Origin of the sequence: Cupriavidus sp. UYPR2.512 (assembly GCF_000379565.1) — a bacterium.
GTDB lineage: Bacteria > Pseudomonadota > Gammaproteobacteria > Burkholderiales > Burkholderiaceae > Cupriavidus.
Map to the genome: position 1 here is coordinate 1 of NZ_KB902852.1, position 113,369 is coordinate 113,369.

Here is a 113,369-nt window from a genome sequence, read left to right on the forward strand (position 1 = left end):
CATTTCAAACAGTTTCGCAATATATTCGAAACCGCCATGGCCCAGCTTGTCCGCCTCCACAGCCGCATACCGCCGTCGGTCCTTCTCCGACAAGCGCGCGTACAGCCGCTTCATCCGCGTTTCAACCTCAGCCCGGTAACCAGCCTGCATCGTTTGTCCTCCAGAGGCATCACATCTTACCCGCGTCGCTTTGCGCACGCCAGGTCCACTTCGGGAAGTTATTTCTCACTCGTTCCATAGTCGGTCGCGGCGACGCGCCAGGTGTGGGTCGAGGCAGCGGGATCGAACGGACTATCGGACGAAACCGCATGCTCCAGCGCGCCCAATGCTTCGCGCAACGGTTCGCGCAGCGATTCTGCCCTGGCGGTGGGGCGCATGCCGCGCGGGCCCGGCAACAGCAGCGGATCGCCGAAGAAATCGCGCAGCCTGGACAGATGCACGCTGACCGAAGGCTGCGACAAGTGCAGCCGCTGGGCCGCGCGGGTCACGTTGTGCTCGGACAGCAGCACATCCAGCGTCACCAGCAGGTTCAGGTCCAGCCGCCTGAGATTAGTCATGACAATACCTGGGATATTGGATATTCATTTCCAATATAGCGGAAGACGGCCTACGCTGGCTTCACTCATTCATTGGAAGCCGCTGTCATGAACGTATTGCTTGTCTATGCCCACCCCGAACCGAGGTCGCTCAACGGTGCCATCCGCGACTTTGCCGTGCAGCGCTTGCGCGATGCCGGGCACCAGGTCCAGGTCTCGGACCTGTATGCGATGCAGTGGAAGGCGCAGCTCGACAGCGCCGACACCAAGGCGCCATCGGCCAACGCGCCGTTCCATCCGTCACTGGATTCGAAACATGCCTTCGAAAACGGGCTGCAGAGCGATGACATTGCGCGTGAGCAGGACAAGCTGCGCTGGGCCGATGCCGTCATCCTGCAGTTCCCGCTGTGGTGGTTCTCGATGCCGGCCATCCTGAAGGGCTGGGTCGAGCGCGTCTATGCCTATGGTTTTGCCTACGGCGTCGGCGAGCACTCCGACGAGCGCTGGGGCGACCGCTATGGCGAAGGCAGCCTCGCCGGCAAGCGCGCCATGCTGGTCGTCACCACCGGCGGCTGGGAATCCCACTACAGCGCGCGCGGCATCAACGGCCCGATCGACGACATCCTGTTCCCGATCCACCACGGCATCCTGTACTACCCCGGGTTTGACGTGCTGCCGCCGTATCTGGTGTATCGGACCAGCAAGGTGGATGCGGCGCGCTTTGGGGAGATTCGCGAGGAATTGGGCCAGCGGCTGGATACCCTCTGGACAACCGCTCCGATCCCGTTCCGGCCGCAGAACGCGGGGGACTACCGGATTCCGCAATTGACGCTGCGTGAGGAGGTTGCGCCGGCGGCGGTGGGGTTCGCGGCGCACGTGGCATAGGGGCGGCAACCGACGGCCGCCCCGGCGGACTTACTCCGCCCGAATATCCGCCCGCGCCGCCACCGCCCGCATCTCCGGCAACTCCTTCTCCACCCGCGCCTTCACCGCCGCGCCATTGCCATAAGCCGGCGTCAGCGCCAGTTCAACCATGCGCGCCTTGGTAGCCGGCGCGTTGGCCACGTCCGCCAGGGCCTTCTCCAGCTTCTGCTGCACCGGCGCGGGCAGGCCCGCGGGTGCCAGCAGCGCGAACCAGGTGCCCATCTGGAAGCCGGGGTAGCCGCTCTCCGCGACGGTAGGCACTTGCGGCAACGCTGGCAGTCGCTGCGGCGACAACACCGCCACTGGCCGGATCTTGCCGCCCTTGATCAGCGGCAGGGTGGCCACCACGGTATCGACCGCGACCGGCACCTGGCCGCCGGCCAGCGCGGTCAGGCTGGGGGCGCTACCGTTGAAGGGCACGTGGACCATGCGGATGCCGGTGGCGGACTTGAGCATCTCCGCGCCGAAATGCACTGAGGAGCCGGCGCCGAACGAGCCGTAGGAGAACTTGTCAGGGTGGGCCTTCGCCTGCGTTACCAGATCCTTGAGCGAGGTGATCTGCGTGTCCGGATTGGCCACCAGCACCAGGCTCATGTCGGCGACCAGGCCCAGCGGGGTGAAGCTCTTGATGGGGTCGTAGCCCAGGTGTTGGCGGATCGCCGGGTTCAGCGTCAGCGTGGTGCTGGCCGCCAGAAGCAGCGTGTAGCCGTCGGGCGGAGCCTTGGATACCTGGGTGGCGCCAATCACGGTGCTGGCGCCCGGCTTGTTCTCGACCACCACCGGCTGGCCGAGCTTTTCGCCAAGGCCGACAGCCAGCAAGCGGCCCAGCACGTCAGTGGCGCCGCCCGCGGCAAAGGGCACCACCAGCCGGATCGGGCGCTCCGGCCAGGACTGTGCCTGCGCGGTGGCAGGCGTAGTGAACAGCACCGCGGTCAGGGCGGCGGCGCAGGCGAGAAACAGCTTCGGGGGCATTGCGGTCATCGTTGGCACTCCTGCCGGCAGTTGTAGGAATAGAAGGCAATCGGAAGCAATACGAAGCGGGGCCAGGACAAGCCGAGGGCTCAATCGAGCCAGGGGCTGCGCACGCGCGAGAAGCCGCCGGCCTGGTCATAGGCATGGCCGAGCTGCAGCACGGCGGCGTCGGCCTGCGCCGGGCCGATGATCTGGATGCCGGCCGGCAGGCCCTGCGGGCCGAAGCCGGCTGGTGCGGCCAGGGCGGGCAGTCCGGCCATGGTGGCCGGCACCACTGTCTGCATCCAGCGGTGGTAGGTGTCCATGTCGCGGCCGTCGATGGCGTGCGGCCAGTCCCAGTCGGCATCGAACGGGAATACCTGCGCGGCTGGCAGCACCAGGTAGTCGAAGCGCTCGAACAGCGTGCGCAGTGCCTGGTACCACGCGCTGCGCTCGCACAGGGCCTCGTACACGCGCGTGCCCGGCAGGGCCAGGCCGCGCTCGATCTCCCATACCGCTTCAGGCTTGAGCAGTGCGCGCCTGGCCGGGTCGTGGTACAGCGCCGCGTTGGCGCCAGCCACCGAGAAGCTGCGCAGGTCGATCCACGCGTGCCACAGGCGTTCCAGGTCGAATTCGGGCAGCGCCGCGTCGACAGTGCAACCAAGCGTGCGCAGGTGCGTGAGCGCCTGCGCGCAGGTATCGAGCACGCCGGCTTCGGTCGGCAGGTGGCCGCCCAGGTTGCCCAGCCAGCCGATGCGCACGCCGGCCCAGTCCCGTTCGGGCGGCAGCGTGAAGGTGCCGGGCGCTTCGGCGCGGTGCGTCAGCGGCAGGCGCGCGTCGAAGCCGGCCTGCACCGACAGCAGCAGGGCCAGGTCCGGCACGTTGCGCGCCATCGGGCCGGCCACGCTGAACTGCTGGAAGAAGACCTCGTCGCCCGGGCCGTGCGGCACGCAACCGACCGAGGTGCGCAGGCCATACACGTGGTTGAACGCCGCGGGCGTGCGCAGTGACCCCATCATGTCCGAGCCATCCGCCACCGGCAGCATGCGCAGCGCCACGGCCACCGCGGCGCCGCCGCTGCTGCCGCCGGCGGAGCGCGCCGGGTCGAAGGCGTTGCGGGTGGTGCCGTAGATCGGGTTGTAGGTATGGCCGCCCAGGCCGAACTCCGGCGAGTTGGTGCGCCCGACAAAGACCGCGCCGCCGGCGCGCATGCGCTCGAAGATCACGGCGTCGGCCTCGCTGACCTGCCCGGCGAAGATCGGCGAGCCCTTGGTGGTGACCATGCCCGCCGCCGGGCTGATGTCCTTGGGCGCCTGCGGGAAGCCATGCAGCGGGCCACGGCTGGCGCCGCGCGCCAGTTCGGCGTCGAGCCCGGCGGCCTGCGCGCGCAGGGTGTCGCGCTCCACCGGTGCCACGATGGCATTGACGCGCGGGTTGTGGCGGCCGATCTGGCCAAGGAAGGCATCAAGCACTTCCACGCACGAGACCTCGCGCGCATGGATGGCGCGCGACAGGGCGACGGCATCGAGTTCGGTGATGGGATCGGTGGATGGGCTGGGCGCCATGGCTCGGGTGTCTCCTGTGGTGTCGGGAAAAAGCATACGGGCGGCGCACGGTTTCCTGCAATCGATGATTTTTTCAAATATCCTTGCGTAAAACGCAAACCAGACCCGCGGACCCGCCCATGCTGTCGCATCGCCTGCAGGACACTTCATTACGCTATTTCCTGGAGGTCATACGCAGCGGCTCGCTGACCGAGGCGGCCCAGCGGCTCAATGTCACCGTGTCGGCGGTGAGCCGCCAGGTCGGCGCGCTCGAAGCGTTGCTCGGCGTGCCGCTGTTCGACCGCCGGCCGCGTGGCATGGTGGCCAGTGCCGCCGGGGAGTTGCTGGCAGCCTATGCCTTGCGCGGGGCGCTGGAAGCCGATCGGGTAGTGTCTGAGATCGCCGCGCTGCAGGGCCTGCGCCGGGGCCGGGTGCGGGTGGCCAGCTCGGCGGGGTTTGCGATCGAGTTCCTGCCGCGCATCATTGCCGAGTTCCGCCAGCGCTATCCGGGACTGCAGTTCCATGTGCGCGTGGCGCCGCCGGCCGAAGTCACCGGCATCGTGCTGCATGGCGATGCGGACATCGGCATCACCTACAGCCGCGCCGCGGAGCAGGGCATCCGCGTGGAGCACCGCCAGCCCGCTCCGGTGATTGCCATCATGCGTCCGGACCATCCGCTGGCGCGCTTTCGCAGCGTCACGCTGGCGCAGATGCAGCCTTATCCCCTGGCGCTGCCGGAGGGCGACAACACCGTGCGCCAGCTGTTCGACATCGCCTGCGGCGAACGCGGCATGGTGTTCGAACCCGTGCTGGTAACCAACCACTTCGAGACCCTGACCAACTTCGTGCGGCACGGTGGCGGGCTGTCGATCTCCGGCGCCGTCACCGTGGGCGACAGGTTGCGCCGCGGCGAACTGCACGCCGCCTCGATCCGAGAGCGCGGCATGCGCAGCCGCGCGATCGAACTGCAAACGCTGGCCGGCCGCACGCTGCCTGAGGGCGTGCGTGCGTTCCTGGGATTTATCCGCGAACGGCTGGCGGCGGAGGTTGGCGTGGCGGGCGCCTAGTGTCCTGCAGCGCCCGCCATCGTTGGCGTTATCCGCGCCAGGTGCTGCCGGTCACCTCGCCGGTGCCGCGCGCTTCGGGGGATTCGCGGCGCACACGGATGTCGTTGTTGACCTCCTTGACGCCGTAGGTGCCGTCGGCCAGGTCTTCGATATAGAACTTCTGGCCGCGGTCGCGCACGGTGCCGGTCAGTGACACCACGCCTTCGCTGACGTCGACACTGACGTCGCTCACGTCAACGCCGCGCGCGTAGCTGAGCTGCTCGCAGATCTGGTCGCGGATGCGCTCGTCACTGCGCTGGTAGCCGCGCGGGCCGGTGCGGCGCTCGGAGGAGCCGAACAAGTCGCCCACGGCTTCGCCGATGCGGCGGCCCAGGTTGTAGAGCACGCCGTGCGAGCCTTCGCGCTCCTCATCGAGATTGTCGGTTTCCCAGCCCCGGCGCTGCGCATACTCCCGATAGCCCGGGCTATGGCGCCGGGCTTCGTAGCGCTGCTTCTCTTCCCAGTCCTCGCGCGGGTCGACCCAGTAGCGGGTGTCGCTGCGCAGGTCCCTGAAGTAAGTGTCATCGCCGCGCGCGCGCTGCGATTCACGCGGTTCCCGTGCGCGTTCGGCGCTGCGGCGCCACTGGCGCTCGGCGTCCTCGTCGTCGCGTTGCCATGCCTGCGGATCGCGCCATTCGCGGGCACGTTCCCACCCATAGCCGCCGTTCAGGCCGTAGCGCAGGTTGCTGCCGTAGCGCGCGCCGGAAGGATGTTCCGGGTACCTGCCGGTGCCGTACGCTTCATTGAAATCCCGGGCCGGGCGGGCGGGGTCGCCATAGCTGGTCTGGCCGGGGGCCATTTGTTGGCGCCGACGCCGCGCTTGCCAGCGCTCCTGTTCGGATTCAGGTTGCCAGTCCTCGTCTTCCCATGCCTGGCGGTGTTGGCGCGCGGCGCGCGCATTGCGCTCATCGTAGTAGTAGCCCATGCTGTTTTCCTGACAGTGTGCGTGTGGCGCCATGTGCGGGCGCACATGCCGTGCGCGAGCCGCTGGCGGGTAATCAGGAAGGGGCAAGATTCGTACCGTGCGGCGGGATGCCCCGCGGACGGGGGTTGGCCGGCACTTTGGCGCGCGCCATCCGTGCAACGGTTTCAGAGCTTGTAAGGGATGCAAGGCCGGCTGGGCGGGCCGTGCCGCAATATCCACATGGCGCGAGGCAGGGCGCGCCACGCGTAGCCGGGGCGGGCGTCCGGGCGGTCATGCTGCCGCCCGTCGCCACCGTTTGGCTGGTTTACTTCGTGCTGCTGGTCTTGGTCGATCTGGTCGATCTGGTCGATCTGGTCGACTTGGTGGTCGTGGCTGCCTTGGCGGGAGCGGCTGCGCTGCCGGCGCCGGGGCATTGTAGCGTACAGGTCGAAAAAACCGACAGAACTGGTAAAAATGTTCTAACTCCGACAAAGGGAGCAGTTTCTGTGGCGGTGCCATGCCGGGCGCGAAGGCTCAGCATGCCCACGCCGGGGGCTGGCGCTCAGTGCGCGCCACCCCGCGGCGCCAGCCGCACGGCCAGCGCAGCCAGCGCGGCGGCGGTCGCCAGCGCGGCCACGCCGGTCCAGCCGAAACGCGCCAGTGCCAGGCTGCCGAGCGCGGCGCCGACGGCCATGCCGGTGAACATGCAGACGAACAGCACGGCATTCAGGCGGCTGCGCGCGCCCGGATCGATGCCATAGACGATGGTCTGGTGCGCGACCAGGGCGATCTGGACACCGAGGTCGAACCCGATGGCGCTGGCGCCGATCAGCCACAGCTGCGCATGCGGCGATACCAGCGGGGTCAGCAGCATGCCGGCAAACGACAGCGCCGCCAGTGCCGCGCCCAGCCGGGTCACCCGCTCCGGCCCGCTGCGGTCGGCAAGGCGCCCGGCAAGCGGCGCGCCCAGCGCGCCGGCGGCACCGGCCAGCCCGAACGCCCCCGCGGCCTCGCTGCCGAGATGGAACGGTGCGCCATGCAGCATCACCGCCAGCGTGGACCAGAACGCGCTGAAACCCACCGACAGCAGCCCCTGCGCCAGGGCGGCGCGGCGCAAGGCGCCATGCTCGCGCCACAGGCCCGCCAGCGAGGCCAGCAGCGCACCATACGGCTGCGCCGTGGTGGGCGTAAAGCGCGGCAACTGGCGCCGGGCAACCAGCGCGACCGCCGCGATGCTGGCCGCCGCAATCATGAACATGGCGCGCCAGCCGAAGTGCGCGGCGACGAAGCCGCTGACCACCCGCGACAGCAGGATGCCCAGCAGCAGTCCGGTCATGACCGTCCCGACCACCTTGCCGCGCTGCGCCGCGGGCGCCAGCACCGCTGCAGCGGGCACGATGTCCTGGGCCATGGTGGCGGCCAGGCCCACCACCAGGCTGGATACCAGCAACGCGCCAATGCCGGGCGCCAGGCCCGCCAGCAGCAAGGCGCCGACCAGTGCCACCGCCTTGGCCACGATGATGCGGCGGCGGTCATAGCGGTCGCCCAGCGGCGCCAGCAGCAGGATGCCCAGCGCATAGCCGAGCTGCGTCAGGGTCGGGATGGCGCCGGTTGCCGAATCGGAGGCATGCAGGTCGGGGGCCATCACCCCGAGCATGGGCTGGCTGTAGTACAGCGAGGCGACTGACAGGCCCGCGCCGACGGCAAGCAGCAGCACCAGGCGTCCCGGCAAGGACGGGCTGGCAACGGTGGCGGCGGATGGGGTGGCGGGAACAGGGGACATGTTGGGGTGCGTGGTCCGCAGGCAGGTTTGGATGGCTCGTAGTGTTGTCCACGCGGGCGGATTCTGGTAGACGTGCGGGATGAACAATGGTTATACGAGGCACGTATGAAAGGCCAGCCAGCATCGCCGCGAATCCCCGCCACGCAGGGCAGGGCAGCTGCCCGCGGCGCCACCAGCGCCGACCGCATCGAACTGATGCAGACCTTTGTGCGCATCGTCGAGGCCGGCAGCCTGTCGATGGCGGCGGCGCAGCTGCAGACTACCCAGCCCACCGTCAGCCGGCGCCTGCAGACGCTGGAGCGGCTGCTCGGCGTACGCCTGCTGCAGCGCTCCACGCATGCGATGAAGCTGACCGAGGACGGCGAGCGCTGCTATGAGCGTGCCAAGGAACTGGTGGCCGACTGGACCATGTTCGAGGCCGACGTGCGCGGGGTCGGGCATGCGCCGGCAGGCACCTTGCGCGTGGTGGTGCCGCATGCTTTCGGCCAGGAACTGCTGGTCGGCCCGCTGGCCGGCTTCTTGCAGCAGTACCCCGAAGTCTCGGTGGAATGGCTGCTGCATGACCGTACCCCGGATTTCATCGCCGAGGCCATCGATTGCGCGATCCATGTGGGCGAGGTGCATGAACCCGGCGTAGTGGCAGTGCGGCTCGCCGACGTGCCGCGCGCGGTCATTGCCGCACCGTCGCTGTTTAAGGGTAAGCCGCTGCCACGCCGGCCGGAAAACCTGGAGGGCCTGCCATGGCTGGCACTGCGCACCTTCTATCGGAATGAGGTCGTGCTGCAGAACACGCAGACGCAGGCGCGCCACGACATCGCATTCCAGCCGCGCATGAGCACGGACAGCCTCTACGCGCTGCATTCGGCGGCCCGGCTGGGGCTGGGCGTCGCCGTCGGCTCGGCCTGGATCTTTGCCGACGACATTGCCAGCGGCAGGCTGCTGCATCTGCTGCCGCAGTGGCAGGCCGATCCGTTGCCGATCTACCTTGTCTACCCCTATGCGCGCTTCTATCCGGCCAAGCTCAGGTTGTTTGTCGATACCATGCGGCAAGCCATTCCCACGCCGGGTATGGTCGGGAGCCCGGGCCCGCGCCGGCGCGGGCGCGGCGAGCGGACCCGTCGCGCATGAGCGTGCTCAGGGAGGCGCCGAAGACGACGCCGTCACCCCTTGTCCCGATGCCCCACACGTCTTCGGTGCAGGTGGACAGGCAGCGGTGCCGACGCTGCCCGCAACCTGTGCTTTCTGCCCCACTTCAGCGCGTTTTCTGCACTGGACTTGCGCATTATCAAGACTTTCGAAATCCGCGCTTCAGGCCTGCAAATCAAGGCCGATAGGAGGAAAACCACGTCAAGTTCCCCGACCGCCATGACTCCCATTTTTCTTCCCGCCGAGCGCCTGATGGCGCGCCTGAATATCAACCGCAAGCTCACGCTGATCGCCGTGCTGTTCCTGGTGCCGCTATGCGGCGCGATGTACGTGGTGCTGAGCGATGCGGCACGATCGATCCGCACCACCGGCGATCAGGTGCGGGGGCTTGCCGTGGTCGGGCATGCGCTCGACTTCATGCGCGAGACCCAGGTCCGGCGCGGCGCCGCCAATGCGGTGTTGTCGGGCAATGCGGCCTTTCGCGCCGCTTTCGGCGGGGCCGACAGCAAGGCCGCGGCCAGCCTGGCGGGGCTGACGCGCAGCATCGCGGAGAATCCCGCCTTCGAACTGGCGGCCGGGGCGCGCAAGCTGGAGCAGGACTGGCAGCATCTGCGCGGGCTTGGCCTGGACACCACGGCGGGGCCGCTGTTCGAGCGCCACAGCGCGCTGGTGCGGCAGACGCAGGCGTTTATCGGCGACGTGGCTGAGCGCTCGCAGCTGACACTGGACAGTGAAGCCGGCTCGTACTACCTGAGCAACCTGCTGGTGGGCCCGATGCCGCGCCTGGCTGAGCTGAGTGCGCTGGCGCGCGGCCGCGGGGCCGGCATCATCGCGCAGGGCGGCTATGCCGATGCCGCGCAGCAGGCGGGCCTGGGCGCGCTCGCCGAGCAGATCCACGAGGGGCTGGAAACGGTGCGGCGCGACATTGCGCGCGTCGGGAACGCGGCACCGGCGTACCGGCCGCGCATCGACGCCGCGCTGGCGCGACTCGCCGCGATGGACAACTTCCATCGCACGCTCAAGGTCCGGATGCTGGGCGCGACCGGCATCGATATCGATGCCAGGACCTACTTCGACGAGGCCACCGCGGCCATCGAAGGCGTGGCGGCCGCCAACAAGGCGTTTGCCGGGATCGTGGACGCCATGCTGGCACAGCGTGTCGCGGCGCAGGAAACGCAGTTCGTGTTGCTGGCGGGCATTGCGCTGGTGACCGTGGCCGCCGTGTTCTACCTGTTCATCGGCTTCAGCCGCGGCATGCGCGGCGACGTGCGGCAGGTGGCGGAGATGGTCGAGCGCATCAACGCGGGCGACCTGACCCTGAGCGTCGCCGTGCGCGGGCGCGACGAACTGAGCGAGATCAAGCGGCACCTGCTGTCGCTGGTGCACAGCTGGCGCGCGCTGATCGGCGACACCAAGGCCGGCGCGCACAACGTGCTGGCGGCGGCGGGCGATATCGCGCAGGGCAATATCGACCTGTCTCAGCGCACCGAGGAGCAGGCCTCGTCGCTGGAGCAGACCGCGGCCAGCATGGAGCAGCTGACGGCGACCGTGCAGCAGAACGCCAGCAATGCCGGCCAGGCCAGCGAACTGGCGCGCGAGGCGTCTGGCGTGGCGCGCGCCGGCGGCGACGCGGTCGCGCGCATGCGGCAGACCATGCAGGAGATCGAGGCCGATTCGCGGCGCATCGTCGACATCATCGCGGTGATCGACAGCATTGCCTTCCAGACCAATATCCTGGCGCTGAATGCGGCGGTGGAGGCCGCGCGCGCGGGCGAGGCCGGCCGCGGCTTTGCGGTGGTGGCGACCGAGGTGCGCGGGCTGGCGCAGCGCGCCGGCAGCTCGGCCAAGGAGATCCGCACGCTGATCTCGCAATCGGCGCAGCGCGTGGCGTCGGGCAACACGCTGGCGCTGGACGTTGCCGCGACCATGGAGAACACTGTTGCCGCCATCGGCCGCGTGACGGCGATGATGGATGAGATCAGCCATGCCTCGCGCGAGCAGAGCAGCGGCATCGCCCAGGTCAACCAGGCGGTGACGCAGATGGACCAGGTCACCCAGCAGAACGCCGCGCTGGTGGAGGAGGCCGCCGCGGCGGCGCAGTCGCTGCAGGAGCAGGCGCTGCATATGCAGCGGGCGGTGGCGGTGTTCCGGACCGAGGCGCAAGCCTAGTGCACCTCGCCGTGCTCAGCGCCGGACGATCCAGATCACGACCGACACCAGCACCGACACCAGGATGCAGGTCGTGATCGGAAAGTAGAAGCTGAACCCGTCCCGGACGATATGGATATCGCCGGGCAGCCGCCCAAGCGGCAGCTTCGACAGCCAGGGCCAAGCAACGGCGCCTGCGATCAGCAGGCAGCCAAGGATGAGAAGCAGGCGTTGCATGATCGGATGGATTCGGTTCGGCCGGCGGCTTTTGGCGCCGCGTGTCCTGAGACATTGGACAGGCACGTCGCCGCAGGATTGCATCGGCTCGGCGCACCGGGGCCAGGGACTATAGTTCGCGGGTTTCGGAATGTAAATTGAGAGTTGGCGCTCTTTGCATGAAATTTGGTTATACCGCCGGAATGACACAAGGTTAGTCTGACAGTAAATTTCACGATTAGCCTGTTTTCTGATAGAAAGCACTGTTCCCTGACCCAGATGTTCTGTCTGGTTCCACAAAAATGGCGTGTTCCGGCGAAATCCACATATAGGAGGGCCAATTTCCCGCCGGGTTAACGATAATTCTGAGTCGCCATGCCCGTTGCCTAAGATTCCGTTCAATTGGAGAACGGCAGTTCGCTATTAGAACAAAATCGCATGTTCGGCCCGCAGGACGGCTCGTGCGATTTCCAGGCAAACGGAGACAGCAGTGCAACATCCCACCCAAACAAAGGGCGGCGTCACGAACGTCCAGGCCCTGATCGACGGACAGCGATTCACTGGTTACCAGTGGCTCATTCTTGTGCTGTGCTTCCTGATCGTTGCCATTGACGGTTTCGATACCGCCGCAATCGGATATATCGCGCCGGCGCTGGTGCAGGACTGGGGGATCGAGAAAGCCGCCCTCGGGCCCGTCATGAGCGCGGCCCTGTTCGGTCTTGCTTTCGGTGCGATCTTCGCCGGTCCGCTGGCTGACCGTGTCGGCCGCAAGAAGGTGCTGGTGCTGTCCGTCTTCTTCTTTGGCGCCTGCAGCCTCGCCACCGCGTTTGCGCCCACGCTGGGCTGGCTCACGGTCTGGCGCTTCCTGACTGGTCTGGGCCTGGGCGCCGCCATGCCCAATGCTGTGACGCTGACATCGGAGTTTGCGCCGCAACGCCGCCGTGCGGTGCTCGTGAACACCATGTTCTGCGGCTTTCCGCTTGGTTCCGCGGCTGGCGGCTTTGTCGCCGCCGCGATGATTCCGCACTTCGGCTGGCACAGTGTGCTGCTGCTTGGCGGCATCGTGCCCCTTGCGCTCGCGCTGTTGCTGGTGGTGCTGCTGCCGGAGTCCGTGCGCTATATGGTCCTGCGCAACTATCCTGCCACCCAGATCCGCAACGTGCTGCGGCGCGTGACTGGCGCAGACCTTTCCAAGGCCGACAACTTCATCATCGGCGAGCAGGCCCCTGCGAGCCGGTCCGCCATCGGCACCGTGCTGGCGCCCGGCTATCGCCTGGGCTCGGCGATGCTGTGGTCCACTTACTTCATGGGCCTCGTCATTTTCTACCTGCTGACGAGCTGGATGCCGACGCTGATGAAGGACGCCGGCTTCTCGATCCAGCACGCGTCATTCCTGACGGCGCTGTTTCCGCTCGGTGGCGGCATCGGCACCATCGCGGCCGGCTGGTTCATGGACCGCTTCAATCCGAACAAGGTCATCGCCATCACCTACGCTGCAACCGGCGTACTGATCTACGCCGTGGGCCGCGGCACCGGCAGCCAGGTGCTGCTGGGCGTGCTGATCTTCCTCGCCGGTACGGCCATGAACGGCGCCCAGTCTTCGATGCCTTCGCTGGCCGCGGCCTTTTACCCGACGCAGGGCCGCGCCACTGGCGTTGCCTGGATGCTTGGCATCGGCCGCTTCGGCGGCATCACCGGCGCGCTGCTCGGTGCGGAACTGCTGCGCCTGCACCTGGGCTTCGACACGATCTTTACGCTGCTTACCGTGCCGGCATTCCTTGCCGCTGGTGCACTGCTGGTGAAGCATTTCAGCAGCCGCCCCGCGGGTGCCGCTGACTCAGTCAATGGCAGCGCAAGCGTGGCAAGTCACTGAGCGCAAGCAGGCTGGGCCGCGGCGCGAATGCAGTTCGCCAGCGCCTCGGCCATCGGCGTGAGCGTGCGGTCGCCGTGCCGCAGCAGGCCGATCGGTTCCTCGGTGCCCTGCGTATCGATCGGCAGCAGTACCAGATCCCCCTCGGATACCGCGCGCCTGGTTGCGGAGAGCGGCGCTGCCCACACGCTGTCGCTCTGCCGGGCCAGCAGCCGTCCGAGATAGGCGTCCGAGGTTTCCACGCAGCCGTGCGGCAGGGGCAGGCCGTGCCGGGCGAGCAGGCTTTCCGTGTTGTGGCGGGGAATCGAGCCCGCGGCCGGAATCACCAGCGGCCACGCCAGCGCGTCAACCAGCGTTGGCCGCGAGACGGCGGCGAGGGGATGTCCGGGACGTACCGCCAGTGCCAGCGAGTCCGGGCCCAGGGACTCGAACCACAGGCTCTCCATGGCAACCGGGTCATCCATCCGGCCAATGACGAGGTCGAGCACATCCGCCTTGAGCTGGTCGATGAGGTTGCGGTTCATGCCGGTCTGCACGGCCAGGCCGACCTCGGGATGCGCGGCGCGAAAACGCAGCAGCGCGTCGGTCAGCACCGCCGGCACCACGCTCGGCAGCGCACCCAGCCGGATGCGCTCCTGCGGCAGCGCATCCGCGCCGGCCATGCTGTCCGCCGCCGCATCGATATCCGCGAGGATGCGCAGGGCGTGGCGCAGGAAGCGCGTGCCGGCGGTGGTCAGTTCAGTGCCGGCCCGCTGCCGGACCAGCAGGCGGGTGCCGGCCAGTTCCTCGAGCTCGCTCAGTGTCTTGGAGACAGCCGGCTGCGTCAGGCCCAGGCGTTCGGCGGCGCGGCCCAGGTGCTGGGTCTGGGACACCGCCACGAAACAATAGAGGTGCCGCAGCCGCACGCGATTGCGGAAGATTTCGAGCGCGAGTGGGGCTTGGGGTTTCATGTCAAAAAGTTATCGTATTTCGACGAATTCTTAATTTACATGACTTTATGTGTTGTTTAAAGTCAAACCATTCCAATGACAAGGAGACTGCGCGATGACCCGTCTTGCCCAGTACCGCCGTCCCTACTGGGACACCCAGCCCGAATACCGCTTCGACCCCTATGCCTCGACGCAGAAGCGCTCGCCGGGCCAGCCACTGATTGCGCTGCCGCAGTCGCTGTCTGAAGTGACCGGTCCCACCTTTGGCGCCGAGTTCGTCCGCGAAGGGGATAACGATCTCACCGTCGGCAACGGCGGCGAGCCCATCGGCGAGCGCATCCTCGTGACCGGCCGCGTGCTGGACGAGAATGGCAGGCCGGTGCCGAACGCCCTGATCGAGGTCTGGCAGGCCAATGCGGCCGGCCGCTACGTGCACAAGCGCGACCAGCATGATGCGCCGCTCGACCCGCATTTCTCGGGCGAAGGCCGCACCGTCACCGATGCCAGCGGGCGCTACCAGTTCAAGACCATCAAGCCGGGCGCCTATCCCTGGCGCAACCACCACAATGCCTGGCGGCCGCAGCACATCCACTTCTCGCTGTTCGGCAACGCCTACGCCACGCGGCTGGTGACGCAGATGTATTTCCCCGGCGATCCGCTGTTGCCGTTCGATCCGATTTTCAACTGCGTGCCGGACGAGAAGGCGCGCGACCGGCTTGTGGCCAGCCTCGACTGGGAGACGACCCAGCCCGAATACGCGCTCGGCTACCGTTTCGATATCGTGCTGCGTGGCCGCGATGCCACGCCGATGGAGTAAGACCATGCTTTACGCCACCGCATCCCAGACCGTCGGTCCTTATCTTCATATCGGCCTGAGCGGCCTGAACTGCGCCGACCTGACCGCGAGCGCACCGCAACTGGCTGCCCAGCGCATCGTGATCGAAGGCCGCGTGACCGATGGCGACGGCCAGCCCGTGCCCGATGGCATGGTCGAGATCTGGCAAGCCAACCCTGCCGGCCGCTACCGCCATGCCGAAGACATCCGCGAACTGCCGCTGGTGCCCGGCTTCACCGGCTTTGGCCGGGTGCCAACCGAGGCCGACGGCTCGTTCCGCTTTGTCACCGTCAAGCCGGGCGCCGTGCCGGGCCCGGACGGACGGCCGCAGGCGCCGCACATCATGGTGTCGGTGTTCATGCGCGGCCTGGTCAGGCATGTCGCCACGCGTATGTACTTCCCGGACGAAGCGGCGGCCAATGCCGCCGATGCCGTGCTGGCGCTGGTCCCCGCCGAGCGCCGCGGCACGCTGATTGCCAGCGATGGCGGCAACGGCACGCTGCGCTGGGACGTGGCGCTGCAGGGGCAGGGCGAGACGGTGTTTTTCGATATCTGAAGGCCCCGCTCTCGGCAACAGACGCATAATCGGGTGGCCGTCGATGTCACGGCCACTCACGCTACCCATCGCCCCCAATGCCAACCGCTACGCGTCTTACCGATCCCATGTCCGGCAGTCCGGCCGTGCTGGAGATCTTCTCCGATGCCGGCACCGTGCAGCGCATGCTTGCCGTGGAGGCCGCGCTCGCACGCGCCGAAGCCGACAGCGGCGTGATCCCTGCCGCGGCCGCGGCCGTGATCTCCGACGTCTGCCGCGACCCCGGCATCATTGATCGCGACGCGCTTGCGCAAGCCGCGGTCGCTGCCGGCAATCTCGCCATTCCCTTCGTCAGGCAACTGACCGCCGCCGTGGCCGCGCGCGATGCCGAGGCGGCGCGCTTCGTCCACTGGGGCGCCACCAGCCAGGACATTATCGACACCGCACTGGTGCTCCAGGCCGGCGATGCGCTGCGCGCGCTGGATGACGGCCTGGTGCGCCTGGGCGAAGCCTGCGCCGCGCTGGCCACCGCGCATCGCGCCACGCCGATGGTCGCGCGCACCTGGCTCCAGCATGCACTGCCAGCCAGCTTCGGCCTCAAGGCCGCGGGCTGGCTCGATGCGCTGCGCCGCGATCTCGGCCGTCTCGATGCCACCCGCGCCCAGGCCCGCGTGCTGCAGTTCGGCGGCGCCGCCGGCACGCTCGCCAGCCTTGGCCAGGCCGCGCCCGCGGTGACCGCCGCGCTGGCCCGTGAACTGGACCTGGCCGCGCCCGTGCTGCCGTGGCACGCGCATCGCGACCGCATGGTCGAGGTCGCCACCACGCTGGGCATGCTGACCGGCACGCTCGGCAAAATGGCGCGCGATATCTCGCTGATGATGCAGACCGAGGTGGCGGAAGTGGCCGAGCCTGCCGGCCCCGGCCGCGGCGGCTCCAGCACCATGCCGCACAAGCGCAATCCGGTCGGCTGCGCGGCGGTGCTGACGGCCGCGGTGCGCGTGCCGCCGCTGGTGGCGACGATGCTGGCGGGCATGGTGCAGGAACATGAACGCGCCCTGGGCGGCTGGCAGGCAGAGTGGGACACACTGCCGCAGATCGTGACGCTGGCCGCCGGCGCGCTGCGCCAGATGGGCGAGGTCGTGGCGGGGCTGCAGGTCGATACGGCACGCATGCGTGCCAACCTCGGCCTCACCCATGGCCTGATCCTCGGCGAGGCGGCGATGCTTGAGCTTGGCAGCAGGATCGGCCGGCTGCCGGCGCACCATCTGGTAGAGCGTGCCTCGCAGCGCGCAGTAGCCGACGGCACCAGCCTGCGCGACGCGCTGGCCCGCACGCTGCGGGAAGATCCGGCGCATGCCGGCCTGCTCGATGACGCCGCGCTGGATCGCCTTGCCGACCCCGCCAACTACGCGGGCCAGTCAGCGGCCTTTGCGGATGCTGCCGTGCAGGCCTGGCAATCCGCACTGGCGGCACGCCCAGCGTCCTGAGACTGCCCGCAACCCGGAACCACCACGACGCGCCGGCCCCGCCGCCGCGCTCCCCAGGAGACTGCATTGCCCTATCTCGACCACGCCGGCGCCCGGCTCTTCTACACCGTTGACGGCCCCGAGGCCGCGCCGGCCATCCTCTTCTCGAATTCGCTCGGCACCGACCACACCATGTGGGAGCCGCAGGCCGCCGCGCTGGCCGGGCGTTTTCGCGTGGTGCGCTACGACACCCGCGGCCACGGCCGCTCGAGCGCGCCGGGCGATGCCTTTACCGTGGCGCAGCTCGGGCAGGACGTCGTCGCCATCCTGGATGCGCTGGGGATCGGGCAGGCGGTGTTCTGTGGCCTGTCGATGGGCGGGCTCACCGGGATGTGGCTGGGCATCCATGCGCCGCAGCGGTTCTCGCATATCGTGCTGGCCAATACCGCCGCGAAGATCGGCAATGCCGACGGATGGAATACCCGCATCGAGACCGTGCTGCGCGAGGGCATGGCCGTGATGGTCGCGCCTTCGGTCGAGCGCTGGTTCACGCCGGGGTTTGCCGCCACGGCGGAGCGCGCGCTGGACGGCCTGCGCGATGTGCTGGGCGGGCTCGATCCGCGCGGCTATGCGGCCAGTTGTGCGGCCGTGCGCGACGCCGATTTCCGCGAGTCGGTGGCGTCGATAACGGTGCCCGTGCTGGTTATCGCCGGCAGCCAGGACCCGTCAACCAGCGCGCAGGAAGGCCGCGCGCTGGCCGATGCGATTCCCGGCGCCCGCTTTGTCGAACTGCCCGCCGCGCATATTTCCAGCTTCGAGCAGCCCGGCCGCTTCACGGCAGCGCTGCTGGATTTCGTGCGTGGCCGGCTGCCCGTGACCGACGATCATGCGCGTTACGACGCCGGCCTGGCCGTGCGGCGCGAGGTGCTGGGCAGTGCGCACGTGGACCGTTCGCTCGCGCGGCTGACGCCGCTCAACGAGGAGTTCCAGCACCTCATCACGCGCTATGCCTGGGGTGAGATCTGGACGCGCGAAGGCCTGCCGCGGCATACGCGCAGCCTGCTGACGATCGCCATGATGGTGGCGCTGAACCGCCCGGAAGAACTGAAGCTGCATCTGCGCGCCGCCGCCAACAACGGCGTGACGCGCGACCAGATCAAGGAGGTGTTGCTGCAGACGGCCATCTACTGCGGTGTGCCGGCGGCGAACTCGGCGTTCCACATGGCTGAGGAAATCTTCGCCGATTTGGACCAACCAGGCTGATCGATCAGCCGGACTCCCGGGCCGGCTGCACAGCAAACGCCGGCAGCCGCGCCCGCCCCGATTGCCGGAACTCCGTCGGCGCCTGCCCCACCAGCCGCGCGAAGAAGCGCGAGAAGTACGCCGCGTCGGAGAACCCGAGCGACAATGCGATGTGCTTGATTTCCAGGTCGCTGAAGAGCAGGTCGCGCTGCGCTTCGGCAAGCACGCGCGCGTGGATCATCTGCAGGGCCGACTGCCCTGACGTCTGGCGGCACACGCGGTTGAGCTGCGTGGGCGTGATGCCGATGGCGCCGGCGTAATAGCCGATCTCTTTCTGCTCGCGGTACTCCGCCTCCAGCAGCTGCTGGAAATGCTGGAAATGCCGCGCCGGCCGGCTGTTGCTGCGCGCGGCTGCCGGCGCCGAGGCGTTGGCCAGCCGCGCAATGCCGATCAGCACCAGGGTCAACAGCGCCGACAGCGACGCCCCACGCCAGGCGGACACCGCTTCCATTTCCCCACGAAACATTGTCAGCGCATCCGCCAGCGCATGGCCGCGCCGCACGCGGTCGTGGCGGGGGTGATCGAACAGCGGCAGCGCATCCGGCACCCCGGCCAGCAGCGTGCGCAAGTGGCTTTCGGTCATGGTCACGACCATGCCATCCGTGTCCGGGGTAAAAACGAAACCGTGGATGTGCCGCGGCGGCATCGTCACCAGGGAGCCGCCGCGCAACGGCTCGCGGCGTTCTTCGAGCAGGGCCTCTCCGCCACCGGCGTGGATGTGCAGAATTTGCAGGAACGTGTCATGCCGGTGGGGCCTGATCTCCCAGCCGTGCAAGCGGCTGCGGGAGGCGATGGATTCGAAATGTAGCTGATCAGAAAGCGGTTCCGAAGAATTCACGCCATACAGAGAGTACGTCGGGACAGGCTTCACGGTGGTTTCAGTGTTTACCAGCAATGTTCCGATTGTCCTGTCATTGGTTCTATCTGTCCATTCCTTGGCGGGCCTGCGCCGACTATCTTTAGTGGCAGAAGACGGATACCCACAAGGAGACAAGACATGCGCACCCAGGTTGCCATCATCGGCGCCGGCCCGGCCGGCCTGCTGCTCGGCCAGTTGCTCGCCAGAGCGGGCATTGACAACATCATCGTCGAGCAACGCAGCCCGGAGTATGTACTGGGCCGCATTCGCGCCGGCATCCTGGAGAGCGTGACCGTCGACGCGCTCAAACGTGCCGGTGTGGCCGCGCGCCTGCACGAGGAAGGGCTGGTGCACGACGGCATCGAAATCGCCTTCAATGGCCGCCGCCATCGCATCGACCTGCACGCGCTCGTCGGCCGCAGCGTGACCGTCTACGGCCAGACGGAGGTCACACGGGACCTGATGGATGCCAGGCGGGCCGCGGGCACCACCACGATCTATGAGGCGGAGGATGTCAGCCTGCATGACTTCGACAGCGCCCGGCCGCTGGTCCGCTACCGCAAGGACGGCATGGTCCGTGAGATCCAGTGCGACTATATTGCCGGCTGCGACGGCTTCCACGGCGTCAGCCGCCAGAGCGTGCCGCAGGATGCCATGCGCATTTTCGAACGCGTCTACCCGTTCGGGTGGCTCGGCCTCCTGTCGGAAACGCCGCCCGTTGCCGACGAACTGGTCTACGCCAGCCACGAACGCGGTTTCGCGCTGTGCAGCATGCGTTCGCGCCACCGCAGCCGCTACTACTTGCAGGTGGCGTCGAGTGAGCGCGCGGAAGACTGGTCCGATGAGCGCTTCTGGCAGGAGCTGCGCAGCCGGCTCGATCCGCAGACGGCAAGCGCGCTGGTGACCGGCCCCAGCATCGAGAAGAGCATTGCGCCATTGCGCAGCTTTGTGTGCGAGCCGATGCGCTTTGGCCAGCTGTTCCTGGCTGGCGACGCGGCCCATATCGTGCCGCCCACCGGGGCCAAAGGGTTGAACCTTGCAGCCAGCGACGTATTGGCCCTGGCTGAGGGGTTTGAAGGCCACTACCGGCATGCTGACGGCAGCGGGCTGGATGGCTATTCCGCGCGTTGCCTGCGGCGCGTGTGGAAGGCCGAACGCTTCTCTTGGTGGATGACTTCGTTGCTGCACCGGTTCCCGGATGCGGATGCGTTCTCGTCGCGGATGCAGCAGGCGGAGCTGGACTACCTGGTGGGGTCGGAGGCGGCGTCGCGGGCGTTGGCTGAAAACTATGTAGGGTTGCCGTATTGAGCGGTCTGCCAGCAAGTTGTAGGTAACCGGGAGTCATATCAGCTGGCCAGTGCAGCGCAGGGGGTTCGGTGCGACAAGGTGTGAGTCGATGGTCAATTTCAGCCCCTGTGGCACCTCTTCTCCGTCTTCTCCGTGTGGCCGGAACCCTCCCTCCAGAGTGAACCCCTCTTGGCGGCTTGAACGAGTGGCCGGAGCCGCTGTATAAGGCGAGCAGTCTGGTTCGGAGTAGGTTTCGGAGCAGGGACAGCGCACGACCGCTGACGGCCAAGCTTCTGCCATCGGGCAACAGTCTCGCAACGACCGCAATAAGCCGCACCTTCGCCATTCATAAGCTTTTGCCAATCGGCGAACAACGCAAAGTGCCGATTAGGCGACAACGCAAGTAGGCGCACCGTCCATTGTCATAAAGAATTCATTTTCAAAGTTTCCATGATTCGATTATCGTCGAATCATGGAAACTGATCACGCACTTGAAGCGCTTGCCGCGCTCGCTCATTCGATCCGCCTTTCCGTGTTCAGGCTGCTGGTTCAGGCTGGTCCACAAGGACTACCAGCTGGCCGGATTGCTGAACTGATGGACGTGCCCGCATCTTCGCTGTCCTTCCATTTGAAGGAATTGCACCGCGCTGGCCTACTTTCGAGCCGTCAGGACGGGCGCTCCATCATCTATATGGCTCGGTTCGAAACCATGAACGCATTGCTGGGTTACCTGACGGAGAACTGCTGCAGCGGTAATCCGTGCTCTCCTGTGTCCAACTGTGCCGCCGCCTCCGAGTCAACATCGTGAAACGCTTCCACGTCCACGTCAGCGTCGCAGACCTGTCCGCGAGCATCCGTCAAGGCCGCGGGTGAGGTCTGCCCCGTATGGCCTGGCCAGCCCATGACAGCGCACTGGGGCGTTCCCGATCCCGCTGCCCGCGAGGGAACGGACGCCCAGAAGCTGCAGGCTATCAACGACGCAACCATTACGCTCAAGCGCCGTATCGAACTGTTCCTGTCATTGCCTTTTCCCAAGCTGGACGCAGTCTCGCTTCACAAGGCTGTCCAGGATATCGGAAAGAGCTGACCCTGACTTTTTTCTCCGAGCCACATTCATTATTGTTCTGCAGCGCCCCATGACGACAAACGTATTGATTCTCTGTACCCATAATTCAGCCCGCAGCGTGCTGAGCGAAGGGATGTTGAACCATCTGGCCCGACAATTCGGCCGAGACGTACGCGCCTATAGCGCCGGAAGCTCACCCAGCGGACGGATCAACCCGTTTGCCATCGAGGCGCTTGGCAACGCCGGGGTGGAGGTCAGCAGTTTCCGCAGCAAAAGCTGGGATGAATTCGTTGGCGACGGCGCTCCCGAGATACGCATCGTCATTACTGTCTGTGACAGCGCGGCGGCCGAGGAATGCCCGTACTGGCCGGGAAGCCCGGTCAAGGTGCATTGGGGATATGCCGATCCCTCCAATGCGCCAGGCGGTGATGAAGGGAAGCGCCAGGCCTTCGAGCTGACGCGGCAGGCCATCGGCTATCGGATGATGCAATTGCTGATGCTGCCGCTGGATTCGATGAGCAACGCCCAGTTGCAAGAGCACCTCGACCGTATCTCGAAGAGTTGAGCGCCATGATTGACTTGCGCAACAGATTGGCCGCCGAAACGCTTGGGACAGCCCTGCTGCTTGCCATCGTCATCGGCTCGGGGATCATGGCCGAGCGGCTTGCAGGTGGCAATGTCGCCGTGGCGCTTCTGGCCAATACGGCGGCAACCGTCGGCGGCCTGTATATCCTGATCGAAGTGTTCGGCCCGATCAGCGGCGCCCATTTCAATCCGGTGGTTAGTTCGGTCATGGTGGCCCAAGGAGAGTTGCCTGGCGCCGCACTGGTTCCGTATATCACAGCACAACTTGTCGGCGCGGTACTCGGCGCATGGTTGGCTCATGCCATGTTCGACATGACAATCCTGCAGTTCTCCGTCAAGGTACGTAGTGGCGCGGGACAATGGATTGCAGAGGCGGTCGCAACCGCTGGCCTTCTTCTGGTTATCCTACGCGCCCCGAACGGTCGGGCCTCCGCCATGGTGGCGGCGTATATCGGTGCTGCTTACTGGTTCACCGCTTCCACGTCGTTTGCCAATCCGGCGGCGGCATTTGGGCGGATGTTCAGTGACAGCTTCGCTGGTATCGCACCGGGCAGCGTACCGGGATTCGTGCTAGCCCAATGCGGAGGTGCCGCGATCGGACTCATGCTGCACCGGTTGCTCGAGCCACGCCATGCGCGCGATGGCCATCCGAACGTCATTGAGTCTTCCGGCGAGCATCAAGTCGATTGATTCCGAAAACACCATGTCTGTCACCATCTACCACAATCCTGAGTGCGACACATCCCGCAACACGCTGGCGATGATCCGCAATACGGGAATGGCCGCATGAAGCCATCTTCCTACAATGATCGCGTTGTCGACGTCATGGAGGAGCTGTATAAGTTCACGCTGCTGGTGCGCGATCGCAGTGACTACCTGACGGACCGCTACAGTGAGCGCAAGGACGCCGCGCCAGTGGAAGTGGCCGCCTTGACTGCCGCGGCGATGCGCCACGAGAAGGACGCTGAAGTTGGCGATACCGATAGCGTCGAAGTCGAATAACAATTAAAGGATGGCCGTGGAGCCAAGCACCGGCGTGATTGCGAGGCTGGGAATCGCCCAGACCACCATCGCCAAGGGCACTCTTCCTTTGGTCATATTTGGACCAAGCGGATATGGGCACCGACAAGGCGTCTTGATGGTTCCTGCGCGTGTTGCACAGGCTTTGGCGCCATGGCTATTCGGTATTTGCCTGGACGCATTTGGCGCCAATGCTCTTTGGCTGTCGTCGGTCCCCGGGGTAGCCGCCATTGTGATGCTTATGGGGATTCGGAAGGTGGATCAACCATTGGCCACGTCAGCCTAACAAAACGCGAATTTACACAAGCGAGGCGGGCGCGGCATCGACGCGCGATTGCTGACAGACTTTGCATGCTGCCCGTTTGCTCCCCTCTCCCGCTAGCGGGAGAAGGGCAGGGGGTGAGGGCAGGCACTGGCATACCACCAGCCTTGACTTCGTTGACCCGCCGGCCCCACCCCAACCCTCTCCCGCAAGCGGTAGAGGGAGCACGCAGTCGGCTCGATGGGACCCGGTAGAACTTTGCTGGCAGCCGACACTACGCGGCCAGCGAGCCGGCGCCCGGGACCATCGCCTGCCCCGCCTGCAGCGTGTCTGCGACCACCCCACCCACCAGTACCACGGCCGGGCTGGCCAGCCCCGCTGCGAGCGATTCGGCGAGCGTGCCGAGCGAGCCGGTCCAGGTGCGTGCCTGCTCGCTGCCGGCATGCATCACTACCGCCGCCGGCATGTCACTGTGCATCCCCGCCTCCAGCAAGCCGTCGCGGATCGCCGCGATCCGGCTCATGCCCATATAGATCACCAGCGTGGTGCCGCCACGCACCAGCGCCTGCCAGTCGGGCGAGCCGTGCGCGCTGGTATGGCCGGTCACGAAGGTCACGCCGTGGCAGTGCGCGCGGTGCGTCAGCGCAATCCCCAGAGCCTGCGCGGCGGCCATGCCGCTGCTGATGCCATTGATGATCTCGACGGCCACACCGTGGCCGCGCAGGAAGGCGGCTTCTTCGCCGCCGCGCCCGAACAGCAGCGGATCGCCGCCCTTGACGCGCGCCACGGTGCGGCCGGCCAGCGCATGCTGCAGCGTCAGCTGCTGGATGCGTTCCTGGCTGACCGAGCAGCGCCCGCCGCGCTTGCCGACCCACTCCACATGGGTGCCGGGACTGGCATAGCAGGACATCTCCGCCGCGACCAGGTCATCGACCAGCCAGACCTCGGCCGCGGCCAGCGCGCGCATGGCGCGTACCGTGACCAGATCCGGGCTGCCCGGGCCGACGCCGACCAGCCAGACCTTGCCGGGTTTCAGGGGTAAGTTCATCTTGGGCTCCTGCAATGGGGCATCACCACGCCGGCTCAGTGGCTGGTGCCGGCCGAGCGCGTGGTCTTGTTGAAGACGTTGTATTTGCCGATGGGGTTGTCCATCGGCAGGCGCCTGACCTCCCGCAAGGTGGCGGCGTCGTAGACCACGATGGCGCCGTCGCGCTCCATCAGGCTGACCAGCGCGTAGCGCCCGTCGCGCGTGAATTCGACGTGGGCAGCAGTGCGCCCCGGGCTCGGCGTAACGCTGCCGACCACCTGCAGGGTGTCGCGCTTTGGGCTCATCATGGCGTCGGCCCACGCGTAGGGGGTGTTTTCATGGCTGCGCAGGAAGAAGCCCGGACCGTTGGCTGGTATGGTGGCGACCGTGTGCCAGTCCTGCATGTCGATCACGGTGATGCGGCCTTGCCCAAGGTCGGGCGAGGCCATCACTTCACGGCCATCGCGCTGCCAGGTGATGCCGCTGCCAAGATGCGGCATGCCGCCAAGTGCAAGCGCCGCGACCTTGCGGCCCTGCTGCAGGTCGATCACCTGTCCGCCGCCGCGGCGCGAGGCGCCCAGGATGTGGCGGTAGGATTGGTCGAAGAAGAAATCGTCGAGCACATCATCGAGCACCACCACGCGCGGTGCCAGCGCGGGCAGTGGCGCGCCGGCCGCATCGGCATACGGCATCTCCCAGACTTCGGCGATGTCCTTCAGCGCGGCAATAAAGCTGCGGCGCGGCGCGGCGTCGTAGACGGCGGAGACGCGCGAGGCCTCGCCATCCCGCCCCTTAACGTCGATCACCCGCGCCAGCGACAGGTCTTCGGCATGGAGCAGCACCAGCGTGCGCGGCAGCGTATTGCCGGCCAGCACCCAGCGGCCGTCGTCGCTGACGGCGACATTGCGCGTGTTCACGCCGACCCGGATCTCCGCCACATAGGCCAGGTTCCACAGGTCGTACTTGCTGACCCAGCCATCGCGGCTGGCCATGTAGACATAGCGGCCGTCGCGGCTGAACTTGGGGCCGCGCCGTGCAGCGCAAAGCGGGTGGCAAAGCGATGGACCGGTGCCAGCCGGTCTCCGTCCAGCACTGTCATATGATGGCTGCCGGCCTCCACCGCCACGAACAGGTTCTGCGGATCGGCGCCGAACACTGGCCGCGCCGGCAGGCTGCCGGGGGCGTGGTGGACGATATGGCTGGCGCGGATGGCCTCCGCGTGCCACTGCGGCATGGCTGTGGGCGCCGTGCGCAGCCAGCGCGCCAGCGCCTGCAAGTCGGGTTCGGCCAGCGTGCCGGCGAACGCCGGCATCTGGGTGGCGGCGCGGCCATCGTGCAGCACCTGGTCAAGTTCGCTCGCGCGCAGGCGCTCCAGGCTTTCCGGCAGCAGCGCGGGGCCCATGGCGCCGAGGCGGTCGGCGCCATGGCAGGCGGCGCAGTGCTGGCCGTAGACCGCTGCGGGGTCGGCGGCCATTGCGGCTTGCGTGGCGCAGGCAAAGGCCAGGGCGGCCAGCCATCCGAGCACGGTCTTCATGCCGCGACCTCCGTGCCCGGCGCGTGCGCGATCTCGGCATCGCTCAGGTAGCAGCCCGGGTCTTCCGCCCAGGCGTTGCCTGTCAGCGCAAAGGCGCGCACACGGGTATTGCCGTTGCAGATGGCGCGACAGGCGCAGCCGGCGCAACGCCCCTGCAACGGACGTGGCGTGCTGGCCAGGCCCGCCATCAGCGGATCGGCGCGGCTGGCCCAGATCTCGCCGAACGGCCGATCGCGCACATTGCTCACGGTCACGTGCCACCACATCGTGTCGGGATGGACATTGCCCAGGTTGTCGATATTGGCCACGCCGACCCCGGTGGCGTTGCCGCCCCAGTGTTCCAGCCGCTGGCGCATATCGGCCAGGCGATGCGGCAAGCGCCTGGCAATCCAGTACAGCAGGTACACGCCGTCCGCATCGTTGTTGCCGGTGACGAAGTCGCCGGCATGGCCCTGCTGCGCGCGCTGCCAGACGTGGTCGAACAGCCAGTCGAGCGCGGCGCGGGTGCGCGCATGGTGCGCGTCTTCGGTGCGATGGCTACGCGCACGGCCAGCATAGTTGAAGTGCGACAGGTAGAACTTGTCGATGCCTTCGCGCTCGGTCAGCGCCACCAGGTCGGGCAGTTGCGCCGCGTTGGCTTCTGTCAGAGTCATGCGCACACCCACGCGCAGGCCGGCCGCGCGCGCGGCGCGCAGGCCCGCCAGCGCCTGCGCGAAGGCGCCGTCGCTGCGCCGGAACCGGTCGTGCGTGGCCGGCAAGCCGTCCAGGCTGACACCGACGTAGTCGAAGCCCGCTGCCGCGAGCCGGGCCGCATGCCCCGCATCAAGCAGCGTGCCGTTGGACGACAGCGACAGGTGGAAGCCGAGCGCGCGCGCCCGTGCGGCAATCTCGTACAGGTCTGGCCGCAGCAGCGGTTCGCCCCCGGACAGGATCAGCGCGGGCACGCGCGCATCGCGCAACTGCTCGAGCACGTTCAGCGCCTCGGCGGTGTCCAGCTCGCCCTTGAAGTCGGTGTCGGCGGAGGTGGCATAGCAGTGCCGGCAGTTGAGGTTGCAGCGGCGGATCAGGTTCCAGATCACCACCGGGCCGGCGGGCTTGCGCGGCGGCGGCACCGGGCCGGCATCGCGCAGGGCTTCCATGAAGCGGGACAGGCGGAACATGGGCGGGGTTTCCTATTGGTCTGGGCCGGGCGGCGGCAGGCGCAGCCCGGTTTTCTTGAGGATACGGGTGGACCACAGCACGTCGTGCGCGCGGCAGGCGTCGCCAAGCAGTGCCGCAATCACGGCGACCTGCGGCGCGGCGTCTTCACGGGAGCGCGCATGGACCATCGCGAACAGGTTGTAGGGCCAATGCGGCAAGTGGCGCGGACGGCGATAGCAATGGCTGACGAAGGGCAGGGCGCCGATGCGTTCGCCCAGCGTGTCAATGCACGCATCGTCCACGTCCCACACGGTCATGCCGTTGGCGCGCCAGCCCAGCCGGTAGTGGTTGGGCACGGCGCCGATACGGCGCAGCACGCCGTGCGCCTGCATCGCGGCCAGCCGCGTGATCACTTCGTGCTCAGTCAGGCCGAGTGCGCCGGCCACTGCCGCGTAGGGCGCCGGCACCAGCGGCAGGCCGGCTTGCGTGGCGCGGATCAGCGCCAGGTCGACGGCATCGACAGGCCCGGACATCAGGCGGACAGGTAGAGGTTGACGAAGAACTCCCGTTCCTTCGGGAACGGCAGGATCTCGACGCCCGCCGCCGCGGCAATGCGCGCGAGCACCGGCGCGACATCCTCCGGCCTCGCCACCGCCAGCACGAACCACAGGTTCAGGTGATGGGTGCGCGCATAGTGGTGGGCGACCTCGGGGTGCGTGTTGATGGCGGCGATCACGGCTTCCATCCGTTCGGCGGGCGCATGGCAGGCGCACAGCACGAAGCTTCCGCCCGCGCGCTCGATCTGGTACAGCGGGCCGAAGCGCGTCAGCACGCCTGCGGCAAGCAGCGCGTGCAGCCGCTCCAGCAGTTCAGCCTCGGTGATGCCAAGCGCCGACGCGGCTTCGGCATACGGATGCGGCACCAGTGGCAGGCCGCGCTGCAGCGCGTTGATGATGCGGCGGTCGAGCGGGCCGAGTGGGTCGAGTGCCGCGATTGCACTGGTCATGCCGACACCTGCATGGCGTAGCGCGTGCCGCGCTGCTTGTAGCAGCGCGTGCCGACCAGCACGGTCCCGGGCGCATGTTCCAGCCCGGCGGTGGCTTGGACACGTGCCAGCGCGGGCTGAAGGTCCTGCGCATTGCGCGCATGGACCATCGCAAACAGGTTGTAGGGCCAGTCGGGCAGCCGGCGCACGCGGCGGTAGCACAGGGTCACGCGCGCGTGCCGGGCCAGCCGCATGCCGATGACGTCCACGTGCGCGTCAGGCACGTCCCACACGCACATGGCGTTGTGGCGGAAGCCGAAGCGTCCATGCTGCAGCACCACGCCCAGGCGCCGGATCACGCCTTGCGCGGACCAGCGCGCCAGCCGCTCCAGGACCTGCGGCATCGGCATCCGCGCTTGCGCTGCCAGTGCGTGGAACGGGCGCGGCGTCAGCGGCAGGCCGGTTTCCAGTGCTGCCACCAGGCGCCAGTCGTCATCGTCCAGGGTGACAGGCACGGCGGGAGCGGCCGCGCTGGCGCGGCGGGCGCGTGCCCTGCCCGGGCGCGCGAGCGGGAAGCCGAGGTCGATGTGATACTCGCGGGCCATGGGCAGGTCCAGCGGCGCCAGGCCGGTCATGTCCCCGATCGACGCCAGCGTGCCGTCGAGCATGCGGCGCTCGCGCGCGCCCGCGACGAACCACAGGTTGTACGGGTGGCCGCTGCGTGCATAGTTGTGGCTGACCGCCGCGCAGGCGCTGACGCGCGCTGCCACGCGGTCCAGCTGGGCCGGCGGCACGGACAGCGCGGCCAGCGTGCTGACGCCGATCACGTTGGGCGCGAACACCGCGCCGACGCGGCTGATGCGCCCGCTGCCCAGGTCGCGCGCCAGCAGGCTCAGCAGCGTGTGCTCAGACAGGCCGAGATTGCCGGCCAGGGCCTGGTAGGGCCGCGGCTGCAGCGGGAAATCGCGCTGCAGGGTGTCGTAGAGGTTCAGTTCATCGTACATGGTGCCCTTACATGCCGAACCGTTGCGCGCGCACGGTGAAGAAGATGCCGCTGGGGTTGTCGGCGGGCAGCGTGGCAATGCGCGCCAGGCTGGCCGTGTCGTAGACCTCGACGCGGTTGTCGTCGCGGCAGGACAGCCACAGCGCCTCGCCCTTGGGCGTGAATTCCATATGCAGCACGCCGCGGCAGGGATGCAGCGTGCGCACCACCTGGCGCGTGGCGGTATCGATCACCTGCACCGTGTCGTTGTGGGGGAAGGCGAAGTTGACCCAGACCTGGCGCCCGTCGGGACGTGCCATCACAAAGACCGGCTGGCCGGCCAGCGGCACGTGCGCGGCCTGCTGCCAGCCGTTGGCGGGGTCGGCCACCAGCACCTCATGACGGCCGATCGCCGGCAGCCAGGCCATGCCCTGGGCCATGGCCCAGCCGCGCAGGTGCGGCATCTTGTAGACCGGCAGCGGCGCGCTGCCGCGGCCATAGCCGGGGAGCACGCGGCGCGACTGCGGCGGCACCTGCCACAGGTCGACCAGCGCCAGGCCGTCCTCGCCGAACAGGCCGGCCAGGTACCAGCGGCCATCGGGCGTGACCAGTCCGTCGTACGGCTCGCGGCCGGCGGGCAGGCGTGTCAGCTGCGGCTGGCGCGGATCGCTGGCGTCGATGATCCAGATCTCGCCGGATTCGAACAGGCTGGCGGCAAAGCGGCGGCCGGGCAGGTCGGCCAGGCCCACCACCTTGGCGCGGCGGCCGTCATTGCCGATGGCCGGCAGCTGCGCCAGCGGCTCAAGCGTCCGGGCATCGAACAAGCGGATGCCGCCGGGCGCGTAGTTCTGCGCCGCCACCACGCGCCCATCCTGCGAGATCGCGCCGCCGATGCTGTTACCCGCCTGCAGCACGCGGTGGGTGATGCGGGCGCTGAGCAGGTCCACGCGCGTCAGGCCGCCGTCGCGGCCGAAGACATAGGCGTAGCGTGCGTCGCGCGAGAACACCACGCTGGCGTGGGACAAGTCGCCGAGCCCATCCACCGTTGCCAGCCGGGTCATGCCGGTGGTCTCGACAATCTGCAGCCGCCCGGCGGCGCGCTCAACCACCACGCCCAGGTCGCCGGTGCCGCGCACGGCGCTGGCACAACCGGCCACCAGCGCGGCGCCAAGGGTGGCGCACAAGGCCGCGGCCAGGCCGCGGATCAGTTGCCTTGCGCCGGGGCGGCCGGGGGCTTGCCGGCCTGCAGTCGATCGATCAGCCATAGGGCTTCATCCTGCGTCATGAAGGGTTGCCAGGGCGGCATCGCGGTGCCGGGGCGGCCATACAGCACGGTGGCGGCCAGGCCCTCGGGCGGCTTGCCGGACAGTGCCTCGCGCGTCAGCGGCGGGCCCAGCCCGCCGCGCAGCGTCATGCCGTGGCAGGCGCCGCAGTCGTCGCGCAGCCAGTGCGCAAGCTGCGCCTGCCGGGCAGCGGTGGGCTGGGCCGCCGCGCAGGGCGCCGCGCCCAGCCAGGCCGCGGCCAGCCCGGCCAGTGCCGCGCGTCGCCAGGCGATTTGATTACGCATGGTGGCGCGGCTCAGTACACGTCGTGCTGCGTGTTGTAGGCGTTGAACTTGCCGGTTGGGGTGACCAGGCGCTTGTCCTTGATCACGGTCTTGAGCGTGCGGGTCTTGTCATCGACCACCACCAGCGCGGACTCGCCGTCCTTGGTGCCCCAGACCGAGAACCAGACCTCGTCGCCGGCCTTGTTGTACTCCGCCTGCACCACGCGCCTGGCGCCCGCGCCCTTCAGGTCTGCCCATTCAGCGATCGGCAGCACCTTGAAGCCGGCTTCCAGGTTGCGCGTGTCGAACACCGCCACCGACTGGTTGAGCCTGGCGTCAGGGTTCAGCGGCGTGTCGACCCACAGGTTGGACGACTTCGGGTGGGTCTTGATGAAGAGCGAGCCCCCGCCCTGGCCCTTGATGGTCTGCACCACCTTCCACGCCTGCGCCGGGTGTCCGGCCGGATCGGTGCCGATCAGGCTGATGGTCTCGTCGCCAAGGTGGCTGGTGGCCCAGACCGGGCCGAACTTCGGATGCGTGAAGTTGGCACCGCGCCCCGGGTGCGGGGTCTTGCCCACGTTGATCAGCGCGGCCAGCTTGTCGTCCCTGGTGTCGACCACGGCGATCTTGTCGGACGCATTGGCGGCCACCAGGAAGTAGCGGCCGGTGGCGTCGAAGCCGCCGTCATGCAGGAATTTGGCCGAATCGATGGTGGTGGTCTTCAGGTTGGACAGGTCCGAGTAGTTGACCATCAGGATCTTGCCGGTCTCCTTGGCGTTGATCACGAACTCAGGATGGAAGTGGCTGGCGACGATGGCCGCCACGCGCGGCTCGGGGTGGTATTCGTTGTCCACGGTCATGCCGCGCGTGGAGACCACCTTGAGCGGCTTGAGCGTGTCGCCTTCCATGATCACGTACTGCGGCGGCCAGTAGGAGCCGGCCACGGCGTACTTGTCTTCATAGCCCTTGTACTTGGAGGTCTCGACCGAGCGCGCCTCCATGCCGACCTTCACTTCCGCGACGATATCCGGCTTGGGCAGCCACAAGTCGATCAGGTCCAGCCGCGCGTCGCGGCCGATCACGTACAGGTAGCGCCCGGACGCCGACATGCGCGAGATATGCACCGCGTAGCCGGTCTTGACGATATTGATGATCTGCTTGCTGTCGCCGTCGATCAGCGCCACCTCGCCGGCATCGCGCAGCGTGACCGAGAAGAGGTTGTCCAGGTTGTACTGGTTCATCTTCCTGGTCGGGCGCTGGGCCACCGGCAGGATGTCCTTGCGGCTTTTCTCGATATCGGCCAGCGAGTACTCGGGCGGGGTCGGCGGGTCGAGCTGGATATAGCGCGCCATCAAGTCGACTTCCGGGTCGGAGAGATCGCCCGAGGTGCCCCAGTTCGGCATGCCGGCGGGGCTGCCGTACTTGATGAAGGTCTTCAGGTACTCGGTGCCGCGCGCGCGGGTGATGTCCGGCGTCAGCGCCTTGCCGGTCGCGCCCTTGCGCAGCACGCCGTGACAGCCGGCGCAGCGTTCGAAGTAGATCTGCCGGGCGTGGTCGAACTCAGCGGCAGTGAGGGTGGGGATGGCGGCTTTCTGTTCCGCCTTCGGTTCTGCCTTGGTGGCCGTCTTGGTGGCTGCATGCGGCAGCCCGAGCCAGAGTGAGAGCGGCAATGCCGCGATTGCCGGGTACAGCCAGTTTTTTGCTTTCATGGGTGCCGTGGATCAGCGGTGAGGAAAGCGGTTTCGCGGTGCCCATGCCTGCGTGGCGGGTACCTGTCGTCATGTGGGGATCATGCGGACACACTGACGACATGGAATTGACTGGCATCAAACGGCGGCGGTGGTGCGGGAACGAAGTGTGGGGTGGTTGATGCTTGTCGTTAAGCTATGCTTCAGGTCGCGCCCAGGCGGTCGCGCGTGCGCCTGGCCACGTTCGTTGTCCACGGGAACGCGCCCTGGTACTGCCGGATGAACTGCTCGATCTCGCCGCGCTGCCGCAGCGACAGGCCGATCATGTCCAGCCCTTCGATAAACATGCGGCGGTGCCGTGCCGACAGGTCGAAGGCGTAGTCGCCCGAGGGAGTGCGCACGCGCATCGCCTCGACATCGATGCTGATGGTGTTGCCCGGGTCCGCATCCACGTCGTTCATCAATGGCTCGATCACCTCGCGCGGCAGCATCACCAGCAGCAGGCGGTTGTTCATCGCATTCGAATAGAAGATCTCGCCGAAGCTCGGCGCAATCACCGCGCGGATGCCGAATTGCTGCAGGCCCCAGACGGCGTGCTCGCGGCTGGAGCCGCAGCCGAAGTTGGCGCCGCTCACCAGGATGCTGGTGCCGGCGTACTCGGGCCGGTTCAGCACGAAGCCAGGGCGCGGCGCGCCGCTGGCATCGAAGCGGTGGTCGTAGAGAATGCCTTCGGACAGCCCGGCCTTGTCGATCCCGCGCAGGAACTGCTTGGGGATGATCTGGTCGGTATCGAGGTTCTCAAAGCGCAGGGCGGCGCCTTTGCCGGCGATGCAGGTGTTTTCAGACATGGGTGATCTCCAGCTTGCGGACGTCGGTGATGACGCCGGTGACCGCTGCCGCGGCGGCCATGGCCGGGCTCATCAGGTGGGTGATGGCACCGCGTCCCTGCCGGCCCTCGAAATTGCGGTTGGTGGTGGAAGCACAGCGTACGCCGTCGGCGAGCACGTCGTCGTTCATGGCCAGGCACATCGAGCAGCCCGGTTGCCGCCATTCGAAGCCGGCGGCGGTAAGGACTTCGGCCAGGCCCTCGCGCTCGGCCTGGGCCTTGACCGCGCCAGACCCGGGCACGACCATGGCCCGGACCCCTGCAGCGACCTTGCGGCCGCGCACCACGCTGGCCACCGCGCGCAGGTCTTCGATGCGGCCGTTGGTGCAGGAGCCGATGAAGACGTGCTGGATCGGCGTGCCTGCCAGCGTGGCGCCCGGCTGCAGGTGCGTGTACGCCAGCGCGCGCTCGACCGAGCGCTGCTGGGCCTCGTCGGGCTGGTCTTCCGGGAACGGGATCTGGCCGGAAACCGGCAGCACCTGGTCCGGGCTGGTGCCCCAGGTGACGTAGGGCTCGATCTCGCTTGCGTCGAACATGAAATCCAGGTCGAACACGGCGTCCGCATCGCTTTGGAGCGTTGCCCAGTAGCTGAGCGCGGCGTCGCGCTGCGGACCTTCAATATCCACGGCGCGGCGCAGCACATAGTCGGTGGCGACTGCATCGGGCGCGATCAGCGCGCCGCGCGCCGCGGCTTCCACGGTCATGTTGCACAGCGTGAAGCGGGCTTCGACGCTCAGGTCGCGGATCGCAGATCCGCAGTACTCCACGACATAGCCGCGCGCACCTTGTGCGCCGATCGCGCCAATGATCCTGAGGATCAGGTCCTTGGCGGTGGTGCCGGCGGCAAGCTTGCCGTCCACGCGGATGCGCATGGTCCTGGCCATCCGGTAGACCAGCGTCTGGGTGGCCAGCACATGCTCGACCTCGGAGGTGCCGATGCCGAAGCCCAGCGCGCCGAGCGCGCCGTAGGTGGTGGTATGGCTGTCGCCGCAGATCACCACCATGCCCGGCCGGATCATGCCGTGCTCGGGCGCGATCACATGCTCGATGCCCTGCAGCGCATCGTTGGTGTCGAACAGCGGGATCGCGTGCCGCTCGCAGTTGCGGCGCAGGTTGGTGGCCTGCAGCGCCGAGGCCGGATCCGCGATCACGCGGATCGCAGTGGGGTGCGTCGGGATGATATGGCTGACCACCGAGACGTTCTGTCCGGGCACCAGCACGCCGCGGTCCTGTTCATGCAGCCCGGCGAAGGCCTGCGGGCTGGTGTACTCGTTCATCAGGTGCAGGTCGCAGTACAACAGCACGTTGTCGTCGTCGATCCTGGCCACGGTATGGGCGTCGACCAGCTTCTCGTATAGCGTCTTGGGGGTCATGGCAACTGCCTTGTCTGTCGTTATTCCGCGGTGATGCCGCGCTGCCTGATCAGGTTGGCCCACACGGGCATTTCCTTTTCCAGGCGCTGGCGCGCGGCCTCGGGCGTGGTTGGGGTGGGCTCGAAGCCTTCCTTGAGCATGCGGTCGCGGGTTGCCGGCGCGGCCAGCGCGGTGTTCAGCGCCGCGTTGAGCTTGTCGATCAGCGGCCTGGGCGTGCCGGCCGGGGCAAACACCATGAACCAGGTCTCGAAGGCATAGCCGGGCAGTCCCGCCTCGGCCGCGGTCGGCACATTGGGCAACTGCGGCGAGCGCCTGGAGCCGGTGACGGCGAGCGCCTTGAGCTTGCCGCCCTGCACATGCTGCTGCGCGGCCGAGACCACCGGGAAGCTCATGTCGACCTGGCCCGCAATGGTGTCGACCAGGGCCGGGCCGCCGCCGCGGTACGGCACGTGGACGATGGAGACGTTGGCCACCGACTTGAACAGCTCGGCCGACATATGGAAGGTGCTGCCGTTGCCCGGGACCCGTAGGTCAGCTTGCCAGGCGTGGCCCTGGCTGCCGTGATCAGTTCCTGCAGGTTTTTGGCGGGCACGTTGTTGTTGACCACCAGCACATGCTGTGAACTGGCGACCATGCCGATCGGGGCCAGGTCTTTCAGCGTGTCGTAGGGCATGCGCGGGAACAGGCCCGGGTTGATGGCCAGGGACACGGTCTGCAGGCCGATGGTGTAGCCGTCGGCGGCAGCCTTGGCCACGGCATCGACGCCGATATTGCCGCCGGCGCCGGCCCGGTTCTCGACCACGATGGTGCCGCCCAGGCGCTTCGACCAGGCGTCCGAGACCAGGCGGGCGGCGATGTCGGCGCTGCCGCCGGGGGCGTACGGCACGATCAGGCGCACCGGGCGCTGGGGATAGGACTGGGCCGCGGCCGTGCCGATCGACGCGGCACACAGCAGCAGGACGGTCAGGTGGGCAACTTTCATGGGTGTCTCCTGGTTTAGGAATCGTTATGGAAACCATCGTATCATTCACCAGAAGACACATAATTCAAACTCAGTTACTTCTTTGTTTCCTGGTATTCACTAATGGATAACCTCTCGGACGTCGCGTTCTTTGCGTGCATCAACAAGCACGGCAGCCTGGCCGGCGCCGCGCAGGAGCTTGGGGTGACGCCGCCCGCGGTCAGCAAGCGGCTGGCGGGGCTGGAGGCACGGCTGCGCGTCCGGTTGCTGCACCGGACCACGCGCCGCATCAGCCTGACGCCGGAAGGGGAAAGCTATCTGGTGGAAGGGGCGCGGATTCTTGCGGAGATGGAGGCACTGGAGCGATCGATCGCGGGCACCGGCAGCACGCCGCACGGCTTGCTGAAGATCGGCGCCACGCTCGGCTTCGGACGGCGGCATATCGCGCCGGCGCTGTCGGGGTTCTCGCGTCGTTTCCCGAATATCGAGGTCCAGCTCTACCTGACTGACCGGCCCCTGAACCTGGTCGAGCAGGGCCTGGACGCCATGATCCACTTTGGCGAGATGCCGGACGTGCGGCTGACGGCGCGCCTGATGGCCAACAACCGCCGCCTGCTCTGCGCCGCGCCGTCCTACCTGGAAGCGCGGGGCGAGCCGTCAAGCCCGCGCGAGCTGGCGCGGCACAACTGCATCTTCATCCGCGAAGCCGACGAGACCTTCGGCACCTGGCACCTGCGCCATGGCGCGCAGCAGGAGACCGTCAAGGTCCGCGGCACCATGAGTACCAATGACGGGGAATCCGCGCTGGCCTGGGCGCTCGACGGCCAGGGCCTGATCGTGCGCTCCGAATGGGATGTCGCGGAGCATCTGCGCAGCGGTGCGCTGCACCGGGTGCTGCCCCAATGGCGGTTCGCGCCGGCGGATATCCACCTGGTGTTCCCGGCGCGCAATCATCGTCCGGACAAGGTGCGGGCACTGGTGGATTTCCTGCTGGAGCATTTTGCCGGCCACCGTACGGCAAGCGGCGGCAATGGGGGCAGTTGCTGGTAGGCATCTGCGATGGTGCGAAGTTGCAGGGACACTCCGGCCGCTCACGGCGCGAGGGCGACCGCCCGGGAATGGCAGGCGCCTGCGCCAGGCGTGGCGCAGGCGTGGTCCCGCATGGCGAGGATAAAGCCGCCGACCTGGGCGATATCGTCCAGCGCCATGCAGGGCAGCACCGTGTCCATGCGCGCATCCGTGGCCAGCGCGACGATCGAAGGATCGCCCGGATAGTAGGGCGCGCGGCCGTGCGCGGGCCGGTAGACCTCGATGCGCGGAATCGCCTCGCGCCGGAAGCCTTCCACCAGCGTGATATGGGCCGGCCGCAGGCGCGCCACCTGCTCGGCCAGCGTCGGCTCGGCCTCGTCGGCCAGTTCGCGCACGATGGCAAAGCGATAGGGCGATGCCACCATCACCTCGGCCGCGCCGGCGGCGCGAAAGCGCGCGCTGTCCTTGCCCGGCGGCTCCAGTTCCAGCGGATGATGGCTGTGCTTGATCACGTTGACGGTCAGGCCCTGCGCGCGGAACCACGGCAGCAGCGCCGTGATCAGCGTGGTCTTGCCGCTGCCGGAGGTGCCGGTGATGCCAAGGATGAAGGGATGCATGGTGTCAGGGTTCGCAGGATTGGCGGAGTTCAGGTTGGGCGGGCAGCGGGCACACCAGCGGCAGGAAGCTGTCGGCACGCTGCGAATAGGCCAGCAGCGCGCCGGCCTGAAGGTCGAAATACCAGCCGTGCAGTGTCAGCCTGCCGGCCTCCAGCGCGCGCTGCACGAACGGGAAGGTCTGCAGGTTGCGCAGCGACACCAGGATCGCCGCCTGCTCGCAGGCGCGCTGGCGCTCGGCGGCGCTGGCCCCGGCCAGGGTTTCCTCTACCTGCCTGCGCGCCGGTGCCGCGATGCGCACCCAGGCGCCGATGTAGTCGGGGTCTTCGCTTTCGTCGGGCGGATGGTCGCGGGCGTTGGCTGGCTGCGCCAGCAAGGCGCGGATGCCGCCGCAGCCGCCGTGGCCCATCACGATGATGCGGGCCACTTGCAGCTGCTGCACGGCAAACTGGATCGCTGCGGATACGCCGTGCAGGCTGCCTTCATGGCGGCCGGTGCAGGGCGGCACCAGGTTGCCGATATTGCGCACGGTAAAGAGTTCGCCCGGATCGCAGCCCAGCAGCAGGCCGGGATCGACGCGTGAATCGCTGCAGCCGATCAGCAGCGTGGGCGGGCGCTGGCCGGTGCGCAGCGTGTCGAACAGCCCGGGCTCGTCGTCGAAATAGCGTTGCTGGAAGCGTTCGAAACCTTTGAGCAGTTGTTCGATGTGATGCATGGCGGCATCCAGGCGCTACTGCACCAGCGGGCTGTCGGCGCCTTCCAGCTCGATGCCTTCGATGCGCGCGCGTCCGATCAGCAGGCTGGCGTACTGCTTCCAGGCACGGTCGCGCGCGGCGCTGGCCAGGGCGGGGGCAATGTCGCCGCGCACCGCATCGAAGGGCAGGCGCGTGCCGGGGCAGCGTTCCAGGATGCGCACGATATGCAGGCCGAAGCGGGTTTCCACCAGCTGCGGCAGCACGCCGTCGTGCTGCGCGGCGAACAGCGCGCGCTCGAACTCCGGCGCGGTCTCGCCGCGGAACACGCGGCCAAGCCGGCCACCGTTGGCGCCGCTCGGGCAGTTGGACAGCGCGCGGGCGTGCTCGGGGAAGCTGCAAGGATCGCCCCGCACCAGCGCCAGCGTCTGCGCCGCGATCTCGCGCAGCGCGTCCAGCGGCACGCGCGGCGTGACCTGGAACAGGATATGGTCGGCCTCGACCCATTCGCCCTCGCGAAAGCGCTCGGGGCGGCTGTCGTAGTGGCGGCGGCAGCTCGCTTCGTCCGGTTCGGGCGTGCCGGCTTCATGTGCCAGCAGCGCCTGCGCCAGCGCGTCGTCATCCAGGCCTTCGGCCGCCAGGCCGATGCGGCCGGCTTCGGCGCGCACCAACTGGCGCAGGATGGCCGAGATAGTGGCCAGCCGCGCCGGGTTGGCCGCATCGTGATGGTGGTCCAGTTCGCGTTCGATATCGGCGTCGCGCAGTTCCACGCCGTTGACGGTGACAGGCATGCTGTTCTCCTTGTCGGGTTGCGGCGCTCAGCGGCTACGCACCAGTTGCCAGGCACGGCCGAGGTAGCCGACCGAGGCAAAGCCGCTCCACACGTGCACCAGCCGCGTGAACGGAAAGATCGCGAACAGCGTGATGCCCATGAACAGGTGCGCCTTGAACAGCAGCGGCGCATCCGCGACATAGCTGGCGGCGTCGCCGCGCAGCGTGACGATGTGCTGCGCCCAGGTCATCAGCTGCACCATCATGTGGCCGTCCATGTGGCTGGCGGATTCGAAGATGGTGGACAGGCCCAGCAGCAGCGTCACCAGCAGCCACAGCAGCAGCACCTTGTCGCCGGTGCGGGTCACCGCCGACACGCGGGCATTGGTCAGGCGGCGGTGCAGCAGGATCAGCAGCCCGGCCAGGCACATGGTGCCCATCACGCCGCCGGCGGCCATCGCCACGGCCTGCTTGAAGCCGTGCGAGACGCCCAGCGCATCCCACACCGCCACCGGCGTCAGCAGGCCGGCCAGGTGGCCGAAGAACAGGCCCAGGATGCCGACGTGGAACAGGATGTTGCCGGTGCGCAGGTTGCCGCGGTACAGCACCTGCGAGCTGTCGGTCTTCCAGGTGTATTGCTCGCGCTCGAAGCGCGCAAGGCTGCCGAGCAGGAAGATGGCGGCAGCGATGTACGGGTAGATGCCGTAGAGGAATTGGTGGAACGTTGCCATGGTGTGTTAGCCCATTGTCTGGTGTTCGGTTTGCATCGCCGTGCCGTCAGCAGGCAGCCTGCGCTGTCGCCTTGACACGCTGATCGCGCGGATAGAACCGCACCGCCTGCGGCCCGGCCTGCGGCGCGAGCAAGGGTTCCACGCCGTCGGCGCCGGGGCCGAAGGTCTCCAGTGCCTCGTCCATGTCGCGCACCGGCGGCTCCTGCTGCGGTTGCGGCTGCACGTCGGTGAGCGTGCGCAGCACCGCGAACACGCCGGCGTACGGGCTTTGATTGCGCGCCAGGCGCTCGCCGATGGCGGCCAGCACGTGGATCGCCTCACTCAGCAGCTGTTCGGCGCGCGCTTCCTTGCCGTCGGCCACCAGCGCGCCGAGGAACTCCAGGAACAGCGGCACGTAGTCGGGCAGCTCGGACGCCGCGGGTTCAAAGCCTTCGCGCCGGTACTCGTCGATCAGGTCGACCATGGCCTGGCCGCGGTCGCGGCTTTCGCCGTGCACGTGCTCGAACAGGTGCAGCGAGTGCGCCGGGTTGCGGTCAAAGGTGGCGACGTAGTTCTCCTGCAGTGCGATCAGCGCTTCGCCGCGCAGCAGGCCGGTGACGGGCGCGAGCAGCGCGCGCGCCTGCGGCCATTCGGCCAACGCGGCGCCGATCTCGGGCAGGGCGTCCAGCAGATCCTGCTCGGGGTAGCCGAGCAGGGCGCTGAGGATGGGATAGAGGGGCATGGTCTTCTCCGGGCGGTTCTTGGATGCGGGCTCAGCTCATCACTGCGTTCTTGCGCGACTTGGGCATGTCGACAAAGTGGACGCTGCCCTGCGGCTTCTTGCCGAACAGCGCGCCGTCCGAAGTGCCGCCCGAGCAGCCGTTGCCAAAGGTGAAGCCGCAGCTGGCCTTGTCGTTGAAGCTGTCCTCGACCATTTCCTTGTGCGAGGACGGGATCACGAAGCGGTCCTCGTAGTTGGCGATGGCCATGGTCTGGTACATGTCTTCGACCTGCTCGGGCGTCAGGCCCACCTGCTGCAGCACGCCCAGGTCCTGCACGCCGTCCACCACCTGCGAGCGCTTGTACGCGCGCATCGCCAGCATGCGGTCCAGCGCGGACAGCACCGGCATCACGTCGCCCGCCGTCAGCAGGTTGGCCAGGTACTTGACCGGGATGCGCAGGCTCTTCACGTCCGGGATCACGCCGTTCAGGCCCATGTGGCCGGCCTCGGCCGCCGACTGGATCGGCGACAGCGGCGGGATATACCAGACCATCGGCAGGGTGCGGTACTCCGGGTGCAGCGGGAAGGCGACCTTCCACTCGCACGCCATCTTGTAGACCGGCGACTTGCGCGCGGCATCCAGCCAGCTTTGCGGAATGCCCTGGCGCAGCGCCTCGGCCTGCACCGCCGGGTCATGCGGATCGAGGAAGACGTCGAGCTGCGACTGGTACAGGTCGCGCTCATCGGCCACCGATGCCGCCTGCTCGATGCGGTCGGCGTCGTACAGCATCACGCCCAGGTAGCGGATGCGGCCGACGCAGGTCTCGGAGCAGACCGTGGGCTGGCCGGCCTCGATGCGCGGATAGCAGAACAGGCATTTCTCGGCCTTGCCGCTCTGCCAGTTGAAGTAGATTTTCTTGTACGGGCAGCCCGAGATGCACATGCGCCAGCCGCGGCACTTGTCCTGGTCGACCAGCACGATGCCGTCGTCCTCGCGCTTGTAGATCGATCCCGACGGGCACGAGGCCACGCAGGCGGGGTTCAGGCAGTGCTCGCACAGGCGCGGCAGGTACATCATGAAGGTGTTCTCGAAGGTCGAGTACATCTCCTTTTGCACGTCGTCGAAGAGCTTGTCGCGGCCGCGCGAGCTGAACTCGCCGCCGAGATCGTCTTCCCAGTTCGGGCCCCACTCGATCTTTTCCATCTTGCGGCCGGTCAGCACGGAGACCGGGCGCGCGGTCGGCGGCGTCTGCACCAGCGGCGCCTTCTGCAGGTGCTCGTAGTCGTAGGTGAAGGGCTCGTAGTACTCGTCGATCTGCGGCAGGTTGGGGTTGGCGAACAGGTTCGCCAGGATCTTCAGCTTGCCGCCCTGGCGCGGCTCGAGCGTGCCGTCGGCGTTGCGCTTCCAGCCGCCTTGCCACTTGTCCTGGTTCTCCCATTCCTTCGGGTAGCCGATGCCGGGCTTGGTCTCGACGTTGTTGAACCAGGCGTACTCGACGCCGTCGCGGCTGGTCCAGACGTTCTTGCAGGTCACGGAGCAGGTATGGCAGCCGATGCACTTGTCGAGGTTCAGCACCATGGCCACCTGGGCACGGATCTTCATTGCGAGGCTCCTTCCTTGTTCGTTTCCACGAGCGGCCCTTCCAGCCAGTCGACCTTCTTCATCTTGCGCAGGATCACGAACTCGTCGCGGTTGCTGCCCACGGTGCCGTAGTAGTTGAAGCCGTAGGCCAGCTGCGCGTAGCCGCCGATCATGTGGGTGGGCTTGGTCACGGCGCGCGTGACCGAGTTATGGATGCCGCCGCGCATGCCGCTGGTCTCGGCGCCGGGAACGTTCACGATCTTTTCCTGGGCGTGGTACATCAGGCACATGCCCTTGGGCACGCGCTGCGACACGACCACGCGCGCGGTCAGCGTGCCGTTGACGTTGAAGACCTCGACCCAGTCGTTGTCGCGGATACCGTTGGAGCGGGCCTCGGTCTCCGAGATCCACACGTGCGGGCCGCCGCGCGACAGCGTCGGCATGCGCAGGTTGTCCGAGTAGGTGGAGTGGATGCCCCACTTCTGGTGCGGCGTGATCCAGTTCAGCACCAGCTCCGGGTTGCCGTTGGGCTTCTTGCCCAGCATCGGCGCCACGGTCTTGGTGTCGATGGCCGGCTTGTACACGCACGCGCCTTCGCCGAAGTCCAGCATCCAGCGGTGGTCCTGCCAGAACTGCTGGCGGCCGGTCAGCGTGCGCCAGGGGATCAGCTCATGCACATTGGTGTAGCCGGCGTTGTAGCTGACCTCTTCCGATTCCAGTCCCGACCACGTCGGCGCGGAGATGATCTTGCGCGGCTGCGCCTGCACGTCGCGGAAGCGGATCTTGTCGTGCTCGCGGCCCTCGGCAAGGTGGGTGTGGTCGCGGCCGGTGATTTTCGACAGCGCTTCCCACGCCTTGACGGCAACGTGGCCGTTGGTCTCGGGCGCGAAGGTCAGGATCATCTCGGCGGCGTCGATGGCGGTCTCAAGCTTCGGGCGGCCCTGGCTCACACCGGGTTCCTGCACGGTGTGGCTGAGGTGGCCGATCTCCTTCACTTCATGCCGGGTGTCCCAGTTGATGCCCTTGCCGCCATTGCCGAGCTTGTCCAGCAGCGGCCCGATCGAGGTGAATTTCTTGTAGATGTCCGCGTAGTTGCGCTCCACCACCGTCATCGACGGCGCGGTCTTGCCGGGGATCAGGTCGCATTCGCCGGCCTTCCAGTCCTTCGGTTCGAACGGCTGGCCGAGCTCGCCCGGGGTGTCGTGCAGCAGCGGCGTGCACACCAGGTCCTTGCGCGTGCCGAGGTAGGGGCCGGCGATCTCGCTGAACTTCTTTGCGATGGCCTTGTAGATTTCCCAGTCGGTCTTGCTTTCCCACAGCGGCTGCACGGCTTCGGACAGCGGGTGGATGAACGGGTGCATGTCAGACGTGTTGAGGTCGTCCTTCTCGTACCAGGTCGCCGTAGGCAGCACGATGTCGCCATACAGGCAGGTGGTGCTCATGCGGAAGTCCAGCACTGTCAGCAGGTCCAGCTTGCCTTCGGCGGCCGGGCGCACGTTGACTTCGCTCGGCGTGATCGCATCGTTCTCGTCGCCGAATACGGCGTTCTGCGTGCCGAGCAGATACTTCAGGAAGTACTCATGCCCCTTGCCCGAGCTGCCCAGGATGTTGGAGCGCCACACGAACATATTGCGCGGGAAATTTGCGGGATTGTCCGGGTCGTCGCAGGCGAACTGCAGCGCGCCCGACTTCAGTTGGTCGACGGTGTAGGCTACCGGGTCCTTGCCGGCGCGTTCGGCCGCATCGACCACATCCAGCGGGTTGGCGCCGAGCTGCGGCGCCGACGGCAGCCAGCCCATGCGCTCGGACCTGGCGTTCAGGTCCAGCAGCGACAGGCCGTCATAGCGCTTGCGGTCGGCGGTCGGCGACAGGATCTCGTCGACGCCCAGCTTCTCGTGGCGCCACTGGCTGGTGTGGTTGTAGAAGAACGAAGTGCCATTCATCTGGCGCGGTGGGCGCGACCAGTCCAGCCCGAAGGCGAGCGGGGCCCAGCCGAACTGCGGGCGCAGCTTCTCCTGGCCGACGTAGTGGGCCCAGCCGCCGCCGCTCTTGCCGATGCAGCCGCACATCATCAGCAGGTTGATGATGCCGCGGTAGATCATGTCGTTGTGGTACCAGTGGTTAAGCGCGGCACCGACGATGACCATGCTCTTGCCTTGCGTGCGGTCGGCGTTGTCGGCGAACTCGCGCGCTACCTGCGTCACCAGCCGGGCCGGGACGGAGGTGTGCTTTTCCTGCCAGGCGGGGGTATAGGGCACGTCATCGTCGTACGAAGCGGCAACGTTCGGGCCGCCGAGTCCCTGATCCACGCCGTAGTTGGCCATCTGCAGGTCATACACGGTGGCCACCAGCGCGGTGCTGCCGTCAGCCAGCGTCAGCCGGCGAGCCGGCACGCGGCGGCGCAGCAGCTCATCGTGTTCGCCGCCGAAGTAGGGGAAGCCGACTTCCACCACCTCGTCTTCCTTGCCGAGCAGCGACAGGCGCGGCTCGACCGCGCGGCCGCTGCCGCCGTCCTTCATTTCCAGGTTCCAGCGGCCCACCTTCTCGCCGCCGTTGTGCGCGCCTTCGCCCCAGCGGAAGCCGATCGAGCCGTTGGGCGCGACGATCTCGCCGCTGGCGTCGTCAATCTGCAGGGTCTTCCACTCGGGGTGGTTGGCTTCGCCGAGGTTATTGGCCAGGTGCGACGCGCGCAGGAAGTGGTCGGGCACCAGCGTGCCCTGGTTCTCACGCAGCAGCACCAGCATCGGCATGTCGGTGTACTGCTTCACGTAGTCGCGGAAGTACGCGGACTTGCCGCTGGCGTGGAATTCCTTCAGCACCACATGGCCCATGGCCATCGCCAGCGCGGCATCGGTGCCTTGCTTGGGCGCCAGCCAGATGTCGCCGAACTTGACCATCTCGCCGTAGTCGGACGAGACCGCCACGGTCTTGGTGCCCTTGTAGCGGACTTCGGTGTAGAAGTGCGCGTCAGGCGTGCGCGTCTGCGGCACGTTCGAGCCCCACACCATCAGGTAGGTGGAGTTGTACCAGTCGGCCGATTCGGGCACATCGGTCTGCTCGCCCCACACTTGCGGGCTGGCCGGGGGCAGGTCGCAGTACCAGTCGTAGAACGACAGGCAGGCGCCGCCCAGCAGGCTCAGGTAGCGTGCGCCGGCGGCATAGGACACCATCGACATGGCGGGAATCGGCGAGAAGCCGATCACGCGGTCCGGGCCGAATTTCTTCACCGTGAAGGCATTGGCCGCCGCGATCATCTCGGTCGCCGTGTTCCAGTCCGCACGCACGAAGCCGCCCTGGCCGCGCACGCTCTTGTAGCGCGCGGCCTTGACCGGGTCCTGGCTGATCGATTCCCACGCGGCGACGGGGTCCATGGTCTTGCGGGCCTCGCGCCACATCTGCATCAGGCGGCCGCGGATCATCGGGTACTTGACGCGTTGCGCCGAGTAGACGTACCAGCTGTAAGAGGCGCCGCGCGGGCAGCCGCGCGGTTCATGGTTGGGCAGGTCCGGGCGCGTGCGCGGATAGTCGGTCTGCTGGGTCTCCCACGTGATCAGGCCGTTCTTCACGTAGACCTTCCACGAGCAGGAGCCGGTGCAGTTCACCCCGTGGGTCGAGCGCACGATCTTGTCGTGCTGCCAGCGGCTGCGGTAGCCGTCTTCCCACTTGCGGTCTTCGTTCACCACCGCGCCATGGCCATCCGCATAGGTGGACTTGACGCGCGACATGAACTTCAGTCGATCCAGGAAATGACTCATTGCTTTGTTCTCCGCGAGTGCTTTGCTGCGGGCGCTCCGATGATTTCAGGAGCTTTGCAGGGACACCCTCAGCTTATGGGGGAGGCGGGCGGCGGCCCATTCGCTGGTGGAACAGCCGCCGCATGGCGATCGGGCTAGGCGCCGGGCACGGGACTAGTCCGGAAGAACTAGCCCGGCCGGCGGCGCTGGTGACAGGTCAGCAGGGCATGGGTGCGTTGCGGCGCGCGTAGTACCACCACGTCACCAGCATGCAGCTGAGGTAGAAGGCGATAAAGCAATACAGCGCGGCGTCGGCGGCGCCGGTCAGCTCCAGCGAGGTGCCGAAGCTCTTGGGGATAAAGAAGCCGCCGTAGGCGCCGATCGCGCCGGAGAAGCCCAGCACGGCGGCCGATTCCTTGCCGGCGTCCTGCAATGCCTGCTTCTGTGCGGCGTCACCCTTGCCCGCGGCGGCGCGCTGGCGCTCGGTCAGGAAGATCACCGGGATCATGCGGAAGGTCGAGCCGTTGCCGATGCCGGTCAGCGCGAACAACGCGACAAACGCCGCCAGGAAGTACATGAAGTTGCCGCCGGCGCCGTCATGCGGCAGCGCTGCCAGCACCGCGAACACCGCGGCGATCATGCCCGCGAAGGTCCACAGCGTGACGCGCGCGCCGCCGAGCTTGTCCGAGATCCAGCCGCCCACCGGGCGCGTGAGCGCGCCCACCAGCGGCCCCAGGAACGCATACGCCGTGGGATTCACGCCCGGGAACTGCGACTTGGTCAGCAGTGCCAGCCCGGCCGAGAAGCCGATGAACGAACCGAAGGTGCCCACGTACAGCCAGCACATCAGCCAGTTGTGCTTGCGCTTGAAGATCACCGCCTGGTCGGCAAAGGAGGCCTTGGCGTCCGCGATGTCATGCATGCCGAACCAGGCCGCCAGCGCCGATACGATGATGAACGGCACCCAGACAAAGCCCGCGTTCTGCAGCCACAGGTTCTGCGTGGCGCCGTTGGCCTGGTACTGCTGCGGCTCGCCGCCAAGCGCGCCGAAGATGGCCAACGACACTACCAGCGGCGTGACGAACTGCACCACCGACACGCCCAGGTTGCCGATGCCCGCATTCAGCCCGGTGGCCAGCCCCTTCTTCGCCTTGGGGAAGAAGAAGCTGATATTGGCCATCGACGAGCTGAAGTTGGCCCCGCCCAGCCCGCACAGCAGCGCCAGCACCAGCAGCGTCGGGTAGCCGGTTGCGGGATCGCGCAGCGCGAAGCCCATGCCCAGCGCCGGGATCAGCAGCAGCGCGGTGGAGATCGCGGTGAAGCGGCGCCCGCCGAACACCGGCACCAGGAAGGAGTAAAAGATGCGCAGCGTGGCGCCGGACAGCGCCGGCAGCGCGGTCAGCCAGAACAGCTGGTTCTTGGTGAACTGGAAGCCGGCGCGGTCCAGGTTGACCGCGACCACGCTCCACAGCATCCAGACCACGAAGGCCAGCATCAGCGCCGGGATCGAGATCCACAGGTTGCGGTAGGCGATGCGTTCGCCGTGGCTTTGCCAGAAGACCTTGTTCTCAGGCTCCCAGCGGGTGAGTACGGTAGAGGACATGATGGTATGCCTTTGGTTGCTTGCGTGATGAGTGGCGTCAGGCCGGCTGCGTGAGGCCGACGGCTTGTTCCTTGCGCCGGCGCTCGGCGCGCTGGCTGTAGTGCATCCACACCAGGCTCACGCACGCGGTGCCGTACATCAGCATGAAGCAGCTGCTGCGCACGCCGGTCAGGTCGGCCAGTACGCCGAACAGGATCGGCAGCACGAAGCCGCCCAGCCCGCCGGCCAGGCCCACCACGCCCGAGACCGCGCCGATGTTGTGCGTGAAGTCATTGGAGATGAACTTGAACACCGAGGCCTTGCCGATGGCGAAGGCGATGCCCACTACGAACAGCAGGATGGTGAATACCGTGGGCGTCAGCGCAATGCGGAACGCCTGCGGGCCGCTGGTGGTCTGGATGATGAAATCCGTCTGCGGATAGCTCAGCAGGAAGAAGCCGACCCAGCTCACCCACATCACCCACCAGGTGGTGCGGTGCGCGCCGTGGCGGTCGGAGATCCAGCCGCCGATGGCGCGCAGCACGCCCCCGGGCAGCGAGAAGCAGGCAGCCAGGAAGGCCGCGGTCTTGATGTCGAAGCCGTACTCGCCGATGTAGTACTTGGTCATCCACAGCGACAGGCCGACATAGCCGCCGAACACCACCGAGTAGTACTGCGAGTAGCGCCACACGCGCGGGTCGCGCATCACGGCGAGCTGCTCGCGCCAGCCGACGCTGGACTTGACCAGGTGCGCGGGGTTGCTGCGCGAGAACACCCAGAACAACAGGGCAGTGACTAGCATCGCCACCGAATACACGCGCGGCACCACGGTCCAGGTGCCGGCGGCCAGGATCATCGCCGGCGCGACGAACTTGGTCAGCGCCGCGCCCGAGTTGCCGGCGCCGAAGATGCCCATCGCCAGCCCCTGGCGCGAGCGCGGGAACCAGCGTGCCACGTACGGCGTGCCGACCGAGAACGAGCCGCCCGCCAGCCCGACGAACAGCCCCAGCACCAGCAGCTGCCACAGCGTGTGCGCATACGAGATCAGCCAGATCGGGATCACGGTGGCCAGCATCAGTACGAAGAAGACGATGCGGCCGCCGTAGCGGTCGGTCCAGATGCCCAGCGGCACGCGGATCAGCGAGCCGCTGAGCACGGGCGTGGCGGCCAGCAGGCCGAATTCCGTATCGTTGAGGCCGAGTTCCTGCTTGAGCGGGATGCCCAGCACGGCGAACAGCATCCAGACGGCAAAGCAGATAGTGAAGGCGAACGTGCTGGACGCCAGCGTCATTGCGGCGCCGGGCGCAATTAGCTCCGGCGCGCGTGGGTGGGTGGCCATGGCCATGCTCCTGTATCAACTTTGGCGGGGGTGATGCCAGAGTAGGGGCGGCCACTGGTGCTGCCTATTCGCCGGCAGCACAGCGCACGCGGGTGCGCAGCCTGCCTTTGGAGGTAGTTCCACCGGCGGAGGCCGCCGGCGCGGCTGCGGTGCTATCGTGCAGTCAGCGTGAACGGCATCCGTTTACGCCCCTGCGGCAAACCATGCGCCGGATCAAGAAGCCGGCGCGCGCCGCATCACCTGATTCCCGTAGCCAGCCATGGACACCATCCCCATCCTCCCCGCGCGGCGCTCGCCGCCGCCCGGCAAGGCGCCCGCCGGGCCGCCGCCGCGCGGCTTTGCCTTGTTTGCGCTGGGTTTCCGGCCGTTCTACCTGGGCGGGGCGATGTTCGCCGCGCTGGCCATCGCGGCGTGGTCGGCGATGCTGGCGGGCGTGAACGCAGCCGGCCCGGCGCCGGTGATGGCGGCAATGTTCTGGCATGCGCACGAGATGGTGTTCGGCTTTGCCGCGGCCATCGTGGTGGGCTTCCTGTTCACCGCGGGGCGGGCCTGGACCGGCCAGCCGACGCCCACCGGCGCCGCGCTGGCTGCGTTGTTCCTGCTGTGGCTGGCCGGACGCGTGGGCATGTGGGTGGCGCCCGGCACGGCGGCCTTCGTGATCGAGGGCGCGTTCCTGCCGCTGGCCGCGCTGGCCTTCACGCGCGCGCTGGCCCGCGCCGGCAACCGCCGCAACTATCCGCTGGCCCTGGCGCTGTGGCTGCTGGCCGCGGCCGATATCGCCAGCCTGTGGCTGCAGGCGCGCGGACATGACGCCGGTGCGATGCTGGCCTGCCGCGCCGGCGTGGCGCTGGTCACCCTGTTCGTGGTGGTGATCGGCGGGCGCGTGGTCCCGATGTTCACGACCAACGCGATCCCGGGGTTCCGCCTGCGCCAATACCGGCAGGTGGACCGCGTGGCGGTGCCGGCCGCGGTGCTGGGGCTGGCCGCGGGGCTGCTGCCCTTGCCGGGCTGGCTGGCGGCGGCACTGTCATTGCTGGCCGCGGCTGTGCTGGCCGTGCGCGTGGCCGGCTGGCGCAGCCATGCGGTAGGCAACCGGCCGATCCTGTGGGTGCTGCACCTGGCCTATGCGTGGCTGCCGCTGGCGCTGCTGCTGCAGGCGCTGGGCGCGCTGGGGCTGGCGATGGCCGGGCTGGCCACGCATGCGTTCACGGTGGGCGTGCTCGGCGTGGCGATCATCGCCATGATCACGCGCACCGCGCTGGGCCACACCGGCCGCATGCTGGTGGCTGGCCGCGCGGAGACCGCAGCGTACTGGCTGGTGGCGGCGGCGGCGGTGCTGCGGGTGTTCGGCCCGATGATCTGGCCGGCCGGCTATTTGCACTGGGTGTGGGGCGCCGGGGCGTGCTGGGTGGCGGGCTTTGGACTCTATGCGCTGACGTATGCGCCGCGGCTGATGCGGCCGCGGGTTGACGGCAAGCCTGGTTGAGTCAGTGGAATAGTCTGATTCCTGCGCTTTTCCCGACAGGTTGCTGCGACGCCATGAAACTGGTGCTGGTCGGCAGCCAGAGCCGGCAGGATGTCTGGCGCCTGGCCGAGGGTGCCGGCGGGGAGATTGCCGTGCGCGTGCGTGGCCGGATCGAGGCCAATACCGGCGAGCTGTTGTCCGATGCGGCGCTGGCGGGCTTTGGCATCGTCCTGCATTCGACCTGGCATGTCAGCGCCGCGCGTGCGCGCCTTTGTCGATTTCCTGGCCGGGCGCTTCGGCGACAACCCGCCGTGGGAGCAACCCGACGGCGGGTGAGACGGCCTGCCCTAGGCGGGCAGATGCGCCGCCGCGCGCCGGTAGTCGCTCGGTGTCATGCCGGTCCAGCGGCGGAAGGCGCGGAAGAATGAGTTGGCATCGTCAAAGCCGAGCCGGAACGCGATTTCTCCCAGCGACATCGCGCCCCCGGCCAGGTAGCCGCCAGCCAGGTCGCGGCGCGCCTCCTCGCACAGCTTGCGAAAACTCGTGCCTGCCGCCATCAGCCGGCGTTGCAGCGTGCGCTCGCTGATGTCCAGGTAGCGCGCCACCGCGGCCAGGCTGAGGGCGCGCTCGCCGGCCAGGGCCTGCAGGGCCGCGCGCACATCGTCCAGCGAAGCGGATGCCGGCCGCGCTTCGCGCATGGCGTGGCCCGCGCCCGGGCCGTCCGGCCCGCTGCGCACACGGGCAGCCAGGCGCAAGGCCAGGTCGCGGCGGCCGAACACGATGGCGTCTTCCGGCTCGCCAAAGCGCACCGGGCAGTCGAATGCCTCGGTATAGCGCAGGTGCCAGTCCGGCTGGCCGATGCGCAGCGACACCCGCAGCGGATGCAGCGGCTTGCGCGTGAACTGGCGCCCGAAGGCTAGCAGCGAGCACAGCTCCATGTCGATGCGCGGGCGGGTGTCGGGCGCCTCGGGGTCGCTCGGGCGGATGCAGACCCAGGCTTCGTCGCCCTGGCGGCGCAGTTCGATGCGGTCGCCGGCGAGCAGCTTCTGGTAGCGCGCGATGCGCCGCAGCGCGGTGCCCAGCGACGGCCCGGCCATGGCGGGCAGGCCCGCCAGCCCGAGCAGGTCGGTCTGCATCCGGCTGCCCAGCCACAGGCCGATGGTTGGATCGCCGGTGGCACGGTAGACCGCGCAGAGCACGTTGCAGGCCTGTTGCGGGCCGGCCGCCGGCACGGTGGGCTTGAGGTCGCTGGGGTCGGAGTCGGTGTCGGATTCCGGGGAAGGCGCGAGTCCCGATACGTCGTAGCCGCCGTCACGCAGCGCGTGCAGCAGGTCACGAGGCAACGGCCCGGCCTGGATAGGCTCTTGTTGTGTCATTGTCATCATCTGGCTGGCAAGTTGGCGCAAGTGCGCCAGTGCAGCCCCCGGTAACAATGAGATTACGCGGTGCCGGTGCCCCCTTCAAGGGCATGCGGGGGGGCGAAGTGTGGCCTGGGCAGCGCAACGGCGTGCGGGCAGCGGGTGGTACCGTACCGTTGCCAGGTTCCGGGGCGCCCGCAACCCGTTGCCTAAAATTTGGGCGCTCCGGTGGGTTGCCGCACAGACTGGGGCTTTCGGGGAGTGCAGGGCCAGGATATCCACAGATTCTGTGGATATCACACGCCAGTTTTCAACATGGGTTTGTGCGGCTGCCGCCAAGTGCCGGATGCGGGTATGCTGAGTGGTTTGAGGGCGCGGCCTCTTGCCTGGCCGCGTTGTCATCGTGTGGCATCCCTGCCGGATTTGCCGCCATCATGCCGCCAACGCCCGCTGTTGGCCCCATTGCGACTCTACCTGCCCGCCGCCATGCGCCATGACCGGTCGTCCGCAGTCCTGCCTCGCGTGGCCTTGTTGCCGATGCTCGCCGCCACACTGGCGCTGTCCGGCTGCGTGGCGCAATACCGGGTGCCCGCCGGCGCCCCGACCGCCAGCGTGCGGCTGCTGACCAGCACCGACGACAATACTTCGTTCACCGTGGTCGATCCGGCCAAATGCCCGGTGCCCGCGCGGCCGCTGGTGCTGGCGGGAACCGGCAGGCAGTTGTCTGCGATGGGACGGGACCGCGGCCTGGACATGGCCGGGCGCTCGCCCGAGCCGCCGGCGCGCACGCGCGAGCGGCTGGTGGAGGCGGGCCGGCGCATCTACGTAGCGGTGACGTCGGCAGCGGCGCCGCCGCTGCCTGAACTGCGTTGCGCGGCGGGCGTGTCATTCGTGCCGGCTGCCGGCGGCCAGTATGAGATCCGCTACCAGCGGGACGAGACCGCGAGCCAGTGCTCGGCGCAGGTATTGCGCATGCAGCCGCTGGCCTACGGCGGCGCGCGCCTGACGGCGGAGCCGACCCAGCAGGGCTTCAGGGCGCTGCGCAAGGACTATGTGTGCCAGGCGCAGTGACGCGCCTGGCAGACCGATGGCACCATCGATTGAAGCGGGCGTTTGAGGCAGGCGCCCGCTGGCCGCGCAGGCGGCTTACTGCTCGATCAGGAAACGCTCAGGGCGCTTGCCCAGCCACGCCGGCGCGCGGCCGCGGCCCGACCAGGTCTTGCCGGTCTTGGGGTCCATGTACTTGGGCGGCAAGGCGGATGCAGGCTTCTTCGCGCTCGAACCGGCCGGGCGGCCACGCTTGCGGCGGGGCAGGATGTCGTCGGCGGTCAGGCCGTATTCAGTCATCAGATCCCGGATTTTGTCGATCACGCCGGCGACTTCCGTCGCGCGCACTTCATTCAGCTTGGCTTCCAGCGCTTCCTTCTCAGCCAGGAGTTGCTTGTATGTCGCCATTTATATCCCCTTTCTGCAAATAGGCCGCTGCATGGTACTAGAAGTTGCGGGGTCGGTTCACCTAAAAAAATTTTACAAAAAATAACGGAGATTGCACGGACTGATTGATTGCCGGCCTGAATTGACGGTTGCACAGCCGACGACGCAGCCGGCATTGGGCTGTTCATAGCCTGTTTTGCCAGCAGTTTAGGACAATGAAAATACGCGCGACCGGGGACTTTAACGCCTAGACTGCTTGTCTGCGCCCAGCGCAGCCCCCTGGTACAACTACCGGAGCCCCTGATGAGCCAGCAGATCTTTGTCAATTTGCCCGTCCGCGACCTGCAAAAGTCGATTGCCTTCTTTACGCAGTTGGGTTTTTCCTTCAATCCGCAATTTACCGACGACACTGGCACCTGCATGATCGTCGGCGAGAACATTTTCGTGATGCTGCTGACGGAAGCCAAGTTCCGCAGCTTCTCGCCCAATGAAATCTGCGATGCACGGAAATCGACCGAGGTGCTGGTTTGCCTGTCGATGGAAACCCGCGCCCGCGTGGATGAAATAGTCAATGCCGCGGTCGCGGCGGGTGGCAATACCTACAAGCCGCCGATGGATTTGGGATTTATGTACGGGCATGGATTCCAGGATCCGGATGGCCATGTCTGGGAGCTGGTGTACATGGATATGGCGGCAATGCAGGCCAGGCAATGAAGGCGATTTAGCGAGACCCTATTCACCAGCCGCGGGATCGTTCAGGCAAGCCACCAAAAAAAACAGCCCGGGAAAGCAGGAAGCCCGGGCTTGAAATCCACCTGGATCACGGTGGAGGAGACATCTGGTTGTCAGCGTCCCGGGCATGGCGCCCCGGACGCGGCAGTTGGTTCCGGCAGGATCAGATGGCCCAGCCCCCGGCATAGAACGCAGCCAGCACGACCGCGATAGCCACCGTGCCGGCATTGAGCTTGCGCCATTCGCCCGCCACCACGCGGCCCACCACGAGGGTGCAGAAGCCCAGCATGATGCCGGTCACGATATTGCAGGTCAGCACGATGAACACGGCGCAGACCAGGCCGGCCATCGCGTCGACCAGGTCGTCCATGTGCAGGCGGCTCACGCTCGACAGCATCAGCAGGCCCACGTACATCAGCGCCGGCGCGGTGGCGTACGACGGCACCAGCCCGGCCAGCGGCGAGAAGAACATTACCGCCACGAACAGCAGGCCCACCACCACGGCGGTCAGGCCGGTCTTGGCGCCGGCGGCCACGCCGACGGTCGACTCGATATAGGCCGCGGCCGGAGCGCCGCCGAACATCGCCGAGAAGATCGAGCTGACCGAATCCGCGGTCAGCGCGCGCCCGCCGTTGTTGATATGGCCGGCGGCATTGAGCTGGCCGGCTTGTCCGGCGACGGCGCGGATCGTGCCGGTGGCGTCGAACACCGCGGTCATCACCAGCGCCAGCACGCTCGGCAGCACCGCTGCCGACAGTGCGCCGCGCACGTCCATGGCGCCGATCAGCGATTCATGGCCGGGTGCGCTCAGCGACGGCAGCGCGAACACGCCGGTGAACTTCACCGCCGGATCGAAGGCCAGGCCCAGGGCGGAGATCGCGATGATCACCAGCAGGATGCCGCCCGGCACCTTGCGGCGCTCCAGGCCGAAGATCGCGGCCAGGCCCAGCACCGACATCACCACCGGGAACGAGGTGATCTTGCCCAGCGACACCGGCAGGCCGGGGTGAGCGTTCTTGACCACCAGGCCGACTTCATTCGAGGCGATCAGCAGCAGGAACAGGCCGATGCCGATGCCGGTGCCGTGCGCCACGCCGGCCGGCAGGTTGCGCAGGATCCAGGAGCGCACGCCGGTGACGGAGATCGCGGTGAAGATCACGCCCATCAGGAACACGGCGCCGAGCGCGACCGCCGGCGACAGGCCCTGCCCCAGCACCAGCCCGAAGGCCATGAATGCGGTCAGCGAGATGGCGCAGCCGATGGCGATCGGCAGCTTGGCCCACAGGCCCATCAGCAGGGAGCCGAAGGCAGTGGTCAGGCACACCGCGACAAAGACCGCGCTGGTGTCGAAGCCGGCCTTGCCCAGCATGCCGGGCACGACAAAGACGGCATAGACCATCGCCATGAAGGTGGTTACCCCCGCGACCACTTCCTTGCGCTGGGTGCTGCCGCGCGCCGTGATCTCGAAAAACGCGTCGAGCCGGCTCCGGACTTCGGGGACTTGGGGGCGTGCGGCATCGGCTTCCGTCGCGGGCGACGGATAGGGCTGTTCGATCATGATGGGCTGTCTCCTTGCGGGCGCTGCAACGTCCGTCGTACGGACTGTTGTCAGGCGTATCTCACGTGGTTCTGGTCTGGGCTGCAGGCGCAAGCCTGGCCAACCCGCTGTTATCGGTGTGCCGCTTGTCGGTGCCTTCTGCGGGCGCGATCCGGGCAAGGCTGAAGGCTAGGTGACCACGCGCCATGCATCATCACCGGCAGACAATGCGCGGCATGTGGATCGGGGAATATCGAATGTGACGATTAACCGCCTTAGATCGGCGGATCGGCATCAGGTGGCGCTTCCGGCAGGCGGTCATTATCACGCACCCGATATACGGCCTATAGGTACAGACCCGGATGATTCAGGCGCAACTTCTCTATACTAGGGATAACCCTGAACTGCCTCCCGATCCGGGCCGAACCACGGCTGGATGTGCTTCGTGAGGCGTACCAACTTCCAACCTAACTGGAAAGGATATTCGCCATGCAAGTACTCGCCGACACCCTCTATCGCCAGCCCGCCCAAGCCAGGGGATCGAAGCCCGCCGCCCGGCCTGCACGCGATGTTGCCTATTACGCCCGCGTGGGCGGTGGCCAATCGCTGGCCGCGCGGGTGCGCGCCTACTTTGCCCAGGGCTGGACCCTGTACCTGGCCAACGCCCGCGAAGCCGCGCCGATCCGCTGGCTGTAAGCGGTTGCGCTGCGTCAGTACATGCCGGTGCGGGCCATGAACGCGTCCAGCGTCCAGCCGCGCCCGAGCAGCAGCATGCGCGTATGCAGGCCCTCGCGCACTGGCGCGTCGACGGCCTGGCCCAGCCAGCTCAGCGTCTTGTGGCGCAAGTCCACATAGCCCATCGGGTAATCGGCGGCCAGCGCCTGCCATAGGGCGTTGGCGCCGGCCGACTGGCGCGCCCCGCTCAGCAGGCACAGCCCGCCGTCCAGCGCCCAGCGGTATGGCGCCCGAGCCAGGCCGCGGCGTTGGTAAGCGGGCGCAAACTTTGTATGCGGCGCCCGTACCCATGGATCGGCGCGGCGGCCGACCTCGATCAGCCGGTTGAAGACGGCATAACCGGCCAGCCGGCCTCGCGATAGCGCAGGCGCAGGCGCAGGCCTGGCCGCCCGCGGGCAGCGCCGGCATCGCATTCGTAGTCTTTGTGGCTGTCACTGAGCTGCCGCCAGCAGCTTTGGTCATCCTTCAATTGTGAACACTGTCTACATGTACTAGACTCGGAAGCATCGTTCACCGGCCTTCTTGCAGGAGCCATGATGACGACTTCCCCCATTCCCGAAACCGATGCCGGACCCGTCAGGCTGCTGGTGGCCACCACCAAGGGCGCCTGGTTCCTGACCAGCGACGCCGCGCGCCGCGGCTGGCAGATCGAGGGCCCGACGTTTCTCGGCCATACCATCCACCATATCGTGCAGGACCCGCGCGATCCGTCGCGCATGCTGATGGCGGCGCGCACCGGCCACCTGGGCCCGACCGTGTTCCGCTCCGCCGACGGCGGCCGCAACTGGACCGAAGCCGCGCGCCCGCCCGCCTTCGACAAGGCGCCGGAGGGCGAGACCGGCCGCGTCGTCGACCACGTGTTCTGGCTCACGCCCGGCCATGCCAGCGAGCCCGGCACCTGGTACGCCGGCACCTCGCCGCAGGGGCTGTTCCGCAGCGCCGACCATGGCGCGACCTGGGAGCCGGTGTCCGGCTTCAACGACCACCCGAATTGGCGCACCTGGACCGGCGGCGAGCAGGACGGCACGCCCGACGGCCCCAAAATGCATTCCGTGCTGGTCGACCCGCGCGACGCGCGCCACCTGTATATCGGCATGTCCAGCGGCGGCGTGTTCGAGAGCACCGACGGCGGCGCGGACTGGAAGCCGCTGAACCGCGGCAGCCTCGCCACCTTCCTGCCCGATCCCAACCCCGAATACGGCCAGGACCCGCACTGCATGCTGCAGCATCCCGCCGACCCGGACATCCTGTACCAGCAGAACCACTGCGGCATCTATCGCATGGACCGCCGCGAAGGTGTATGGAAACGCATCGGCGAAGCCATGCCGGCCGAGGTTGGCGATATCGGTTTCCCGATCGTCGCCCACCGCCGCGATCCGCGCACGGTGTGGGTATTTCCGATGGACGGCAGCGATGTCTGGCCGCGCGTCAGCCCGGGCGGCCACCCCGCGGCCTATGTCACCCGCGATGCTGGCGAGACCTGGCAGCGCCAGGACCGCGGCCTGCCGGCCGAACAAGGCTGGTTCACCGTCAAGCGCCAGGCCATGGCCACCGACGGCCACGCGCCGGTGGGCGTCTACTTCGGCACCACCGGTGGCGAGATCTGGGCCAGTGCGGATGAAGGCGAGGGCTGGCAATGCATCGCCCGCAATCTGCCGCAGGTCTACGCGGTCACCGTGGCGCGCCCTGCCTGAATGCCATCAGCCGATCGGAGAACTTCCATGCAGGTCCGTATCGCGACGCCGCTCTTTTCCTATACCGGACAGCGCGAATACGTCGAAGCCCGTGGCGCCAGCATTGCTGAACTGCTCGACGACCTTGACCGCCAGTTCCCCGGCATGCGCTTTCGCATCGTCGATGAGCAGGGCAAGCTGCGGCCGTATATCCGCGTCTTCGTCAACCGCACGCAGCTGATGAGGCTGGATGCGCCGTTGAAGGAAACCGACGAGGTGCATATCCTGCAGGCGCTGGCGGGCGGCTAAGGCCGGGCGACAGCGCCGCTCAACTCCCCGTGCCCACCGCCGATATCCAGTCATGAACCCTGCCGTGCGCCATCCGCCGCGGCCGCAGGCAGATGACAACGACGGCGGCAAACACCACACGCACGGCACGGGAGCGACGCATGAGCAGTTCCATGAGGGACATCGACGAACGGACCAACCTCACCAACAACAACCAGTTCGAGCTGCTGCTGTTCCGGCTTGGCGAAGCCGAGCACTCCGGCCAGACGGAGCTGTTCGGGATCAATGTCTTCAAGGTGCGCGAGATCCTGGTGATGCCGCACGTGACGACCGTGGTGGGGGCCGACCCGTCGATCCTGGGCATGGCCGATATCCGCGGCCAGGTGATCCCGGTGATCGACCTGCCCAGGCTGGTCGGGTGCAAGCCGCGCAGCGGCCTGGGCATCCTGCTGGTGACGGAATATGCACGTTCGACGCAGGGCTTTGCGGTGGAGGCAGTGGAGGAAATCGTGCGCCTGGAGTGGAACCAGGTGCATTCGGCCGAGGCCAGCGTGCGGACCGGCCACGTTACCAGCATCGCCAAGCTGGATGGGGACGCCGCGGGGGGCACGGACGCGTCGCGGCTGGTGCAGGTGCTGGATGTGGAGCAGATCCTGCGCGATGTGCTGCCAACGCGGCAGCCGGACGTGGACCCGGGCACGGTCGGCCCGCAACTGAGCCTGCGCCCGGGCGCCAAGGTCATTGCCGCCGATGATTCGGCACTGGCGCGCGGCCTGATCGAGCAGGGGCTGAAGGCGCTGGGCGCGCCGGTGGTGATGACCAAGTCCGGCAAGGAGGCGTGGGAGCTGCTTGACCGCATCGCCGCCGAGGCGGCCAGCCATGGCAAGTCAGTGCAGGACGAGGTGGCGCTGGTGCTGACCGACCTGGAGATGCCGGAGATGGATGGTTTCACCCTGACCCGCAAGATCAAGGCGGACAGCCGGCTGAAGTCGCTGCCGGTGGTGATTCACTCGTCACTGTCGGGAGAGGCGAGCGAGGAGCATGTGCGCAAAGTGGGCGCGGACGCCTATGTGGCGAAATTCGTGGCCAAGGAACTGGCTGACACCATCCGCGAGGTGCTGACGCGCTGAGCGCCTGGTGGCGGAAGAATCGCAACAGGCACAAAATTCAAACGCCCGCAACCATTCCCGTATCCCGGCGGGTTGCCTATAAAACGGGCACTCCAGTGAGTTCCAGCGCCGGCGCGCCCTTTGCGGTTGTCAAGAGGGGGGATATCCACTGAAGCTGTGGATAGTTCCTGTGGACAAGTCGGGCCTCCCGGCCGCTACTGCCCGGGAGGCCCGGCGGCGGCCGGCGTGACCTCCACGCCTGGCCGTACTCCCTGGTGCTGGCGCTCCTCGCTCCCCCTTACTTGGGCTGTTCCACCGTGCGCAGGTAGGGCTTCAGGGTCTTGAAGCCCTGCGGGTACTTCTTCCTGGCGTCCTCGTCCGAGACCGAAGTCGGGATGATGACGTCCTCGCCCGGCTTCCAGTTCACCGGCGTGGCCACGGTGTGCTTGGCATTGAGCTGCAGCGAATCCAGCAGGCGCAGCACCTCGTCGAAATTGCGCCCGGCGCTCATCGGGTACACCAGCATGGCCTTGACCTTCTTGTCCGGGCCGATGATGAACACCGAGCGGATGGTGGCGTTGTCTACCGCGGTGCGCGGGCCGCTGCCGCTGGCCTCGGGGTGGATCATGTCGTAGAGCTTGGCCACTTTCAGGTCGGCGTCGCCGATCATCGGATAGTTGATGGTGCAGTTCTGCGTTTCCTCGATGTCCTTGGCCCAGCGCTGGTGGTCATCCACCGGGTCGATGCTCAGGCCGATGATCTTGGTATTGCGCTTGTCGAACTCGGGCTTGAGCCGGGCCATGTAGCCCAGTTCGGTGGTGCACACCGGCGTGAAGTCCTTGGGATGCGAGAACAGGATGGCCCAGTTGTCGCCGATCCACTCATGGAAGCTGATCTTGCCTTCCGTGGTGTCGGCGGTGAAATCAGGGGCTTGCTCGCCCAGTCGAATCGCCATGGTTGCGCTCCTTGCAGTTGGCGTGGTTTGGAAACGCGCGTCGCCGCGCACTGTTGCCCGCTATCTCGCTATCTCGTTCTTCGCCCGGCCGCCTAGCGGAAGACCAGCACTGGGATCGTGCTGTGGGTCAGGACCTTGTGGGTCTCGCTGCCGATCAGCAGCGCCTGCAGCCCGCGCTTGCCATGCGACGACATCACGATCAGGTCGCAGTCGCGCTGCTGCGCGCACTGGATGATGGCCTGCCAGGGATGGTCGTCGGTGGCGGTGATGGTCTCGCAAGCCACGCCGGCCTGCGCGGCGGCGTGGCTGAGCGCGGCCAGGAAGGTATCCGCGTGGCGCGCGGCCTCTGCGGCAAAGGTGTCCTTGGTGTCCTGCAGGCTGGTCAGCCGGTAGGTCAGCACGTGGTACTCGGGGATCACATGCAGCCCGGTCACGCGGGCGCCGATGCGGCTGGCGAAGGCCATGGCCCGGGCCGCCATCGCGTCGGCGCGTGCGGAGCCGTCGGTAGGCACAAGGAGGTGCTTGAACATGATGGGCCTCCGATTGCAGAAGTTTGCCGCGTCCGCCTGGGCCCGTACCCCGTGCGCCCGGACGAGCCAATCCAGTATAGGAATTGAGTGGCATAAGCGACAGGGCAGACGTGGCGAATATCACGGCGCGCGCCGCAAGCCGGCGGGATTAACATCCTGTTATCATCCAATGCACCATTATCATCCTGCACGAACCCGAGGGATTGACGCATGATCGCGCTGCGCGAAGCTTGGCTGGCCGGACTATTCCGACGCGGCAACTGGCTGCCGAACATCGTGTCGGGCGTGATCGTCGGGGTGGTGGCGCTGCCGCTGGCCATGGCGTTTGCGATTGCGTCGGGCGCCAAGCCGGAGCAGGGCCTGTACACAGCCATCGTCGCCGGGCTGGCGGTGTCGCTGTTCGGCGGCAGCCGGCTGCAGATCGCGGGGCCGACCGGCGCGTTTATCGTGGTGTTGTCCGCCGTGACCGCGCGCCACGGCATCGACGGCCTGCAGATCGCCAGCCTGATGGCGGGCCTGATCCTGCTGGCGATGGGGCTGACGCGGCTGGGCAGCGTGATCCGGTTCATTCCCGCGCCGGTGATCGTCGGCTTCACGGCTGGCATCGGCGTGATCATCTTCGTCGGCCAGTGGCGCGACTTCTTCGGCCTGCCGCCGGTGGCAGGCGAGCATTTCCACGAAAAACTCTGGCACTTGCTGCAAGCGCTGCCGCAATGGCACCCGGCCACCACCGCGCTGGCGCTGGGCAGCCTGGCGCTGGTAGTGGGCGCGCCGCGCGTGCGCTGGCTGCGGCGCATCCCCGGGCCGCTGGTGGCGCTGCTGGTGGCCACCGCGGTGCAGGCGCTGTTGCGCTTTGACGGCGTCGCCACCATCGGCACCGCCTTTGGCGGACTGCCGCGCGGGCTGCCCGTGCCAGCGCTGCCGGACATCACGCTGGCGCGCGTGCTGGAGCTGGCCGGGCCGGCCTTCACCATCGCCATGCTGGGCGCGATCGAGTCATTGCTGTCCGCGGTGGTGGCCGACGGCATGGCGGGCACCCGGCACGATTCCAACCAGGAACTGGTCGGCCAGGGCATCGCCAATATCCTGGCGCCGCTGTTCGGCGGGTTTGCCGCCACCGGCGCCATTGCCCGTACGGCCACCAATATCCGCAATGGCGGCAACAGCCCGCTGGCCGGCGTGGTGCATGCGCTCACGCTGGTGATGGTGCTGCTGTTCCTGGCGCCGCTCGCGGCCAGCGTGCCGCTGGCGACGCTCGCCGCGATCCTGTTCGTGGTGGCCTACAACATGAGCGAGGGGCGCCAGTTTGCGCGCATGGTCCGCCGCGCGCCGCGCGCCGACGTGGCCATCCTGCTGATCACCTTCACCCTGACCGTTCTGACCGACCTGGTGGTGGCGGTCAATATCGGCGTAATCCTGGCCATGCTGCAGTTCCTGCGGCGCATGTCGGCGTCGGTGGAGGTGGCGCGCCAGGACGCGGTGGAGGTGGAGCGCGAACTGGGCGGCGCCGGCGCCGGCCCGGCCGCGCGGATGCCACCGGGCGTGCTGGTCTATGTGATCGACGGACCGTTCTTCTTCGGTGCCGTGGAAGCCTGCGAGCGCGCGCTGGTGCAGACCCATACCGAACCGCGCGTGCTGCTGATCCGCCTGGGCCGCGTGCCCTTCATGGACATGACCGGCCTGCAGACGCTGGAGGCCGTGATCGTGACGCTGCAGAAACGCGGCGTGGCGGTGGTGCTGGCCGAAGCCAACGAGCGTGTCAGGGAAAAACTGGCGCGCGCGGGCGTGCTGGCGGCGCTGGGGGAGGGCAACTACGTGGATTCGCTGGCACCGGCGGTGCAGCGCTGCAGCGAGCTGGCAGGCGAAGGCAATGGCGAGGGCGACGCCCCGCGCTGAGCTACTTCTTCTGCCGTGTGCTGCCCGCGGGCTTGGCCTTGGTGGCGTATTCCACACCATGCTGGGCCAGGTATTCGCGGATCAGCTGGCGCACGACCTGCGACGGTGTCAGGTCCTGCGAGGCGCACAGGGTTTCAAAAGCCTTTTTCTTGACCGGATCGATCAGGATGGTAAGGCGGGCGGTCTTGGATTCCATGAGGGGTGTCCGGCTGTCCCGGCCGGTGATGGCGGCGGTGATTGGATGCGCATTATATACAGCGCAAACCAGTGCCGAAGCCAGCGGTTTGCTCCCCTCTCCCGCTTGCGGGAGAGGGGGGTGTCCGCGAGGGGTGGCAGCATTCTCAGAAACTATCAGGCCGTCAGCACCTGCTGCCGGCTGCCCCTACATCACCATCTCCAGATCCGCAATCACCGCCGCCAAAAACCGCGCCGCCTCTCCACCCGTCACCACACGATGGTCAAAGGTCAGGCTCAGCGGCATCACCCGGTGCACCGCCGGCACGCCGCCGGCCGCCACGACTTCTTCGCGCACGCGCCCGGCACCCAGGATTGCCACGGTCGGCGGCACCACGATAGGCGCGGCATAGCGCCCCGCGATCATGCCGAAGTTGGACAGCGTGATGGTGTTGCCGCGCATTTCCTCCGGCGCGATGGTGCGCGCGCGGATGTCGGCGCGCATGCGGTCCAGGCCGTGGCGCAGGTCTGCGGCATCGCGGTTGCCCACGTCGCGCAGCACGGGCACGAACAGGCCCTCGGGCAGGTCCGCCGCAATGCCGACGTCGATCTTCTTCAGCACGTGGCGGCGGGCGGTCTGGCCTTCGTACCAGGCATTGAGGCCGGGCTCGGCGCGGCAGCCGGCCACCAGGGCGCGCACCAGCCTGATGGTGACATCGGCGCCGGGCTGCCAGGGGTGGATGTCGGCGTCATCCATCACGGTGGCGGCGGCGACTTCGGCTTGTGCGCGCGCCATGTTCTGCGCCATCGCCCGGCGCACGCCGCGCAGCTCTTCCGGCGCGCCCAGCTCAGCCAGCGTGCTGGCTACCCGCTCCACGTCGGCGGCGGTGACCACGCCCTCGGGGCCCGATGCGGTTGCCATCGCCAGGTCCACCCCCAGCCGGCGCGCCAGCGCGCGCACTGCCGGCGTGGCCTTGACGCGCGCGGCCATGCCCGCGGCGGGTGCCGCGGTGCCCGCAGGCGCGGCTTCATTGACCACGTGCGTGCCGACCTGGACCGAGCCCACCACGGTGCCGGCGTCGGCATCCTCGCCCGCACCCTCGAAGCCGACCAGCGGCGCGCCCAGGTGGACGATGTCGCCGGGCTGCGCAAAAAGCTTGCCGATGGTGCCGGCATATGGCGACGGGATTTCCACGATGGCCTTGGCCGTCTCCACTGACAGCAGCGGCTGGTCGGCGGCCACGGTGTCGCCGGTCCTGGCGTGCCAGGTCACGATTTCGGCTTCCTGCAGGCCTTCGCCCAGGTCGGGCAGCTTGAAGACTCTCATCGACCCTCCTTGCGCATCTTTGCCCAACGTTACGCCGCCATCGCCTTGCGCGCCGCGTCGACGATGCGGGCGACGCCAGGCAGGTAGGTGTATTCCAGCCGCGCCAGCGGCACCACGGTGTCGAAGCCGGTCACGCGCTGCACCGGCGCGGCCAGTGAGTAGAGGCCCGCGTCGGCCAGCTGTGCCACGATCTCGGCGCCGAAGCCGGCGGTGCGCGGTGCCTCATGCACGATCACGCAGCGGCCCGTGCGCGTCACCGATTCCAGGATGGTCTGCATGTCCAGCGGCTTGAGCGTGGCCACGTCGATGACCGTGGCCGTCACGCCCTCGCCGGCCAGTGCGTCCGCGGCGGCGAGCGTCTCCTGCACCATCGCGCCCCAGGTAACCAGCGTGATATCGCTGCCTTCGCGCAGCGTGAAGCAGGTGTCCAGCGGCAGCGCCGCGCCGTCGTCGGCCACTTCCTGGCGGAACAGGCGGTACAGCCGCGTGGGTTCGAGGAAGATGACCGGGTCCGGATCGGCGATGGCCGCCAGCAGCAGCCCGTACGCGCGCGCAGGCGATGAAGGCACCACCACGCGGATGCCGGGCATATGCGCGAACATCGCCTCCGGGCTTTCGGAATGATGCTCGGGTGCATGGATGCCGGCACCGCACGGCGAGCGCACCACCATCGGACACGACAGGCGCCCGCGCGTGCGGTGCCGCATGCGTGCGGCGTGGTTGATGATGTGGTCGACCGTGGGGTAGATAAAACCGGTGAACTGGATCTCGGCCACGGGCTTGAGCCCCATTGCCGCCATGCCGATCGCCGCGCCGACGATGCCGCCTTCGGCCAGCGGCGTATCCATGACGCGCGCTGCGCCAAAGCGCGCCTGCAGGCCCACGGTGGCGCGGAACACGCCGCCATTGACGCCGATATCCTCGCCCAGCAGCAGCACATCGGGATCGTGATCCAGCGCATGGGCCAGCGCCAGGTTGACTGCTTCGACCAGATTGATTTCCGCCATGGTTCGCTCGCTGTGGTCGCTACGTGGAGGCGCAGGGTTCGCTTGCTTATCCGCGCGGCGCCGGGAAGCGCCGGGCAATCTCCAGCTGCGCCTGCAATTCGGCCGGCATGGCCGCGTACAGGCAGTCAAACATCGCGGCCGGATCTGGCGGCGGCATGGCAAGGTAAGTTTCCACGGCCTGCGCCACCTGCTGTGAGCAGGCCTTGACCAGCGCTTCCTCGCGCGCTGCGTCCCACGCGTGCAGCGCCAGCAGGTGCGTGCGCAGCCGCAGCAGCGGCTCTTCCTGCCAGTGCGCCTTGACGCTGGCCTCGTCGCGGTAGCGCGAGGCGTCGTCGGCGGTGGTGTGGTCGCCCAGGCGGTAGGTGATGGCCTCGATCAGCGCCGGACCGCCGCCGGCGCGCGCGCGCGCGATGGCCTCGCCGACGCGGTGGCGCACTGCGACCACGTCGTTGCCGTCGACCTGCTCGCCGGGGATGCCGGCGGCAATGGCCTTCTGCGCCAGCGTCTGCGCCGCGGTCTGGCCGCTGCGCGGCATCGATATTGCCCACTGGTTGTTGTTGATCACGATCACCAGCGGCGCGTGCCACGCGCCGGCCATGTTCATGCCCTCATAGAAATCGCCCTTGGAGGTGCCGCCATCGCCCAGCAGGCAGACCGCCACGCGCGGCTCGCCGCGCAGCTGGAACGCATAGGCGGCGCCGGCCGCGTGGCAGACCTGGGTGCCGATCGGCACGCAGTTGGCAAAGTCATGCGGCGCCGCCGCAAAGCCGCTGCCGCGTTCGTCGCCGCCCCAGTACAGCAGGCTCTCGGTCATCGTGACGCCGCGCACAAACTGCGCAGCGTGGTCGCGATACGAGGGCACCAGCACGTCTTCGGGCCGCATCGCAAAGGCCACGCCCACGCCAATGGCTTCCTGGCCGAGCGCCGAGGCAAAGGTGCCGATCTTGCCGGTGCGCTGCAGCGCAATCGCTTTCAGGTCGAACTGGCGCGTCAGCACCATCGCCTGGTACAGCGGCAGCAGCGCGTCGGGGTTGCCGGCAAGGGGTGGGGGAGGGGAAGTGGGGGAGGAGGTGTCGCCCGGCGGGGCAAGGTAGCGCGTATAGCCGATCTCGAAGCTCGCAACCGTGGACATGGCAGGTCTCTCGATGCTTGTCTCGACAGGATCTGCAGGGACGGCCGCGAGGATCTTCGCAGCGCTGTCCGCAGCAATGATCGCGTTGTGATCCCCGCCGTGCTTTTTGGGCGCGGAGGGACTTGAGCTTGAGTGTAGGGCATTTGCGCGGCGGGCGCGTCGCAAAATCGTCTTGCTGTGCACAATGCGCGTGGTGCTGCCCACAATGCAAGAAAGCGCCTGTCGGCGCTTTCTTGCTGGCAACAGCAGTGCGCTTCAGCGCTGGTACGGCGGCTGCACGAAGCCCGCAAAGCGCTGCTGCGTCACCGTCTTGAACTGCGCTGACTGGTAGGCGTCGCGGATGTCCTTGACGAAGGGCTTGTTCAGGTCCGCCGTCTTCACCGCCACCAGGTTCATGTAGTAGTCGGGGATCTGTTCCAGCGCCAGCGCCGAGGTCAGCTTCAGGCTGGAAGCCAGCGCATAGTTTCCATTGACGAAGGCATAGTCCACGTCGTCGAGCGAGCGCGGCAGCTGGGCGGCTTCCAGCTCGATCAGCTTGAGCTGGTGCGGGTTGGCGTCGATGTCGCGCTCGGTGGCGCGGACCGGGTCGGTGCCCGGCTTGAGCGTGCCCCAGCCGATCTGCCGCAGGATGGCGATGGCGCGCGCCAGGTTGGTGGGATCGTTCGGCAGCGACAGGTATTGCCGGGCTTCACCTCGGCCAGGCCCTTGTGCTTGCGGCTGTAGATGCCGATCGGCGCGGTCGGCACCTGGATCACGTCGGTCAGCGCCAGCTTGCGGTCGGCCGAGAACTTCTTCAGGTAGGCCACGAATAAGGGCGCCGGCGCCCGGCTGCACTACGCTGAAGGACAGCGTCACCCGTCTGGAGGCGGCCATGCCCGAACAACTCACCCGGCATCCCGAAGTCACGATCCAGGTCTTGCGCAGCGCCGGGGCCAACTGCGGCGAGGGCGCGCCGCAGGCCATCCTCAAGGCCTGCCCGCGCGAGCGCTTCTGCAAGCTGCCGGGCGGGGAGATCTGCGTGTATGGCCTGGACGGCGCGCAGGCGATGACGCAGTTCACGGCTGCCGACTGGCAGTCGCTCGCGCCCCTTGCGCGGGGCAGCGCAGAGGTTGCCGCCGAGACGGGCTGGGAGGGGACCACTGCCGCGGTGTTCATTGCCGGGCTTGTCGCCGGTGCGCTGGCGGCCGCGGCCCTGGCACGCTGGCGGCGCAGCCGTGGCCGTGGCCGTGGCCGTGGTTGACGGGGCCGCGCTGGCACGGTGTTTGCGGCCTTTTCAGGTCATGACACCGATGCAGTCCGCCTCCGATCGTTTCCGCCGGCCTGGGCACGGCGCAGCGCGCCGTCTGTCGTGCGGGTTTGGCGCGATCCCGTGCGCGCGCGAAAGCGCACTGCCGGAAACTTTTATCCTGTTTGAAGCCGAGGCAGGCCAGAAATTGCATGCCCGACTGGCGCACGCAGGCCTGCATTTCCGCACATTCCTGCCGCAGCCGGTCTTGCGGCGCGCGGCGACGACGGGAGGCGCGCAATGATGGGCGCGACGGCCTTCTCGGCCATCCGCGAGCACGCGCACTGGCCCGCGTGGCGCCGTGCCATCGGCATTCTGTTCATTGCCGCGGTGCTGGCGCTGATCGCGCGCAAGCTGGGCACCATCGACTGGGACGCGGTGCTGGCCGCGCTGCGCGGCTTCAACGCCCGCACGCTGGTGCCGGCGGCGGCCTTCGTTGCGCTGAGCGGCTTGCTGTACAGCCAGTTCGACCGGCTTGGCTGCCACTATGCCGGACACCCGTTGCCGGCGTGGCGGGTGATGGCGATTGCTTATGTCAGCTACACCCTCAGCCTCAACCTTGGGGCCACGCTGGGCGGCGCGGGCGTGCGTTATCGCCTGTACACGCGCGCCGGGCTGACCCTGCCGCAGATCTGGAGCCTGTTCGTGGTGGTGGTGAGCAGCAACTGGCTCGGCTATGCCTTGCTGGCGGGGGGCATCCTGGCGGCACAGCTGGTGGTGCTGCCGCCGGAGTGGGGCATTCCCGCGGCGCTGACACGGGTGCTGGGCGCGCTGATGCTGGCGGTGCCGGCTGCCTACCTGGCTGCCTGTGCCACCTGGCACGGCCGGCACCGGACCGTGCGCGACCATGATATCTACGTTCCTTCGATCGGCTTCGCGGCGCTGCAAATCCTCTTGTCAGCGGCCCACTGGATGGCGATGGCGGCGATCCTGTATTCGCTGCTGCATACGCATGCGGGGTACTTCACGGTGCTTGAGGTATTGCTGGCGTCGGGGCTGGCGGGCGTGGTGGTGCGGATCCCCGGGGGCCTCGGCGTGATCGAGACCGTGTTCCTGACGATGCTGGGAAGCCAGGTGCCGCACGGGCTGCTGCTGGCGGCGCTGATTGCGTATCGCGCGATGTATTACCTGATTCCGCTGATGATCGGGTCGATTGGCTACTTTGTGCTGGAGGCGCACGGCAAGCGTGGTGGGAGGTAGGTTGTGCTGGCGACCGATAGCTTTCGAGAGTGCTACCAGCCTTCGCGTACGCTCCCCTCTCCCGCGAAGTGGGAGAGGGGAGAAACCCTGCGGATCGCTGTGACGCCTGCGGTTAGGCCGCCGCCAACGCCCGATCCAGGTCCTCGATCAGATCATCGATATGCTCGATGCCGACCGACAGCCGCACCATGTCCTCACTGACGCCAGCCGCCTTCAGCTCATCCGCATTGAGTTGCCGATGCGTGGTTGACGCGGGATGCGTGGCCAGCGACTTGGCATCGCCGATATTGACCAGCCGCGTGAACAGCTGCAGCGCATCCAGGAAGCGCGCACCGCCTTCGCGGCCGCCTTGCTTCAGGCCGAACGACAGGATGCCGGGACCGCGCCCGCCCAGGTACTTTTGTACCAGCGCGTGGTCGGCATGGTCGGGCAGGCCGGCAAAGTTGACCCAGTCCACCTTGGGATGCTGCTGCAGGTGGCGGGCGATCGCCAGCGCGTTCTCAGTGATGCGGTCCAGCCGCAGCGCCAGGGTCTCGATGCCCTGCAGGATCAGGAAGGCATTGAACGGCGACAGCGCCGCGCCGGTATTGCGCAGCGGCACCACGCGCGCGCGGCCGATATAGGCGGCCGGGCCCAGCGCCTCGGTGTAGACCACGCCGTGGTAGGACACGTCGGGCTCGTTCAGGCGCTTGAAGCGTTCCTTGTGCTGGGCCCAAGGGAACTTGCCGCTGTCGATGATGGCGCCGCCGACGCTGTTGCCGTGGCCGCCCAGGTACTTGGTCAGCGAATGCACGACGATGTCCGCGCCATGCTCGAACGGACGGCACAGATAGGGCGACGGCACCGTGTTGTCGACGATCAGCGGCACGCCGTGGTTGTGCGCCACGCGCGCGATGGCTTCGATATCGACCACGTTGCCGAGCGGGTTGCCCACCGACTCCACGAAGATCGCCTTGGTGCGCGCGTCAACCAGGTCGCCGAAGCTGGCCGGGTTGCGGCCATCGGCAAAGCGGGTCTCGATGCCGGACTGCGGCAGCGTGTGCGCCAGCAGGTTGTAGGTGCCGCCATAGAGCTGGCTCGACGAGACGATGTTGTCGCCGGCCTCGGCAATGGTCTGGATCGCGTACGTGATTGCCGCCATGCCCGACGCCAGCGCCAGTGCGCCCACGCCGCCCTCGAGCGCGGCCAGGCGCTGCTCGAGCACGTCATTGGTCGGGTTCATGATCCGGCTGTAGATATTGCCGGCCACCTTCAGGTCGAACAGGTCGGCGCCGTGCTGGGCGTTGTCGAAGGCGTACGCCACCGTCTGGTAGATGGGCACGGCCACCGCGCGCGTGGTGGGATCGGGCGAATAGCCGCCATGGACGGCCAGGGTTTCGAGTTTCATGTTCTTCTCTCTTCTTCTCGCTGTTGGGTGCCGGACCGGCGCGCCGGGGCAGTGCCTGCCATGGCGCCGGGCATGCCGAGCGGTGCGCCGCGCGGGCGCACCGGGCCGTGCCATGGTACCAGCGCGGCCCGCGCACGCCCCTGCGGCGTGGCCGCCATGGTTGCCGACGGCGCTCCCGCCATGCAAGGAAACTTATTGCATTTGGATATGCGCGGCGCCGCTGCGCAGGGGTCATGCCCCGACCGCGAGCGGCGGTTCGACCTGCTGCCAGCGCAGGTTCTCCGGCCGGCGCAGTCCCAGATGCTCGCGCAGCGTGGAGCCCGTATAGCGCTCGCGGAACAGCCCGCGCCGGCGCAGTTCCGGCAGCACCAGTTCGATGAAGTCATCGAGCCCGCCCGGGAGCCAGGGTGGCATGACATTGAAGCCATCGGCGGCCTCGCCCTCGAACCACGCCTGCAGCTGGTCGGCGATGGACTGCGGCGTGCCGTGGATCGACCAGTGGCCGCGCGCGGTGGCCACGCGCAGGCACAGCTGGCGGATGGTGAGCCCCTCGCGCCGGGCCAGGCCGGTAACCAGCTGGAAGCGGCTCTTGGCGCCGTTCGGTTCGGCCAGGTTGTCGGGCAGCGGGCCGTCCAGCGGATAGCCGCTCAGGTCGATCCCGCCCAGGTGTTGCGACAGCAGGGCCAGCCCCACCGACGGATGGATCAGGCTTTGCAGCGCTTCGAATTTCTCCTGCGCCTCGGCCTCGCTGCGGCCCACCACGGGGAACACGCCAGGCAGGATCTTGAGCTGGCCGGGCGTGCGGCCGTAGCGCGCGAGCCGCGCTTTCAGGCCACGATAGAAGGCCTGCGCATCGGCCAGCGACTGCTGCGCGGTAAAGATGACCTCGGCGGTGCGTGCCGCCAGTTCCTGCCCGGCCTCGGACGAGCCCGCCTGCACGATCACCGGATGGCCCTGCGGCGGGCGCGGGACGTTGAGCGGCCCGCGCACCTGGAATTGCGCGCCGCGATGGTCCAGCGGGTGCAGCTTGTCCGCATCGAAATGCAGGCCGTTGTCCTTGTCGTACAGGAAAGCATCGTCCTCCCAGGTGTCCCACAGCCCGGTCACCACGTCGACGAACTCTTCGGCACGGGCGTAGCGGTCAGCGTGCGCGGGATGACGTTCGAGGCTGAAGTTGCGCGCTTCGGCATCCGACCACGACGTCACCACGTTCCAGCCCGCGCGGCCCCCGCTGAGGTGGTCGAGCGAGGCGAACTTGCGCGCCACATGAAAGGGCTCGTTGTAGGTGGTGGAGACGGTCGCCACCAGGCCGATGCGCTGCGTCACCGCCGCCAGTGCCGACAGCAACGTCAGCGGCTCGAAGGTGGCGGCGCGCGCGGTGCGCGGCAGGGTGGCATCGTCCATGCCGCGGATGGCGACGCCGTCCGCCAGGAACAGCGCATCGAAGCCCGCGGCCTCGGCGCGCTGCGCCAGCGCGATGTAGTGCGCCAGGTTGCGCCCGGCATCGGCCTGGGCCCCGGGATGGCGCCAGCCGGCGACATGGTGCCCGGTGGCCTGGAGGAAGGCGCCCAGATGCAGCTGGCGCGGCGGCTTTTGCTGTGACATCGATCGTGCTCCCGGAAGAATCTGGCTGGGTCAGGCCGCTTGCCGTTGCGCGGCACGGGCGGACTGGTTGGCCGGCGCCGCGCCCTCGCTGCGCACGCCCGCCTTCACCGCCTTGCTGCGGCGGCCATCCACACCGACCGGGATATCGCCGGCCACGGTGGCGCGGCGCACTACGCGGTGCGCGTCGCCATAGTCGTTGATGGCGTAGTGCTGGGTGGCGCGGTTGTCCCAGATGGCGACGTCGCCCGCGCGCCAGCGCCAGCGCACGGTGTTCTCCAGCCGGTGCACATGGCCCTGCAGTACGGCAATCAGGTGCGCCGAATCGGCCGACGAGTAGTCCAGCAGCTTCTTGACGAAGTGGCCCAGCACCAGCGTGCGTTCACCGGTCTCCGGATGCACGCGCACCACCGGGTGCTCGGTCTCGTAGAGCGCCGAGGTGAATATTTCGCGGTAGCGCTTCAGCCCTTCGTCGCTGGGATTGACGCGCGTGGCCGCGTAGTCGTAGTCGTTGGTGTGCAGCGCCCACAGCTTGTCGGCCAGCGCGCGCAGCGGCTCGGGCAGATCCTGGTACGCAGCGGCGGTATTGGCCCACACCGTGTCGCCGCCGGCGGCGGGCACGGTCACGGCGCGCAGCACCGAGACCGCGGGGTAGGCCAGATCGAAAGTCACGTCGGTATGCCAGGAGTTGGCGCGGCCGCCATGCTGCGAGTCGAGCTCAAGCAATTGCGTGCCGTCGCGCGAGGGCACGGTCGGGTGCGGCACGGTGTCGCCGAACCGGCGCGCAAAGCCCTGCTGTGCGGCATCGTCCAGATGCACCTGGTCGCGCAAGAACAGCACCTTGTGCTTGAGCAGGGCTGCGCGGATGGCGGCGAAGGTGGCGGGGGGCAGGCCGCCGTGCAGCGCGACGCCGCGGATCTCGGCGCCGATGCGGCCGGCAACCGGGTGGATGTCGAGCTGGACGGTCTGGTCTTGGGTGGCGTTGGCTTGGGTCATCACGAAGCTCCGGAGGGGATTGGGATTGGGTCAGGCGAGTTCAGGTTCGGGGGCCCGCTGCACGGCAGGCTCCTGTCCGGCAAACTCACGCAGCACGGCATCGCGCACGCGCGCGAAGGGAAGTCCGGCGCGTTCGCGCGGATGCGGCAGGTCCACCGGCAGGATGCGGCGGATGCGGCCGGGCCGGGGTTCCATCACCACCACGCGGTCGCCCAGGAAGACGGCTTCCTCGACGTCGTGGGTGACCAGGATCATGGTGATGCCCTCGGCCTGCCAGATGCGCTGCAGTTCCTGCTGCAGGTAGGCCCGCGTCATTGCGTCGAGCGCGCCGAAGGGCTCGTCGAGCAGCAGGATCCCGGGCCGCGTCACCAGTGCCCGCGCAATCGCCACGCGCTGCGACATGCCGCCAGAGAGCTGGTGCGGATAGGCTTGTTCGAAGCCGCGCAGGCCAACCAGGGCGATATGCTCGGCAACGTTGCGGTCTTTCTCCTGCGTGCTGCCCGGCGTATTGAGCAGCGCCAGCCGGATGTTCTGGTCGACCGTCAGCCACGGGAACAGCCGGTGCTCCTGGAACACGATGCCGCGCTGCAGGCTGGTGCCCGATACGCGCTTGCCGTCCAGCAGGATCTCGCCGCGGTAATCCTCTTCCAGGCCGACCGCCAGCCGCAGCAGGGTTGACTTGCCGCAACCGCTGGCACCAACGATGCTGATGAACTCGCCCGGGGCGATGGTCAGGGTGATGTCCTCGAGCACGGGCAGGGCCCGGCCCTCGACTTCATACTGCTTGTGCAGGTGCGCGATGCTTAGCGTGCCGGCATGTGGCATAGGGGTCTCCGATCCATTGAGGGGGTGGCTCAGCCGGCGGCCACCGAGCGCCCGCGCCAGGCGAGCAGGCGGGATTCGATGCGGCCGGCGATCCAGTTCAGCGTGAAGCCGACCAGGCCGACCACGATCACGCCGAAGATCACCAGGTCCATCCAGAAGTTCTCGCGGCCGTCGGTCATGGTGTTGCCGATGCCCTTGCCGGATACCAGCAGGTACTCCGCGCCGAGCGTGGCCAGCCACGCATAGATCAGCCCCAGGTGGATGCCGGCGAAGATCGACGGGGCTGCCGACGGCAGCACCACGCGCCACAGCACCTGGGTGCGGGTAAAGCGCAGCACGCGGGCCACTTCCAGCAGGTCCGCGGGTACGGCGCGGATGCCTTCGAAGGTGTTGAGCGCCACCGGGAAGAATGCCGCCAACGACAGGAACACTACCTTGGCGGCATCGCCCAGCCCGAACCAGACCGAAATCAGCGGGATCCATGCAAACAGCGAGATCTGCTTGACGGTATGGAAGCTGGGGCCCACCAGGCGTTCGAACAGGCGCGACAGCCCAAGCGCCGTACCGAACACCACCCCGGCGCTGGCACCGATGGCAAAGCCGGCCAGGTCGCGCCACAGGCTGGCGCCCAATGCCGTTGCCAGCGCGCCGCTTTGTACCTGACGCAGCGCGGTGTCCCAGACGCTGGACACCGGCACCAGCAGCGGCGAAGCGGTCCAGCCAAAGCGCACGGCGGCCCACCACAGCGCGAGCAGCGTGAGCGGCAGCACCCAGCCGCGCAAGGCGCGGGGCAGGCGAATACGGGGGCGGATTACAGAAGTGGTCATCGCGGCCTCGCCTCAGAAGCCCGGCTTGCGCCAGCGCAGCACCGCGCCTTCGGCCAGCGCCAGCGTCTTGTCCAGCGCAAAGCCCACCACGCCCACCACCAACACGGCGGCCAGCACCATGTCGAGCTGGAACAGCTGGCGCCCGTAGACGATCATGTAGCCCAGCCCCTCGGACGAGGCCAGCAGCTCCACCACCACCAGCGCCAGCCACGCGTGCGTCAGGCCGTAGCGCACGCCGTTCCACACCGGCGCGGCCGCGGCGGGCAGCACTACGCGCGACAGCGTCTGCCAGCGCGTGAGCTGCAGCACCCGCGCCACCTCCAGGTAGCGTGTCGGCACGCTGCCGATGCCCTTGTACGTGTTCAGCGCCACCGGCACGAAGGCGGCCTTGGCGATCAGGATCACCTTGAGCGCTTCGTCGATGCCGAGCAGCAGCATCAGCAGCGGCAGCCAGCCCAGCACCGGCACCTGGCTGAACGCCTTAAAGGTCGGGTAGACGTAGTCGCGCAACGTCGGCGACAGGCCCATGGCCGCGCCCAGCGTCAGCCCGCCGGCCAGGCCCACGGCAAAGCCGCCGGCCACGCGCAGCGCGCTGATGGCCAGGTTGGCCTGCAGTTCACCGCTTTGCCAGAGGTCGGCCAACGTGCGCGCGACGTCTTCGGGTGCGGGCAGCACCTGCGGCGCAATCCAGGCATTGCGGGCGGCCACATACCAGATCAGCAGCAGCGCCAGCGGCACCGGCCAGGCCAGCAGCCAGCGTGTGGCATCCTGCCAGCGCAGTGGCTTGCGCGGATTAGCCACGCGCGGCGCCGCGGCGGCGGGCAGTGAAAGCGAATCGGCGACGGACATGATGTCAGGCTCCCAGGATCTTGCCGTTGGGTTGGTAGACGGGCCAGTAGCTCTGCAGGCTCAGGTCGTTGAGCGCAGCTTTCAGGAAGCGCTGGTCGATCCACTGGTCCACGTCAAAGCGCGCACGGCTCAGCCTGAAGCGATAGGCCTGCTCGACCGCATCCTTGTAGCGGCTGACCAGGAAAGGATCGAAATTCGGGTTCAGCCGCACCCGCAAAGGCTCGCCGTCAAAGTCCTCCTTCCAGTGGTCATAAGGCGTACCCGCACGCGCCCAGGTGCGCAGCACCTCCTCGCGGTGGCTTTCGTCCGAAGCCCACCGCGCCGCCTCGACCGCTGCCTTCACCAGGTGCTGCGTGGTCTCCGGATAGCGCCCGGCGAATTCGTCGCTCACCAGTACGTGGCTTTGCCGTGTGTAGATCGGCGACTGGTACTTGCTGGAGTACAGGATGCGCACCGCGCCCTTGTCGCGCAGGCGCAGGATGTCCATGGCGCCGATGGCGGCGTCGATGTCGCGCGTGGACAGCGCCGCCAGGTAGCCGGCCGTGTCCAGGTTCAGCAGGCGCAGGTCCTTGTCCGACAGCCCGTTTGCTTCCAGCAGGCGCAGCGCGGGCAGGTGCATGTTGGTGCCCTTGAACAGCGACACGCGCTTGCCGCGCAGGTCGCTGACCGTCTTCAGCGGCGAATCGGGTGGCACCCCCACGTAGATGTTGGCGCGCACGCCGGTGGCCAGCACCAGCCGCGTCTTCAGGCCCGCGGAGCGTGCCACGATGGACGGCAGGTCGCCCTGCAGCGCGAAGTCGAGCTGGCGGTTGGCCAGCGCCTCGTTGACGGCGGGGCCGGCGCCCTTGAAGAAGAACCACTCCACGCGCGTGCCGGTCGGCTTGAACGATTCCTCCAGCCAGCCGCGCGCATGGGCAATCGCCAGCGAACTGCCGGCAAAGCTGGGCGGGGTCCCGGTGGCGGGCTGGGCCACGCCGATGCGGATCACGTCAGGCCGCGCAGTGGGGCTGGCGCTGAACGCGGACAGCGGCGACAGCGAAGCCGCCATGCCCAGCCCGGACCAGGCTGCGCAGCGCAGCATGTCGCGGCGGGTCAGCGTGTGCGGAGTATTGGCATCGGGGCGCGGGGACGTCATCGTGCGGGCCTTCTTGAAGTGGAGGACGGCTCCACGATAAGCGGCGCTGCGCGCGGACCTGAACGAATGATTCCGGCTTTGGTTATTGGCCCTGCGCATATGGCGCGCAGCGCGGCGTTGGCATATCGGCATGCAATCTTCTTCGTTGGCCGAATGTCGGTGCTGTCCTACAGTCTGCGCATTTTGATCCCTGCCAGGCTGACCGAGCCCTCACGATGAGCAATGACCTTCCTGCCGGCCGCCGGCGCTTCCTGCAGCGCGGGGCCGTACTGGGTGCCGCCGCGGCCGGCGCCGCCACCGCGGCGCGCGCTGAACCCCTGACGGTTGCGCCGTGGACGCGCATGCCGGGCGAGCCCGTGCTGTGGCATGCCTACGGCCAGCCGTCCCCGTTCGAGAAGGACGTGGTGCGGCGCAGCCGCAGCGCGGCGCCGCTGCCGGGCGCCAACTCGTCGATGACGCCGCTGCAGGACCTGCGCGGCATCATTACGCCGACCGGGCTGGTGTTCGAGCGCCATCACGCCGGCATTCCGCTGATCGACCCGGCGCAGCACCGGCTGGCGGTGCATGGGCTGGTGGCGCGCCCGCGCATCTTCACCATGGACGACCTGGTGCGCCTGCCGTCGGTGTCGCGCATCCATTTCCTGGAGTGCTCGGGCAACACCGGGCGCGAGTGGAAGGCGCCCGGCGCCAAGTCCGTGCAGATCAGCCACGGCCTGCTGTCTTGCTGTGAGTGGACCGGCGTGCCGTTGTCCGTGGTGCTGGACGAGGTCGGCGTGGCGCCGGATGCGGCATGGGTGCTGGCCGAAGGTGCCGACGGCGCGGCCATGACGCGCAGCGTGCCGCTGGCCAAGGCGCTGGAAGATGCGCTGCTGGTCTACGCGCAGAACGGCGAAATGCTGCGGCCCGAGCATGGCTATCCGCTGCGGCTGTTCCTGCCGGGTTATGAGGGCAATATGTCCATCAAGTGGCTGCGGCGCCTGAAGCTGGGGCGCGCGCCGTTCATGTCACGCGAAGAGACGTCGAAGTACACGGACTCCTTGCCCGACGGCAGCGCGCGGCAGTTCACCTTCCTGATGGACGTGAAGTCAGTGATCACCTTCCCCGCGCCGGACCACAAGCTGCGCGAGCGTGGCTTCTACGAGATCTCGGGCCTGGCGTGGTCGGGCCACGGACGGATCCGCCGCGTCGAGGTGTCGGTCGATGGCGGCCGCGGCTGGCGCGAGGCGCAGTTGCAGGAGCCGGTGCTGGACCGCGCGCTGGTGCGCTTCCGCCTGCCGTGGCGCTGGGATGGCGGGCCAGCTTCGCTGGAGAGCCGTGCCATCGACCAAGCCGGCAACGTCCAGCCCACGCCGGACCAGCTGGTGGCCGCGCGCGGCGTGGCTTCCACCTATCACTACAACGCGATCCAGCGCTGGCGCGTGGCCGCGGACGGGAGCATTGCCAATGCGCGCGCCTGAACGAATCCGTGGTACCGCTGCGGTGCTGGCGCTGGCTTGCGCTGCCCAAACGGTCCTTGCGCAGACCTACGGCATAGGCCGCCCCGCCGGCGAGCGCGATCTTGCCGCGTGGAATATCGACGTGACCCCGGACGGCGCTGGCCTGCCGCCAGGCAGCGGCACGGTCGCGCGGGGCCAGCAGGTCTATGCGCAGCACTGTGCCGCGTGTCACGGCGTCAATGGCGAAGGCAAGCCGGCCGATGCGCTGGTGGGCGGGCAGGGCACGCTGCAGGACGCCGCCAGGGGCAAGGACCCCGTCAAGACCATCGGCAGCTTCTGGCCCTACGCGACCACCGTATTCGATTTCATCAACCGCGCCATGCCCTACAACGCGCCGCAGAGCCTGGCGCCAGACGAGGTCTATGCGGTCACCGCGTGGCTGCTGCACAAGAACGGCATTTTGCCCGCCGATGCGGTGCTGGATGCGCGCAGGTTGCCGCAAGTGAAGATGCCGAACCGCGATGGCTTCGTTGCGGATGCGCGTCCCGACACGGCCAACGTGCCGTGCCGCAGCGGCTGCCCCGGCAAGCCCTGATGGCCTGCCAATGTCGAGACATGGATATGCGATAAGCGGATAAGGGCCAACGCTATGATTCGTTGACCGCGCAATAGCCGGCTCTCTACAGTGCAAGCTTGTACGCGGCATCCCGGATGCCGCATCGGCTTCCCCCGTATGCCAGAGCTTGCCATGACGACCGCAACCGCCCACGCCAGTGTTTCGCGCCAGCAGAGCGCGCCGCTTTCCACCGCATTCTCCGCAGACGCAGGCAACTTCGAAATCCGTCCGCTGGACGCGCCGCTGGGCGCGGAAGTAATCGGGCTCGACTTGTCGCAGCCGTTGTCCGACGCGGATTTTGCACGCATCCATCGCGCCCACCTCGACTACCATGTGGTGGTGTTCCGCGGCCAGCAGATCACGCCGGCGCAGCAGATCGACTTCAGCCGCCGCTTCGGCCCGCTGCAGATCCACGTGCTGCACCAGTTCCAGCTGCCGGGCCATGCGGAAGTGCTGGTGGTGTCCAACGTGGTCGAGAACGGCAAGCCGATCGGGCTGGGCGATGCCGGCCACTTCTGGCATTCGGACCTGTCGTACAAGGAAAGGCCCAGCCTCGGTTCGCTGCTGCATGCGCGCGAGCTGCCCGCCGAGGGAGGCGACACGCTGTTCGCCAACATGCACCTGGCCTGGGACACGCTGCCGGCGGCGCTGCAAGGTGCCGTCGATGGGCTGCAGGCCGAGCACACCTACCTGGCGCGTTACGCCGAGCTGCAGCAGCGCAGCCCGTGGCGCCCCAACCTGACGCCGGAGCAGATTGCGCAGGTCAGGCCGGTGCTGCAGCCGGTGGTGCGCACCCATCCGGAGACCGGACGCAAGGCGCTCTTCGTCAGCGAGCACTTCACCACGCGCATCGTCGGCCTGCCCGAAGATGAAAGCAGCGAGCTGCTGGAGCAGTTGTTTGCGCACAGCGTCAAGCCTGCCCATATCTACCGCCACCAGTGGCAGCCGCACGACCTGGTGTTCTGGGACAACCGCTCGCTGCTGCATCTTGCCGCGGGCTGTCCGCCGGAACTGCGGCGCGTGATGTACCGCACCACCATCGAAGGCGACGTGCCGCGCTGAAGGCGGCAACGGTATCGCATGTCATCCCAGGGCGCTCGCAGTGGCGAGCGCCAATCCACCGAATTTCCCGGAGTCTTGATCATGTTCTCTCGTTTTTCCCGCAGGTTCGGCCTGCTGGCGCTGAGCGCCGGCCTGGCCATCACCGGCACCGCGCACGCCGAAGGCAAGCTGCGCATCGCCGAGCAGTTCGGCGTGGTCTATCTGCTGCTCAACGTGGCGCGCGACCAGCAGTTGATCGAGAAGCACGGCAAGCAGCAGGGTGTCGACATCAAGGTCGAATGGACTCAACTGTCGGGCGGCGCCGCGGTAAACGACGCGCTGCTTTCGGGTGCGATCGATATCGCCGGTGCCGGCGTGGGCCCGCTGCTGACGCTGTGGGACCGCACCCACGGCAAGCAGAACGTGCGCGGCGTGGCGTCGCTGGGCAACTTCCCGTACTACCTGGTCAGCAACAACCCCAAGGTGAAGTCGATTGCCGATTTCACCGAGAAGGACCGGATCGCGCTGCCGGCAGTGGGCGTCTCCGTGCAGTCGCGCGTGCTGCAGCTCGCCGCGGCAAAGCAATGGGGCGACAAGGATTACAACCGCCTCGACAAGTGGACGGTCGCGGTGCCACATCCGGATGCCGCCGCGGCGATCATTTCCGGCGGCACCGAGATCACCGGCCACTTCGGCAATCCGCCGTTTCAGGAGCAGGAACTGGCGGGCAACCCGAACGCGCGCATCGTGCTGAATTCTTATGACGTGCTGGGTGGCCCGAGCTCGTCCACGGTGCTGTACGCGACCGAGAAGTTCCGCCACGACAACCCCAGGACCTACCGCGCCTTCGTCGACGCGCTGGCCGAGGCCGCTGCCTTCGCCACCGCCAATCCGGAAGCCGCCGCCGATATCTACCTGCGCCAGAGCAAGGCCAGGACCGACCGCGCGCTGCTGCTGCGCGTGTTGAAGAACCCGCAGGTGCAGTTCCGCGTGGCGCCGCAGAACACCTTTGCGCTGGCCGCTTTCATGCACCGTGTGGGCGCGATCCGGAACCAGCCGAAGTCCTGGCAGGACTATTTCTTCCAGGACCCGGTCACCGCGCAAGGGAGCTGAGCATGGCCACCCACAACCTGCGCGTGGTGTCGGACCGCGCCACGCCCCTGCTGCAGGTGGAGGGCGTGTCGCTGGAGTACCGCACGCCCGAGCGCATCGTGCGCGCCACCCATCGCGTCAGCTTCGACGTGCATGCCGGCGACCGCTTCGTGCTGCTGGGCCCGTCCGGCTGCGGCAAGTCCACGCTGCTGAAGGCGGTTGCCGGGTTCGTGCCGCCCAGCGAGGGCGAGATCCGGCTGGAAGGCCGGCGTGTGCAGCAGCCCGGCCCGGACCGCATCGTGGTGTTCCAGGAGTTCGACCAGCTGCCGCCGTGGAAAACGGTGGTGCAGAACGTGATGTTCCCACTGCGGCAAGCGCGCAAGCTGTCGCGGGCGCAGGCGCGCGAGCTGGCGCTGGACAGCCTGCACAAGGTGGGGCTGGCCGATTTTGCCGATGCCTATCCGCATACGCTGTCGGGCGGCATGAAGCAGCGCGTGGCGATCGCGCGCGCACTGGCGATGCGCCCCAAGGTGCTGCTGATGGACGAGCCCTTTGCGGCGCTGGACGCGCTCACGCGCCGGCGCATGCAGGAAGAGCTGCTGGCGCTCTGGGACGACGCGGCCCTCACGCTGCTGTTCGTCACCCATTCGATCGAAGAAGCGCTGGTGGTGGGCAGCCGCATCCTGCTGCTGTCGCCGCACCCGGGCCGCGTGCGCGCGGAACTCAACAGCCACCAGTTCAGCCTGGCCAGCCAGGGCGGCGCCGAATTCCAGGCCGCCGCGCAACGCATCCATACCTTGCTGTTCGACGAGCCCGCCGCCGAGGCCGCACCGCGTGCGCGCAGCGCGGCGGGCCGCTGAACCGGGATATCGCATCATGACGCAACCGACACTGACACTGGCCGACACGCTTCGGCCCGAATACGAACGCGTGCCTGAATCCTTCACCGAGGTCCCGCTTGCGCGCGCGCTGCCGTGGCACCAGCGCCTGTGGCAACAAGGCTGGCTGCGCAAGGCGGTGATCCTGCTGGCGCTGGGGCTGATCTGGGAGCTGGTGGCGCGCGTGCAGGACAACGACCTGCTGCTGCCGTCGTGCCTGGCGACGATGCGCGCCTTTGCCGGGGCGGTGGCCAGCGGCGAGCTGCCGGGCAAGGCGGCGATTTCGCTGTCGGTGCTGCTGCGCGGCTATGCGGCCGGCATCGTGCTGGCATTCGTGCTGACCTCGCTGGCAGTGTCCACGCGCTTCGGGCGCGATGTGCTGGACACGCTCACCGCCATGTTCAACCCGCTGCCGGCGATCGCGCTATTGCCGCTGGCGCTGCTGTGGTTCGGGCTGGGCACCAGGAGCCTGGTCTTCGTGCTGGTCCATTCGGTGCTGTGGCCGCTGGCGCTGAACATGTACGCCGGCTTCCAGGCGGTGCCGCCGACGCTGCGCATGGCGGGCCGCAACTACGGCCTGCGCGGGCTGCGCTATGTCGCGCTGCTGCTGGTGCCGGCGGCGCTGCCGGCGATCCTGTCGGGCCTGAAGATCGGCTGGGCCTTTGCCTGGCGCACGCTGATCGCGGCCGAGCTGGTGTTCGGCGCATCGTCGGGGCAGGGCGGGCTGGGCTGGTTCATCTTCCAGAACCGCAATGAGCTCTATACCGACCGCGTGTTTGCGGGACTGGCCGCGGTGATCCTGATCGGACTGCTGGTGGAGGGGCTGGTGTTCACCACGCTGGAACGGCTGACCGTGCGCCGCTGGGGCATGCAGCACTAGCCTTGCCCGACGCCCGTATGAAGCGTAGGCTACGGCACCGGTAACTAACCGGAGCCCGCCCATGACCGCCATCCACCAGGCCGCCGCACAGGGATTCGCCAGCCAGGCCGATACCTACGCGCGTGGACGCCCCGAATATCCCGCTGAAATCGATACCTGGCTGCGCGGCACGCTGGGCCTGAGCGCGGACCGCACCGTGCTGGACCTGGGCGCTGGCACCGGCAAGTTTACGCGCCGGCTGGCGGAGACGGGGGCGACGGTGATCGCGGTCGAACCGGTGGCGCAGATGCGCGCGCAGCTGGCCGTGGCGCTGCCGTCGGTGCAGGCGCTGGAAGGCAGTGCCGAGGCTATCCCGCTGCCCGATGCCAGCGTCGACGCCGTGGTCTGCGCGCAGGCCTTCCACTGGTTTGCCAATGCGGGCGCGATGGCGGAAATCGGCCGCGTGCTGCGCCCCGGCGGCCGGCTCGGGCTGGTATGGAACGTGCGCGATGAAAGCGTGGAGTGGGTGGCGCAGCTGACGGCCATCATGACGCCGTACGAAGGCGATGCGCCGCGCTTCTACAAGGGCGACTGGAAGCGGGTCTTTCCCGCCGAGGGCTTCGGGCCGCTGGCGCTGCGCAGCCTGCCCTACACGCATGTGGGGGCGCCGCAGCAGGTGATCGTGGACCGGGTGATGTCGGTGAGCTTCATTGCCGCGCTGCCGGCGACTGAGCAGGCACGCGTGCGCGCACGGCTGCAGGCGGTCATCGACGGGTATCCCGCGCTGGCGGGCCGTGCCGAGGCTGCTTTCCCATATCGCACCGAGGCCTATTGCTGCGAACGGCTGGCCTGACGCTACATCGTCGCCTGCCGCACCCAGAATGCGGCGCCGTGGTGCGCAATGGCGCCGGGCTCGGGTTCCGGGGCCGTCGCGGCCGGCTGGCTGGCACGGATGCCGGCCTCGATCTGTTCCCAGATGGCCAGCATGGCGATGACCTTGGGCAGTGCGTTCACGCCCGTGGATGTCGGCAGCCAGTCCGGGCGGCAAGTGCGGAACAGCGGCTTGCCGAGCACGGCCTCGAGGCGGCGGATATGGTAGTACAGCCTTTGCGGATGGATGCGCAGCGCAAGCGCTGCGCGGGCGGCATCACGGTGCCGCATCACTGCGACATAGGCGCGCAACGACAGGAAGCTGACGCGCCGGTTGCTGGGTGGGTAAGCCATGCCTGGGCCATGGCCGGGGCATGCTTGGCGCTTGACTGAAAGCACGGTGCCCGGCGGATCGAGAGTGAATCGATCTTAGCGGGGCCTGGAAGGTGCGGCTTTCCGAATGGATCGGGGAAACTTCTGCAATGCGGGGTGGCGCGAACCGGGCTCAGTGCATCGGCAAATGGCCGATAGCGGTCAGCGCCTGCACCACCTCGGGCGACAGGCGGCGTTCCCTGCATGGCACGCCCGCGGTCTCGAGCGTGGTCCACAGGTCTGCGTCGCCGGTGACGATACGCTGCCGCAGATGGGCCAGGTATGTGTACTCCGCGGAAGTCAGCGGGCGCGGGGCGCTACGCAGGTCATCCAGGATGGCACCAAGCGAGAGGGCGGGAACGGTCATACCAGGGTCGGGAAAAGCACGGCGGTGAGACATTGCAGCGAGGGTACGGAAAGCAGCGCAGGGATTGCGCAGAGGTCAGCAACACATGATTTTATCCACCCCGTGCAGCGGCTGCTTAATCAAAAGCAGGTAACTTTCCCTCTAATTCCGCTTGCAAAGCGGGGAGTGGCGAGTACGCGCACGCAATGTGGCGGATGCGGTAGCCGAGGGGGCGGTGAAGGCGCTTGGGCCGCGGCCCTGACGGCAGCATGCGCCGGCAACGGTGTTGCAGAAAAACGCCAGCGCGCGCGGGTACGTGAACACGCGCGGCGTCTGTTGCGCGAGCTCGCCGGACGTGTGCCGGTTCATTGACACGCAGCAGATCGGATTGACAAGCCGGGATGCGTTCTATACGTTGGCGCATCGTTCCGTCATCCGGTCCAGCCTGGATCGCCGCCGCCCGCCATGCCACGCAAAGCCGCACAGGTTTCAGAAGCCGACAAGCACGCCGCCGCGGGCGGCGCCATCGCCGTGGACCGGGCGCTGTTCGTGCTGTCGGTGTTCCGTCTTGGCGATACCGCGCTGGGGCTTGCCGAACTGGCGCAGCGCAGTGGCCTGTACAAGAGCACGCTGCTGCGCTTGCTGGCCTCGCTTGAGCACGCCGGGCTGGTGCGGCGCCAGTCGGACGGGCGCTATGGCCTGGGTCCCGAGGTGGCGCGGCTCAATGCCGTCTACGCGGCGTCGTTCTCATTGGAGGCGGTGGTGATGCCGGCGCTGCGCGAGCTGGCGCGCATCACGCGTGAAAGCGCGGCCTTCCATGTCGAGCAGGGCGAGCACCGGCTGTGCCTGTACCGCGTCGATTCGCCGCAGCCGGTGCGCGACCATGTCCGCGCCGGCGAACTGCTGCCGCGCGACCGGGGCGCCGGCGCACGGGTGCTGCGTGCCTTTGCCGGCGAGCCCGGCCAGCTTTATGAACGCATCCGGCACGAGGGCGTGGCGGCACTGGTGGGCGACCGCAGCCCCGATCTTGCCGGGGTGTCGGCGCCGGTGTTCGGACCCGGCGATGTGCTGTGCGGCGCGCTGACGCTGACCTGCCCGGCCTCGCGCTATCGTGAAGACTTCCGCGTCGATGTGCTGCATGCGGCGCGCGTGCTGACCCAGGCGCTGGGCGGCACCTTTCCGGACAGCATTGCGGACAACGCCACCCCGGACTGAGCCACTGTGTGCAGCCGGCCCGACCCGGCTTGTCGGGGGTGCCACGGCCCGGCATGCGCGGGCTATCATGCGGCTGGCATTGAAAACAACGCACGTCACATGTTGTGAAAACAAGCGCGGAGATGCCTGCATCGCGCCCCTGTGGCCTGATGCCCGCTGCTCGATATTGACGGCGCGGCAAACGGCATCCTTGAGGAAGTCCCCGTGCACCTGGACCAGCAGACCATTGCGGTGGTGATGATGGTGTTTTTCTGCAGCACGCTGATTATTGCGGCGGGGCTGGTGTTCGCGCTGCGCGCGTGCGAGGCGGGGCGGTTGTGGGCGTTCGGGCACGTGCTGGTGTCGGCCGCGGGCCTGGCGCTGGCCATCAGCGCGGCCAGCGGCACGGGCCAGCTGGGCACGCTGGGGGCGTTGGCATTCGTGGCTGGCTGGCTGCTGATCTACCGCGGCGTGCGGGTCTATTACGGGGTGCCGGCCAATGCCGCGGCGCTGGCCGCCGCGGGCGTGATCGTGCTTGGCCTGACCGCGGCCACCAGCGGCATGCCCGACGGGCAGCAGATGGTGCTGCGCATTGTCTACGGCTTGCTGGCGCTGGTGTCGCTGGCCACCTTTGCGACGCTGGCGCGCGCCGGGCGCGGGCGCCGCAGCATCGGCGCGCCGCTGGTGCTGGTGGCCAGCCTGGTGCATCTGGCCACACAGCTGGCCGGCTTCAGCCATGCCATGAGCCTTCCGGTGGCGGGCGGCGCGCCGCTGACGCTGTTCTTTGCCGGGCCGGCCGGCTCGGCCTGGGTGCTGGCGCCGCTGATCGCCACCCTGCTGGGCCTGTTCGGCTTCACCGTGATGGCGATGGAGCAGATCGTCGCGCACAATGAAAGCGGTGCGCGCATGGATGCCCTGACCGGGCTGCTCAACCGCGGGGCGCTGGAGATGTCGGCACTTTCGCTGGTGGCGCGCTGGCAGCGCGACGGGCAGGCGCTGTCCTGCCTGGTGATCGACATCGATTATTTCAAGCAGGTCAACGATACCTTCGGCCACCACGCCGGCGACGCCGTGCTGCGCGAGGTTGCGCATGCGCTGGACAACTCGCGCCGCGCCTCGGACGTGGCCGGGCGCTACGGTGGCGAAGAGTTCTGCATCCTGTGCCCGCATACCGACGAGCAGCAGGCCTCGGCGCTGGCCAACCGGATCCTGCGCAAGGTGCGCGCGATTGAACTGCCCGCCGGGCATGGCCATGCCAGCGTCAGCATTGGCGTGGCGCAGCTGCGCGGCGGCGCGGGCAGCAAGGAAGCGCTGTGGCGCCTGTTGTTTGCCGATGCCGACCGCGCCCTCTACCACGCCAAGGAACATGGGCGCGACCGCTATGTGCTGGCCTCGTCCATGGCGGCGCCGGCGGCCGCGAGCGCATTGCCCGCGCCGCTGCTGGAGCCAGAGCCCGACCTGGCCGGCTGACCCCGCTATGCCTGCCGGCCTGGCTCCGGCACGTCGCGCTGCGGCGCACCGTCATAGGTCCACAGGAACTGGCGCGGCATCGGGCCCTTGTTGCGCCCGCCCTCGCAGGTCTGCTCCCAGGCATGCGCGAGGATGCCGACCGAGCGTGACAGGCAGAACAGCCCCCGCGCCAGCGGTGCGGCAAAACCCAGCTCGGCATAGATCACCGCGGTGGCGCCATCGATATTCATCGGGATGGGTTTGCCGCGGCCGGCACCCAGCGCCGCCTCGACCGCGCGCGCGATCCCCGCGTAGCGCCCGCTGACCACGCCGTTGGCCGCGGCCTGGTCGACCAGCGCCAGCAGCCGTGGCGCACGCGGGTCGACCGGGTGGAAACGGTGGCCAAAGCCGGCAATGAACTTGCCGTGCAGGTCGCGGTAGTGCTGCAGCGCGGCGGCGACGGCGTCGTCCATGGCGCCGCCCGCATCCAGCCGCTGCGCCACGTCCTGGTACAGCGCCACCGCCTGTTCGCCGGCGCCGCCGTGCACGTCGCCCAGCACGTTGACGGCGGAAGCCATGGCGTTGTTCAGTCCCACGCCGCAGGTGGCCGCCATGCGTGCGATGGCAATGCTGGGCGCCTGCGGGCCGTGGTCGACCGCGGCCATCAGCGCCGCGTCCAGCAGCTCGCCCTGCCCGGGGCCGGGCAGCTCGCCGCGCAGCATCAGCCAGATCATCTGCGCAAACGAGACCCGGCCGATCAGCTGTTCGATCGGGTAGCCGCGGTAGCGGATCTCGCCCGGGCGCATGTCGATGATGCCGGTGCGCCACCAGTCCTGCGACCGGCGCTGGCCCGGGTCCATGGCGTCATCCTGGGGATGGCCGGGGTGGCGGTCGGTGTCGATGCCGCTCATATCGCGCGCTCCTCGCTCAGTTGGTCGATGTCCGCATCGCTATAGCCCAGGCTGGCCAGCACCTGTCGCGTATGCTGGCCCAGCTCCGGCGGCGGCGTGTCCACGGCCGGCGCTGCGCGGTTGAGCTTGAAGCCGGTGCGCACCACGCGGATATCGCGGCCCACGCCGGGCGCATCGGCAAATTCGCCGATCATGCCGCGCTCGCGCACCTGCGGATGGGCCAGTGTCTGCGGCACGTCCAGCACCGGGCCGGCGGGCACGCCGGCCCCGGTCAGCAGCGGCCACCATTCGGTGGCCGGCTTTTTCGCCAGCTCTGCTTCCAGCGCTTGTGTCAGTTCCCCCCGGTTGGCCAGCCGGGCCTGGCGCTGCGCGAAGCGCGGATCGGCGGCCAGCTCGGGGCGGCCCAGCACGCGGCACACGGCTTCAAACTGTTCCTGCTTGTTGGCCGCGATATTGAGCAGCCCGTCCGCGGTGCGGAAGGTGCCCGACGGGCTGGCGGTCATGTTCTCGTTGCCCATCGGCGCCGGCACCTTGCCGGCGATCAGGTGGTTGGATACCACCCAGCCCATGGTGGCCAGCGTGGCTTCCAGCATCGAAACGTCGATGAAATAGCCTTCGGTGCGCTGGTGGTCCGCCAGCGCCGCCGACACCGCCAGCGCCGCGGTCAGCCCGCCGATGGTGTCCGAGACCGGATAGCCGACCCGCAACGGTGCGCTCTGCGCATCGCCGGTAATGCTCATCACGCCGGCCATGCCCTGGATGATCTGGTCATAGGCCGGCAGCCCGGCCAGCGGCCCGTCCTGGCCAAAACCGGAAATCGCGCAGTAGATCAGGCGCGGGTTGTCCTGCTTCAGGGTCTCGTAGCCCAGCCCGAGCCGGTCCATCACGCCGGGGCGGAAGTTTTCCACCACCACGTCGGCGCTTTGCACCAGCTTGCGGAACACCTCCTTGCCGCGCGCGTGCTTCAGGTTGAGGGTGACCGACTGCTTGCCGGGGTTCTGGGCCAGGAACGACACGCCCATCAGGCGCTGGTTCAGCCCGGCATCGGCGCCCAGCTGCCGGGCCAGGTCGCCGCTGCCGGGGGTTTCCACCTTGATGACTTCGGCGCCCAGGTGGGCAAGCTGGTGGCAGCAGAATGGCCCGGCCAGCACATTGGTGAGGTCGAGCACGCGGATATGGCGCAGGGGCTTTTGCATAGGGCTACGTCCGGCCGCGCGTTCCTTGATGTTCCGTAGAACAGAACGACGGTCTTTAATAAAGAACAGGCGCAGGATAGGAGGGCCATGCTGGCGTGTCAAGGCACGCGCCGGCCCCTGCCGGGGCCGGACTTGCAGGAACGGGAATTACAGGAACGTGAACACCTCTTCCCGCGACAGACGCGACTTCGGCAGCGCGGCGTTGAAGTCCTGCGCGCTGCGATAGCCCAGGCTGACCAGCGCCACGCTGGTCAGTCCGCGCTCGCGCAGGCCCAGTTCGAGGTCGAGCGGGCCAGTATCGATGCCTTCCATCGGCGTGGCGTCCACGCCCAGCGCGGCCGCGGCCATCAGCAGGCCGCCCAGCGCCAGGTAGACCTGGTGCGTCATCCAGTGCTGCAGGTCGCGCAGGTCATAGCGGTGCACGTCGACAAAGCCGCGGCGGGCCTTGTCCGTGCCGGCGCGGGCAGCTTCATCGGCAAAACGCCCGTCGCGCTGCTCGGCCGCCAGGATGCCGGCCAGGTGGGCGGCATCCATTTCCGTGCGCACGCACAGCGCGATCACATGCGAGGCGTCCTGGATCTTCTGCGTGTTGTAGGGGTGGCGGTCGGCGGTGGCGCGCGTCATCCGGGCCCGGCCTTCGGGCGTGGCGGCAACCACGAAGTGCCACGGCTGGGAATTGACCGAGGACGGGCTCTTGTGCAGCACGGCGAGCAGCTGGTCCACGGTGGCCTGGGGCAGGGTGCGGCCTGCCTCGAAGGCTTTTGTGGCATAGCGGGTGTCGACAATGTCGGAAAGATTCATGACGAGGCTCCAGGTGGTAGTGGGTGATGCAGGCAGCACCACGCCAAGGACGCCATGGTCCCAGTTGCCGTGCCATTGAAAAAGAGACATCTGCTTAGTACTGCCTTCAATGAATGTTTGAAAATAGCTTCCCGACAACACCGTCTGCCCGCCAGCCCTCCACGGTCCGCGCGACTGCCCTACAATGACGCCCCCGCCCGCGGCGGCCTTGCGCCGTGCGGGCCACTTTGTCTTGCAGGGAACGGAATCAATGATGTCAAACGCATGCGGCCTGGACTTCGGCACGTCCAATTCAACGGTCGGCTGGAGCCATCCGGAGCGGCCGGCGGCGCTGCTGCCGCTGGAGGACGGCAAGGTGACGCTGCCCTCGGTGATCTTCTTTCACGCGGAGGACCCGCTGGTCAGCTATGGCCGCGCCGCGCTGGGCGATTACCTGGCCGGCTATGAAGGCCGGCTGATGCGTTCGCTCAAGAGCCTGCTGGGCACCTCGATGATGGACGACAGCACCGAGGTGATGGGCCAGGCCATGCCGTTCCGCAAGCTGCTGGCGCACTTCATCCGCGAGCTGAAGACGCGTGCCGAGCAGGCCGCCGGCACGGAGTTTTCGCGCGCCGTGCTGGGCCGCCCGGTATTCTTCATCGACGAGAACCCGGCCGCCGACCAGCTGGCCGAAGACACGCTGGCCGAGATCGCGCGCGACGCGGGCTTCGGCGAGATCGCGTTCCAGTACGAACCGATCGCCGCGGCCTTCGACTACGAGGCCCGGATCACGCGTGAGGAACTGGTGCTGGTGGCCGACATCGGCGGCGGCACCTCGGACTTCTCGCTGGTGCGCCTGTCGCCCGAGCGCGCCGCGCGCAGCGACCGGCGCGACGACATTCTGGCCAACGGCGGCGTGCATATCGGCGGCACTGACTTCGACCGCTCGCTCAGCCTGGCGCGCGCAATGCCGCTGCTGGGCCTGGGCAGCGCGCTGCGCAACGGCAAGGCGATGCCGTCCAGCCAGTATTTCGACCTGGCCAGCTGGCACACCATCAACCTGGTCTATACGCGCAAGGCGTGGTCGCTGGTGATGGACAACTACCGCGACGCGGCGGATACGGTGAAGCTCGACCGCCTGGTGCGGCTGATCCGCGAGCGTGCCGGGCACTGGCTGGCAATCCAGATGGAAGCCGCCAAGATCGCTTTGTCCGACGCCGGCAGCACCGACGTGGACCTGCACCGGCTGGAACAGGGGCTGACGCTGACCATTACGCGCGACGAGTTCGATGCGTCGATCGACAAGCTGGTGGCGAAGACCGAACAGACCGTGCAGAAGCTGCTGGTGGATGCCGGCGTGGATGGCGCCGCGGTCGATACCATCTTCTTCACCGGCGGCTCCAGCAGCGTGCCACTGCTGCGCCAGCGGCTGGCGGCGCTGTTGCCGCAAGCGCGTTGCGTGGAAGGGGACCGGTTTGGCAGCATCGGCAGCGGGCTGGCGCTGGATGCGGTGCGCAAGTTTGGGTGAGGGGCGGGCGCGCAGGCCTGTCGCTATAGCGCGCAGCGTGTTGGCTCCCCTCTCCCGCCTGCGGGAGAGGGGAGCCTTTCGTCGGCAAGTTCAGGTGTCAGCCTGCTGCGCCCGCATGTCGCGCAAGCCGTACGCATCCCCCAACGCCAGCCTCGCCGCCCGCAACGCCCCGCGCGCGGACGCGGCGTCGCCGGCCAGGCGCAGCAGCGCCGGCAATTCCCACGGCGCGCGCAGCAGCCCGCCCAGCACCGCGCCCACATCGGTCTTGCCGTCTTCACCCATGCCCGCCGCCGCGGCAGCCGGGACCTCACGACTGGCCGGGTCGATCACCACGCGGCAAGCCGCGAACGGCAGCCGGCAAGCCGCCGCCATGCGCGCGGCGAGGTGCGATTCCATGTCGACGCAGAGCGCCCCCGTGGTCCGGTGCAGCATCTGCTTGGCGGCAACCGAAAGCACCGGCTGGTCCGCGCCAGCAAGCATCCCGACCCTGGCATGCGGCAGTGCCGCGTGCATTGCCCGGGTCCAGGTCAGGTCGGTGTCGTAGCGTTCGGCTGCCGCGCAGACCGAGTCCGCCAGCACGAGATCGCCCGGCGTCAGCGCGGGGTCCAGCCCGCCCGCCACGCCAAAGCTGAGGATGCCCATGCAGTGCCGGCTCGCCATCGCGGAAACGCCTTGTTCCAGGGCAAGGCCGCGCAGGCCGTGCACCACGCGGCAATGCGGGCCAGCGGCGATGCGCGCCTCGAAAGCCATGCCGGTGACGACCAGCACGAACGGTGCCGTCATAGCCCCCACGACACCTGGTGCGCGCCGCCGCGCTGCAGGTTGCGGTAGCGCGCCAGCGCCCACAGCGGGAAGTAGCGCGCATAGCCGTGATAGCGCAGGTAGAACACGCGCGGAAAGCCCACGGCGGTAAAGCGTGGCTCATGCCACAGCCCGCCGGATTGCTGCGTGCGCAGCAGGTAGTCGATGCCGCGCGCCACCGCGGCATGCTGCGCGGCGCCGGCTGCCATCAGCGCCAGCAGCGCCCATGCGGTCTGCGAGGCCGCACTCGGCGCGGGCTCATAGCCGCGGTAATCGAGCCGGTAGCTGCTGCCGTCCTCGCCCCAGCCGCCGTCGGCGTTCTGGATCTGCTCGAGCCACGCCACGGCGCGGCGCATCTCGGGGGTTTCCGGTGCCAGGCCCGCGGCGTTCAGCGCGCACAGGGCGCTCCAGGTGCCGTAGATATAGTTGGTGCCCCAGCGGCCGAACCAGCTGCCGTCGGGCATCTGCTCGGCCAGCAGGTAGCGCAGGGCACGCGCGGCGGGTTCGCTCTTGGCGGGTGTGGCGCCGATCTGGCACAGCATCGACAGGCAGCGCGCGGACACGTCCGCGGTGGGCGGGTCCAGCAGCGCGCCATGGTCGGCAAAGGGGATGTTGTTCAGGTAGAGATGCGTGTTCTCGGGCTCGAACGCGCCCCAGCCGCCGTCACTGCTTTGCATGCCGACGATCCATTCGGCGGCGCGCGCCACGGCTTCGTCATAGCGGCCCGGCACATCGTGCGCGCGCATGTGGCGGTCCATCGCGGCGGCCACCACGGCGGTGTCGTCCACGTCCGGGTAATAGGCATTGGCGTACTGGAAGGCCCAGCCGCCGGGGCGCACCAGCGGACGGCGCACGGACCAGTCGCCGCGCACGTCCAGCACCTGCAGCGGCCTGAGCCAGTCCAGGCCGTGCCCGGCCGCGGCGGTTGCGCGTGCCTCGCCGGTTTCCAGCAGCGCGTGCGCGGCCAGTGCGGTATCCCACACCGGCGACAGGCAGGGCTGGCAATAAGCTTCGTCGCCGTGCTCGACCAGCTGCCGCTCGACCGATTGCCGCGCCACCGCGCGCGCCGGGTCGTCCGGCGGCACGCCCAGCACGTCGAACATCATCACGCTGTTGGCCATTGCCGGGAAGATGGCGCCCAGGCCGTCCTCGCCGTTGAGCCGCTCACGCACGAAGGCCTGCGCCGCGGCAATGGCGCGCCGGCGCAGCGCGCGCGGGAAGAGCGGCTCGGCCACGCGCAGCAGCGCGTCCAGGCCGCGGAACACGGTGTACCAGCCAGCGTGCTGGTGCGCCGCGCGCGGCGGCAGTCCCACCGTATGGCAGTTGCCGACGAACAGCTCATTGATGCCGACCCCGCGCGGGTTGCGCGCCTGCGGGCGCAGGCTGTTCAGCACCAGCAGCGGCACGATCACCGTGCGCGCCCAGTACGAGACCTTGGACAGGTGGAACGGAAACCACTGCGGCAGCAGCATGATCTCGGCCGGCATCATCGGCACCGCCGACCACGGCATCACGCCGTACAGGGCCAGCAGCGTGCGCGTGAAGACATTGCTGGCCTCGGCGCCGCCCAGCGCGTGGACGGCCCGGCGCGCGCGCTGCATATGCGCGGCCTGGGGGTCGTCGCCGGCCATCTTCAGCGCGAAATAGGCCTTCACGCTGGCGCTGACGTCGGAGCGGCCTTCATGGAACAGTGGCCAGCCGCCATCCGGATTCTGGATGCGGCGCAGGTAGCGGGCAAGGCGGGCTTCAAGCTCCAGGTCAGGGGCTTCGCCGAGGTAGTGCACCATCAGCACGTATTCGGCGGGAATGGTGGCGTCGGCTTCCAGTTCGTAGACCCAGTGGCCGTCGGGACGCTGCTGGTGCAGCAGCGCGTCGGTCGCGCGGCCGATGCCGTGGTCCAGTGCCTGCGCGGCGCCGCGCGGCGAGGGGCTGTCGCCCGCGCTGGCCGGCTCGATCCGTGGCACTGCCGTGGCAAAGGCGGTCTCGTTCATCGACATGCAGACTCCTTGTGCCGGTGCACGGCGCGGCCGCGCCCGGCAGGCATCGGGTGCGGCGCTCAGCCAATGGCGTGGCGCAGCACGATCCAGAGCAATTGGGCGCGCGGCAGGCGCACGCGCTGGCGCGGCGCGCGCCAGCCCTGCGAGCGCAGCCGCGCCAGGATGCGGTGGTAGACCTCGGCCATGATGCGCGGCGAGCGCACCTGCCGGGACGGGCAGCGCGCCATGATGGCGTAGGCCTGGTCGTAGTGCGACTGGGCCTCGCGCGCCACGGCCGCGCAGGCCTGGCCGACGGCGGGGTGGGCCACCACGGCCTGGGGCGTGTCCGCCCCGATGCCGGCCGCGGCCAGCGCCTGCGCCGGCAGGTAGAGCCGGCCGATGGCAGCGTCTTCGTCGATATCGCGCAGGATATTGGTCAGCTGCAGCGCGCGGCCCAGGTGGTGCGCAAGCGCAATGCCGCACGCTTCTTCCAGGCCGAACACGCGCACCGCCAGCCGGCCGACAGCGCTGGCGACGCGATCGCAATACAGGTCAAGGGTGGCCGCGTCGGGGGCGCGGATGTCCTGCACCACGTCCATGGTCATGCCGTCGATCACGGCGAGGAAATCCTGCTGCTGCAGGTGGAAGGCCCGGATCTGCGCAGTCAGCGGCTGCAGGGCGCGAGGCGGATCGCCGGTGTAGCAGGCGGCGATGTCGTGGCGCCAGGCATCCAGGGCGGCAAGACGCTCGGCGTGCGGTGCGTTGCCGTCGGCGATGTCGTCGACCGCGCGGCAGAACGCATAGATCTCGAACATGGCCTGGCGCTGCGCTGGCGGCAGGATGCGCAGCGCGGCATGGAAGGAACTTCCGGCCGAGGCCGCCGGGCCCGCCTGGCTGCCATGATCGGCGACGGGGGTGTCTTGCGTTGCGATTTGAGTACCGGCCACGTAACTCCTCGACACGCTGCATACTGTCCCGCACTGACCGCGCAGCATCATGCGCGCCCACTGGCGGGAGGGTGGTTGTGGGTCGGCCGATTATAGCAATTTCACCTGTTGCAAGACCGCCTCATCCGCGGCCCCGGTGCCGGCGCGCCAATAAAAAAGCCCCGCGCCGAAGCTGCGGGGCCTTCCTTCCGGCCGGTCCGCCGGACCGGCCCGGATTCCACCGGTATCAGAGGGCCTGAATCTTGGTGGCTTGCTCGCCCTTCTGGCCCATGGCCTTGACGTAGCGTACCTTCTGGCCTTCCTTCAACGACTTGAAGCCATTGCCTTCAATGGCGGAGAAGTGCGCGAACAGATCATTGCCGCCTTCATCCGGCGTGATGAAGCCGAAGCCCTTGGCGTCGTTGAACCACTTAACGGTACCGGTTTCCATATCTATCTCAACCTTGAATTTCAAAATGAGCGAAAACGCTCGTTATACACCGTGTGCAACGCACCCAGCGGATCCTTTTTATGTTCCCCGCCAGCGCATTCCATATGACTTCGATATGTCGCTGTCGTGACAACCGAAAACGTCACGGAACGACAACACCAAAAGACACACCGCATGGGCGCTGCACAAGTGGGAATCATTCTGCCGAATTTTCCCGGCGTGTCAATCAGGCTAAGCGCCTAATCATGATGAGAGGTTCCGATAGGAGATATTAGCGTTTTCTACTTCGGCTTCAGTTCAGTGAATTCCCTGATTTTCTATTGGCGGGTTTGGTAGTGCGTGCACCATCAGCGAGCGCGATGCCACGCCCCCGTGCATAATGGCTGTCGCCCGGTGCATGGGGGTGCCATCCTTTTTACAAATTCTTACGGCCCCTATGCCTACCGCGTTCGGGGGAAGCGGGCGCGGCCCCGATATATCATTATGCCGGGCATAAAGGTTGCGCCGGTGGCCGCGCTCGCGTCATGCACTGTCATACATGAGCGCGCCCACTGTATGCGAGCCTATACATAAGAGATCGGAACGGGGAATCCATCATGGCGTTTCAAACCTAGCTGTCCGGAATTGCGGTTGCGGACAGCCTCACCTCCCGTCGCGCACGGGGCCTGGACTGTTTCCGTTGTTTGCATTTGAGCTGAGGCACACTCGCGGTACGCCCGTACCAGCGTGGCTGGCGTGCGCCCTGCGGCGCGGTGGCGCGCGTTAACGCGCGAGCCGGCTCAATGTCTCAGTATTGGGACAATTGTTGACAATGTGATCCATGCGTCTGTCCTAGCATTCGTTTCCGGATACCATCGGATTTTTCCGATTCCGAGATTCATAGTCGGACACAAGGCGGTGCCGACCGCCTCAGGAAATGTCGTGCGTGAGGCACTTGCCGGCGTGCGCAGACAAGAGGAAGCAAGCCTGTGAAGCAGCTGGAGGAAGCACAAGGTAACCGGGGCGGCCGCATGCCGTTCCGATCGGGGTGGGTGGGGATGCGCGTGGCGCAGCGGGTGCAAGGCATCGCGCTGGCGCTGTCGCTGGCCCTTGGGGCGGCGACGGCTGCGGCCGCGCCGTCGCCCGCGGCGCAGACGCCATCCTTGCCGTCGATCGCCTTGCACTATGGCGCCAAGCCGCCGGTTGACGCACTGCAGGCCTTCGATATCGCCGTGGTCGAGCCCGACAGCGGCTTCGACCCGCGCCAGGCGGCGACGCCGGCCACCGCCTGGTTCGCCTATGTCAGCGTGGGCGAGGTGCTGGAAAGCCGCCCCTATTTCAAGGACATCCCCAAGGCTTGGTTCGTCGGGCGCAATGACGCCTGGAACGCCACGGTCATCGACCAGGCAGCAGACGGCTGGCCGGCCTTCTATGTCGACAAGGTGATCGCGCCGCTGTGGGAGCGCGGCTTCCGCGGCTTCTTCCTCGATACCCTCGATTCCTACCAGCTTGCCGCCAGGACCGACGCCGGGCGCGCGCGGCAGGAAGCCGGGCTGGTGCGCGTGATCCGCGCCATCAAGGCGCGCTACCCCGAGGCGCGCCTGGTCTTCAACCGCGGCTTCGAGATCCTGCCGCAGGTGCATGACCTGGCCTATGCCGTTGCCTTCGAGTCGCTGTTCCGCGGCTGGAACCAGGCCCAGGGCCGCTATGTCGACGTGCCGCAGGCGGACCGCGACTGGCTGCTGGCGCAGGCGCGCACCATCCGCGAGCAATACCGGCTGCCGGTGATTTCCATCGACTATTGCCCGCCGGCGGACCGCCGCTGCGCGCGCGAGACCGCGCAGCGCATCCGCGCGCTGGGGATCACGCCCTATGTGGCCGATCCCGGGCTGCAGACGGTTGGCATCGGCAAGGTCGAGGTGTTGCCGCGGCGCGTGCTGGTGGTGCAGGAGCGCCGCCCCGGGTTGTCGATCGATGATTCCGAGGGCGTGCGCTTTGTCTCGATGCCGCTTAACTACCTTGGCTATCGCGTGGATTTTGCCGAGACCAGCGAGGATCTGCCCGAGATCGGGCCGGACCGCTACGCCGGCGTGGTGGTGTACCTGTCAGGCAATGTCACGGCGCAGCCGGGACGTTTCTATACCTGGGTGCAGGCGCGCATGGCACAGGGCATGCCGGTGGTGTTCCTCAACGACTTCGGCACCAATGTGAGCGGTGCGGTGGCGCGCAGCTTCGGGCTGAAGGCCGTCAAGGGCCGCGTGTCGGGCCCGGTCGAGGTGCTGGGCAAGGACCGGATGATGGGCTTCGAGATGCCGGTTGCCCCCGACCGCACCCAGGCCGAAGCGATCCAGGTGCCGGACGGCGATGGCTACCGTTCGCTGCTGCGCCTGCGCTCGGGCACGCTGACCTATGACGCCGCCGCGATCACGCCGTGGGGCGGCTATGTGCTGGGGCCGTACGCGGTGCGCCAGAGCGGCAACGGCCAGAGCCGCTGGGTGGTGCAGCCGCTGGACTTCCTGCGCGAGGCGCTGCGCCTGCCCGCCATGCCCGTGCCCGACGTCACCACCGAGAACGGCCGGCGCCTGCTGACCATCCATATCGACGGCGACGGCTTTGCCTCGCGCGCCGAGATTCCCGGTGGCGGCTTCTCCGGCGAGGTGCTGTTCCGCGAGATCTTCGACCGCTACCGGCTGCCGATGACGATGTCGGTGATCCAGGGCGAAGTCAGCAAGGACGGCATGTACCCCAGGCTCAGCGCCGAGCTTGAGCCGATCGCGCGCAAGATCTTCGCGCAGCCCTATGTCGAGGTGGCCAGCCATACCTTCTCGCATCCGTTCGAATGGTCGCGCACGGTGCCGCCACAGCCAGGGCAGGCAGCGCAATCCAGCGCGGCCGCCGTGGTCGAGGGCGACGAAGCCTTCCACCTGAGCATCCCCGGCTACAGCATGGACCTGAACCGCGAGATCGGCGGCTCCATCGACTACATCAACCGCACGCTGGCGCCGGCCGGCAAGCCGGTCAGCATGCTGCTGTGGTCAGGCGACTGCCAGCCGCCGGCCGAGGCGCTGCGGCTGACCGGCAAGGCGCGCGTGCTCAACATGAATGGCGGCGATACGCTGATCACGCGCAGCAATCCCAGCTGGACCGCGATTGCGCCGCTGGGCATCAACAAGCCCGGCGGCACCTTCCAGGTGTTTGCGCCCAACCAGAACGAGAACGTCTACACCAACCTCTGGCACGGGCCGTTCTACGGCTTCGAGCGCGTGATCGAGACCTACGAGATGACCGACAAGCCTTATCGCTTCAAGCCGGTCAATATCTACTACCACAGCTATTCGGGCACCAAGGCCGCGTCGCTGAAGGCGCTGCGCAAGGTCTATGACTATGTGCTGGCGCAGCCGCTGCTGCCGCTGCACTCGACCGACTACGTGCGCAAGGTGCTCGACTGGCAGGACATGGCCGTGGCGCGGGACGTGGGCGACGGCCAGCAGGGCAGCACCGGTGCCGAATGGATCGTGCGCGGCGACGGCAACCTGCGCAACCTGCGCTGGAGCGGCGCGGGCATGCCCGACGTGGGCGCGGCGCACGGCGTGACCGGCACCTCGCCGGCACCGGGCGGCGGCGTCTACCTGCACCTGGATGGCGGCGATGCGCGCTTTGCCGTGCGCGACACAGTCACTGCCCCGGCCGCGCCGCAGCTGGCCGAAGCCAACGGCATTGTGCGCGAATGGTCGCAGCGCGATGGCGTCACGCGCTTCGCCTTCAGCGGCTACTTCAAGCCATTCTTCCGTCTTGCCAACGCCGGCAGTTGCCGTGTGAGCGTCGATGGCAAGCCCGTACAGGCCGTCCGCGAGCGCGACAGGCTGCGCGTGGATACCGCACCCGTCACTGATCCGAACCATGCCAGGCAACAAGTCGAAGTCCGCTGCGCCGGTTGAGCGCGAGCGGCTGCTGCCGCCGGCGCTGGTGCTGACTTTCACCGCGATGGTGGGGATCGGCCTGGCGCTGATGTTCCCGCGCGAGACCCTGCGCGAACGCCTGCTGGGCCAGGGCCGCACCATCGACGGGCTGACCATGGCCTACCTGGAAGCCTGGTGGAAGGTCACGCCCGACGACCCCGGTTTCATGGGCGTGCTGGCCGAACAATACGCGCGCACCGGCCGGCTGGAAGAGGCGCAGGCCATGCTGGCGCGCATGCAGGCGGTGCAGGGCACCGACCTGTCGGGCCAGATCCTGCGCACGCGCATCGAGATCGCGCAGCAGCGCGCCTGGGCCGCGCTGCCGGATACGCCTGAGCGCGAGCAGAACCTGGTGCAGCTGCGCAGCCTGCTGGACCAGGCTGCCGGGCGCAGCTGGGGGCTGGCCGACCTGCAAACGCTGGCCACGCAGTCCAGCCAGGCGGGCGCCCAGGACGCCATGCGCAAATTCTATGCGGCGCTGGCCAGCCAGGACCGCAACAACGCGGCCTTCTGGAACCGCCAGCTGGCCGACATGGCGATCGCGGGCGGCGATTATCGCGACGCCGCCAACGCCTTGTTCGCGCAGCAGGCGGCCGCCACCACGCTGGCCGAGCGGCGCGCGCTGTTCCTGAAGGCGGTGCAGACGCTGCAGTCAGGCAACCTGTTGGACGAAGCGCTGGCACAGGCCGAGCGCCACGGCGGCAAGCTGCTGGACGATCCGGAGGTGCTGCGCTACCTGACGAAGCTGGCGCTGGCGGCCAACAAGCCGGAGCAGGCCAGCCGCTATGTCGAGCGGCTGCTGAAGGTCTCGGCGCGCACGCGCGATGCCGGGGACATGGCGCTGGCCGCACGCCATGCCGAAGTGCGGCGCATCGCCGCCAGCCAGCCCTGGGCCGGGCGCGGCTTTGTCTTCCTCGACGGGCCGCGCGGCCTGGCCTTGCGTGAAGCGCTGGCCGCTTCCGGCCAGCTGGGTACGCGCAGGATTGCGGCGCAAGCTGCTGCGCCCGCGCAAGCTCCGGCCGAGCCGGCCGACAAGCCGTTCAACGCCGACGACTACGACCTCGCCTATCGCGTGTTCCTGTCGGCCGGCAAGCTCGACCAGGCGCAGCGCGTGGCCGAGACCGCGGTGCGCCGGCTGCCGGGCGAGACGATCTGGCGCGAGCGGCTAGCGCAGGTGGCCGAATGGAACCGCCAGCCGGCCGTGGCCCTGAAGAGCTGGCTCGACTATGCCCGCGCCACCAACGACGAGCGCGCGTGGGATGCTGTGATGCGGCTCGCCCCGGGCCTGTCCGACGACCGCGCCTACCTGGCCGCGCTGCGCCACCGCGCGGGCGGCTCGGACCTGAAGACCGTGGATGAGGTGGTGGCCGCCTACGAACGCCTGGGCGAGCCGGAAGAGGCCATGCGCTTCCTCGAAGGCCTGAGCCACGGGCCCAGGGCGCGCGACATCATGGAACGCCACGCCGCGCTGGCCGAGCGCGCCGGCAAGGACGAGCGCGCGTTCCAGATCTATACGCAGCTGCAGCAGCGCTTTGGTCCACGCCCTGCCTATGCCCTCAAGCTCGCCAACCTGCTCTATGTGCGCGGCAAGCTGGCGCAGGCGCTGGACGCCATGCTGCCGGCGCGTGCCACGGCCGGGAAGGATGACATCCTTTACTGGCGCACCTTTACCGAGCTGGCGCGGCTGAACCAGCGCGACGACCTGCTCAAGGACGGCTATCGCCAGCTGATGCTGGCGGCGGCGCAGACGCAGGACGAACACTGCCTGCAGATGCCGGCGGGCCCGGCGCGCAACGACTGCCTGGACGAGGTCCGCGACACGCAGGAGGCGGATTTCTCCAACCTGATCGCCTACTACGACAAGACCCCGATCGACGCCGGGCGCATCGCCGAGGCCGACTGGCGCCGCAGCGGCAAGCCGGCATCGCTGGAGCTGGCGCTGTACTACTACACGCGTGCCCATGCCTACCCGCGTATCGGGCGCCTGCTGCGGGACATGGCGCCCGGGCAACGCCAGGCGGCAGCGCAGTCGAGCCGCTTCCTGATGCGGCGCGCGGAGTACTACCGCGTGACCGGCCAGCGCGACCTGGCCTTGGCCGACCTGCGCCACGCCGCTGGCCTGCGCGATGCCGACAGCGAAACCCTGGCGGCGTTGCTGTGGACGCTGGTCGACCAGGGCAGCGATACCGAGGTGCGCGCGGTGATGCGCCGGGTGAAGGACGACGCGGAAGACAACCCCGACCTGTGGGGCGCCTTTGCCGCGGGCCATATGCGCTTCCAGGACGGACGCGCGGCCATGCACTACCTGCGCAGGCTCAATGACGGCAAGAGCGCCGACCCGCTCTGGCTCAGCCTGATGGCCGATGCCTATGAAACCATCGGCCAGACCGACATGGCCTGGCGCGTGCGCCGCCAGGCCTGGATCGACCTGCACCACGGCTGGTCCCAGGGCGGGGTGCGCTATGCCCGGCTGCGGCCCGACAACACCGATGGCGACGAGGAGTATGAGAACGAATCCGGCGCGCCTTCGCGCGCGGACCTGTGCCGGCAGACCGTGGCGCTGGGGCAGATCTTTGCCTCGGGCGATGTCTCGCGCGCGCTGGTGATCCAGATGCTGCGCGCGGACCGCGCTTCCACGGCTGCGCGCGAACTGGTGCCGCCGATGGCGGGCGCGCCGTCGCAGTTGGGCGAGGTGGCTGGGCTGCCGCCGCTGCATGAGGCTGCAGCTGCGCCCGCGCCCGCGGAGATCATGCGCAATGCGGCCCGGCGCGAGGCGGCGCTGTCAGCGGCCGGGCGCGATGCCGCGCTGGCGTGGGCGATGTCGGCGGAATCCAACGAACTGGCGCGCGGCTGGCTGGCCCGACAGTATGTCAACCGGCTGCAGCGCCCGGCGTATGCCGAGGTGGCGGTTGCGCTGGACCAGCAGGACATGAACAGCCTGGACCGCATCCTGGAACGCCAGGCCGGCCGCGTGCCGGTGGCCAACCAGATCGAGGCCAACCAGCAACTGGACCGCATCAGCGCCGCGCAGACGCTGGCCTTCGAGACCCAGGAGCGGGCCCGTTCCGACGACACGCTGCAGGACACCTTGCAGGAGACGCTGCTCTACAACGCCCAGGCGATCGAGCCGCGCGTGAGCTTCATGCACCAGAAGCCGCTGGAATATACCGAAGGCAGCCTCGCGGGCGGCGTGCGCCTGTGGGACGGGTACGACCTGAACCTGCGCGGCACCTGGCGCGACCAGCGCAGCACCGATCCGCAGCAACTGGTGAACGTGCCGTCGTCCGACCGGCGCGCCGACCTGTCGCTCGGTTTTCGCGACAACAGCAAGCGCTGGCGTGCCACGGCAGGCTACCGCGAGGGACTGGACACGATGGCGACCGCGCGCTTCTTCGGCGAGTGGAACCAGCAGGGCCGGCTGCAGTTCAGCACGCTGGCCGGGCTGAACCAGCCGGCCGATGAATCGGCGCCGCTGCGCGTGGGCGGGGCCAAGGACGTCGTGGGGCTGGGCGCAACCTACCGCTTCGGCTTGCGCGAGTTCGTCGGCGCGCGCATCGAGTACAGCAGCTTCCGCGGGCAGGACCGCAGCGCGCTGGGGCATGGCATGGTCTATGACGTCGAGGCCGGCTACAAGATCCGCACCTCGTATCCGGACTACACCGTGCGCGTGGTCGGCACGCATGCCAACTACAGCGCCAACGGCGGCAGCCTGACGCCGCGCATGGCTTCGCTGGTGCCGGCCGGCGATGAAGCCACGCCGGCGTTCTACATGCCGCAGGGCTTTACGCAGGCCGGCGTGCTGTTCGGCTTCGGCACTGAGCTGCTGGATGAGTACACCCGCAAGTGGCGGCCGTTCGGTGAAGTGGGGCTGCTGCGCGACACGCGCGCGCGGCAGAACTTCCGCGTGCAGGGCGGGGTGGCCGGATCGGTGTTCGGCAACGACCACCTGGCGCTGTATATCTCGCATGAGACCGCGGCGCGCAACGGTGGCACGCCGCTGACGGAACTGGGAATGCGCTATCGCTGGCTGTACTGAGCCGGTGGCAGCGGATGGCAGGGATCGGGTAACAACAGGACATGGAAAAGGGGATGAAGATGAACAAGCAAACCACGGCAGTGACGGGCAAGACGGTGGCCAGGCGGCTGGCGGCATGGTGTGGCGCGCTGGGCGCGGCAGTGTGGCTGGCGGGTTGCGCGGTGACGGATGTCGGCCGCGCGCCGGCGCTGGCACGCGGCGAGACCATCGCGGTGCTGCCGATCGTGAACTACACCGAGACGCCGCAGGCCGGCCTGCGCGCCGAGGCCATTGCCGAGAGCCTGCTGAAGACCGGCGGCGTGGCCAGCCTGAAGCGCTATCCGGCCAGCCTGAACCCGGAAACGCTGTTCGAGCCGGCCGAGCGTGAAGCCGTGGGCAAGGCGCTGGAATGGGCGCGTGCCGAGAAGGCCCGCTACGCGCTGACTGGTGCGGTGCAGGAATGGCGCTACAAGGTGGGCGTGGACGGCGAGCCCGCGGTCGGCATCTCGCTGCAGCTGCTGGACGTGAACAGCGGTGAAGTGGTGTGGTCGGCCACCGGCAGCGACAGCGGCTGGAGCCGAGCGTCGCTGTCAGGCACCGCGCAGAAGCTGCTGCGCCGCCTGCTGGCGCCGCTGATGCAGGGCTGAGGCGACTGGCCATCAGGAAGAGGCTGCACACCGATGCGGCGATGGAATGGTTGAAGCAAGGGGATGAGCGTGGCCAATACGGCTGACAAGACATATCGCGCGCGGCAAGGACAGGGCATCGGCCTGGGTGGGCGCTATGCGCGCCTGCTGGCGCCGGCGGTCAGCGGGCGCGCGGCCGTGGTGGAGCTGGTGGTGGCCATGCTGGCGGCAATGGGGCTGGCGTGGCTGGTGCTGCCGCAGAACCCGCTGCTGCTCGGCATGGGCTTTCCGTGGGCCTGGCTGCTGCCGGTGATCCTGGCGCTGCGCTACGGCACGCTGATCGGCGTGGGCAGCGTGCTGATGCTGCTGGGCGGCTGGTACTTCTACCAGCAGACCGGCGTGATGGCAGGGCCCTTCCCGCGCCTGTTCTTCCTCGGCGGGCTGCTGCTGGTGCTGGTGGCCGGGCAGTTCGGCGATATCTGGGGCACGCGCCTGGCGCGCGCCCGCGCCGTGAACCGCTACCTTGACGAACGCCTGGCGGCACTGACCAAGAACCACTACCTGCTGCGCATCTCGCATGCGCGGCTGGAAAACGACCTGCTGGCGCGGCCCACCACGCTGCGCGACACGCTGTCGCAATTGCGCAGCGTGGCGCTGGACGAGGCCGCGCGCACCGGCCAGGTGCTGGCCGGCGCGCAGCCGATGCTGCAGGTGGTGGCGCAGGCCTGCCAGCTTGAGGCAGCCGCGCTCTATGCCTGCGATGGCGAGCGCGTGGACGGTGCCCCGGTCGCCAGCGTCGGCCCGGAATTCACGCTCGACACTGCCGACCCGCTGGTGCGCCACTGCCTGGACACGCGCCAGCTGGCGCACCTGCGCGCCGACGGCCTGCAGCATGGCGCGCAGACGCGCTACGTGGCGGTCGCGCCGGTGCTGGCCGGCTCCGACCACCTGATCGGCCTGCTGGTGGTCGAGCGCATGCCGTTCCTGTCGCTGACCTACGAGAACCTGCAGATGCTGATGGTGCTGCTGGGCTACTACGCCGACGGCGTGGAGCACGCCGGCGCCACCCGCACCATCCAGGCGGCGCTGCCGGCCTGCCCGTATCCGTTTGCGCTGGACTATGCGCGGCTGTCGCGGCTGCGGCGCGAGACCGGCATCGACAGCTCAGTGGTGGCGCTCGTGTTCGACACCGATCCGGAGCGCGATGCGCTGTTCGAGCAGGTGGTGCGCAGCCGGCGCGCGCTGGATGTGGCGTGGCCGGTGGTCAACGCCCATCACCGCGCCATGCTGACGCTGATGCCGCTGTCCGATGCGCAGGCGGTTGCGGCCTACCTGGTGCGCATCGAAGACATGCTGCGCGCGCAGTTCGGTACCGACTTCACCAGTGCGGGCATCGGCGTCTATACGCTGGCGGTGCCCGGCGCCGGCTCGGAAGACGCGCTGGTCAAGCTGCTGCGCCGGGCCCAGGTGGATGGCGCGATCGCGCCCGCCACGCTGCCGGCCGGGGAAGCGCCCCATGTTTAAGCTCGGCGCCAGCGGGCTCGCCGCCCAGATCGCCGCACTGGCGCTGCTGGCGCGCGCCGGCAACAGCACCGCGCTGCTGCTGGCCTTCTTCGGCATGCAGGCGGTGGCTGCCGCGCTGACGGCGCTGCTGCTGTGGCGCCTGCTGCCGCGGCGCTTTCGTATGCCGTTCGCGTGGAGCTATGGCTTTCTCGCGCTGTTCTGCTTCTTCGTGCCGCTTGGCGGCGCGCTGGTGTGCCTGGGCAGCTACCTGTTTTCGAAGCTGTTCCCGCGGCGCGTGGACACCAGCGGCATTGGCACCGTGGGCTTGCCCGAGTTCGTCACGCACCTGATGTCGCGCGTCACGCACGGCGGCGGCGCGCGCCTGCGTGCGCAGCTGGGCAACGCGCGCGCGCCCCTGCCCGAGCGCATGACCGCGCTGGTGGCGATGCAGTCGATGCCGGCGCGCACCGCCAGCCCGGTGCTGCGCGAGCTGCTGGCCGACAGTGCCGACGACGTGCGCCTGCTGGCCTACGGCATGCTGGACGGCGCCGAGAAGCAGCTGACCCAGCAGATCCTGGCCGAACTGCCGCGCCTGGAGAACGCCAACAGCGCCAGCGAGCGCGCCGAGATCAGCAAGCGGCTGGCTGACCTGTACTGGGAACTGATCTACCAGAACCTGGTGCAGGGCGACGTCTACCGCTACACCGCCAGCCAGGTCGAGCGCTACGCCAGCGCGGCGCTGGCGCATGACGACAGCAATGCCTCGCTGTGGTACATGCGCGGCCGCCTGGCACTGGCGCGCAATGCCCCACGCGAGGCGCGTGATTGGCTGCAGCGCGCCGAATCACTCGGCTTCGCGCGCGAACGCGTGCTGCCGCACCTGGCCGAAGCCGCCTACCTGGAACGCGACTACGCCGCGGTGCGCCAGCTGATGGCATCGTTTGACAGCCCCTCGCCGCTCCCGCTGGTGCGGCCCCTGCTGCGGTACTGGCAATCATGAGCGAGATCCTGGTAAAAGAGACGTCGGCCGACGTCATGTTGCTGCTCGAAGGCACCTTCCCGTATGTGAGCGGAGGGGTGTCGAGCTGGGTCAACCAGATGATCCGCGCATTCCCGGACCTGCGCTTCGGCATCGTCTTTATCGGCAGCCGGCGCGAGGACTATGGCGACATGGCCTACCAGCTGCCGCCCAACGTGGTGCACCTGGAAACGCACTACCTGTACGACTTTCCGCCGCCGCCGCTGGTCCAGGGCAGCACTGGCGATGCCAGGGCGTTCGACGCCTCGGACCGCCTGCACGAGCTGCTGCGCGACCCGGGCCGCGAGGCCGAGGCCGGCGCCATGATCCGCGAGCTGATGCCGGCGCTGCGCGAGGGCGGGGCGCTGGGCGAAGACGCCTTCCTGTACAGCCGCCGCGCCTGGCAGACCATCACCGAGCAATACCGGCGCTTCTGCACGGACCCGTCGTTCACGGACTATTTCTGGACCGTGCGCATCATGCACAAGCCGCTGTGGCAGCTGGTGCGCATTGCCGACAACCTGATCCCGGCGCGCGTCTACCACACGGTTTCCACTGGCTATGCGGGCTTTCTCGGGGCGCTGCTGCGCCACCGCAACCAGCGCCCGCTGCTGGTGTCGGAACACGGCATCTACACCAAGGAACGCAAGATCGACCTGTTCCAGAGCCAGTGGATCCGCGACAACCGCAATGTGTTCGAGCGCGACATCTCCCAGATCAGCTACTTCCGCGAACTGTGGGTGCGCTTCTTCGAGACCATCGGCCGGGTCTGCTACGACGCGGGCGACGACATCGTCGCGCTGTATGAGGGCAACCGCCGCCGCCAGGTGCAGGACGGCGCCCCTGAGGCGCGCACGCGCAGCATCCCCAACGGCATCGACCTGCCGCGGCTGGCGCCGCTGCGCGCCCGCCGCAAGCCGGGCGTCCCGCCGGTGCTGTGCCTGATCGGCCGGGTGGTGCCGATCAAGGACGTCAAGACCTTTATCCGCGCCATGCTGACGGTGGTGCGCGAGTACCCCGATGCCGAAGGCTGGATCGCCGGCCCGGAAGACGAGGATCCCGACTACGCGCGCGAATGCCGCAGCCTGGCCGAAAGCCTGGGCCTGGGCCAGAAGGTGAAGTTCCTGGGCTTCCAGCGCATTGACGCGCTGCTGCCGCAGGTGGGCGTGCTGGTGCTGAGCTCGATCAGCGAGGCGCTGCCGCTGGTGGTGCTGGAAGGCTTTGCCGCCGGCGTGCCGTGCGTGACCACCGACGTGGGCTCGTGCCGCGAACTGCTGTTCGGCCTGCCCGGCGAGGATGCCGCGCTGGGCTCGGCCGGCGAGGTGGTGCGCATTGCCGACCCCGCGGCACTGGCCGCGGCGGCGTTGGGGCTGCTGCAGGACCCGGCGCGCTGGCAGGCGGCGCAGGCCGCCGGCGTGGCGCGCGTGGAGCGCTACTACACCCAGGACCGCATGGTGGGCAGCTACCGCGAACTGTATCAACGGCTGATGGCGCAGCCAGACGGCGCCGGGCATGGCGGACATGGGCGGCAGGGCGGCGGCAACCCCGCGCGCTGCCCGGTCCACGGAGGAGCCTGAGCATGGCTGGCATTGGATTCGAGCTGCGCAAGATGCTGCGCCGGGACAACCTGTCCGGCATGCTGAGCGCCTACGCGTATGCCGGCATCATCAGCTCCGGGCCGTGGATCCTGTCGATCGTCGGCATCCTGCTGATCGGCATGATGAGCCTGCCCTTCGTGGTGCCGGGCTCGCTCATCACGCAGTTCCAGGTGTCGGTGACCTACCTGATCGCCGGCAGCTTGATCCTGACCGGGCCGCTGCAGCTGGCGTTCACGCGCTTCACCTCAGACCGGCTGTTCGAGAAGCGCGACCACCTGATCCTGAGCAACTACCACGCGGTGGCAATGCTGGCGACGGTGCTGTCGGGCGGCATCGGCGTGGCGTGCGCGGTGTTCAGCTTCGGCGAGCAGTCAGTGCTGTACCGGCTGCTGATGGTGGCGGGATTCGTGGTGCTGAGCAATATCTGGATTGCCGCGATCTTCCTGTCGAGCATGAAGCAGTACAAGGCCATCGTGTGGACTTTCCTGCTGGGCTACGCGATCTCGGTCGGGGCCGCGCTGGCGCTGCGCGGCCACGGGCTGGAAGGGCTGCTGGGCGGTTTCGCCGCCGGCCAGCTGTGCCTGCTGACCGGCATGGTGACGCTGATCTACCGCAACTACACCAGCCGCCAGTTCATGTCGTTCGAGGTGTTCCAGCGCCGCTATGCCTACCCCAGCCTGGTCGCGATCGGCCTGCTGTACAACCTGGGCATCTGGATCGACAAGTTCATGTTCTGGTACGCGCCCTCCACCGGGCAGCAGGTGATCGGGCCGCTGCATGCGTCGATCATCTACGACATCCCGGTGTTCCTGGCCTACCTGGCGATCATCCCCGGCATGGCGGTGTTCCTGGTGCGCATCGAGACCGATTTCGTCGAGTACTACGACGCGTTCTACGACGCGGTGCGCGGCGGCAGCTCGCTCGAGCATATCGAGGACATGCGCAACACCATGGTTCAGACCATCCGGCTGGGTTTGTACGAGATCGTCAAGGTGCAGGCCATCGCCGCGCTGCTGCTGTTCGCGGTGGGCGTGTGGGTGCTGCGGCTGCTGGGCATTTCCGAGTTGTACCTGCCGCTGCTGTACGTGGACGTGATCGGCGCCAGCCTGCAGGTGGTGCTGCTGGGGGTGCTCAATATCTATTTCTACCTGGACCGCCGCCGCGAGGTGCTGCTGCTGACCGCGACCTTCGTGGTGCTGAACTTCGCGCTGACGCTGCTGACCCTGCACCTGGGGCCGGCCTGGTACGGCTATGGCTTTGCGGTGTCGCTGCTGGTGGTGGTGGCGCTGGCGCTATACCTGCTGGACCGCAAGCTGGACCGGCTGGAGTATGAGACCTACATGCTGCAATAGGCCCTGCCGGCTCCGCATCGACCGGCTCCCCGGGCGGCGCGATGGCGGCAAGGATGATGCAGATCGAAAGACGATCGCGGAGGGATCGGCGCAGTTGCTGCCGCCACCCCTCGTCGGGGCATCTCGACGAAAGGGCCCGTGATTGGGTAACATGGCAGCAGCCGGCGGGCTTCGGCCTGGCCCGTCGGATCAGATCGACGGCCGCGCCCCCTGGGGGGTGAATATGAGGAATGACTTGCCGGCCGAGCCGTCGACATGCCGTGGCAGAGACCGCAGTTGCAGTCGGAAGCTGGCAGAAGGATGTAGAGGTATGCGAATTGCCTCCGTGGAGGATGATCCGGATCAGGCCGAACTGATCCGGCAGATATTGAGCGAAGCCGGCTTCGAATGCGAGTCCTTCGCCAACGGTGCGGACTTGCTGCGCGCGCTGCGCGAGCGCGCCTATGACCTGTTGCTGGTCGACTGGCAGCTGCCAGGCACCAGCGGCTACGAGCTGGTCAGCTGGGTGCGGCAGAAGTCCGGCAATATGCCGCCGATCCTGTTCGTCACCAGCCGCACCGCCGAATCCGATATCGTCGACGGCCTGACGGTGGGCGCCGACGACTACATGCTCAAGCCCATTCGCGCCGGCGAGCTGGTCGCGCGCGTGCGCTCGCTGCTGCGCCGCGCCTACCCTGAGGCCGCGCAGGAAGTGGAGCTGATCCGGCGCGGCAACTATGCTGTCGATACCCACGCGCGCACCATCACCGTCGGCGGCGAGCCGGCGCTGCTGTCCCCGCGCGAATATGAGCTGGCCCTGTTCCTGTTCCGCAATACCGGGCGCCTGCTGGCGCGCGAGGTGATGGAGCAGGCCGTCTGGGGCCGCGCCATGGGGGCGGGCTCGCGCACGCTGGATACGCATATCTCGCGGCTGCGCCTCAAGCTGGCGCTGCGCCCCGAGAACGGCGTGCGGTTGACCTCCGTGTATTCGCATGGCTATCGCTTTGAAGAGGCTTCCGCGGCTGACGCGGAGGCGGATGAGGCCGGGGCGGATGCGTAAGCTGATGGCTGGTGTCGCGCTGGCCCTGCTGGCCGGCGTGGCGGCTCCGGCGCAGGCCGGGCCCGCGGGCGCGGAAGGCGCCGATTTTATCTACCTGGTGGAGCCGGGCGATACGCTGATCGGCCTGGCCTCGCGCTACATGGCGTCCGAGGAAGGCTGGCGCACGCTGCAGCGCCTGAACGGCGTGGCTGATCCGTACCGGCTGGTGCCCGGCTCGCGCCTGCGCATCCCGCTCAGCCAGATTCCCGAACAGGCCGCCTCGGCGCGCGTGGTCCATGTGGCCGGCGAGGTCCGCGCCAATGGCCGGCCGGTGCAGGCCGGCATGACGCTGGACGAAGCCGCGCGCATCGAGACCCCCGCGGGCGGCTCGGTCACGCTGGAGCTGCCGGACCGCAGCCGCGTCACGGTGCCGCCGGCCACCACGCTCTCGGTCAGCCGGCTGCGCACGTTTGCGCGCAGCGGCCTGACCGACACCGTGATCCGCATCGACAAGGGTGCCGCCGATACGCGCGTGGCGCCGCAGGGCGGCGGCGTCGGGCGCTTCGAGCTGCATACGCCGATGATGGTGACCGGCGTGCGCGGCACCCGCTACCGGGTCTCGGCCGACACCGCGGGAAGCCGCAGCGAGGTGCTGGAAGGGCGCGTCGGCGTCAGCGCGGCGCGGGGCGCCCGCGCCCGGCCGGCAGCGGAGCGCGCCATGACCGCGGCGGCATCGGTCGGTGCCGGCTATGGCATCGGCGTGTCGGCCGGCGGCAAGCTGTCGCAGCCGGTGGCGCTGCTGCCGGCGCCGGCCCTGTTGCCCCCGGCCGATACCGTGCTGGGCCCGTCCTTCGAGGCCGCCTGGCAGCCGGTGCCGGGCGCCACCGCCTACCGCGTGTTGGTGGCGCGCGATGCGGCGCTGAGCGAACTGGCCTGGACCGGCATCGTCAGTGGCGCCAATGCCACGACCGCCCGTGTAGACGGGCTGCCCGAGGGCACGCTGTACCTGAGCGTCAGCGCCATCGACAAGCACCAGCTGACCGGGCACGGCGCGCAGGCGCCGGTGGTGGTGCGGCTGAACCCGCCGGCGCCGTTCACGCAGCAGCCGGCCGCGGATGCGGTGCGCTATGCCGACGCCGTCGCCTTCGAATGGGCCGCCGTGCCGGGCGCGGCGCGCTACGAACTGGCGCTGGCCGCCGATCCCGCCTTTACGCGCGACGCCGTGGTGCAGGCGGCCTCCGGGCCTGCCGCCGCGCAAGCGCTGGTGCCGGGCCGCTGGTGGTGGCGCGTGCGCAGCGTCGATGCGGCGGGCCAGCCGGGCCCGTGGTCGGATGCGGTTCCGTTCAGCGTCGAGCCCAAGCCGCCCGTGCCGACCCTGCAGGACGACGGCGGCGCGCTGCATATCGGCTGGCCCGAGGGTAGCGGCGCCGGCGCGGGCTACCGGGTCCAGGTGTCGGCCGATGCCGGCTTTGCCACGCTGCTGGCCGACGCGCACACCACCACCAATGCCATCGACCTGCCGCGCCCCGCGCCCGGCGTCTATTTCATCCGCGTGGCACGCGCGGCGCCGGGGGTGACGCCGGATCCGGCGGCGTTCTCCGCGCCACAGCGCATCGAAGTCTCTGCCTTCTTGCGCGACTCGCAGGGCGGCGCAATCGGGTCGGGCGGCCGGCCGGACGGTGGTGGCCGCGTCCGGCTCAACTGACGCGCCAGGCCCGGCACCGGCCGCGGCCGGGCGGGCAGGCGGGCGGGCTTTCGGGCGGCGCACGCGGATCGAATGGTGCCTGCTGCTTGTGGCCGTGCTGGCCCTGGTGGTGCTGGCCGCGCGCCAGGGCTGGGCCGAGCGCGCCGACCTGGCCGCCTACGACATCGCCATCAGCGCCCAGCACCATCCGGCCCGCGACGACATCGTCATCGTCGGCATCGATGACGCCAGCATCACCGCCATCGGCCGCTGGCCGTGGCGCCGCGCGGTGCTGGCGCAGCTGGTCGAGCGCATCGCTGTCGGCCGGCCGCGCGTGATCGGCGTGGACGTGATCCTGTCCGAGCGCGACACCCGCTATCCGCAAGACGACGCCGTGCTGGCCCGCAGCCTGGCCCAGGCCGGCAACGTGGTGCTGCCGGTGGTGGCCGAATCCGGCCCTGCCGGCATGCTGGTGCGCTACCCGCTGGCCGGGCTGGGCGCCGCGGTGGGGCATATCAACATGGTGGTCGATACCGATGGCGTGGCACGCCAGGTCTATCTGAGCGAGGGGCCGCATCCGGTCGCCGCCGCCGGCGTGCCGCACCTGGCCGTGGTGATGGCGGCGTTCGGGCGCGCCGGCGAGCCGCCCGGCATCGCGCGCCAGGAGCCGGCCCGGATCACCGAAGCCAACGGCTGGGAGCGCAGCGGCCGCCTGCGCATTCCGTATGCCGGCCCGCCCGGCACCTTTGCCCGCGTGTCGGCGCGCGACGTGCTGGACGGCCGCGCCAATCCCGCCATCTTTGCCGGCAAGGCCGTGCTGATCGGCGCGCTGGCCACCGGCATGGGCGACGTGCTGCCGACGCCGGTGTCGCGCGATGGCCGCGGCATGAGCGGGGTGGAGATCCTGGCCAATACCGTGCAGGCACTGACCGACGGCGACGCCATCGTGGCGGTGCCGCGCGCCTGGCAGGTCGGGGGCACGCTGCTGGCGGTGCTGCTGGCCGCACTGGCCGCACTGCGGCTGCCGCCGCGCGGCGCGCTGGTGGCCACCGGGCTGCTGCTGGCCGGCCTGCTCGGCGGCTCGCTGTTGCTGCTGGCGCTGGCGCGGCTGTGGTTTGCGCCGGCCGCCGCGGCGCTGGGCTGCGTGCTGTTCTACCCGCTGTGGAGCTGGCTGCGCCAGGAGGCGGCCCTGCGCTTCCTTACCGACGAACTGGCGCGGCTGGAACGCGAACCCGGCCTGATTGCCGCGCCACGCCATACCGGCGCCACGCTCGACAGCCGCATGCGCGCCGTCTACGGCATGAGCGCGCAGCTGCGCGGCATGCGCCGCTTCCTGTCCGATGGCCTGGAAAGCCTGCCCGATGCCACCGCGATCTGCGACCTGGATGGCGGCGTGATGCTGGCCAACCGGCGCTGCGTGGCGCTGGCGCCCGCCGTGCTGGACGGCGAGCCCGCGCGCGCGCCGGGCGAGGCTGGCCCGCCGCGGGCCGCCATCCGCGCACTGATCGAGGCAATCTTTCCCGCGCCGGCACCGGCCCTGGCGTACTGGCAGTCGCTGCATGACCGCTACGCCGATGCCCGCATCGCCCCGGCCCCGGTCCCCCACGGCGGCATCGAGGTGGCCGGGCGCGGCGACCGTCGCTACCTGCTGCATGGCGCGCCGCTGCATGCCGAGGCCGGCGCCGTGGCCGGCCTGATCGTCAGCGTGATCGACATCACCGCGATCCGCGTCGCCGAGCGCCAGCGCGAGCAGATGCTGCGCTTCCTGTCGCATGACATGCGCTCGCCGCAGGCGTCGATCCTGGCCTTGATCGAGCTGCATGAGCGCCGCGCGCGGCGCGATGGCGCAGCCGCCGGCGATATTGCCACGGACAGCGGCGTGCTGGCCCGCATCGCCGCCCACGCACGCCGCACGATGACGCTGGCCGATGACTTCATCAGCGTCGCGCGCGCGGAGTCGAAGACCCTGGCGTTCATGGACGTGGAATTGGGTGGCCTGGTGCTGGACGCGACGGACCAGCTCTGGGCGCTGGCCAAGGCCCGCGACGTAACGCTGCAGATCGACCTGCCGGACGAGCCCGCGGTGCTGAAGGGCGAACCGGCACTGCTGGCGCGCGCCATTGCCAACCTGGTCAGCAATGCGATCAAGTTCAGCCCGCAAGGGGGGACCGTGACGGTTTCGCTCACGCGTGAGCCGGGCAGCTTTGTCGTTGCTGTGCAGGACCACGGGCCGGGGATTGCCGAGGCCGACCAGGCACGATTGTTCG

At 68.3% G+C, this 113,369-nt stretch carries 97 protein-coding genes and 8 pseudogenes (1 of these 105 running past the window's edge); 49 read left to right on the top strand and 56 right to left on the bottom strand.

What is annotated here, in order from left to right:
* Positions 1-227 precede the first annotated feature (227 nt).
* Positions 228-557, bottom strand: a pseudogene (locus A3A5_RS37425) (LysR family transcriptional regulator); the annotation flags it as partial.
* Between the two features lie 87 nt (positions 558-644).
* Between A3A5_RS37425 and A3A5_RS0100015 the strand changes: the two are divergent.
* Positions 645-1,421 (top strand): NAD(P)H-dependent oxidoreductase, encoded by a 777-nt coding sequence (locus A3A5_RS0100015; protein ID WP_018308611.1) that lies wholly within the window; start codon positions 645-647, stop codon positions 1,419-1,421.
* 30 nt (positions 1,422-1,451) lie between these two features.
* Here A3A5_RS0100015 and A3A5_RS0100020 read toward each other — a convergent pair whose 3' ends face one another.
* Together A3A5_RS0100020 and A3A5_RS0100025 are read right to left on the bottom strand one after the other, a co-directional pair.
* The gene (locus tag A3A5_RS0100020) at positions 1,452-2,441 is read right to left on the bottom strand and encodes a tripartite tricarboxylate transporter substrate binding protein (protein WP_018308612.1); all 990 of its coding nucleotides are present in this window, start codon (positions 2,439-2,441) and stop codon (positions 1,452-1,454) included.
* An 80-nt stretch (positions 2,442-2,521) separates the two neighbouring features.
* Positions 2,522-3,976, bottom strand: a complete 1,455-nt coding sequence (locus A3A5_RS0100025) for an amidase (protein ID WP_018308613.1) — start codon at positions 3,974-3,976, stop codon at positions 2,522-2,524.
* Positions 3,977-4,095: 119 nt separating this feature from the next.
* Between A3A5_RS0100025 and A3A5_RS0100030 the strand changes: the two genes are divergently transcribed.
* A complete protein-coding gene (locus A3A5_RS0100030; protein ID WP_018308614.1) occupies positions 4,096-5,022 on the top strand; it encodes a LysR substrate-binding domain-containing protein in 927 nt (308 codons plus the stop codon).
* 28 nt (positions 5,023-5,050) lie between these two features.
* Here A3A5_RS0100030 and A3A5_RS0100035 read toward each other — a convergent pair whose 3' ends face one another.
* Positions 5,051-5,986 (bottom strand): BON domain-containing protein, encoded by a 936-nt coding sequence (locus A3A5_RS0100035; protein ID WP_018308615.1) that lies wholly within the window; start codon positions 5,984-5,986, stop codon positions 5,051-5,053.
* Positions 5,987-6,527: 541 nt separating this feature from the next.
* A complete protein-coding gene (locus tag A3A5_RS0100045; protein WP_026200306.1) occupies positions 6,528-7,748 on the bottom strand; it encodes an MFS transporter in 1,221 nt (406 codons plus the stop codon).
* A 105-nt stretch (positions 7,749-7,853) separates the two neighbouring features.
* Here A3A5_RS0100045 and A3A5_RS0100050 point away from each other — a divergent pair, with 105 nt between their 5' ends.
* Positions 7,854-8,876 (top strand): LysR family transcriptional regulator, encoded by a 1,023-nt coding sequence (locus A3A5_RS0100050; RefSeq protein WP_018308618.1) that lies wholly within the window; start codon positions 7,854-7,856, stop codon positions 8,874-8,876.
* A 237-nt stretch (positions 8,877-9,113) separates the two neighbouring features.
* Positions 9,114-11,063: a methyl-accepting chemotaxis protein gene (locus A3A5_RS0100055; RefSeq protein ID WP_018308619.1), complete on the top strand. Its 1,950-nt coding sequence runs from the start codon at positions 9,114-9,116 to the stop codon at positions 11,061-11,063.
* A gap of 15 nt (positions 11,064-11,078) precedes the next feature.
* Here the strand turns inward: A3A5_RS0100055 and A3A5_RS0100060 are convergent, their stop codons facing one another.
* Positions 11,079-11,279, bottom strand: coding sequence for a DUF2905 domain-containing protein (locus A3A5_RS0100060; protein WP_018308620.1), 201 nt, complete (start codon positions 11,277-11,279; stop codon positions 11,079-11,081).
* 469 nt (positions 11,280-11,748) lie between these two features.
* On the opposite strand from A3A5_RS0100060, the gene A3A5_RS0100065 reads away from it, so the two are divergent.
* Positions 11,749-13,131, top strand: coding sequence for an aromatic acid/H+ symport family MFS transporter (locus A3A5_RS0100065; protein WP_018308621.1), 1,383 nt, complete (start codon positions 11,749-11,751; stop codon positions 13,129-13,131).
* Here the strand turns inward: A3A5_RS0100065 and A3A5_RS0100070 are convergent.
* Entirely contained in the window at positions 13,125-14,078 is a 954-nt protein-coding gene (locus tag A3A5_RS0100070; RefSeq protein ID WP_018308622.1) for a LysR substrate-binding domain-containing protein, read from the bottom strand. The two genes, A3A5_RS0100065 and A3A5_RS0100070, sit on opposite strands and share 7 nt — an antisense overlap.
* A gap of 94 nt (positions 14,079-14,172) precedes the next feature.
* Here A3A5_RS0100070 and pcaH point away from each other — a divergent pair, with 94 nt between their 5' ends.
* The 4 genes from pcaH (at position 14,173) to pcaD (ending at position 18,156) form a co-directional block, all read left to right on the top strand.
* Positions 14,173-14,874, top strand: coding sequence for a protocatechuate 3,4-dioxygenase subunit beta (pcaH, locus tag A3A5_RS0100075; protein WP_018308623.1), 702 nt, complete (start codon positions 14,173-14,175; stop codon positions 14,872-14,874).
* A 4-nt stretch (positions 14,875-14,878) separates the two neighbouring features.
* The gene (gene pcaG / locus A3A5_RS0100080; RefSeq protein ID WP_018308624.1) at positions 14,879-15,448 is read left to right on the top strand and encodes a protocatechuate 3,4-dioxygenase subunit alpha; all 570 of its coding nucleotides are present in this window, start codon (positions 14,879-14,881) and stop codon (positions 15,446-15,448) included.
* A 77-nt stretch (positions 15,449-15,525) separates the two neighbouring features.
* Positions 15,526-16,914 carry a 3-carboxy-cis,cis-muconate cycloisomerase gene (locus A3A5_RS0100085; protein ID WP_081623784.1) on the top strand — a complete coding sequence of 463 codons (1,389 nt, stop codon included), beginning with the start codon at positions 15,526-15,528 and terminating at the stop codon, positions 16,912-16,914.
* A gap of 66 nt (positions 16,915-16,980) precedes the next feature.
* On the top strand, positions 16,981-18,156 hold the full coding sequence (gene pcaD, locus A3A5_RS0100090; protein ID WP_018308626.1) for a 3-oxoadipate enol-lactonase: 1,176 nt from the start codon (positions 16,981-16,983) through the stop codon (positions 18,154-18,156).
* A gap of 4 nt (positions 18,157-18,160) precedes the next feature.
* On the opposite strand, the gene A3A5_RS0100095 is transcribed toward pcaD, so the two are convergent.
* Entirely contained in the window at positions 18,161-19,066 is a 906-nt protein-coding gene (locus A3A5_RS0100095) for a helix-turn-helix domain-containing protein (RefSeq protein WP_026200307.1), read from the bottom strand.
* 126 nt (positions 19,067-19,192) lie between these two features.
* On the opposite strand from A3A5_RS0100095, the gene pobA reads away from it, so the two are divergent.
* From pobA to A3A5_RS44310, 8 genes and pseudogenes are all read left to right on the top strand, one after another.
* Positions 19,193-20,362: a 4-hydroxybenzoate 3-monooxygenase gene (gene pobA, locus A3A5_RS0100100; protein ID WP_018308628.1), complete on the top strand. Its 1,170-nt coding sequence runs from the start codon at positions 19,193-19,195 to the stop codon at positions 20,360-20,362.
* Positions 20,363-20,813: 451 nt separating this feature from the next.
* Positions 20,814-21,149 (top strand): helix-turn-helix transcriptional regulator, encoded by a 336-nt coding sequence (locus A3A5_RS40630; RefSeq protein ID WP_081623785.1) that lies wholly within the window; start codon positions 20,814-20,816, stop codon positions 21,147-21,149.
* A gap of 54 nt (positions 21,150-21,203) precedes the next feature.
* Positions 21,204-21,428, top strand: a pseudogene (locus tag A3A5_RS0100110) (arsenate reductase ArsC); the annotation flags it as partial.
* A 49-nt stretch (positions 21,429-21,477) separates the two neighbouring features.
* On the top strand, positions 21,478-21,972 hold the full coding sequence (locus A3A5_RS0100115) for an arsenate reductase ArsC (protein ID WP_026200308.1): 495 nt from the start codon (positions 21,478-21,480) through the stop codon (positions 21,970-21,972).
* 5 nt (positions 21,973-21,977) lie between these two features.
* Positions 21,978-22,682, top strand: coding sequence for an aquaporin (locus A3A5_RS0100120; RefSeq protein WP_018308632.1), 705 nt, complete (start codon positions 21,978-21,980; stop codon positions 22,680-22,682).
* A 13-nt stretch (positions 22,683-22,695) separates the two neighbouring features.
* Positions 22,696-22,773, top strand: a pseudogene (locus tag A3A5_RS44305) (arsenate reductase); the annotation flags it as partial.
* Positions 22,770-22,994: pseudogene (locus A3A5_RS0100125) on the top strand (arsenical resistance protein ArsH); the annotation flags it as partial. The pseudogenes A3A5_RS44305 and A3A5_RS0100125, both read left to right, overlap by 4 nt.
* Before the next feature lie 31 nt (positions 22,995-23,025).
* Positions 23,026-23,298 (top strand): annotated as a pseudogene (locus A3A5_RS44310) (MFS transporter); the annotation flags it as partial.
* Between the two features lie 250 nt (positions 23,299-23,548).
* Here A3A5_RS44310 and cobA read toward each other — a convergent pair.
* From cobA to A3A5_RS37435, 12 genes and pseudogenes are all read right to left on the bottom strand, one after another.
* Complete coding sequence (cobA, locus tag A3A5_RS0100130) at positions 23,549-24,322, bottom strand: uroporphyrinogen-III C-methyltransferase (protein WP_018308634.1); 774 nt, start codon at positions 24,320-24,322, stop codon at positions 23,549-23,551.
* Positions 24,323-24,357: 35 nt separating this feature from the next.
* A pseudogene (locus tag A3A5_RS37430) lies at positions 24,358-25,835 on the bottom strand (cytochrome D1 domain-containing protein).
* The gene (nirJ, locus tag A3A5_RS0100140) at positions 25,832-26,995 is read right to left on the bottom strand and encodes a heme d1 biosynthesis radical SAM protein NirJ (protein WP_018308635.1); all 1,164 of its coding nucleotides are present in this window, start codon (positions 26,993-26,995) and stop codon (positions 25,832-25,834) included. The pseudogene A3A5_RS37430 and the gene nirJ overlap by 4 nt, the downstream one beginning before the upstream one ends.
* Positions 26,996-27,007: 12 nt before the next feature.
* Positions 27,008-27,508 (bottom strand): AsnC family transcriptional regulator, encoded by a 501-nt coding sequence (locus A3A5_RS0100145; RefSeq protein WP_018308636.1) that lies wholly within the window; start codon positions 27,506-27,508, stop codon positions 27,008-27,010.
* Complete coding sequence (locus A3A5_RS0100150) at positions 27,508-27,981, bottom strand: Lrp/AsnC family transcriptional regulator (protein ID WP_018308637.1); 474 nt, start codon at positions 27,979-27,981, stop codon at positions 27,508-27,510. Before A3A5_RS0100150 ends, A3A5_RS0100145 begins: the two co-directional genes overlap by 1 nt.
* Positions 27,978-28,964: an Lrp/AsnC family transcriptional regulator gene (locus A3A5_RS0100155; protein WP_018308638.1), complete on the bottom strand. Its 987-nt coding sequence runs from the start codon at positions 28,962-28,964 to the stop codon at positions 27,978-27,980. Before A3A5_RS0100155 ends, A3A5_RS0100150 begins: the two co-directional genes overlap by 4 nt.
* Before the next feature lie 7 nt (positions 28,965-28,971).
* A complete protein-coding gene (locus A3A5_RS0100160; protein WP_026200309.1) occupies positions 28,972-30,207 on the bottom strand; it encodes a cytochrome D1 domain-containing protein in 1,236 nt (411 codons plus the stop codon).
* Complete coding sequence (locus A3A5_RS0100165; protein WP_018308640.1) at positions 30,147-30,509, bottom strand: cytochrome c; 363 nt, start codon at positions 30,507-30,509, stop codon at positions 30,147-30,149. Before A3A5_RS0100165 ends, A3A5_RS0100160 begins: the two co-directional genes overlap by 61 nt.
* A gap of 11 nt (positions 30,510-30,520) precedes the next feature.
* Complete coding sequence (locus A3A5_RS0100170) at positions 30,521-32,197, bottom strand: nitrite reductase (protein WP_026200310.1); 1,677 nt, start codon at positions 32,195-32,197, stop codon at positions 30,521-30,523.
* 182 nt (positions 32,198-32,379) lie between these two features.
* Complete coding sequence (gene leuD / locus A3A5_RS0100175; RefSeq protein WP_018308642.1) at positions 32,380-33,024, bottom strand: 3-isopropylmalate dehydratase small subunit; 645 nt, start codon at positions 33,022-33,024, stop codon at positions 32,380-32,382.
* Positions 33,017-34,435 (bottom strand): 3-isopropylmalate dehydratase large subunit, encoded by a 1,419-nt coding sequence (gene leuC, locus A3A5_RS0100180; protein WP_018308643.1) that lies wholly within the window; start codon positions 34,433-34,435, stop codon positions 33,017-33,019. The genes leuD and leuC overlap by 8 nt, the downstream gene beginning before the upstream one ends.
* A gap of 20 nt (positions 34,436-34,455) precedes the next feature.
* Positions 34,456-35,417: pseudogene (locus tag A3A5_RS37435) on the bottom strand (tripartite tricarboxylate transporter substrate binding protein).
* Between the two features lie 102 nt (positions 35,418-35,519).
* Here A3A5_RS37435 and A3A5_RS0100190 point away from each other — a divergent pair.
* Positions 35,520-36,446 carry a LysR family transcriptional regulator gene (locus tag A3A5_RS0100190; RefSeq protein ID WP_018308644.1) on the top strand — a complete coding sequence of 309 codons (927 nt, stop codon included), beginning with the start codon at positions 35,520-35,522 and terminating at the stop codon, positions 36,444-36,446.
* A 41-nt stretch (positions 36,447-36,487) separates the two neighbouring features.
* On the opposite strand, the gene mobB is transcribed toward A3A5_RS0100190, so the two are convergent.
* From mobB to A3A5_RS0100235, 9 genes are all read right to left on the bottom strand, one after another.
* Complete coding sequence (gene mobB, locus A3A5_RS0100195; protein ID WP_018308645.1) at positions 36,488-37,042, bottom strand: molybdopterin-guanine dinucleotide biosynthesis protein B; 555 nt, start codon at positions 37,040-37,042, stop codon at positions 36,488-36,490.
* A 4-nt stretch (positions 37,043-37,046) separates the two neighbouring features.
* Positions 37,047-37,754, bottom strand: coding sequence for a carbonic anhydrase (locus tag A3A5_RS0100200; protein WP_018308646.1), 708 nt, complete (start codon positions 37,752-37,754; stop codon positions 37,047-37,049).
* A gap of 15 nt (positions 37,755-37,769) precedes the next feature.
* Entirely contained in the window at positions 37,770-38,522 is a 753-nt protein-coding gene (locus A3A5_RS0100205; protein ID WP_018308647.1) for a peptidylprolyl isomerase, read from the bottom strand.
* A gap of 27 nt (positions 38,523-38,549) precedes the next feature.
* On the bottom strand, positions 38,550-39,233 hold the full coding sequence (gene narI / locus A3A5_RS0100210; RefSeq protein ID WP_018308648.1) for a respiratory nitrate reductase subunit gamma: 684 nt from the start codon (positions 39,231-39,233) through the stop codon (positions 38,550-38,552).
* 46 nt (positions 39,234-39,279) lie between these two features.
* The gene (gene narJ, locus A3A5_RS0100215) at positions 39,280-39,954 is read right to left on the bottom strand and encodes a nitrate reductase molybdenum cofactor assembly chaperone (RefSeq protein WP_018308649.1); all 675 of its coding nucleotides are present in this window, start codon (positions 39,952-39,954) and stop codon (positions 39,280-39,282) included.
* A gap of 31 nt (positions 39,955-39,985) precedes the next feature.
* The gene (narH, locus tag A3A5_RS0100220; RefSeq protein ID WP_018308650.1) at positions 39,986-41,536 is read right to left on the bottom strand and encodes a nitrate reductase subunit beta; all 1,551 of its coding nucleotides are present in this window, start codon (positions 41,534-41,536) and stop codon (positions 39,986-39,988) included.
* Positions 41,533-45,270, bottom strand: coding sequence for a nitrate reductase subunit alpha (locus A3A5_RS0100225; protein ID WP_018308651.1), 3,738 nt, complete (start codon positions 45,268-45,270; stop codon positions 41,533-41,535). Before A3A5_RS0100225 ends, narH begins: the two co-directional genes overlap by 4 nt.
* A gap of 196 nt (positions 45,271-45,466) precedes the next feature.
* Positions 45,467-46,852: a NarK family nitrate/nitrite MFS transporter gene (locus A3A5_RS0100230; RefSeq protein ID WP_018308652.1), complete on the bottom strand. Its 1,386-nt coding sequence runs from the start codon at positions 46,850-46,852 to the stop codon at positions 45,467-45,469.
* Positions 46,853-46,889: 37 nt separating this feature from the next.
* Complete coding sequence (locus A3A5_RS0100235; protein WP_026200311.1) at positions 46,890-48,170, bottom strand: nitrate/nitrite transporter; 1,281 nt, start codon at positions 48,168-48,170, stop codon at positions 46,890-46,892.
* Between the two features lie 259 nt (positions 48,171-48,429).
* Between A3A5_RS0100235 and A3A5_RS0100240 the strand changes: the two genes are divergently transcribed.
* Positions 48,430-49,656 carry an NnrS family protein gene (locus A3A5_RS0100240; protein WP_018308654.1) on the top strand — a complete coding sequence of 409 codons (1,227 nt, stop codon included), beginning with the start codon at positions 48,430-48,432 and terminating at the stop codon, positions 49,654-49,656.
* A gap of 326 nt (positions 49,657-49,982) precedes the next feature.
* On the opposite strand, the gene A3A5_RS0100250 is transcribed toward A3A5_RS0100240, so the two are convergent.
* The gene (locus A3A5_RS0100250; RefSeq protein ID WP_232431235.1) at positions 49,983-51,011 is read right to left on the bottom strand and encodes an AraC family transcriptional regulator; all 1,029 of its coding nucleotides are present in this window, start codon (positions 51,009-51,011) and stop codon (positions 49,983-49,985) included.
* Positions 51,012-51,530: 519 nt separating this feature from the next.
* Between A3A5_RS0100250 and A3A5_RS43930 the strand changes: the two genes are divergently transcribed.
* Complete coding sequence (locus A3A5_RS43930; protein WP_018308657.1) at positions 51,531-52,064, top strand: hypothetical protein; 534 nt, start codon at positions 51,531-51,533, stop codon at positions 52,062-52,064.
* Between the two features lie 75 nt (positions 52,065-52,139).
* Here the strand turns inward: A3A5_RS43930 and A3A5_RS0100260 are convergent, their stop codons facing one another.
* Positions 52,140-52,448 (bottom strand): H-NS histone family protein, encoded by a 309-nt coding sequence (locus tag A3A5_RS0100260; protein ID WP_018308658.1) that lies wholly within the window; start codon positions 52,446-52,448, stop codon positions 52,140-52,142.
* Positions 52,449-52,730: 282 nt separating this feature from the next.
* Here A3A5_RS0100260 and A3A5_RS0100265 point away from each other — a divergent pair, with 282 nt between their 5' ends.
* On the top strand, positions 52,731-53,141 hold the full coding sequence (locus tag A3A5_RS0100265) for a VOC family protein (protein ID WP_018308659.1): 411 nt from the start codon (positions 52,731-52,733) through the stop codon (positions 53,139-53,141).
* Positions 53,142-53,322: 181 nt separating this feature from the next.
* On the opposite strand, the gene A3A5_RS0100270 is transcribed toward A3A5_RS0100265, so the two are convergent.
* Positions 53,323-54,717: an NCS2 family permease gene (locus tag A3A5_RS0100270; protein WP_018308660.1), complete on the bottom strand. Its 1,395-nt coding sequence runs from the start codon at positions 54,715-54,717 to the stop codon at positions 53,323-53,325.
* Between the two features lie 468 nt (positions 54,718-55,185).
* Between A3A5_RS0100270 and A3A5_RS0100275 the strand changes: the two genes are divergently transcribed.
* The gene (locus A3A5_RS0100275; RefSeq protein WP_018308661.1) at positions 55,186-55,392 is read left to right on the top strand and encodes a hypothetical protein; all 207 of its coding nucleotides are present in this window, start codon (positions 55,186-55,188) and stop codon (positions 55,390-55,392) included.
* Between the two features lie 14 nt (positions 55,393-55,406).
* Here A3A5_RS0100275 and A3A5_RS37440 read toward each other — a convergent pair whose 3' ends face one another.
* Positions 55,407-55,844: a hypothetical protein gene (locus A3A5_RS37440; protein WP_018308662.1), complete on the bottom strand. Its 438-nt coding sequence runs from the start codon at positions 55,842-55,844 to the stop codon at positions 55,407-55,409.
* Positions 55,845-55,964: 120 nt separating this feature from the next.
* Here A3A5_RS37440 and A3A5_RS0100285 point away from each other — a divergent pair, with 120 nt between their 5' ends.
* The 3 genes from A3A5_RS0100285 (at position 55,965) to A3A5_RS0100295 (ending at position 58,522) form a co-directional block, all read left to right on the top strand.
* Positions 55,965-57,125, top strand: coding sequence for a glycosyl hydrolase (locus tag A3A5_RS0100285; protein ID WP_232431236.1), 1,161 nt, complete (start codon positions 55,965-55,967; stop codon positions 57,123-57,125).
* Positions 57,126-57,152: 27 nt separating this feature from the next.
* Entirely contained in the window at positions 57,153-57,413 is a 261-nt protein-coding gene (locus A3A5_RS0100290; protein WP_010810887.1) for a MoaD/ThiS family protein, read from the top strand.
* Between the two features lie 140 nt (positions 57,414-57,553).
* A complete protein-coding gene (locus A3A5_RS0100295) occupies positions 57,554-58,522 on the top strand; it encodes a chemotaxis protein (RefSeq protein ID WP_026200312.1) in 969 nt (322 codons plus the stop codon).
* A gap of 277 nt (positions 58,523-58,799) precedes the next feature.
* Here the strand turns inward: A3A5_RS0100295 and A3A5_RS0100300 are convergent, their stop codons facing one another.
* Positions 58,800-59,456: a peroxiredoxin gene (locus tag A3A5_RS0100300; RefSeq protein ID WP_018308665.1), complete on the bottom strand. Its 657-nt coding sequence runs from the start codon at positions 59,454-59,456 to the stop codon at positions 58,800-58,802.
* A gap of 92 nt (positions 59,457-59,548) precedes the next feature.
* Positions 59,549-59,986, bottom strand: coding sequence for a universal stress protein (locus A3A5_RS0100305; protein WP_018308666.1), 438 nt, complete (start codon positions 59,984-59,986; stop codon positions 59,549-59,551).
* Positions 59,987-60,196: 210 nt separating this feature from the next.
* Between A3A5_RS0100305 and A3A5_RS0100310 the strand changes: the two genes are divergently transcribed.
* Complete coding sequence (locus tag A3A5_RS0100310; RefSeq protein ID WP_018308667.1) at positions 60,197-61,882, top strand: SulP family inorganic anion transporter; 1,686 nt, start codon at positions 60,197-60,199, stop codon at positions 61,880-61,882.
* 1 nt (position 61,883) lies between these two features.
* On the opposite strand, the gene A3A5_RS0100315 is transcribed toward A3A5_RS0100310, so the two are convergent.
* From A3A5_RS0100315 to A3A5_RS37445, 5 genes and pseudogenes are all read right to left on the bottom strand, one after another.
* Positions 61,884-62,078, bottom strand: coding sequence for a hypothetical protein (locus A3A5_RS0100315; protein WP_018308668.1), 195 nt, complete (start codon positions 62,076-62,078; stop codon positions 61,884-61,886).
* A gap of 186 nt (positions 62,079-62,264) precedes the next feature.
* Complete coding sequence (locus tag A3A5_RS0100320; protein WP_018308669.1) at positions 62,265-63,383, bottom strand: dihydrolipoamide acetyltransferase family protein; 1,119 nt, start codon at positions 63,381-63,383, stop codon at positions 62,265-62,267.
* Positions 63,384-63,412: 29 nt separating this feature from the next.
* Entirely contained in the window at positions 63,413-64,390 is a 978-nt protein-coding gene (locus A3A5_RS0100325; protein ID WP_018308670.1) for an alpha-ketoacid dehydrogenase subunit beta, read from the bottom strand.
* A 46-nt stretch (positions 64,391-64,436) separates the two neighbouring features.
* A complete protein-coding gene (gene pdhA, locus A3A5_RS0100330) occupies positions 64,437-65,522 on the bottom strand; it encodes a pyruvate dehydrogenase (acetyl-transferring) E1 component subunit alpha (protein WP_018308671.1) in 1,086 nt (361 codons plus the stop codon).
* Between the two features lie 255 nt (positions 65,523-65,777).
* Positions 65,778-66,328: pseudogene (locus tag A3A5_RS37445) on the bottom strand (MetQ/NlpA family ABC transporter substrate-binding protein); the annotation flags it as partial.
* 65 nt (positions 66,329-66,393) lie between these two features.
* Here A3A5_RS37445 and A3A5_RS0100340 point away from each other — a divergent pair.
* The 3 genes from A3A5_RS0100340 to A3A5_RS0100350 are packed head-to-tail and all read left to right on the top strand — an operon-like array spanning position 66,394 to position 68,007.
* The gene (locus A3A5_RS0100340) at positions 66,394-66,762 is read left to right on the top strand and encodes a hypothetical protein (RefSeq protein WP_018308672.1); all 369 of its coding nucleotides are present in this window, start codon (positions 66,394-66,396) and stop codon (positions 66,760-66,762) included.
* Positions 66,743-67,051: a hypothetical protein gene (locus A3A5_RS0100345; RefSeq protein ID WP_157637112.1), complete on the top strand. Its 309-nt coding sequence runs from the start codon at positions 66,743-66,745 to the stop codon at positions 67,049-67,051. Before A3A5_RS0100340 ends, A3A5_RS0100345 begins: the two co-directional genes overlap by 20 nt.
* On the top strand, positions 67,048-68,007 hold the full coding sequence (locus A3A5_RS0100350) for a lysylphosphatidylglycerol synthase domain-containing protein (protein ID WP_051108467.1): 960 nt from the start codon (positions 67,048-67,050) through the stop codon (positions 68,005-68,007). The genes A3A5_RS0100345 and A3A5_RS0100350 overlap by 4 nt, the downstream gene beginning before the upstream one ends.
* A gap of 112 nt (positions 68,008-68,119) precedes the next feature.
* On the opposite strand, the gene A3A5_RS0100355 is transcribed toward A3A5_RS0100350, so the two are convergent.
* The 7 genes from A3A5_RS0100355 to A3A5_RS0100385 all read right to left on the bottom strand — a co-directional run bounded on the left by A3A5_RS0100355 (position 68,120) and on the right by A3A5_RS0100385 (position 75,628).
* Positions 68,120-69,394 carry an O-acetylhomoserine aminocarboxypropyltransferase/cysteine synthase family protein gene (locus A3A5_RS0100355; RefSeq protein WP_018308675.1) on the bottom strand — a complete coding sequence of 425 codons (1,275 nt, stop codon included), beginning with the start codon at positions 69,392-69,394 and terminating at the stop codon, positions 68,120-68,122.
* Positions 69,395-69,625: 231 nt separating this feature from the next.
* Positions 69,626-70,999 (bottom strand): LLM class flavin-dependent oxidoreductase, encoded by a 1,374-nt coding sequence (locus tag A3A5_RS0100360; protein WP_018308676.1) that lies wholly within the window; start codon positions 70,997-70,999, stop codon positions 69,626-69,628.
* 30 nt (positions 71,000-71,029) lie between these two features.
* A complete protein-coding gene (locus A3A5_RS0100365; RefSeq protein ID WP_018308677.1) occupies positions 71,030-71,992 on the bottom strand; it encodes a TauD/TfdA family dioxygenase in 963 nt (320 codons plus the stop codon).
* A 30-nt stretch (positions 71,993-72,022) separates the two neighbouring features.
* A complete protein-coding gene (locus A3A5_RS0100370) occupies positions 72,023-72,817 on the bottom strand; it encodes an ABC transporter ATP-binding protein (protein ID WP_018308678.1) in 795 nt (264 codons plus the stop codon).
* Between the two features lie 29 nt (positions 72,818-72,846).
* Positions 72,847-73,644 carry an ABC transporter permease gene (locus A3A5_RS0100375; RefSeq protein ID WP_018308679.1) on the bottom strand — a complete coding sequence of 266 codons (798 nt, stop codon included), beginning with the start codon at positions 73,642-73,644 and terminating at the stop codon, positions 72,847-72,849.
* 12 nt (positions 73,645-73,656) lie between these two features.
* A complete protein-coding gene (locus tag A3A5_RS0100380; protein WP_018308680.1) occupies positions 73,657-74,493 on the bottom strand; it encodes an ABC transporter permease in 837 nt (278 codons plus the stop codon).
* Between the two features lie 4 nt (positions 74,494-74,497).
* On the bottom strand, positions 74,498-75,628 hold the full coding sequence (locus A3A5_RS0100385) for an ABC transporter substrate-binding protein (RefSeq protein ID WP_018308681.1): 1,131 nt from the start codon (positions 75,626-75,628) through the stop codon (positions 74,498-74,500).
* Positions 75,629-75,843: 215 nt separating this feature from the next.
* Here A3A5_RS0100385 and soxC point away from each other — a divergent pair, with 215 nt between their 5' ends.
* The 7 genes from soxC (at position 75,844) to A3A5_RS0100420 (ending at position 82,403) form a co-directional block, all read left to right on the top strand.
* Positions 75,844-77,085, top strand: a complete 1,242-nt coding sequence (gene soxC, locus A3A5_RS0100390; protein WP_018308682.1) for a sulfite dehydrogenase — start codon at positions 75,844-75,846, stop codon at positions 77,083-77,085.
* Positions 77,072-77,659, top strand: coding sequence for a c-type cytochrome (locus A3A5_RS0100395; RefSeq protein WP_018308683.1), 588 nt, complete (start codon positions 77,072-77,074; stop codon positions 77,657-77,659). Before soxC ends, A3A5_RS0100395 begins: the two co-directional genes overlap by 14 nt.
* Before the next feature lie 153 nt (positions 77,660-77,812).
* Positions 77,813-78,742, top strand: coding sequence for a TauD/TfdA family dioxygenase (locus A3A5_RS0100400; protein WP_026200315.1), 930 nt, complete (start codon positions 77,813-77,815; stop codon positions 78,740-78,742).
* Between the two features lie 81 nt (positions 78,743-78,823).
* The gene (locus A3A5_RS0100405) at positions 78,824-79,834 is read left to right on the top strand and encodes an ABC transporter substrate-binding protein (RefSeq protein ID WP_018308685.1); all 1,011 of its coding nucleotides are present in this window, start codon (positions 78,824-78,826) and stop codon (positions 79,832-79,834) included.
* Between the two features lie 2 nt (positions 79,835-79,836).
* Complete coding sequence (locus A3A5_RS0100410) at positions 79,837-80,673, top strand: ABC transporter ATP-binding protein (RefSeq protein ID WP_018308686.1); 837 nt, start codon at positions 79,837-79,839, stop codon at positions 80,671-80,673.
* A 16-nt stretch (positions 80,674-80,689) separates the two neighbouring features.
* Positions 80,690-81,571 (top strand): ABC transporter permease, encoded by an 882-nt coding sequence (locus A3A5_RS0100415; RefSeq protein WP_026200316.1) that lies wholly within the window; start codon positions 80,690-80,692, stop codon positions 81,569-81,571.
* 61 nt (positions 81,572-81,632) lie between these two features.
* Entirely contained in the window at positions 81,633-82,403 is a 771-nt protein-coding gene (locus A3A5_RS0100420) for a class I SAM-dependent methyltransferase (RefSeq protein ID WP_018308688.1), read from the top strand.
* 2 nt (positions 82,404-82,405) lie between these two features.
* On the opposite strand, the gene A3A5_RS0100425 is transcribed toward A3A5_RS0100420, so the two are convergent.
* Positions 82,406-82,774: a LysR family transcriptional regulator gene (locus tag A3A5_RS0100425; RefSeq protein ID WP_018308689.1), complete on the bottom strand. Its 369-nt coding sequence runs from the start codon at positions 82,772-82,774 to the stop codon at positions 82,406-82,408.
* 151 nt (positions 82,775-82,925) lie between these two features.
* Complete coding sequence (locus tag A3A5_RS0100430; RefSeq protein ID WP_010810922.1) at positions 82,926-83,159, bottom strand: hypothetical protein; 234 nt, start codon at positions 83,157-83,159, stop codon at positions 82,926-82,928.
* Positions 83,160-83,603: 444 nt separating this feature from the next.
* Here A3A5_RS0100430 and A3A5_RS0100435 point away from each other — a divergent pair, with 444 nt between their 5' ends.
* Positions 83,604-84,353, top strand: a complete 750-nt coding sequence (locus A3A5_RS0100435; RefSeq protein WP_018308690.1) for an IclR family transcriptional regulator — start codon at positions 83,604-83,606, stop codon at positions 84,351-84,353.
* A gap of 204 nt (positions 84,354-84,557) precedes the next feature.
* A complete protein-coding gene (locus A3A5_RS0100440) occupies positions 84,558-85,802 on the top strand; it encodes a diguanylate cyclase (protein WP_018308691.1) in 1,245 nt (414 codons plus the stop codon).
* Between the two features lie 5 nt (positions 85,803-85,807).
* On the opposite strand, the gene A3A5_RS0100445 is transcribed toward A3A5_RS0100440, so the two are convergent.
* The 3 genes from A3A5_RS0100445 to A3A5_RS0100455 all read right to left on the bottom strand — a co-directional run bounded on the left by A3A5_RS0100445 (position 85,808) and on the right by A3A5_RS0100455 (position 88,689).
* The gene (locus A3A5_RS0100445; protein ID WP_018308692.1) at positions 85,808-86,692 is read right to left on the bottom strand and encodes a citryl-CoA lyase; all 885 of its coding nucleotides are present in this window, start codon (positions 86,690-86,692) and stop codon (positions 85,808-85,810) included.
* Complete coding sequence (locus A3A5_RS0100450; protein ID WP_018308693.1) at positions 86,689-87,888, bottom strand: CaiB/BaiF CoA-transferase family protein; 1,200 nt, start codon at positions 87,886-87,888, stop codon at positions 86,689-86,691. The genes A3A5_RS0100445 and A3A5_RS0100450 overlap by 4 nt, the downstream gene beginning before the upstream one ends.
* 147 nt (positions 87,889-88,035) lie before the next feature.
* The gene (locus A3A5_RS0100455; RefSeq protein ID WP_018308694.1) at positions 88,036-88,689 is read right to left on the bottom strand and encodes an oxygen-insensitive NAD(P)H-dependent nitroreductase NfsB; all 654 of its coding nucleotides are present in this window, start codon (positions 88,687-88,689) and stop codon (positions 88,036-88,038) included.
* A gap of 250 nt (positions 88,690-88,939) precedes the next feature.
* Here A3A5_RS0100455 and A3A5_RS0100460 point away from each other — a divergent pair, with 250 nt between their 5' ends.
* Complete coding sequence (locus tag A3A5_RS0100460) at positions 88,940-90,196, top strand: Hsp70 family protein (protein WP_026200317.1); 1,257 nt, start codon at positions 88,940-88,942, stop codon at positions 90,194-90,196.
* Positions 90,197-90,286: 90 nt separating this feature from the next.
* Here the strand turns inward: A3A5_RS0100460 and A3A5_RS0100465 are convergent, their stop codons facing one another.
* The 4 genes from A3A5_RS0100465 to A3A5_RS0100480 form a co-directional block, all read right to left on the bottom strand.
* Complete coding sequence (locus A3A5_RS0100465) at positions 90,287-90,979, bottom strand: phosphorylase (protein ID WP_018308696.1); 693 nt, start codon at positions 90,977-90,979, stop codon at positions 90,287-90,289.
* Positions 90,976-92,994, bottom strand: coding sequence for a squalene--hopene cyclase (shc, locus tag A3A5_RS0100470; RefSeq protein ID WP_018308697.1), 2,019 nt, complete (start codon positions 92,992-92,994; stop codon positions 90,976-90,978). The genes A3A5_RS0100465 and shc overlap by 4 nt, the downstream gene beginning before the upstream one ends.
* Positions 92,995-93,053: 59 nt before the next feature.
* A complete protein-coding gene (gene hpnD, locus A3A5_RS0100475; RefSeq protein ID WP_018308698.1) occupies positions 93,054-93,920 on the bottom strand; it encodes a presqualene diphosphate synthase HpnD in 867 nt (288 codons plus the stop codon).
* 226 nt (positions 93,921-94,146) lie between these two features.
* Positions 94,147-94,350, bottom strand: coding sequence for a cold-shock protein (locus tag A3A5_RS0100480; RefSeq protein WP_010810931.1), 204 nt, complete (start codon positions 94,348-94,350; stop codon positions 94,147-94,149).
* 1,037 nt (positions 94,351-95,387) lie between these two features.
* Here A3A5_RS0100480 and A3A5_RS0100485 point away from each other — a divergent pair.
* The 10 genes from A3A5_RS0100485 to A3A5_RS0100530 form a co-directional block, all read left to right on the top strand.
* Positions 95,388-98,267: a bifunctional glycoside hydrolase 114/ polysaccharide deacetylase family protein gene (locus A3A5_RS0100485; RefSeq protein WP_018308699.1), complete on the top strand. Its 2,880-nt coding sequence runs from the start codon at positions 95,388-95,390 to the stop codon at positions 98,265-98,267.
* Positions 98,230-102,324, top strand: a complete 4,095-nt coding sequence (locus A3A5_RS0100490) for a tetratricopeptide repeat protein (RefSeq protein WP_018308700.1) — start codon at positions 98,230-98,232, stop codon at positions 102,322-102,324. Before A3A5_RS0100485 ends, A3A5_RS0100490 begins: the two co-directional genes overlap by 38 nt.
* Before the next feature lie 59 nt (positions 102,325-102,383).
* Positions 102,384-102,950, top strand: coding sequence for a hypothetical protein (locus tag A3A5_RS0100495; protein ID WP_026200318.1), 567 nt, complete (start codon positions 102,384-102,386; stop codon positions 102,948-102,950).
* Positions 102,951-103,013: 63 nt separating this feature from the next.
* Entirely contained in the window at positions 103,014-104,453 is a 1,440-nt protein-coding gene (locus tag A3A5_RS0100500) for a PelD GGDEF domain-containing protein (protein WP_018308702.1), read from the top strand.
* Positions 104,446-105,432 (top strand): lipopolysaccharide assembly protein LapB, encoded by a 987-nt coding sequence (locus tag A3A5_RS0100505; protein WP_018308703.1) that lies wholly within the window; start codon positions 104,446-104,448, stop codon positions 105,430-105,432. The genes A3A5_RS0100500 and A3A5_RS0100505 overlap by 8 nt, the downstream gene beginning before the upstream one ends.
* A complete protein-coding gene (gene pelF, locus A3A5_RS0100510) occupies positions 105,429-107,027 on the top strand; it encodes a GT4 family glycosyltransferase PelF (RefSeq protein WP_018308704.1) in 1,599 nt (532 codons plus the stop codon). The genes A3A5_RS0100505 and pelF overlap by 4 nt, the downstream gene beginning before the upstream one ends.
* Before the next feature lie 2 nt (positions 107,028-107,029).
* Entirely contained in the window at positions 107,030-108,400 is a 1,371-nt protein-coding gene (pelG, locus tag A3A5_RS0100515; protein ID WP_018308705.1) for an exopolysaccharide Pel transporter PelG, read from the top strand.
* Between the two features lie 310 nt (positions 108,401-108,710).
* Complete coding sequence (locus tag A3A5_RS0100520; protein WP_018308706.1) at positions 108,711-109,439, top strand: response regulator transcription factor; 729 nt, start codon at positions 108,711-108,713, stop codon at positions 109,437-109,439.
* On the top strand, positions 109,432-111,123 hold the full coding sequence (locus tag A3A5_RS0100525; RefSeq protein WP_018308707.1) for a FecR domain-containing protein: 1,692 nt from the start codon (positions 109,432-109,434) through the stop codon (positions 111,121-111,123). Before A3A5_RS0100520 ends, A3A5_RS0100525 begins: the two co-directional genes overlap by 8 nt.
* Positions 111,098-113,369 carry the 5' portion of a CHASE2 domain-containing protein gene (locus A3A5_RS0100530; protein WP_018308708.1) on the top strand. The gene runs 164 nt beyond the window's last position, so only the first 2,272 of its 2,436 coding nucleotides appear in the window; its start codon is at positions 111,098-111,100; the stop codon falls past the right edge of the window. Before A3A5_RS0100525 ends, A3A5_RS0100530 begins: the two co-directional genes overlap by 26 nt.

Bases quoted from the DNA above. Each gene is read 5' to 3' on its own strand.
- A3A5_RS0100015 (WP_018308611.1), top strand. From the start codon at position 645: ATGAACGTATTGCTTGTCTATGCCCACCCCGAACCGAGGTCGCTCAAC.
- A3A5_RS0100020 (WP_018308612.1), bottom strand. From the start codon at position 2,441: ATGACCGCAATGCCCCCGAAGCTGTTTCTCGCCTGCGCCGCCGCCCTG.
- A3A5_RS0100025 (WP_018308613.1), bottom strand. From the start codon at position 3,976: ATGGCGCCCAGCCCATCCACCGATCCCATCACCGAACTCGATGCCGTC.
- A3A5_RS0100030 (WP_018308614.1), top strand. From the start codon at position 4,096: ATGCTGTCGCATCGCCTGCAGGACACTTCATTACGCTATTTCCTGGAG.
- A3A5_RS0100035 (WP_018308615.1), bottom strand. From the start codon at position 5,986: ATGGGCTACTACTACGATGAGCGCAATGCGCGCGCCGCGCGCCAACAC.
- A3A5_RS0100045 (WP_026200306.1), bottom strand. From the start codon at position 7,748: ATGTCCCCTGTTCCCGCCACCCCATCCGCCGCCACCGTTGCCAGCCCG.
- A3A5_RS0100050 (WP_018308618.1), top strand. From the start codon at position 7,854: ATGAAAGGCCAGCCAGCATCGCCGCGAATCCCCGCCACGCAGGGCAGG.
- A3A5_RS0100055 (WP_018308619.1), top strand. From the start codon at position 9,114: ATGACTCCCATTTTTCTTCCCGCCGAGCGCCTGATGGCGCGCCTGAAT.
- A3A5_RS0100060 (WP_018308620.1), bottom strand. From the start codon at position 11,279: ATGCAACGCCTGCTTCTCATCCTTGGCTGCCTGCTGATCGCAGGCGCC.
- A3A5_RS0100070 (WP_018308622.1), bottom strand. From the start codon at position 14,078: ATGAAACCCCAAGCCCCACTCGCGCTCGAAATCTTCCGCAATCGCGTG.
- pcaH (WP_018308623.1), top strand. From the start codon at position 14,173: ATGACCCGTCTTGCCCAGTACCGCCGTCCCTACTGGGACACCCAGCCC.
- pcaG (WP_018308624.1), top strand. From the start codon at position 14,879: ATGCTTTACGCCACCGCATCCCAGACCGTCGGTCCTTATCTTCATATC.
- A3A5_RS0100085 (WP_081623784.1), top strand. From the start codon at position 15,526: ATGCCAACCGCTACGCGTCTTACCGATCCCATGTCCGGCAGTCCGGCC.
- pobA (WP_018308628.1), top strand. From the start codon at position 19,193: ATGCGCACCCAGGTTGCCATCATCGGCGCCGGCCCGGCCGGCCTGCTG.
- A3A5_RS40630 (WP_081623785.1), top strand. From the start codon at position 20,814: ATGGAAACTGATCACGCACTTGAAGCGCTTGCCGCGCTCGCTCATTCG.
- A3A5_RS0100115 (WP_026200308.1), top strand. From the start codon at position 21,478: ATGACGACAAACGTATTGATTCTCTGTACCCATAATTCAGCCCGCAGC.
- A3A5_RS0100120 (WP_018308632.1), top strand. From the start codon at position 21,978: ATGATTGACTTGCGCAACAGATTGGCCGCCGAAACGCTTGGGACAGCC.
- cobA (WP_018308634.1), bottom strand. From the start codon at position 24,322: ATGAACTTACCCCTGAAACCCGGCAAGGTCTGGCTGGTCGGCGTCGGC.
- nirJ (WP_018308635.1), bottom strand. From the start codon at position 26,995: ATGTTCCGCCTGTCCCGCTTCATGGAAGCCCTGCGCGATGCCGGCCCG.
- A3A5_RS0100145 (WP_018308636.1), bottom strand. From the start codon at position 27,508: ATGTCCGGGCCTGTCGATGCCGTCGACCTGGCGCTGATCCGCGCCACG.
- A3A5_RS0100150 (WP_018308637.1), bottom strand. From the start codon at position 27,981: ATGACCAGTGCAATCGCGGCACTCGACCCACTCGGCCCGCTCGACCGC.
- A3A5_RS0100155 (WP_018308638.1), bottom strand. From the start codon at position 28,964: ATGTACGATGAACTGAACCTCTACGACACCCTGCAGCGCGATTTCCCG.
- A3A5_RS0100160 (WP_026200309.1), bottom strand. From the start codon at position 30,207: ATGGCTGATCGATCGACTGCAGGCCGGCAAGCCCCCGGCCGCCCCGGC.
- A3A5_RS0100165 (WP_018308640.1), bottom strand. From the start codon at position 30,509: ATGCGTAATCAAATCGCCTGGCGACGCGCGGCACTGGCCGGGCTGGCC.
- A3A5_RS0100170 (WP_026200310.1), bottom strand. From the start codon at position 32,197: ATGAAAGCAAAAAACTGGCTGTACCCGGCAATCGCGGCATTGCCGCTC.
- leuD (WP_018308642.1), bottom strand. From the start codon at position 33,024: ATGTCTGAAAACACCTGCATCGCCGGCAAAGGCGCCGCCCTGCGCTTT.
- leuC (WP_018308643.1), bottom strand. From the start codon at position 34,435: ATGACCCCCAAGACGCTATACGAGAAGCTGGTCGACGCCCATACCGTG.
- A3A5_RS0100190 (WP_018308644.1), top strand. From the start codon at position 35,520: ATGGATAACCTCTCGGACGTCGCGTTCTTTGCGTGCATCAACAAGCAC.
- mobB (WP_018308645.1), bottom strand. From the start codon at position 37,042: ATGCATCCCTTCATCCTTGGCATCACCGGCACCTCCGGCAGCGGCAAG.
- A3A5_RS0100200 (WP_018308646.1), bottom strand. From the start codon at position 37,754: ATGCATCACATCGAACAACTGCTCAAAGGTTTCGAACGCTTCCAGCAA.
- A3A5_RS0100205 (WP_018308647.1), bottom strand. From the start codon at position 38,522: ATGCCTGTCACCGTCAACGGCGTGGAACTGCGCGACGCCGATATCGAA.
- narI (WP_018308648.1), bottom strand. From the start codon at position 39,233: ATGGCAACGTTCCACCAATTCCTCTACGGCATCTACCCGTACATCGCT.
- narJ (WP_018308649.1), bottom strand. From the start codon at position 39,954: ATGCCCCTCTATCCCATCCTCAGCGCCCTGCTCGGCTACCCCGAGCAG.
- narH (WP_018308650.1), bottom strand. From the start codon at position 41,536: ATGAAGATCCGTGCCCAGGTGGCCATGGTGCTGAACCTCGACAAGTGC.
- A3A5_RS0100225 (WP_018308651.1), bottom strand. From the start codon at position 45,270: ATGAGTCATTTCCTGGATCGACTGAAGTTCATGTCGCGCGTCAAGTCC.
- A3A5_RS0100230 (WP_018308652.1), bottom strand. From the start codon at position 46,852: ATGTCCTCTACCGTACTCACCCGCTGGGAGCCTGAGAACAAGGTCTTC.
- A3A5_RS0100235 (WP_026200311.1), bottom strand. From the start codon at position 48,170: ATGGCCACCCACCCACGCGCGCCGGAGCTAATTGCGCCCGGCGCCGCA.
- A3A5_RS0100240 (WP_018308654.1), top strand. From the start codon at position 48,430: ATGGACACCATCCCCATCCTCCCCGCGCGGCGCTCGCCGCCGCCCGGC.
- A3A5_RS0100250 (WP_232431235.1), bottom strand. From the start codon at position 51,011: ATGACACAACAAGAGCCTATCCAGGCCGGGCCGTTGCCTCGTGACCTG.
- A3A5_RS43930 (WP_018308657.1), top strand. From the start codon at position 51,531: ATGCTCGCCGCCACACTGGCGCTGTCCGGCTGCGTGGCGCAATACCGG.
- A3A5_RS0100260 (WP_018308658.1), bottom strand. From the start codon at position 52,448: ATGGCGACATACAAGCAACTCCTGGCTGAGAAGGAAGCGCTGGAAGCC.
- A3A5_RS0100265 (WP_018308659.1), top strand. From the start codon at position 52,731: ATGAGCCAGCAGATCTTTGTCAATTTGCCCGTCCGCGACCTGCAAAAG.
- A3A5_RS0100270 (WP_018308660.1), bottom strand. From the start codon at position 54,717: ATGATCGAACAGCCCTATCCGTCGCCCGCGACGGAAGCCGATGCCGCA.
- A3A5_RS0100275 (WP_018308661.1), top strand. From the start codon at position 55,186: ATGCAAGTACTCGCCGACACCCTCTATCGCCAGCCCGCCCAAGCCAGG.
- A3A5_RS37440 (WP_018308662.1), bottom strand. From the start codon at position 55,844: ATGCGATGCCGGCGCTGCCCGCGGGCGGCCAGGCCTGCGCCTGCGCCT.
- A3A5_RS0100285 (WP_232431236.1), top strand. From the start codon at position 55,965: ATGATGACGACTTCCCCCATTCCCGAAACCGATGCCGGACCCGTCAGG.
- A3A5_RS0100290 (WP_010810887.1), top strand. From the start codon at position 57,153: ATGCAGGTCCGTATCGCGACGCCGCTCTTTTCCTATACCGGACAGCGC.
- A3A5_RS0100295 (WP_026200312.1), top strand. From the start codon at position 57,554: ATGAGCAGTTCCATGAGGGACATCGACGAACGGACCAACCTCACCAAC.
- A3A5_RS0100300 (WP_018308665.1), bottom strand. From the start codon at position 59,456: ATGGCGATTCGACTGGGCGAGCAAGCCCCTGATTTCACCGCCGACACC.
- A3A5_RS0100305 (WP_018308666.1), bottom strand. From the start codon at position 59,986: ATGTTCAAGCACCTCCTTGTGCCTACCGACGGCTCCGCACGCGCCGAC.
- A3A5_RS0100310 (WP_018308667.1), top strand. From the start codon at position 60,197: ATGATCGCGCTGCGCGAAGCTTGGCTGGCCGGACTATTCCGACGCGGC.
- A3A5_RS0100315 (WP_018308668.1), bottom strand. From the start codon at position 62,078: ATGGAATCCAAGACCGCCCGCCTTACCATCCTGATCGATCCGGTCAAG.
- A3A5_RS0100320 (WP_018308669.1), bottom strand. From the start codon at position 63,383: ATGAGAGTCTTCAAGCTGCCCGACCTGGGCGAAGGCCTGCAGGAAGCC.
- A3A5_RS0100325 (WP_018308670.1), bottom strand. From the start codon at position 64,390: ATGGCGGAAATCAATCTGGTCGAAGCAGTCAACCTGGCGCTGGCCCAT.
- pdhA (WP_018308671.1), bottom strand. From the start codon at position 65,522: ATGTCCACGGTTGCGAGCTTCGAGATCGGCTATACGCGCTACCTTGCC.
- A3A5_RS0100340 (WP_018308672.1), top strand. From the start codon at position 66,394: ATGCCCGAACAACTCACCCGGCATCCCGAAGTCACGATCCAGGTCTTG.
- A3A5_RS0100350 (WP_051108467.1), top strand. From the start codon at position 67,048: ATGATGGGCGCGACGGCCTTCTCGGCCATCCGCGAGCACGCGCACTGG.
- A3A5_RS0100355 (WP_018308675.1), bottom strand. From the start codon at position 69,394: ATGAAACTCGAAACCCTGGCCGTCCATGGCGGCTATTCGCCCGATCCC.
- A3A5_RS0100360 (WP_018308676.1), bottom strand. From the start codon at position 70,999: ATGTCACAGCAAAAGCCGCCGCGCCAGCTGCATCTGGGCGCCTTCCTC.
- A3A5_RS0100365 (WP_018308677.1), bottom strand. From the start codon at position 71,992: ATGACCCAAGCCAACGCCACCCAAGACCAGACCGTCCAGCTCGACATC.
- A3A5_RS0100370 (WP_018308678.1), bottom strand. From the start codon at position 72,817: ATGCCACATGCCGGCACGCTAAGCATCGCGCACCTGCACAAGCAGTAT.
- A3A5_RS0100375 (WP_018308679.1), bottom strand. From the start codon at position 73,644: ATGACCACTTCTGTAATCCGCCCCCGTATTCGCCTGCCCCGCGCCTTG.
- A3A5_RS0100380 (WP_018308680.1), bottom strand. From the start codon at position 74,493: ATGTCCGTCGCCGATTCGCTTTCACTGCCCGCCGCCGCGGCGCCGCGC.
- A3A5_RS0100385 (WP_018308681.1), bottom strand. From the start codon at position 75,628: ATGACGTCCCCGCGCCCCGATGCCAATACTCCGCACACGCTGACCCGC.
- soxC (WP_018308682.1), top strand. From the start codon at position 75,844: ATGAGCAATGACCTTCCTGCCGGCCGCCGGCGCTTCCTGCAGCGCGGG.
- A3A5_RS0100395 (WP_018308683.1), top strand. From the start codon at position 77,072: ATGCGCGCGCCTGAACGAATCCGTGGTACCGCTGCGGTGCTGGCGCTG.
- A3A5_RS0100400 (WP_026200315.1), top strand. From the start codon at position 77,813: ATGACGACCGCAACCGCCCACGCCAGTGTTTCGCGCCAGCAGAGCGCG.
- A3A5_RS0100405 (WP_018308685.1), top strand. From the start codon at position 78,824: ATGTTCTCTCGTTTTTCCCGCAGGTTCGGCCTGCTGGCGCTGAGCGCC.
- A3A5_RS0100410 (WP_018308686.1), top strand. From the start codon at position 79,837: ATGGCCACCCACAACCTGCGCGTGGTGTCGGACCGCGCCACGCCCCTG.
- A3A5_RS0100415 (WP_026200316.1), top strand. From the start codon at position 80,690: ATGACGCAACCGACACTGACACTGGCCGACACGCTTCGGCCCGAATAC.
- A3A5_RS0100420 (WP_018308688.1), top strand. From the start codon at position 81,633: ATGACCGCCATCCACCAGGCCGCCGCACAGGGATTCGCCAGCCAGGCC.
- A3A5_RS0100425 (WP_018308689.1), bottom strand. From the start codon at position 82,774: ATGGCTTACCCACCCAGCAACCGGCGCGTCAGCTTCCTGTCGTTGCGC.
- A3A5_RS0100430 (WP_010810922.1), bottom strand. From the start codon at position 83,159: ATGACCGTTCCCGCCCTCTCGCTTGGTGCCATCCTGGATGACCTGCGT.
- A3A5_RS0100435 (WP_018308690.1), top strand. From the start codon at position 83,604: ATGCCACGCAAAGCCGCACAGGTTTCAGAAGCCGACAAGCACGCCGCC.
- A3A5_RS0100445 (WP_018308692.1), bottom strand. From the start codon at position 86,692: ATGAGCGGCATCGACACCGACCGCCACCCCGGCCATCCCCAGGATGAC.
- A3A5_RS0100450 (WP_018308693.1), bottom strand. From the start codon at position 87,888: ATGCAAAAGCCCCTGCGCCATATCCGCGTGCTCGACCTCACCAATGTG.
- A3A5_RS0100455 (WP_018308694.1), bottom strand. From the start codon at position 88,689: ATGAATCTTTCCGACATTGTCGACACCCGCTATGCCACAAAAGCCTTC.
- A3A5_RS0100460 (WP_026200317.1), top strand. From the start codon at position 88,940: ATGATGTCAAACGCATGCGGCCTGGACTTCGGCACGTCCAATTCAACG.
- A3A5_RS0100465 (WP_018308696.1), bottom strand. From the start codon at position 90,979: ATGACGGCACCGTTCGTGCTGGTCGTCACCGGCATGGCTTTCGAGGCG.
- shc (WP_018308697.1), bottom strand. From the start codon at position 92,994: ATGTCGATGAACGAGACCGCCTTTGCCACGGCAGTGCCACGGATCGAG.
- A3A5_RS0100480 (WP_010810931.1), bottom strand. From the start codon at position 94,350: ATGGAAACCGGTACCGTTAAGTGGTTCAACGACGCCAAGGGCTTCGGC.
- A3A5_RS0100485 (WP_018308699.1), top strand. From the start codon at position 95,388: ATGCGCGTGGCGCAGCGGGTGCAAGGCATCGCGCTGGCGCTGTCGCTG.
- A3A5_RS0100490 (WP_018308700.1), top strand. From the start codon at position 98,230: ATGCCAGGCAACAAGTCGAAGTCCGCTGCGCCGGTTGAGCGCGAGCGG.
- A3A5_RS0100495 (WP_026200318.1), top strand. From the start codon at position 102,384: ATGAACAAGCAAACCACGGCAGTGACGGGCAAGACGGTGGCCAGGCGG.
- A3A5_RS0100500 (WP_018308702.1), top strand. From the start codon at position 103,014: ATGAGCGTGGCCAATACGGCTGACAAGACATATCGCGCGCGGCAAGGA.
- A3A5_RS0100505 (WP_018308703.1), top strand. From the start codon at position 104,446: ATGTTTAAGCTCGGCGCCAGCGGGCTCGCCGCCCAGATCGCCGCACTG.
- pelF (WP_018308704.1), top strand. From the start codon at position 105,429: ATGAGCGAGATCCTGGTAAAAGAGACGTCGGCCGACGTCATGTTGCTG.
- pelG (WP_018308705.1), top strand. From the start codon at position 107,030: ATGGCTGGCATTGGATTCGAGCTGCGCAAGATGCTGCGCCGGGACAAC.
- A3A5_RS0100520 (WP_018308706.1), top strand. From the start codon at position 108,711: ATGCGAATTGCCTCCGTGGAGGATGATCCGGATCAGGCCGAACTGATC.
- A3A5_RS0100525 (WP_018308707.1), top strand. From the start codon at position 109,432: ATGCGTAAGCTGATGGCTGGTGTCGCGCTGGCCCTGCTGGCCGGCGTG.